98 protein-coding genes and 1 tRNA gene (2 of these 99 only partly in view) are annotated in these 115343 nt (G+C 63.4%); 43 read left to right on the top strand and 56 right to left on the bottom strand.

Features of this window, described 5'->3' with window-relative positions:
- From lptG to PAQ31011_RS21215, 5 genes are all read left to right on the top strand, one after another.
- Positions 1 to 79, top strand: the end of a protein-coding gene (lptG, locus tag PAQ31011_RS21235) for an LPS export ABC transporter permease LptG (protein WP_150577687.1). Its footprint begins 1061 nt before the window's first position; only the last 79 of its 1140 coding nucleotides appear in the window; its start codon lies beyond the left edge, outside the window; the stop codon is at positions 77 to 79.
- Positions 80 to 89: 10 nt separating this feature from the next.
- Positions 90 to 470 (top strand): sirohydrochlorin chelatase, encoded by a 381-nt coding sequence (locus tag PAQ31011_RS21230; RefSeq protein WP_150577686.1) that lies wholly within the window; start codon positions 90 to 92, stop codon positions 468 to 470.
- Between the two features lie 376 nt (positions 471 to 846).
- Positions 847 to 5205, top strand: a complete 4359-nt coding sequence (locus PAQ31011_RS21225; protein ID WP_150577685.1) for a dermonecrotic toxin domain-containing protein — start codon at positions 847 to 849, stop codon at positions 5203 to 5205.
- An 88-nt stretch (positions 5206 to 5293) separates the two neighbouring features.
- Positions 5294 to 9808, top strand: coding sequence for a dermonecrotic toxin domain-containing protein (locus PAQ31011_RS21220; RefSeq protein ID WP_150577684.1), 4515 nt, complete (start codon positions 5294 to 5296; stop codon positions 9806 to 9808).
- A 141-nt stretch (positions 9809 to 9949) separates the two neighbouring features.
- Positions 9950 to 10729, top strand: coding sequence for a hypothetical protein (locus PAQ31011_RS21215; RefSeq protein WP_150577683.1), 780 nt, complete (start codon positions 9950 to 9952; stop codon positions 10727 to 10729).
- A 61-nt stretch (positions 10730 to 10790) separates the two neighbouring features.
- Here PAQ31011_RS21215 and cobA read toward each other — a convergent pair whose 3' ends face one another.
- The 5 genes from cobA to PAQ31011_RS21190 all read right to left on the bottom strand — a co-directional run bounded on the left by cobA (position 10791) and on the right by PAQ31011_RS21190 (position 15746).
- A complete protein-coding gene (gene cobA / locus PAQ31011_RS21210) occupies positions 10791 to 11582 on the bottom strand; it encodes a uroporphyrinogen-III C-methyltransferase (RefSeq protein WP_150577745.1) in 792 nt (263 codons plus the stop codon).
- An 85-nt stretch (positions 11583 to 11667) separates the two neighbouring features.
- Positions 11668 to 12969, bottom strand: a complete 1302-nt coding sequence (locus PAQ31011_RS21205; RefSeq protein WP_150577682.1) for a sulfate adenylyltransferase subunit 1 — start codon at positions 12967 to 12969, stop codon at positions 11668 to 11670.
- Positions 12970 to 13081: 112 nt separating this feature from the next.
- Positions 13082 to 14029: a sulfate adenylyltransferase subunit CysD gene (cysD, locus tag PAQ31011_RS21200; RefSeq protein WP_150577681.1), complete on the bottom strand. Its 948-nt coding sequence runs from the start codon at positions 14027 to 14029 to the stop codon at positions 13082 to 13084.
- Between the two features lie 107 nt (positions 14030 to 14136).
- The gene (locus PAQ31011_RS21195; protein ID WP_150577744.1) at positions 14137 to 14853 is read right to left on the bottom strand and encodes a phosphoadenylyl-sulfate reductase; all 717 of its coding nucleotides are present in this window, start codon (positions 14851 to 14853) and stop codon (positions 14137 to 14139) included.
- 116 nt (positions 14854 to 14969) lie between these two features.
- The gene (locus PAQ31011_RS21190; protein WP_150577680.1) at positions 14970 to 15746 is read right to left on the bottom strand and encodes a sulfite exporter TauE/SafE family protein; all 777 of its coding nucleotides are present in this window, start codon (positions 15744 to 15746) and stop codon (positions 14970 to 14972) included.
- 133 nt (positions 15747 to 15879) lie between these two features.
- On the opposite strand from PAQ31011_RS21190, the gene PAQ31011_RS21185 reads away from it, so the two are divergent.
- Positions 15880 to 16821, top strand: coding sequence for a CysB family HTH-type transcriptional regulator (locus tag PAQ31011_RS21185; protein ID WP_150577679.1), 942 nt, complete (start codon positions 15880 to 15882; stop codon positions 16819 to 16821).
- A 4-nt stretch (positions 16822 to 16825) separates the two neighbouring features.
- On the opposite strand, the gene PAQ31011_RS21180 is transcribed toward PAQ31011_RS21185, so the two are convergent.
- The 3 genes from PAQ31011_RS21180 to PAQ31011_RS21170 all read right to left on the bottom strand — a co-directional run bounded on the left by PAQ31011_RS21180 (position 16826) and on the right by PAQ31011_RS21170 (position 20550).
- A complete protein-coding gene (locus tag PAQ31011_RS21180) occupies positions 16826 to 18010 on the bottom strand; it encodes a BamA/TamA family outer membrane protein (protein WP_150577678.1) in 1185 nt (394 codons plus the stop codon).
- A gap of 20 nt (positions 18011 to 18030) precedes the next feature.
- Positions 18031 to 19164 (bottom strand): hypothetical protein, encoded by a 1134-nt coding sequence (locus PAQ31011_RS21175; RefSeq protein ID WP_246179710.1) that lies wholly within the window; start codon positions 19162 to 19164, stop codon positions 18031 to 18033.
- A gap of 84 nt (positions 19165 to 19248) precedes the next feature.
- A complete protein-coding gene (locus PAQ31011_RS21170; RefSeq protein ID WP_246179709.1) occupies positions 19249 to 20550 on the bottom strand; it encodes a BamA/TamA family outer membrane protein in 1302 nt (433 codons plus the stop codon).
- Between the two features lie 359 nt (positions 20551 to 20909).
- On the opposite strand from PAQ31011_RS21170, the gene PAQ31011_RS21165 reads away from it, so the two are divergent.
- Both PAQ31011_RS21165 and PAQ31011_RS21160 read left to right on the top strand, forming a co-directional pair.
- Entirely contained in the window at positions 20910 to 22079 is a 1170-nt protein-coding gene (locus tag PAQ31011_RS21165; RefSeq protein WP_150577677.1) for an ABC transporter substrate-binding protein, read from the top strand.
- A 183-nt stretch (positions 22080 to 22262) separates the two neighbouring features.
- A tRNA-Leu gene (locus tag PAQ31011_RS21160) sits at positions 22263 to 22347 on the top strand.
- 82 nt (positions 22348 to 22429) lie between these two features.
- Here the strand turns inward: PAQ31011_RS21160 and PAQ31011_RS21155 are convergent.
- Entirely contained in the window at positions 22430 to 23971 is a 1542-nt protein-coding gene (locus tag PAQ31011_RS21155; protein ID WP_174990222.1) for a glutaminase, read from the bottom strand.
- A 648-nt stretch (positions 23972 to 24619) separates the two neighbouring features.
- Between PAQ31011_RS21155 and PAQ31011_RS26785 the strand changes: the two genes are divergently transcribed.
- The gene (locus PAQ31011_RS26785; RefSeq protein WP_246179708.1) at positions 24620 to 25012 is read left to right on the top strand and encodes a hypothetical protein; all 393 of its coding nucleotides are present in this window, start codon (positions 24620 to 24622) and stop codon (positions 25010 to 25012) included.
- 147 nt (positions 25013 to 25159) lie between these two features.
- Here PAQ31011_RS26785 and PAQ31011_RS21145 read toward each other — a convergent pair whose 3' ends face one another.
- The 3 genes from PAQ31011_RS21145 to PAQ31011_RS21135 are packed head-to-tail and all read right to left on the bottom strand — an operon-like array spanning position 25160 to position 27832.
- Entirely contained in the window at positions 25160 to 25807 is a 648-nt protein-coding gene (locus PAQ31011_RS21145) for a hypothetical protein (RefSeq protein ID WP_150577675.1), read from the bottom strand.
- 43 nt (positions 25808 to 25850) lie between these two features.
- Complete coding sequence (locus tag PAQ31011_RS21140; RefSeq protein WP_150577674.1) at positions 25851 to 26990, bottom strand: ArsO family NAD(P)H-dependent flavin-containing monooxygenase; 1140 nt, start codon at positions 26988 to 26990, stop codon at positions 25851 to 25853.
- Positions 26987 to 27832 (bottom strand): AraC family transcriptional regulator, encoded by an 846-nt coding sequence (locus PAQ31011_RS21135; RefSeq protein ID WP_150577740.1) that lies wholly within the window; start codon positions 27830 to 27832, stop codon positions 26987 to 26989. The genes PAQ31011_RS21140 and PAQ31011_RS21135 overlap by 4 nt, the downstream gene beginning before the upstream one ends.
- Positions 27833 to 27999: 167 nt before the next feature.
- Here PAQ31011_RS21135 and PAQ31011_RS21130 point away from each other — a divergent pair, with 167 nt between their 5' ends.
- Together PAQ31011_RS21130 and PAQ31011_RS21125 are read left to right on the top strand one after the other, a co-directional pair.
- A complete protein-coding gene (locus tag PAQ31011_RS21130) occupies positions 28000 to 29373 on the top strand; it encodes an FAD-dependent oxidoreductase (RefSeq protein WP_150577673.1) in 1374 nt (457 codons plus the stop codon).
- Between the two features lie 57 nt (positions 29374 to 29430).
- Complete coding sequence (locus PAQ31011_RS21125; RefSeq protein ID WP_150577672.1) at positions 29431 to 30294, top strand: NmrA family NAD(P)-binding protein; 864 nt, start codon at positions 29431 to 29433, stop codon at positions 30292 to 30294.
- A gap of 65 nt (positions 30295 to 30359) precedes the next feature.
- On the opposite strand, the gene PAQ31011_RS21120 is transcribed toward PAQ31011_RS21125, so the two are convergent.
- The 3 genes from PAQ31011_RS21120 to PAQ31011_RS21110 form a co-directional block, all read right to left on the bottom strand.
- Positions 30360 to 31205, bottom strand: a complete 846-nt coding sequence (locus PAQ31011_RS21120) for an alpha/beta hydrolase (protein ID WP_150577671.1) — start codon at positions 31203 to 31205, stop codon at positions 30360 to 30362.
- Complete coding sequence (locus tag PAQ31011_RS27025; RefSeq protein ID WP_150577670.1) at positions 31195 to 33369, bottom strand: tetratricopeptide repeat protein; 2175 nt, start codon at positions 33367 to 33369, stop codon at positions 31195 to 31197. The genes PAQ31011_RS21120 and PAQ31011_RS27025 overlap by 11 nt, the downstream gene beginning before the upstream one ends.
- A gap of 112 nt (positions 33370 to 33481) precedes the next feature.
- Complete coding sequence (locus PAQ31011_RS21110; protein ID WP_150577739.1) at positions 33482 to 39430, bottom strand: autotransporter domain-containing protein; 5949 nt, start codon at positions 39428 to 39430, stop codon at positions 33482 to 33484.
- 740 nt (positions 39431 to 40170) lie between these two features.
- On the opposite strand from PAQ31011_RS21110, the gene PAQ31011_RS21105 reads away from it, so the two are divergent.
- Positions 40171 to 40716, top strand: coding sequence for a glutathione peroxidase (locus PAQ31011_RS21105; RefSeq protein ID WP_046291094.1), 546 nt, complete (start codon positions 40171 to 40173; stop codon positions 40714 to 40716).
- Positions 40717 to 40831: 115 nt separating this feature from the next.
- On the opposite strand, the gene PAQ31011_RS21100 is transcribed toward PAQ31011_RS21105, so the two are convergent.
- From PAQ31011_RS21100 to PAQ31011_RS21015, 18 genes are all read right to left on the bottom strand, one after another.
- Positions 40832 to 41803: a VOC family protein gene (locus tag PAQ31011_RS21100; RefSeq protein ID WP_150577669.1), complete on the bottom strand. Its 972-nt coding sequence runs from the start codon at positions 41801 to 41803 to the stop codon at positions 40832 to 40834.
- A 45-nt stretch (positions 41804 to 41848) separates the two neighbouring features.
- The gene (locus PAQ31011_RS21095; protein ID WP_150577668.1) at positions 41849 to 42814 is read right to left on the bottom strand and encodes a PDR/VanB family oxidoreductase; all 966 of its coding nucleotides are present in this window, start codon (positions 42812 to 42814) and stop codon (positions 41849 to 41851) included.
- A 45-nt stretch (positions 42815 to 42859) separates the two neighbouring features.
- Complete coding sequence (locus tag PAQ31011_RS21090) at positions 42860 to 43315, bottom strand: Rid family hydrolase (RefSeq protein ID WP_150577667.1); 456 nt, start codon at positions 43313 to 43315, stop codon at positions 42860 to 42862.
- Between the two features lie 27 nt (positions 43316 to 43342).
- Complete coding sequence (locus tag PAQ31011_RS21085; RefSeq protein ID WP_150577666.1) at positions 43343 to 44374, bottom strand: aromatic ring-hydroxylating oxygenase subunit alpha; 1032 nt, start codon at positions 44372 to 44374, stop codon at positions 43343 to 43345.
- Positions 44375 to 44429: 55 nt separating this feature from the next.
- The gene (locus tag PAQ31011_RS21080) at positions 44430 to 44648 is read right to left on the bottom strand and encodes a recombinase-like helix-turn-helix domain-containing protein (protein WP_039400222.1); all 219 of its coding nucleotides are present in this window, start codon (positions 44646 to 44648) and stop codon (positions 44430 to 44432) included.
- Positions 44648 to 44992, bottom strand: a complete 345-nt coding sequence (locus PAQ31011_RS21075; protein WP_150577665.1) for a hypothetical protein — start codon at positions 44990 to 44992, stop codon at positions 44648 to 44650. Before PAQ31011_RS21075 ends, PAQ31011_RS21080 begins: the two co-directional genes overlap by 1 nt.
- Positions 44993 to 45015: 23 nt before the next feature.
- The gene (locus tag PAQ31011_RS21070) at positions 45016 to 46029 is read right to left on the bottom strand and encodes an ABC transporter substrate-binding protein (RefSeq protein WP_150577664.1); all 1014 of its coding nucleotides are present in this window, start codon (positions 46027 to 46029) and stop codon (positions 45016 to 45018) included.
- Between the two features lie 86 nt (positions 46030 to 46115).
- The gene (locus tag PAQ31011_RS21065; RefSeq protein ID WP_150577663.1) at positions 46116 to 47612 is read right to left on the bottom strand and encodes an aldehyde dehydrogenase; all 1497 of its coding nucleotides are present in this window, start codon (positions 47610 to 47612) and stop codon (positions 46116 to 46118) included.
- A gap of 13 nt (positions 47613 to 47625) precedes the next feature.
- Entirely contained in the window at positions 47626 to 48444 is an 819-nt protein-coding gene (locus PAQ31011_RS21060) for an aspartate dehydrogenase (RefSeq protein WP_150577662.1), read from the bottom strand.
- Positions 48437 to 50089: a thiamine pyrophosphate-binding protein gene (locus PAQ31011_RS21055; RefSeq protein ID WP_150577661.1), complete on the bottom strand. Its 1653-nt coding sequence runs from the start codon at positions 50087 to 50089 to the stop codon at positions 48437 to 48439. Before PAQ31011_RS21055 ends, PAQ31011_RS21060 begins: the two co-directional genes overlap by 8 nt.
- Positions 50082 to 50897, bottom strand: a complete 816-nt coding sequence (locus PAQ31011_RS21050) for an SDR family oxidoreductase (RefSeq protein WP_150577660.1) — start codon at positions 50895 to 50897, stop codon at positions 50082 to 50084. Before PAQ31011_RS21050 ends, PAQ31011_RS21055 begins: the two co-directional genes overlap by 8 nt.
- Positions 50894 to 51820 (bottom strand): IclR family transcriptional regulator, encoded by a 927-nt coding sequence (locus tag PAQ31011_RS21045; RefSeq protein ID WP_150577659.1) that lies wholly within the window; start codon positions 51818 to 51820, stop codon positions 50894 to 50896. Before PAQ31011_RS21045 ends, PAQ31011_RS21050 begins: the two co-directional genes overlap by 4 nt.
- Before the next feature lies 1 nt (position 51821).
- On the bottom strand, positions 51822 to 52730 hold the full coding sequence (locus PAQ31011_RS21040; protein WP_150577658.1) for an alpha/beta fold hydrolase: 909 nt from the start codon (positions 52728 to 52730) through the stop codon (positions 51822 to 51824).
- 111 nt (positions 52731 to 52841) lie between these two features.
- Complete coding sequence (locus PAQ31011_RS21035) at positions 52842 to 53399, bottom strand: cupin domain-containing protein (protein WP_150577657.1); 558 nt, start codon at positions 53397 to 53399, stop codon at positions 52842 to 52844.
- 40 nt (positions 53400 to 53439) lie between these two features.
- Positions 53440 to 54213 (bottom strand): SDR family oxidoreductase, encoded by a 774-nt coding sequence (locus PAQ31011_RS21030; protein WP_150577738.1) that lies wholly within the window; start codon positions 54211 to 54213, stop codon positions 53440 to 53442.
- 54 nt (positions 54214 to 54267) lie between these two features.
- Entirely contained in the window at positions 54268 to 55050 is a 783-nt protein-coding gene (locus PAQ31011_RS21025) for an ABC transporter permease (RefSeq protein WP_150577656.1), read from the bottom strand.
- A gap of 44 nt (positions 55051 to 55094) precedes the next feature.
- Entirely contained in the window at positions 55095 to 55964 is an 870-nt protein-coding gene (locus PAQ31011_RS21020; protein ID WP_150577655.1) for an ABC transporter ATP-binding protein, read from the bottom strand.
- A gap of 312 nt (positions 55965 to 56276) precedes the next feature.
- Positions 56277 to 57353, bottom strand: a complete 1077-nt coding sequence (locus PAQ31011_RS21015; protein WP_174990226.1) for a porin — start codon at positions 57351 to 57353, stop codon at positions 56277 to 56279.
- Between the two features lie 493 nt (positions 57354 to 57846).
- Between PAQ31011_RS21015 and PAQ31011_RS21010 the strand changes: the two genes are divergently transcribed.
- The 4 genes from PAQ31011_RS21010 (at position 57847) to PAQ31011_RS20995 (ending at position 61740) form a co-directional block, all read left to right on the top strand.
- Positions 57847 to 59004 (top strand): FAD-dependent monooxygenase, encoded by a 1158-nt coding sequence (locus PAQ31011_RS21010; RefSeq protein ID WP_150577653.1) that lies wholly within the window; start codon positions 57847 to 57849, stop codon positions 59002 to 59004.
- Positions 59005 to 59059: 55 nt separating this feature from the next.
- A complete protein-coding gene (locus PAQ31011_RS21005) occupies positions 59060 to 59920 on the top strand; it encodes an IclR family transcriptional regulator (RefSeq protein WP_150577652.1) in 861 nt (286 codons plus the stop codon).
- A gap of 263 nt (positions 59921 to 60183) precedes the next feature.
- A complete protein-coding gene (locus PAQ31011_RS21000; RefSeq protein WP_150577651.1) occupies positions 60184 to 61179 on the top strand; it encodes a hypothetical protein in 996 nt (331 codons plus the stop codon).
- 258 nt (positions 61180 to 61437) lie between these two features.
- Complete coding sequence (locus PAQ31011_RS20995) at positions 61438 to 61740, top strand: DUF4148 domain-containing protein (RefSeq protein ID WP_150577650.1); 303 nt, start codon at positions 61438 to 61440, stop codon at positions 61738 to 61740.
- 157 nt (positions 61741 to 61897) lie between these two features.
- Here PAQ31011_RS20995 and PAQ31011_RS20990 read toward each other — a convergent pair whose 3' ends face one another.
- On the bottom strand, positions 61898 to 62599 hold the full coding sequence (locus PAQ31011_RS20990; protein ID WP_150577649.1) for an ArsR/SmtB family transcription factor: 702 nt from the start codon (positions 62597 to 62599) through the stop codon (positions 61898 to 61900).
- Positions 62600 to 62736: 137 nt separating this feature from the next.
- Here PAQ31011_RS20990 and PAQ31011_RS20985 point away from each other — a divergent pair, with 137 nt between their 5' ends.
- The 3 genes from PAQ31011_RS20985 (at position 62737) to PAQ31011_RS20975 (ending at position 66940) form a co-directional block, all read left to right on the top strand.
- Entirely contained in the window at positions 62737 to 63942 is a 1206-nt protein-coding gene (locus PAQ31011_RS20985; protein ID WP_150577648.1) for a cytochrome P450 family protein, read from the top strand.
- 243 nt (positions 63943 to 64185) lie between these two features.
- Positions 64186 to 65562, top strand: coding sequence for an MFS transporter (locus PAQ31011_RS20980; RefSeq protein ID WP_150577647.1), 1377 nt, complete (start codon positions 64186 to 64188; stop codon positions 65560 to 65562).
- A gap of 124 nt (positions 65563 to 65686) precedes the next feature.
- Positions 65687 to 66940: an Hsp70 family protein gene (locus tag PAQ31011_RS20975; RefSeq protein WP_150577646.1), complete on the top strand. Its 1254-nt coding sequence runs from the start codon at positions 65687 to 65689 to the stop codon at positions 66938 to 66940.
- Positions 66941 to 67034: 94 nt separating this feature from the next.
- Here the strand turns inward: PAQ31011_RS20975 and PAQ31011_RS20970 are convergent, their stop codons facing one another.
- The 7 genes from PAQ31011_RS20970 to zwf form a co-directional block, all read right to left on the bottom strand.
- Complete coding sequence (locus tag PAQ31011_RS20970) at positions 67035 to 68411, bottom strand: GntT/GntP/DsdX family permease (protein WP_246179707.1); 1377 nt, start codon at positions 68409 to 68411, stop codon at positions 67035 to 67037.
- A gap of 178 nt (positions 68412 to 68589) precedes the next feature.
- Positions 68590 to 70089 (bottom strand): AMP nucleosidase, encoded by a 1500-nt coding sequence (locus PAQ31011_RS20965; RefSeq protein ID WP_150577645.1) that lies wholly within the window; start codon positions 70087 to 70089, stop codon positions 68590 to 68592.
- Positions 70090 to 70343: 254 nt separating this feature from the next.
- Positions 70344 to 70553 (bottom strand): dodecin, encoded by a 210-nt coding sequence (locus PAQ31011_RS20960; protein WP_150577644.1) that lies wholly within the window; start codon positions 70551 to 70553, stop codon positions 70344 to 70346.
- 48 nt (positions 70554 to 70601) lie between these two features.
- Positions 70602 to 71204, bottom strand: a complete 603-nt coding sequence (locus PAQ31011_RS20955) for a MarR family winged helix-turn-helix transcriptional regulator (RefSeq protein WP_150577643.1) — start codon at positions 71202 to 71204, stop codon at positions 70602 to 70604.
- A gap of 153 nt (positions 71205 to 71357) precedes the next feature.
- Positions 71358 to 73229: a bifunctional transcriptional regulator/glucokinase gene (locus PAQ31011_RS20950; RefSeq protein WP_174990221.1), complete on the bottom strand. Its 1872-nt coding sequence runs from the start codon at positions 73227 to 73229 to the stop codon at positions 71358 to 71360.
- Complete coding sequence (gene pgl / locus PAQ31011_RS20945) at positions 73207 to 73884, bottom strand: 6-phosphogluconolactonase (RefSeq protein ID WP_150577642.1); 678 nt, start codon at positions 73882 to 73884, stop codon at positions 73207 to 73209. Before pgl ends, PAQ31011_RS20950 begins: the two co-directional genes overlap by 23 nt.
- Before the next feature lie 11 nt (positions 73885 to 73895).
- Complete coding sequence (gene zwf / locus PAQ31011_RS20940; RefSeq protein WP_150577641.1) at positions 73896 to 75392, bottom strand: glucose-6-phosphate dehydrogenase; 1497 nt, start codon at positions 75390 to 75392, stop codon at positions 73896 to 73898.
- A 192-nt stretch (positions 75393 to 75584) separates the two neighbouring features.
- Between zwf and edd the strand changes: the two genes are divergently transcribed.
- From edd to PAQ31011_RS20915, 5 genes are all read left to right on the top strand, one after another.
- The gene (gene edd, locus PAQ31011_RS20935) at positions 75585 to 77432 is read left to right on the top strand and encodes a phosphogluconate dehydratase (protein ID WP_174990220.1); all 1848 of its coding nucleotides are present in this window, start codon (positions 75585 to 75587) and stop codon (positions 77430 to 77432) included.
- 113 nt (positions 77433 to 77545) lie between these two features.
- On the top strand, positions 77546 to 78025 hold the full coding sequence (locus tag PAQ31011_RS20930) for a hypothetical protein (RefSeq protein ID WP_150577640.1): 480 nt from the start codon (positions 77546 to 77548) through the stop codon (positions 78023 to 78025).
- Positions 78026 to 78066: 41 nt separating this feature from the next.
- Positions 78067 to 78948 (top strand): 4-hydroxy-tetrahydrodipicolinate synthase, encoded by an 882-nt coding sequence (gene dapA / locus PAQ31011_RS20925; protein ID WP_174990219.1) that lies wholly within the window; start codon positions 78067 to 78069, stop codon positions 78946 to 78948.
- Positions 78949 to 79005: 57 nt separating this feature from the next.
- Positions 79006 to 79533, top strand: coding sequence for a hypothetical protein (locus PAQ31011_RS20920; RefSeq protein WP_150577638.1), 528 nt, complete (start codon positions 79006 to 79008; stop codon positions 79531 to 79533).
- An 80-nt stretch (positions 79534 to 79613) separates the two neighbouring features.
- Positions 79614 to 80117 (top strand): hypothetical protein, encoded by a 504-nt coding sequence (locus tag PAQ31011_RS20915; protein WP_150577637.1) that lies wholly within the window; start codon positions 79614 to 79616, stop codon positions 80115 to 80117.
- An 83-nt stretch (positions 80118 to 80200) separates the two neighbouring features.
- Here PAQ31011_RS20915 and mgtA read toward each other — a convergent pair whose 3' ends face one another.
- Positions 80201 to 82942, bottom strand: coding sequence for a magnesium-translocating P-type ATPase (mgtA, locus tag PAQ31011_RS20910; RefSeq protein ID WP_150577636.1), 2742 nt, complete (start codon positions 82940 to 82942; stop codon positions 80201 to 80203).
- A gap of 74 nt (positions 82943 to 83016) precedes the next feature.
- Positions 83017 to 83211 (bottom strand): hypothetical protein, encoded by a 195-nt coding sequence (locus PAQ31011_RS20905; protein ID WP_150577635.1) that lies wholly within the window; start codon positions 83209 to 83211, stop codon positions 83017 to 83019.
- 580 nt (positions 83212 to 83791) lie between these two features.
- Between PAQ31011_RS20905 and PAQ31011_RS20900 the strand changes: the two genes are divergently transcribed.
- Positions 83792 to 84394, top strand: coding sequence for a phosphatase PAP2 family protein (locus tag PAQ31011_RS20900; protein WP_150577634.1), 603 nt, complete (start codon positions 83792 to 83794; stop codon positions 84392 to 84394).
- A gap of 92 nt (positions 84395 to 84486) precedes the next feature.
- Here the strand turns inward: PAQ31011_RS20900 and rnk are convergent, their stop codons facing one another.
- Positions 84487 to 84912, bottom strand: coding sequence for a nucleoside diphosphate kinase regulator (gene rnk, locus PAQ31011_RS20895; RefSeq protein WP_150577633.1), 426 nt, complete (start codon positions 84910 to 84912; stop codon positions 84487 to 84489).
- A 148-nt stretch (positions 84913 to 85060) separates the two neighbouring features.
- On the opposite strand from rnk, the gene hemL reads away from it, so the two are divergent.
- The 5 genes from hemL (at position 85061) to ribD (ending at position 89657) form a co-directional block, all read left to right on the top strand.
- A complete protein-coding gene (hemL, locus tag PAQ31011_RS20890) occupies positions 85061 to 86365 on the top strand; it encodes a glutamate-1-semialdehyde 2,1-aminomutase (protein ID WP_150577632.1) in 1305 nt (434 codons plus the stop codon).
- 98 nt (positions 86366 to 86463) lie between these two features.
- Positions 86464 to 87078, top strand: coding sequence for a LemA family protein (locus tag PAQ31011_RS20885; RefSeq protein WP_150577631.1), 615 nt, complete (start codon positions 86464 to 86466; stop codon positions 87076 to 87078).
- 10 nt (positions 87079 to 87088) lie between these two features.
- Positions 87089 to 87991 carry a TPM domain-containing protein gene (locus PAQ31011_RS20880; RefSeq protein WP_150577630.1) on the top strand — a complete coding sequence of 301 codons (903 nt, stop codon included), beginning with the start codon at positions 87089 to 87091 and terminating at the stop codon, positions 87989 to 87991.
- Between the two features lie 5 nt (positions 87992 to 87996).
- The gene (locus PAQ31011_RS20875; protein ID WP_150577629.1) at positions 87997 to 88545 is read left to right on the top strand and encodes a TPM domain-containing protein; all 549 of its coding nucleotides are present in this window, start codon (positions 87997 to 87999) and stop codon (positions 88543 to 88545) included.
- 14 nt (positions 88546 to 88559) lie between these two features.
- Positions 88560 to 89657, top strand: coding sequence for a bifunctional diaminohydroxyphosphoribosylaminopyrimidine deaminase/5-amino-6-(5-phosphoribosylamino)uracil reductase RibD (ribD, locus tag PAQ31011_RS20870; protein WP_150577628.1), 1098 nt, complete (start codon positions 88560 to 88562; stop codon positions 89655 to 89657).
- Positions 89658 to 89790: 133 nt separating this feature from the next.
- Here the strand turns inward: ribD and PAQ31011_RS20865 are convergent, their stop codons facing one another.
- The 3 genes from PAQ31011_RS20865 to PAQ31011_RS20855 are packed head-to-tail and all read right to left on the bottom strand — an operon-like array spanning position 89791 to position 91588.
- The gene (locus tag PAQ31011_RS20865; RefSeq protein WP_150577627.1) at positions 89791 to 90552 is read right to left on the bottom strand and encodes a 2-keto-4-pentenoate hydratase; all 762 of its coding nucleotides are present in this window, start codon (positions 90550 to 90552) and stop codon (positions 89791 to 89793) included.
- Positions 90549 to 91379, bottom strand: coding sequence for a 2-keto-4-pentenoate hydratase (locus PAQ31011_RS20860; RefSeq protein ID WP_150577626.1), 831 nt, complete (start codon positions 91377 to 91379; stop codon positions 90549 to 90551). Before PAQ31011_RS20860 ends, PAQ31011_RS20865 begins: the two co-directional genes overlap by 4 nt.
- Positions 91379 to 91588 carry a tautomerase family protein gene (locus PAQ31011_RS20855; RefSeq protein ID WP_039400297.1) on the bottom strand — a complete coding sequence of 70 codons (210 nt, stop codon included), beginning with the start codon at positions 91586 to 91588 and terminating at the stop codon, positions 91379 to 91381. Before PAQ31011_RS20855 ends, PAQ31011_RS20860 begins: the two co-directional genes overlap by 1 nt.
- 129 nt (positions 91589 to 91717) lie before the next feature.
- On the opposite strand from PAQ31011_RS20855, the gene PAQ31011_RS20850 reads away from it, so the two are divergent.
- From PAQ31011_RS20850 to PAQ31011_RS20825, 6 genes are all read left to right on the top strand, one after another.
- Complete coding sequence (locus tag PAQ31011_RS20850; RefSeq protein WP_150577625.1) at positions 91718 to 92623, top strand: LysR family transcriptional regulator; 906 nt, start codon at positions 91718 to 91720, stop codon at positions 92621 to 92623.
- A 490-nt stretch (positions 92624 to 93113) separates the two neighbouring features.
- The gene (locus PAQ31011_RS20845) at positions 93114 to 94226 is read left to right on the top strand and encodes a branched-chain amino acid ABC transporter substrate-binding protein (protein WP_095178473.1); all 1113 of its coding nucleotides are present in this window, start codon (positions 93114 to 93116) and stop codon (positions 94224 to 94226) included.
- A 104-nt stretch (positions 94227 to 94330) separates the two neighbouring features.
- Entirely contained in the window at positions 94331 to 95254 is a 924-nt protein-coding gene (gene livH, locus PAQ31011_RS20840; protein ID WP_044454576.1) for a high-affinity branched-chain amino acid ABC transporter permease LivH, read from the top strand.
- Positions 95255 to 95262: 8 nt separating this feature from the next.
- Positions 95263 to 96537, top strand: a complete 1275-nt coding sequence (locus tag PAQ31011_RS20835; protein WP_150577624.1) for a high-affinity branched-chain amino acid ABC transporter permease LivM — start codon at positions 95263 to 95265, stop codon at positions 96535 to 96537.
- Positions 96534 to 97301, top strand: coding sequence for a high-affinity branched-chain amino acid ABC transporter ATP-binding protein LivG (gene livG, locus PAQ31011_RS20830; RefSeq protein ID WP_150577623.1), 768 nt, complete (start codon positions 96534 to 96536; stop codon positions 97299 to 97301). The genes PAQ31011_RS20835 and livG overlap by 4 nt, the downstream gene beginning before the upstream one ends.
- On the top strand, positions 97301 to 98002 hold the full coding sequence (locus PAQ31011_RS20825) for an ABC transporter ATP-binding protein (protein WP_150577622.1): 702 nt from the start codon (positions 97301 to 97303) through the stop codon (positions 98000 to 98002). The genes livG and PAQ31011_RS20825 overlap by 1 nt, the downstream gene beginning before the upstream one ends.
- 114 nt (positions 98003 to 98116) lie before the next feature.
- Here the strand turns inward: PAQ31011_RS20825 and PAQ31011_RS20820 are convergent, their stop codons facing one another.
- Positions 98117 to 98614 (bottom strand): SRPBCC family protein, encoded by a 498-nt coding sequence (locus PAQ31011_RS20820; RefSeq protein WP_150577621.1) that lies wholly within the window; start codon positions 98612 to 98614, stop codon positions 98117 to 98119.
- A 2-nt stretch (positions 98615 to 98616) separates the two neighbouring features.
- Positions 98617 to 98949 carry an ArsR/SmtB family transcription factor gene (locus PAQ31011_RS20815; protein ID WP_150577620.1) on the bottom strand — a complete coding sequence of 111 codons (333 nt, stop codon included), beginning with the start codon at positions 98947 to 98949 and terminating at the stop codon, positions 98617 to 98619.
- A 145-nt stretch (positions 98950 to 99094) separates the two neighbouring features.
- On the opposite strand from PAQ31011_RS20815, the gene ribBA reads away from it, so the two are divergent.
- The 4 genes from ribBA to PAQ31011_RS20795 all read left to right on the top strand — a co-directional run bounded on the left by ribBA (position 99095) and on the right by PAQ31011_RS20795 (position 102549).
- Positions 99095 to 100216 carry a bifunctional 3,4-dihydroxy-2-butanone-4-phosphate synthase/GTP cyclohydrolase II gene (ribBA, locus tag PAQ31011_RS20810; protein ID WP_150577619.1) on the top strand — a complete coding sequence of 374 codons (1122 nt, stop codon included), beginning with the start codon at positions 99095 to 99097 and terminating at the stop codon, positions 100214 to 100216.
- 123 nt (positions 100217 to 100339) lie between these two features.
- A complete protein-coding gene (ribH, locus tag PAQ31011_RS20805) occupies positions 100340 to 100855 on the top strand; it encodes a 6,7-dimethyl-8-ribityllumazine synthase (protein ID WP_039400325.1) in 516 nt (171 codons plus the stop codon).
- Positions 100855 to 101307: a transcription antitermination factor NusB gene (gene nusB / locus PAQ31011_RS20800; protein WP_150577618.1), complete on the top strand. Its 453-nt coding sequence runs from the start codon at positions 100855 to 100857 to the stop codon at positions 101305 to 101307. Before ribH ends, nusB begins: the two co-directional genes overlap by 1 nt.
- 39 nt (positions 101308 to 101346) lie before the next feature.
- Positions 101347 to 102549 (top strand): pyridoxal phosphate-dependent aminotransferase, encoded by a 1203-nt coding sequence (locus PAQ31011_RS20795; protein WP_174990224.1) that lies wholly within the window; start codon positions 101347 to 101349, stop codon positions 102547 to 102549.
- A 152-nt stretch (positions 102550 to 102701) separates the two neighbouring features.
- Here PAQ31011_RS20795 and PAQ31011_RS20790 read toward each other — a convergent pair whose 3' ends face one another.
- Positions 102702 to 103757 carry a lytic transglycosylase domain-containing protein gene (locus PAQ31011_RS20790; RefSeq protein WP_150577616.1) on the bottom strand — a complete coding sequence of 352 codons (1056 nt, stop codon included), beginning with the start codon at positions 103755 to 103757 and terminating at the stop codon, positions 102702 to 102704.
- Between the two features lie 568 nt (positions 103758 to 104325).
- Between PAQ31011_RS20790 and PAQ31011_RS20785 the strand changes: the two genes are divergently transcribed.
- The 3 genes from PAQ31011_RS20785 to PAQ31011_RS20775 all read left to right on the top strand — a co-directional run bounded on the left by PAQ31011_RS20785 (position 104326) and on the right by PAQ31011_RS20775 (position 109633).
- Positions 104326 to 105876 (top strand): UbiD family decarboxylase, encoded by a 1551-nt coding sequence (locus PAQ31011_RS20785; protein WP_150577615.1) that lies wholly within the window; start codon positions 104326 to 104328, stop codon positions 105874 to 105876.
- Between the two features lie 213 nt (positions 105877 to 106089).
- Positions 106090 to 107607 carry an NAD-dependent succinate-semialdehyde dehydrogenase gene (locus PAQ31011_RS20780; protein WP_150577614.1) on the top strand — a complete coding sequence of 506 codons (1518 nt, stop codon included), beginning with the start codon at positions 106090 to 106092 and terminating at the stop codon, positions 107605 to 107607.
- 409 nt (positions 107608 to 108016) lie between these two features.
- Complete coding sequence (locus PAQ31011_RS20775) at positions 108017 to 109633, top strand: APC family permease (protein WP_150577613.1); 1617 nt, start codon at positions 108017 to 108019, stop codon at positions 109631 to 109633.
- 74 nt (positions 109634 to 109707) lie between these two features.
- On the opposite strand, the gene PAQ31011_RS20770 is transcribed toward PAQ31011_RS20775, so the two are convergent.
- The 6 genes from PAQ31011_RS20770 to PAQ31011_RS20745 all read right to left on the bottom strand — a co-directional run.
- On the bottom strand, positions 109708 to 111624 hold the full coding sequence (locus PAQ31011_RS20770) for a GGDEF domain-containing protein (RefSeq protein WP_246179706.1): 1917 nt from the start codon (positions 111622 to 111624) through the stop codon (positions 109708 to 109710).
- A gap of 451 nt (positions 111625 to 112075) precedes the next feature.
- Positions 112076 to 112888, bottom strand: a complete 813-nt coding sequence (locus tag PAQ31011_RS20765) for a MetQ/NlpA family ABC transporter substrate-binding protein (RefSeq protein ID WP_150577612.1) — start codon at positions 112886 to 112888, stop codon at positions 112076 to 112078.
- A 69-nt stretch (positions 112889 to 112957) separates the two neighbouring features.
- Positions 112958 to 113611, bottom strand: coding sequence for a methionine ABC transporter permease (locus tag PAQ31011_RS20760; protein WP_039400341.1), 654 nt, complete (start codon positions 113609 to 113611; stop codon positions 112958 to 112960).
- Positions 113601 to 114635: a methionine ABC transporter ATP-binding protein gene (locus PAQ31011_RS20755; RefSeq protein ID WP_150577611.1), complete on the bottom strand. Its 1035-nt coding sequence runs from the start codon at positions 114633 to 114635 to the stop codon at positions 113601 to 113603. Before PAQ31011_RS20755 ends, PAQ31011_RS20760 begins: the two co-directional genes overlap by 11 nt.
- 160 nt (positions 114636 to 114795) lie before the next feature.
- Positions 114796 to 115218, bottom strand: coding sequence for a response regulator (locus PAQ31011_RS20750; protein ID WP_150577610.1), 423 nt, complete (start codon positions 115216 to 115218; stop codon positions 114796 to 114798).
- A gap of 11 nt (positions 115219 to 115229) precedes the next feature.
- Positions 115230 to 115343: the 3' portion of a response regulator gene (locus PAQ31011_RS20745; protein ID WP_039400349.1), read on the bottom strand. It continues 528 nt past the right edge of the window; 114 of the gene's 642 nt are visible here — the last part of the coding sequence; the start codon falls outside the window, past its right edge; its stop codon occupies positions 115230 to 115232.

The following is a 115343-nucleotide window of genomic DNA, read 5'->3' as shown; positions in this document are numbered from 1 at the left end:
GTGGTTCACGGCGGCGTTACCGTCCCTGCTCTATCTGGTGCTCGCCATCGGGGCGTTGCGCTGGGTGGACAAGCACTGAGGAAAGGTCGATGCACGGCAAACCCGACGTCGTTCTCTTTGCTCACGGCTCGCGCGACCCGCGCTGGGCCGAACCGTTCGAGCGTCTGCGCGACAAGCTCATCGCGCAGCGCCCGGACGCCGGTGTCCGGCTCGCGTTTCTCGAACTCATGACACCGAATCTGGCCGACGCCGTCGCCGATCTCGTCTCGCAAGGCAGCAACAACATCACCGTCGTGCCGGTGTTTCTCGGGCAAGGCGGTCATGTCAGACGCGATCTGCCCGTGCTGGTCGACGCCTGCCGCGCCGCCCACCCCGGCGTCGAGCTGCAGGTGAGCGCCGCCGTCGGCGAAGACGACACCGTGCTCGACGCACTCGCCAGGTACTGCGCAAGCGAGCTGGACAAGCGCTGAGCGCGCTCACATTCCTCACGTCCGCACGACGTCTTTCCCGCAGCCCCGCGCATCGCCGGGCACCTCGCTCATCTCCGTTCCGATTTCTCCCAGACGGCGCAACTTGAACGAAAACTGCAAGTTGCCGCCCCTCGTCGCCCGGAATCATTCGCCCTAAGCCACCGGCAGATTCATGCGCGTCCGACGCCGGTCACGTCATTGCACGGTCGTCCGCGACGGGAGTTCAGGGATGCTTTCAGGCGCAGCAAATGCATCGGCCGCATCGGGCCAGATAACGATTTGCCGCAGCGATGTGCCGGACACTCGGTGTCGCCCGGCCCCCGGCACGCCCGATCGTGTCGCCCGTTTCGGTCATCTGTCGTCGCAGGCATGTGCCATGCTCGACGAATCTCCCGAATCGCAGGCCGCGCTGGGCCTCATGCTGCGGCTCACGGAACAGTGCATCGCGCCAGCAGATCTCGATGCACTGGACGATTGCCTCATCGAAGGCTTTGCCGAGCGTTTCGAGACGTCGCCACTAGAAGCGACCTATCTCGTCGACACCCTGCCCGACGCGCTTGCCACGAGAGGACAGGGGCTGACTGTCGAGGACATCTGCCGCGCGCTGCTTAGCCCGGTCGGGCGGCAAAACTTCGAAGCGAGCCAGGCGCGCCGGGTGAGTCCCGAGCCCGAGGCATCCAGGTTCGGCGGCACGTGGCACCGTTACTTCTCCGTGTGGCGATCATTCGTCGTCGAAGCGTGGCAGGACTTTCTGATGCTGGGCTCCGGCGCGCGCGCCTCCGTAGGTCCGTCTGCGTTTGTTCCGACGCAGGGCACTGCGACCTCACCCGCGCTGGATTTCACCCGCTCCGGAAAGACCGGCTATCTGCTCGCGCTGCTTTACGCCACGTCGGCCAATCGCGGCGAGCGACGTGCGCCCCCGACGAGACTCCAGGCCGTCACGACACCGACACCATCAACACAACTCGCGCTCGACGGCCACGCCCGTCTTATCGCCCCCGAGTCATCGATTCTCGATCGTCTAGCCACAATGCTCGATGCGTCACTGGGACACGCCGCGCATCTGGCGAATGCGGTGGGGCCGATGGTGGTCGCTGCGTCCGCAACGCTCGAACGCCTGACGTCGATCCCTCCGCTGATACTCCCCGCCACTGAGGCGGCGTTTCTCCCCCCGTCTCAGCACGTCGTCGTGACAAATCGCCCGGGCGTCACGCTGGCACCTGCCATGCACGACATGCCGCCGTCTCCCGCCATGCAAAGACTGATCGACGTTGCCCGAACGTGGCGCAACCGTGAGGCATCGCACGAGGCGCTTTACACGTTGCTTTCCCCTCTCCTGACATTTGCCGCGCCGCCGAGCGAAAGCACACTCCTCGAATCGCTTATGCGCAACGCAAGCGAGTTCGATGGGTACGACCTGAACGATTTGAGGTTGCGACGCCACGCGCCGATCAAAAACGAATCGCAAATGCAACGCGTGACGTACTGGCGTTTGCCCGACGCGGCACAGCGCATCCGCTCTGGTGAGCTGAATATCACCAGCGCGGATCAGGGGGTGAGTTTTGCTATTGCGATCGAGACAGCGACGGGGGCGATACGCGAAACTCAGCCACTCATGTCGTCCGAACGATTCGACGCACTTATCCAGCAATGGCAGACGAAGTGCAGCGCACGGGCGGCCGAGACATGGCAGGTGTCGTATGCGCTCGCATCACTCGCGAAGTCTGATCTCATCGACGCCACCGCGACATCACTCGCCACCAGCGACCTGACGCTCGCGTACAACAACGGCCTGATTTCAGACGAGGCCCGCTTACTCGGTTACGCAGCCCTCGCGAACATCTCGCTGGCGGACAACCCTGCGGACGCACCCTTCTTCTCCCATCGACTCGAATTCACCTTGCAGCGTGACGGACGCGATCATGTCGTGGCACCCGCCGGCACCTGCGTCATCGGCGAGCCGTCAGGCAATGGCACGACACTGCTCTATCTGAAAGGCGATGTCGCCGCGTGGCGCGCGTACCGGTCGCCAGTTGCGCTGCTCAGCGCCATCGATGAGGATGCCTCCGGATTACGCACAACCCTGTACGATCGGCTCCCGCTGCCGTTGCGTCAATGCGCCGTCACTAGCTCGCCGACGGTAAAACTCGTACGCAAACCGGATCAGTTACCGCTAACAGTCGTGACAAGCACCACGCTGGACGTGATCGCGGCAGACGGCATCCATCGTCGCGCCAATCCCGCGACCGGTCCACGCGTCGCGCACTACCTCCAATGGCTGACCGGCGCGGGTAGCGATGCAACGTCCGTCGGACTGCACCGATTTCGCGAACAGACGCTTGCGGCAAGTCTGCCGTTGCCCGGTCGGCCGATCGACATCTCCCTGCGCGACATTCATAAGATCGGACACATCGAAGTGCTCAGGCACGACCTGTCGATGGCGATTCCGCAGATGCGCCAACTCGCTCGTCAGCATCTTTCCGAGCGATTGGCAGCGCTGGGGATTCAGCCTGCCGACCCCGACGAGATCTTTCTCAGAACCCGCCGGCGTGAAATGCGATCGCTGACCGATGTCTTCCTTCATCCCGCGATGCAGGTCGACACCGTGATGAGCCAGCCTTTGCTCGTGCATCAGAAACTAGGCCAGTTCCAGGTTATCCGGCAGCCGCCGTCGAGCGAAGGCGAGCCTGGCAAACCCTATGTCGCGCAGGGTGTTCTGGGCATGCAAGCCACAGAGGGCCTGCAGCGCAAGCTCGATATCGCCGCCGACCACTTCTGGGAAACGTCGCGCCGCGATGTCCGCAAGGTGCTCAAGTCCGAATTCATCGCCCAGGTCTGGATGCATCGAGCGGCGCGCGACATGCCGACCGACCATACGCACATTGCATCGCGCATCGCCGGCCCGATCAAACTCGGCCGGTTGGGCGACTCGGAACTCGCACATGAAATCGAAGATCCGGATGTCGTGCGGGAATGGCTGACCGTCAGTGGCAAGAAGACATCGCTACTGAGCGTGTCGATGACCGATCGCCCGCATTGCCTGCTACTCGCGCCCTATCCCGAAGGCCTGCGTGTCTATGGCTTCGATGACCGCGAGCGGCTGAGCAAGTGGTTCGACAGGCAAGTGCAGAGCGAGACGACGCGCCAGCGCATCGCTGCGACACTTGTGGCCGCGCCGTCCGACGCCAACACCGCATGGCTCGCGACGGCGTCGCTGGACGAGGCGGGCGTGCACGACACCGGCCCCTTCGACACATTCACCGCTGTAGCGGCTGCGTACGAAGCGCGACAGGTCCACCTATCGGGCCGAAACAGCACCGATGCGTCGCGTCCGCTCCTCCAATTCATGGATACGTTTGCGAAGATCGATCTCGCGTGCGGCGTCGGCACGTGGTTTCTGCCTTCGGCGCGCGCCGTCAGTCTTGCCTACTCTGCGGCCGACGCAGCGATAGGCACTGCTGCCATGACCGTCGGGTTTCTGGACGAAGATTCGGAGTTGATGAAGCAAGGCTGGCATTCGCTCACGTCCGCCATCGGTGCGCAAGGTATCGCCGCGGCAAGATTCAAGTCGATGCTCCTTCTGACCGGCGACGCGCGCTACAAGTACTTCGTCACGCAAGCGCCGCGTGCCAGTGAAGCGGTGATTGCCGGTCTTCATCGCACTGCCGGCCGTTTCTATGCCGCCATCGACGCCGACACCCGCGCGTATCTGACCTTTGACGCGTCGACGGGCTTCTTTCGCATGGCACCGGCGGACGCCAAAGCGGTTGCAGGGGTAGACGCACCGTACATGGCGCTGTTGCCCGGTGGCCGCTGGCATGTCGTCACACAAGACGAAATGCTGACGCCGATACTCGACGAGCAGAACATCGCGTGGACCATCGATCAGACGTTTCGGGCGCGTTACGACACGTGGTTCAGGGCCCACGATCCTGTCTATGAAGCGGCGCGAAGTGAAGCCGAGACTGTCGCGCTCCCGGCCGACACCACACCGTTGCCCTGGCAACTGCGCCTGCGCAAGCTCGAATACCTGGACGCCTCCGTGACGGATCCCGCAGCGCTGGGCACGCTCGCCGGGCGCGTGGATGCCTTACAGAACGCGGTGGAAGCCGAAGAACTGGTTTCGGTCAGCACGTTGGCTAAGGACGCCAGGCTGATGGGGGCGCGATATCTGGCGATCACGCAACGCCCACGCATCTACACCGGCAATGTGCGCCGGGGGCTGTTGCGTGCATCCGCGCTGGTGCCCATGCGTTACCAGGTCGACGCCATAGCGAGTGCGTTCAATCGGCGCGCTCAATGGCCGCCGGAAGCGTCGGCCCAGTTCGTTAGCGACCTGAGCGAGTTAGGCAGCATGAGCATCGACTATTTGTGGACGCGCAGTCTCTCGCTCGGCATTGCAACACTCGATACGCTGTTCGATGGTCCACGAGACACCGTACGCGCTTTCGAGATCACGGCAGGCACCCGTCAGTTGCTGCTAGGCAGGCGGCATCGGGCGTTGGGTGGCATCGAGTACTACTTCGTCGATCCCGCAATGGGCATCGTCGCGCATCGTGACTTCGGCGGGTTGCTAAAGCTCGTGCGCGCCCATCTGAGCGCATGTGCAGACGAATACGAGCTTGCCCGCGAGGGCACGGCGTACTTCGTCGACACGAAGGAAATCGACGTGACCAAGCTGGGAAAGCGGCGGCTCTCCCGCACCGTGCCGATACGTTTTGCGCTCCACCTCTGAGGGGTTCGCCTCGCATTCGCCACAGCTATCGCCAAATTCCGGATCCCAAATTCCGAAGCCCACGCAGAATCGACAGGAGACGTTCGCCATGCAGGCCATCGTTGCAGGTCCCTCGAATTCCACTGCGTCGATCGTTCCGACCGACCACACGCCGCCCACAGCCCGCACCCACGACGTCGATCTCGCAATGGAACGCTTCGGCAACCTTGCCGACGTCGCCCGCGCGAGACTCGACGAATCGCCCGTCACCGGGCCGGCACTAGCGTTGCTGGTTCACATGACGACGTCAGGCATCTCACCGGACGATCTCGCCGCACTGGACGCCGTTCACATCGAAAAACTGGCGCGGCTGTTCGACACTCAGCCACGGCTCGCCTCGGCATGTGCCGCAACGCTGGCGAACCAACTCGCAGAGCGAGGGGCATGTGAAAGCGTTGAGGAGATTTGCGAGCGCATCCTCAGCGACGCGGCACTTTATGATCTATCGCGTTCGGTGGCCGGTTCAAGCGAACCGCTTCACGACAGTTGCCGTCACGGAAGCGGCTGGCTCGGCTATTTCATGCACTGGCGCGACGTCATAGTTTCCATGGCGCAGGACTTTCGCTGGCTCGGCTCCGGCGTCGATCCTCTGACCGGACCGACCAGCATGCGCCCGCCAGATGAGAAGACGACGGGTCCCGCGCCGTTTCCGGATTTCACCAAATCGGGAAAGACAGGCTGGCTACTCGGTGCGCTGTATGCCTCGTCGCTGCGCCCGACCATTCCTATGGCAGACGTCAGCCGCATCCCTCCGGACATCGCCCCTCATCTTTCGGTCCCAAGCCTTACCAAACCGCCGCCCTCCACGGATACGCCACCGTCAGGCGCGCGACTGCCCACGCTCGCCAGCGTCTGTCAGGAACTCTCCACCCTCGCCACCGGCATCCCTGAGCGCGCGCTCGCTATGCTCGACTACATCGTCGACCACGTCTCGTTGCCCGCTTGGCCGGGCCCGCCGGTCGCCGGGGCGGCCGTGCCGCCAATGGTCACCACGGGAAAAACCCGCATCACCCCGCAGCCCTTGCCACCGATCGACAAGCTGGGCTCGCTTCAAGCCATCTCACCCGAGATGTCGCTCCTGATCGAATCGGCGCTGATCTGGCGCTACCGCGCCGCCGTCCACGGCGATCTGACGGCGAAATTCGACGAGGCACTGACTTTCGAGTCGCCACCGAGCGAAGGACAACTGTTTGAGAAGACGGTGATGGATGCGCCCGAGTTTGCGGGCAAGAATATGACGGATCTCTGGCTTCGACGACATGAGCCGATCCCCGATGGTCAGCGGCTCAAGCAAGTCACCTATTGGTCGCTGCCAGCCGCCGCACAACTCATCGTCGATGGCGATCTGGACATTTGCGATCTGACCGACGGTACCAGCTTCGACGTGAGTACGATGACGCCGGAAGGTGCCGTCAAAGAACTTCCCATGCTGATGACGGCGGAGCGCTTCCAGGAGATCGTGCTCGAATGGGAGCAAGCCACGCAGGCACGAGAAGCTGCCACATGGATGGTTCCCCAGGAGGTCACCCGGCTGGGCCGCCCCGACAGCCCTGACACATTGTTCGCCAGACTCGCGCAAGTCGATCTTCGGCTGACGTACAAGAATGGCCTGCTGCCTCGACATGCGGCCTACGTGGCGGACTGGGCTGTAGCACGCCTGCTTGTCGACGATGCGTCGTCGATTCCCGAGACATTCGCCCGGCGGGTGACGTTCAATGTGACAAGCGATCTCGGGCACCGGCACGTGTCGCCAGCTGGCACCTTCGTAGTCTGCGAGCAGCCCGACGACGGTGCCACGTTGCTGTATATGCGTGGCGAGCCGATTGCATGGCGCGCGTTTGAGAGCCCGCCCAAACTCATCGATGCGATTCGCAATAACACGGCCGGTTTGCGCGATCGTCTCTTCGACCGGTTGCCACTTGGCATCCGCCCGGGGGCGTCCTGCGATCTCTCCGCCCCCATCCTTCAGGACATGGGCAAAGCCGGAGGACCGGAAATCGCCACACGAACGATCCTCGATGTCATCGAACTCGACGCCCCTTTACCCCTGGCAGGTCCGAAAACGCGCGCACGCATCTCCGACTATCGCGCATGGCTGATCGGTACCCCGACGGCGGCATTCGACGAGGGAATCAAGGCCCGGCGCGCCGCGCGCGAGACGTCTGCGCACGCCATGAAGACGTTCATCTCACCGATGTCCCCGAGCGACATGAGAGGCGTCATCGGGGTTCGGGCGCTACGGCACACCATCTCGGTCGCGCTCCCGAGGTTCTCGAAGATCGCACGCGACCACTTACGGGGCGAACTGATGAAGCTGGGCTTGCCCAACGCGGATCCAGACAATCTCTACGTAAAAATCGATCAACAGCCGAGGCCGATGGCACTCACGGATGCCCTGACGTACGCGAGCGCCTATCAGCACAAGCGGGTGTTCCCCGACGTGTACACCCGGCATGGCGCCAACGACTACTACCTGAAGGAGCTTCGCACGGCCAGCGGCACAAAGCTGAAAGCGACCGACTTGGTGAACAGGCGCAACATCGGTGCCTTCCTCGAGAGCGCAAAGACGGCCATCGCGGAGTTCTGGCGCCAACATCGCGCCCATGTCCGAGAGACGATGAAATCGGAGTTTGTCGCACAGATGTGGCTCCAGCACACCGCAGGCGAGTTAAGCGCGGCGCATCTGGATATCGCAACACGAATTGCCGGTCCGATCAAACTGGCCGGTATGGACCGTAGCAATCTCGCGCAGACCATCGATAACCCCGACGTCGAGCGCGAGTGGCTGTCCGTACAAGGTAACCGGACCGGTTTGATGTCCGTGCGTGCACGTGGTCACAGCCCGCTCCTGCTGCTCGCCATGTTTCCAGACGGTCTGAGCTGCCGGGGCTTCGGCAACCGCGCAGCGCTTGAAACCTGGTTCGTTAAGCAAACGGCCGATCCAACGACACGCCGCCGTCTCGCGGGCACCATCGCTCAGCGAGATCCCGACGACAACGCGTGGCTCAAGGACGCGCGTCCCGATGCCGTTGTCACAACGCCAGCATTGACCGGCGATACCTTCACGTTGCTGGAATCCGCTTACGAGACCGCGATGACGCCGCGCACGCCAGCGGCAACGAACACGACGGACCACAGCGTTGCCATTCGTATCATGCGCTCAATCTCGGCCGTCGATTTGGCCGCTGGCCTCGGCAGTTGGATCGTCCCTGAGTTGCGGCCGCTGGGCGAGGTCATTTCCGCCGTGGACTTCGGTGCCGGAGTGATCGCGGTCAGTGTGTCGTACGTCGATGGCGACGAAGCGCTGCGCGCGCAGGGATGGCAATCCATGCTCACTGCAGTTGGCAGCCAGGGCATCTCGCTCGTGCAATACAAGGCGATGGCGTGGCTGCCAGGCAACAGCAAGTACACCTATTTCGTTGACGACGCGCCGGTCGCTGCACAACGGCTGATTCCCGGCTTGTATCGTGAGAACGGCAGGCTCTACGCGTCGGTCGCCTCCGACGCACGCGCCTATGTCTCGTTTGACGACGCCACCGGATTCTTCCGTCTCGAGCCGCTCGATCTCGCGCGGGTGCGGGAAAGCGAAGGGCCGCTCATACGTCTGGACGAGCGCGGGCGCTGGCACACGGTCCCACAAGGCAGCACACGCACACCGCCTCTGGACGAGCGGGGTGTCGGATGGAATATCGATCGGGGCTTCTGGACTCGCTACAACGCGCTACGCCGCGAGCGCAGTGACATCTTCGAGAATGCACGAACGGCAGTTGCCGACGGTCCGATGCCCGCGCCAGCTAACAGCGTAGCTGAGCAGCGATGGCGTGCGCGCATGCTCAAACTGGAATTCATCGACGCGGCCGAGTCCGATCGTGAGAAGCTCGGCACGCTGGTCGGGCGTATCGACCAAGCACAAAACGCGCTCGACTCGATGAGCGCTGCTGACAACAGCCCGCTGATGCAGCAGGCGACGGCGGCCGGCGCATCGTTCCTGCCGATCACTCAACGACCGCTTATTTATCTCGGCCACGCACGCACGGGGGTGATGCGCGCAACGGCCGTTGCGGCCGACACAGGAAGTACAAGCTTCATCGTCGAATGCTTCAACACGTTGGCGCGCGGTGTCGGCGAGGATGCTCAGGGGTTCATGGAAGATCTCAGCGAATTGGGCAGGGCGCACATTCGATATAAGAACGTTCCGTTTGACGCGCCGAAAATGCGGCAGCTTTCGACCCTCTTCGACGGTCTTGGCAACGAGGCGCACAGCTTCGAGGTGCGCGCAGGTACGCGCACGTTATTACTCGGCAAATACATCGACGACGCGCAAGCGACGAAGTACTACTTCGTCGATCCGTCGCTCGCACTCGTGGTCCACGACGACGCCCCCGAGTTGCTGAGGATGGTCTTTGCGCACCTGCAATCGATGTCGGGTGCGTACGAGATGCGGGCAGTCGGCAACTCGTTAGCGGTGGAAACGCTGGAACTGGACACAAACGATCTGGCGACCCTCCCCCTACGTCGGGACTTCGACAACCTCGTTTCCGTGCGCGAGGCGTTCGGCTTGTGAGCGCGATTCCTGAAAGCCCGGCGATGTGTGCGAAGAACACACTGCGTGAAGGCGTTGTCAGGCCCGCCGCATGCGACGTCGGTTCGTTAAATGCCCAACGCCATTCGCAGTTCTTCACCTACTGTCCGAAGGAGCCTTGCCATGTTCGCCGCCGCACTCCCCCCGTACACCCCGCCCGTCTGCCCGGCCTTCACGCCTTTCACACTGCCACTGTCGAACGACATGTGTCCGGCGGGTCCGCGATTTGACGAACAATTCACCGGACTTCGGAACCGATACGACAACGCGGTCTCGAACATTCTGCATGCCGACGGAACGCTAACACCGATCAAGTTGAGTCGTGCCATCGCCCTGTACGGCACCGCGTCGGATCGAAAAACGACGATGATGCTGGGCGTGCTGGCACACGTGACGCGCGAGCGCTGGGATGCCGTTCATGAACAGTCGGTGGTCGACCGAATTTCAGGGCATCTGAGCAAGATGTCTGAGGCGCTTGCGGCTGAGAAGATGCAGGACTTCGTCGATGCAGTGAACTGCGGAAAGCAGGAAAAGACGGTCAACGAGTTGCTTAACCGCTACTTCCCTCAGTCTGACAGAGCTGCGGCGAGAAGAACCGGAACAGCATCTGCATGTGCTCCTGTCGTTCCAAAAAGCGAAATCACCATCGTTAAGTCATGCCCGGAGGCGCATGCGCAGCAGACCCAATCGACATTGACATCGGCCGCCAGGGCAGTCATCGGAACCGGCGTGAATTATGTCGCGGGTGTCGCCACAGGCTTTGCGGCGAGTGCGCTCATCATGGCGAAAAACTTTCAATACGCCGGATCCGGCCACGATTGGCGTGCCGCAGAAGCCGCCCAGGTCAACGAGGCCGAGCGTCAGCGAGAGCGTTTTCGGGCTGCCCTCGCTGAGATCGCGTAAGTGAGTCGTTCTAGCGCGCGGACCTCGTGAAAACGACGTCCGCGTAACGCTCGTCCGGCTATCAAGCAGCCGATTTCACCCACGTTCGCGCGATCTCTTCGATGCGATGCGACGCCACATCGGCAAACACTTCGCCCACCAGAATGACGCTCGGCTGCGAGTTGTCGAACCACGGCGCGGCGATACCGTCGCGCAGTTCACCCAGCGTCAGGCAGGTGCGACGCTCGCGCGACGTCGTGACGGACTCGACGATGGCGACCGGCGTGCCCGGCGACTTGCCTGCGTCGATCAGTTCGGCCGCGATACGCGCGGCGGCGTCGCGTCCCATGTAATACACGAGCGAATCGGCCGATGCTTGCGTTGCGATCTCTGCCGAATCGGGCGCACGACTTTGCGTGACGAACGCCACGCTGCGCGACACGCCGCGCAACGTAAGCGAGCGGCCGAGTGTCGCTGCGCTCGCGAGCGCCGCCGTGATACCCGGCACGACTTCGACTTCGATCCCTGCTGCTTCCAGAGCGCGCAACTCTTCGTCCGCGCGGCCGAACAACATCGGATCGCCGCCCTTCAGACGCACGACCAGCCCATGCGTACGGGCGTGGTCGATCAGTTGCTTGTTGATGAACTGCTGAGCGCTGGAGAGTTTGCCGCAACGCTTGCCCACCGCGACGAGCTTTGCCTGCGGGCACAGGGCCAGCATTTCCGGCTCGACCAATGCGTCATGCAGCACCACGTCGGCCTGCGCCAGCAAACGCGCACCGCGCACGGTGATCAGGTCCGCTGCGCCGGGACCGGCGCCCACCAGATAGACCTTGCCCGGGAGCGAGGCGGATTGCGAATGCGTGGTCGTCATGATGTTGCCGTCGTTCAGTGGGCCGACACCGGCGCGATCTGAGCGCGCCATGTGTCTGCAAATGCGAGAAAAAGTGTCGTCCGGATCAGGCCGCCAGCGAGCGGATCATCCCGGCCGCGACAGTGTGATGTGTCGCTTCGTCGATCAGCACGAACGCGCCCGTCGCCGGGTTGACGTCGTACGTATCCGCGGCCACCGGCTTTTGCAGGCTCAACTGAACGCGGCCGATATCGTTCATGGCGAGCGTCGTCTTGTCCGTGCCGTGCGAGAGCGTGCTCACGTCGAGTACCGTGTCCACGCTGCCGACCTTCACATACACCGTGCTCGTCGCCTGCTTGAGCAGATATTTGCGCTGCGGCGCGAGCGCATCTTCGTCGAACCAGCAGACGTCCGCCGCCAGCTTGCGCGACGGCTCCAGCACCGAATCGGCGCTCACGAAGGTGTCGCCACGCGACACGTCCACGTCTTCCGTCAGGCGAATCGTCACGCACTGACCCGCAAACGCTTCTTCAAGCAGACCGCGCGGGCCGACGATCTCGGCCACCGTTGCGGTACGACCGGCAGGCAACACGCGCAGCGTCTGCCCCAGACGCACCGCGCCCGATTCCACACGGCCCATGTAGCCACGGAAGTCGTCGGCATGCGAGCCGTCCTGACGCGCCACCAGTTGCACCGGGAAACGCAGCTCACCGCCCGTTTGCGCGACCGGCAGCGATTCGAGCATGTCGAGCAGCGGCTCGTCCTGATACCACGGCATGCGATCGCTCGCGTAGACGATGTTGTCGCCCTTGAGCGCCGACACCGGCACGAAGCGCACGTCCTGCAACCCGAGTCGCTGCGCGAGTTGCAGATAAGCCGCACGAATCGCGTTGAACGCCGTCTCGCTATAGTCGATCAGGTCCATCTTGTTGATAGCGACGATCACGTGCTGCAAGCCGAGCAGCTTCACGATGGCGCTGTGACGCTTGGTTTGCGCGAGCAGTTCGGTGTGACCGTCGACTTCGCTCACACGGGTGGCATCGACCAGAATGATGGCGGCGTGTGCCGTCGATGCGCCCGTGACCATGTTGCGGGTGTACTGCTCGTGGCCCGGCGTGTCGGCGATGATGAACTTGCGACGTGCGGTCGTGAAATAACGATAGGCGACGTCGATCGTGATGCCCTGCTCGCGCTCGGCTTCGAGGCCGTCGGTCAGCAGCGAGAAGTCGATGTCTTCGCCGGCGGTGCGCTTGTGCTTGGCGCGTGCGAGCGCGGAGAGCTGGTCGGTCAGCACCGATTTGCTGTCGTACAGCAGACGGCCGATCAGCGTGCTCTTGCCATCGTCGACGCTGCCAGCGGTGATAAAACGCAGCACGCCGAGGTCTTCCTGATGCGGGGTGAGGCTCATGATCTCTTCAACTCGATTGCGTGGCCCCTGAGCGACGGCGTAGGTCTTAGGTCGCTCAGGCGGGCCGGTGTTCTTTTGATAGGGTCTGACGGTCGCGATAAATGTACGCGCATCAGAAATAACCCTGCTTCTTGCGTTGCTCCATCGCCGCTTCCGACGCCTGGTCGTCCATACGGGTGGCGCCACGCTCGGTGATGTCGGTCACGGCCGTCTCGGCGATGATCTCCACCGGGCTCGACGCAACGCTCGCCACCGGGCACGTGCAGCTGATGTCGCCGACCGTACGGAAGCGCACCGACGCCAGTTCGCTCGACTCACCGTCCTGCTTCGGCGTGAGCGGCGTGACCGGCACGAGCAGGCCGTTGCGGCGCACGATCTCACGTTCGTGCGAGTAATAGATCGAGGGCAGATCGAGGTTTTCGCGGGCGATGTATTGCCACACGTCCAGTTCCGTCCAGTTCGAGATCGGGAACACACGCAGATGCTCGCCCTTGTGCAGACGGGCATTGAACAGATGCCACAGTTCCGGGCGCTGAGCCTTCGGGTCCCATTGACCGAACTCGTCGCGGAACGAGAAGATGCGCTCCTTCGCGCGAGCCTTCTCTTCGTCACGGCGTGCACCGCCGATCATGGCGTCGTAACCGTACTCGTCGATGGTTTCGAGCAGCGTCACGGCCTGCGCGGCGTTGCGCGAATCGGTTTCGCGGCGCAAACGCACCGTGCCGCGTGCAATCGAGTCTTCCACGTGACCGACGACCAGTTCAGCGCCGAGCGCCTTGGCGTGACGATCGCGGAACTCGATCACTTCCGGATAGTTGTGACCGGTGTCGATGTGCACGAGCGGGAACGGCAGTTGCGTCTTGCGACCCGGGCCGAGGCCGAAGGCCTTGAGCGCGAGATGCAGCACCACGACCGAGTCCTTGCCGCCCGAGAACAGCAGCGCGGGCTTGCGGCACTCCGCCACGACCTCACGCAGGATGTACATCGATTCGGCTTCGAGCCAGTCCAGATGATCCATTCGCGAGCCATTGGCCTGCGCGACTTCGTGCATCGCACCCATAGTGTTCCCTTCCTTGACGATTCCGAGTTTTCCGAGATTCGGCTTGCGACGATGTGCTGCTGCGCGATGGCGCTACGCGATCACACCGTCATATGTCTTTGCCCGTATCAGTTCGACTGCACCGACACCGGGATCTTGCTCAGGTTGCCCGCGTGCAGCCCGCATTCCTTGCTGTCACGCGACTCCCACCACCAGCGCCCTGCCCGGCTGTCTTCGCCGGGGCGGATGGCACGCGTACACGGCTCACACCCGATGCTCGGGTAGCCGCGTGCGTGCAGCGGGTTCACCGGCACGTCGCGTGCGGTGAGATACGCCCACACCTGCGCTTCCGTCCAGTCGAACAGCGGGTTGTACTTGGCGATGCCACGGGCATCGTCCTGTTCTGCGAAGGCCAGTTCGCCACGCGTGACCGACTGTTCCCGACGCTGACCGGTGAGCCATGCATCGGCGTCGGCAAGCGCCCGGCCCAGCGGTTCGACCTTGCGGATCTGGCAGCAGGCTTTACGCAGGTCCACGCTTTCGTAGAAGGCGTTCGCACCGTGATCGGCGACGTACTTTTCGACCGCGTCGGCTTGCGGCGCGTACTGCGCAACGTCGTAGCCGTAACGCGCCTTGATCTTGTCGAGCATGCCGACGGTCTCGTCGTGCAGGCGTCCGGTATTGAGCGTGAAGACGGTGATCGGCAATTGCTGGCGCAGAATCACGTGCGTGATGAGCATGTCTTCGGCGGCAAGGCTGCTCGCGAACTTCACGTTGCGATGCGCGCTTGCGATGCGGGCGAGACGCTCGGCCAGCACGGCTTCCATTTCGTCGAGCAGCGCCATGTCCTGATGCTCGGCATCGGCCACGGCCGACGTCGCGCTCGACGATGCTGCAGCCGGGGCCGGTTCCCAGCGGGATTCGTTTCGCATGTCGCGAACTCCTTGTTTTGTGTGGGGTGTCAGCCGACCAGCTTCACTGCCGCGAGCGTGAGCGTCGCCGCCAGCGCCCCGCGCACGATGCGCTCGGGCAGATGACGGGTGAGCTTCGCGCCGAGCCAGATCCCGGGCAGGGAGCCGATCAACAGACTGCCGAGCAGTGCCCAGTGCACCGTCTCAAGCCAGATATGGCCCAGCGCCGCGATAGCCGTGAGCGGCACCGCGTAGGCGATATCCGTACCGGCGACTTCGGCCGGTTCCAACTGCGGGTACAGCATCAGGATCAGCGTCGCGCCCACTGCGCCCGCGCCAATCGAGGAAATCGTCACAAGCACGCCGATGACCGCGCCGACCACGACAGTGGCGATCGTTTGCGCACGCCCCGTCAGTTGCCAGTTCGGATGCGCGCGCAACGCGGCCAGCAATTTGGCGCGGAACAGCAGCGAAAGCACCGTCAGCAACACAGAGGCCGCAATCGTCAGCTTGATGACGTGCAGCGTCGACTCGTCGATACCGCCAAGGCGCTTCAGAAACAGGATCGTGACCAGCGCCGCCGGCAGCGCCCCCAGCGTGAGCCGGCGCACGATATGCCACTTCACATGGCCGTGCGAGCGGTGTGCCACCGTCCCGAAACTCTTGGTGATGGCGGCAAACGCGAGGTCCGTGCCCACCGCCACAGGAGCGGCATAACCCAGGAGCAACGTCAGCAGGGGCGTCATCAGCGAGCCGCCGCCTACACCGGTCAGGCCGACCAGCAGGCCGACGCCAAATCCGGAAAGGGGTTCGAGCCACAGCGACATGGATGACGTTCCTGGTGGGTCCTAAATGCCTGTAGGGAATAACGTTATCGAAACAGTGGCACCCACTGTAATGAAAAGGCTATATACTTCAAACGAATTAAAAATTGTTTGTATATTTTCTAAAGTTATACAAATGAACCTGCACCAGTTCCGTTTCGTGCGCGAAGCCGTCCGCCAGAATTTCAACCTGACGGAAGCCGCCAAAGCCCTGTTTACCTCACAGCCGGGCGTCTCCAAAGCCATCATCGAGCTTGAAGAAGAGCTTGGCGTGGACATCTTTGCCCGTCATGGGAAGCGCATCCGCAACCTGACCGAGCCCGGTCGCATCATCTTCGAGTCCGTCGAGCGGATCCTGATGGAGGTGGAAAGCCTCAAGCGGATCGGCAAGGACTACGCCGCGCAGGATCAGGGCAGCCTGACCATCGCCACCACGCACACGCAGGCGCGCTACTCGCTGCCGCACGCCGTGGCCGAGTTCAAGAAGCGCTATCCGAAGGTGCGTCTGTCGATCCTGCAAGGCAGCCCGACGCAGATCGCCGAGATGGTGCTGCACGATCAGGCCGATCTGGCGATCGCCACGGAAGCCATCGCCGGCTATAAGGATCTGGTGTCGCTGCCGTGCTATCAGTGGCAGCACGTGGCGGTCGTGCCACCCGATCACCCGCTGTTGCAACTGCCGTCGGTAGGCATCGAGGATCTGGCGAAGTACTCGCTGATTACTTATGACCCCCAATTCGCCGGACGCGCCAAGATCGATCAGGCGTTCGCACTGCGGCACGTGGAGCCGGATATCGTGCTCGAAGCCATCGATGCCGACGTCATCAAGACGTACGTCGAGCTGGGGCTGGGCGTGGGGATTCTGGCAGGGGTGGCGTTCGACCCTGAGCGCGACCGCAATCTCCGGGCGATTCAGGTGGGACATCTGTTCGGGACGAACGTGACGCGCGTCGCCCTCAAGCAAGGCGCTTATCTGCGCGGATATGTCTTCACGATGGTTGAGCTGCTTTCACCAATCCTCACCCGCAAGCTGGTCGAACAGGCGCTGCGCGGCGAGCACGAAAGCTACGAGCTTTGATGGATCAGAAGGCTTCGTTGATCTGAAAGTAGGCACCGCGCGTCTGGCGGCCGAAGCCCACGTCGAAGCGTACATTCACGCGCGGCTTGAATTCGAAGCGATAGCCGACCCCGCCGTTGGGTAGCCAGTGCGCGGAGGCCAGGTCACCCGGCCGGTTGGCAATCGCGCCCGCCCCGATCCATGCGACCACACCGTGCCGTCCGACGAGATGCATCCGGTACTCGACCTGTGCCGTGAGCATGTTCCTGTCGCGGTACTGCCCCAGAAAGTAGCCACGCATGTGCTTGCCGTCGCCAAACGTCGGCATCATGCTCCACGGCACATCTCCCCAACTGAACTTCCCATAGACGTCGAACGCCAGCACATCGCGCTGGCGAAACTTCGTGTAGTGGTCGTAGGCCCATTCGAGCGATTCGAACGATGTGCTGCTGCCGAAGGCGCGCCGGTAGACCGTGGTCGTGAGCGAGAGCGCTTGTCCTTTGTAGGGGTTGGGGATGAAGTCGCGCGTGTCGTAAGAGAAGTTGGCGCTCAGACCGATGCTGCGCACGTACGGACCGATGGGATCGGTCACGAAGGCGCTCGCGTCGCCCTTGTCGCGATTCACGGCGGAATCGAAGTGGGCGTCGACGCCGAAACCGCCGTAGGCGCTCGGCCACAATCGCCACAGGAAGGTCGGACGCACGAAGGCGCTGCGTTTGGTGTACTTCTCGCGGTTGTCGTCATTGCTCGCGCGGTCGTAGCCGACGCCCCAGTACTGCGTGGGCATGTTCACCACTGCGCCGGCGATCACGAAGCGAAAGCTGTCGTCGGTGAAGAAGGTGGTGTTGTCGACCCCAATGCCGAACGCGCCGGTCGTCGTGCCGAAACCGTGAAGGGTCAGCGTGGAGAGTTGAGTGGTCGGTAAGGCGTCACGCGTCTTATATAGACCGACAGCGGCCGCACCGATGCCAAAGCCCATCTCGGGGTTGTAGAACGGCCCCGGCATGACGCCCCAGTCCATGCCATGACTCATATCCACCTTGTCTGCCGCCCCCAGCTTCGCAAGCAGGCGGTCGAGCCAGCCTTGTTGCGCGGCCGGCGGCGGCGCGACGGCGTCCGTCGGCGTCTGGGCGAATGCGATGCTACTGTGCGCGGCCGTGACCACAACCGTCGACGTCAGGACAGCGCTCAGCGCCGGTCGTCCTCTCACGATGAATGCCGGGACGCGCATCAGAATCTCAGGAAGGCCGTGAGGATGACGTCGCTACGGTTGTAGCCGTAGCCGAACTCGGCGAGCAACCCGAAGCGCTTGCTCGCCGCCCAGCTCACCCCTGCCACACCACTCCAGCTCCCCGTGACCGACTGATCGATCTGATAGTCGAGCCGCTGCGTCTGACCGCCTGCGGCTTCGATCGGCACGTCGAAGTGCCCGGTGATCACGGCGCGCGTGCGAAACCATGTGGCACCGACGTAGGGGGTGAGAATGCCCGCCGAGCCCAGGTGGAAGTTCCAGCCGATGCGCGGCGAGATGTTCCATGAATGGATGAGCGAGTCGGACATGGAAATGTCAGAGACCGTGTACGTCACCGGTAGCGAAAAAAACAGATCGCCGTAGGTGCCGACCAACGTGAATCCGCCGCCGTAGGTGTGTCCGCTGTAATCGGCGTGCGCCGTCGGCAACTTGATCGGGTTCGCGCAATTTGGCGCCGGACGCCGTCCCGCACATCCGATGTTCAATCCGAAAAACTGTTCGAGCGCCGTCAGCGACGAGAAGCCGATATTGATGTCGCCGCCCCCGCGCACGTTGCCGACGATGCCATACACGTTCATGAACGGGAACAGCCACGCGCCGAGTTGAAACTGGTTCGACTGGCTGCGAATGCGCGACTGATCGAACTGAACGAAGTCGGCCGAACGCAGACCATTGCCGTTCGCGCCGACCATCAAATTGCTGAGTTGATACCGCTGCGTGCCGTTGAAATACGAGTAACCGACGTCATAGGGGTTCGGCAGGTCGTATCCCCGATCGACGACGCGTTGCGCGAAGAATGGCAGCGCGCGGTCCCAATGTTTCGGCGCGGCGGGTGGCGATGGCGTGGCGTCCGGCGAGGCTGCGCCACCCGACGATGCCGAAGCGTTTGCGGCCGCTCGGTCCTCTGGCGTCGCTGCGGTACCCGACGATGTCGCGGCGGTCTCGCCTGACGGGGTGGCCGTCGGCCCGATCACGCCGCGATACCACCCACGCCGTGCCGCCACGTCGCCACCGGCGTCGGACGTCGGCGCGACCATCGTCGCCCCCGTCGCCCCTGCGCCCCAGGCGGCGGCTTCGCGCGTCACGCCGGCAAGGCATGCGAACGTTCCCACTACGACCCACCAACGTCTCGCGCTACGCCACGTTCCCATGAGTGTGCCCTGCTCTCGAAAACCGGTTGTATTGACGGTCCGTCGTCAGTGCCACGCGCTGCCGACCTGAATGTAGAAGGCGTTCTCCCCTTTGCTGTGGGCGACATCGATGCCTACGGCCAGACCCAGCTTGGCGGCGATGAGATAGCGGAACCCCGCGCCGACGCTCACGACGGCATCGGCCTCGGAGAAGGATTTCCACTTGCCCCATGCACGTCCCGCGCCGCTGAATCCCAGCACCGACCAGCGCGGCGTGACGTTCCAGCGCACTTCGGCTTCCACCATCGCCGCGTTCTGGTCCTGATATCGCCCTTGCTGCACGCCGCGCAGCTTCACATAGGGCTGTGCGTAGAACGGCGTATCGCCCGCAGAGAAGCGGCCGTCGAGGCGCAAGCCGAGCACCCAGTCGCGCGCGAGCGGCAACCACGTGTAGCCGCGTCCGTTATAGGTCTCGAACGATTGCGAACTACCTGCCCACGGGCGCGCCGCCTGAAGCTCCAGTTCCATATAGCTGCCGCGATTCGGGAAGAACATGTTGTCGCGCGTGTCGTAGTCGATCACCAGACCGACCTTGCCGATACGGCGCTGCGCGTCGGGCACACCGACCTCCTGCGCGACCTGCCCCGTGAAGTGCGTGTTCGAATCGAAGTAGGTGTAGCGCGGTCCGACATACCAATGCGAATGCCCGATGCGAAACAGCACCTGTTGCACGAGAAGCCAGCCGTTCAACTGATAGGTACGGGGCGAGTTCGACAGACCGTAGTAATCCGTCTTCATGTTCACTTTGGCGATACCCCCGAGGTACCGGATGGCATCACCCCCCCACGTGTGAAAGTGCATGAGGCCCGCGCCCCATGTTCCGTTTTCGGTGTACATGCCGCCGACGGCAGTGATGTTCGGGGGCGTCATGACACCGGTTTCTTTAGCGTTTCTCGCGGCGTCGGCCATCGACTCGGAAAAGAACATCAGCGCAACACCGCCGCCGTAACCGATTGCCGGCTCCGTAATGATCATCGGGATGGGTAAAGCGCCGCGGTGATTCAGCAAGAAATCGCTGGCGTCGAAATCGCCGTCGCCGTTTGAATGCCAGGACACTTTTTCCTTGGCGGGTACTGTCGAAGTGACGGGATTCTCGGGGGCAACAACCTGATCGGCTTGAATGACGCTAGCGACGCCATTCGACGTTTGCGCACAAACGGAAGTCGTTGCGATAGCCGTAAGCAGCACCATCACGGCGGTCAGGCTTCGCTGGCAAGCACCCCGCGTCACGTGGTGGCCCATCGGAAGATGCGCCACGTCCATCACCGCACGCCGTGCCGCCGGTGAGCACTCGCCGGGCATCGTCATGCACCTCCGCCCCCACGACAGTCTATGCATTGGCTGTTCGCTCTCCGGACACGAGAATGAAATTCAGCGATATTTAATTTTCAAAAACACCAAAATAATATAAGCCAAGTAATTTTAATTACCAATTAATTACTCAATTAAAGTCAATTTCAATAAACACTAAAACACACAACAAGCTTTCGTCAAAGATATTTTTAAATTTCATATAACAACCGGTCGTTGAATGATTCACTCGGTTCGCGGTGTGATCGAGGCAAGTCGACGGCCAGCGTCACGACACGAATCGGGGAGTATTTTTCCGTGCTGGTCTGACGCAGGCGGTGCGGTATGCTTACGCGATTCGACCAAAAGGAGACCTCATGCGCTCACCTCTTCGCGGCATCCGCCTGTCGGGTGTTTTGCTTGCTCTGACGTTGTCCGGCGTGGTGACAGCGGCCCGAGCCGACCTCACCGTTGGCATCGACCTGTCCTCGACGGGTCCGGCGGCCGCTATCGGCATCGCCAGCAAGAACGCCATGCAGCTTTGGCCTGATCAGATCGGCGGCCAGAAGGTGCATTACATCTTTCTTGACGACGCATCCGATCCCGGCACGGCGGTGAAAAACACGCGCAAGCTCATCAGCGAAAACAAGGTGGATGTGATCGTCGGCCCGAACATCACGCCGAGCGCACTGGCCATGCTCGACCCGATCTCCGAAGCGGAAACGCCGATGATCACGCTGATCGGATCAGCCGTGGCGGTAGAGCCGCAGGACGCCAAACGTCGCTGGGCCTTCAAGATGGCCGCCAACGATTCGGCCATGGCCGACGTGATGACGCGTTACATGGCCAACCATGGCGTGAAGACGGTGGGCTTCATCGGATTTGCGGACGCCTATGGCGATAGCTGGCTAAAAGAATTTTCGAAGTTCGCCGCACTTCGCAAGTTGCAGATCGTGGCGCAGGAGCGCTTCAACCGGACCGATACGAGCGTGACCGGGCAGGCGCTGAAGCTGATGTCGGCCAAGCCTGACGCCATTCTGGTCGCAGGTTCAGGCACGCCGGCTGCCCTGCCGCAGCGCACGCTCCAGGAGCGCGGCTACGCAGGCAAGATTTATCAGACGCACGGTATCGCGACGTACGACTTCGTCCGTGTAGGCGGTAAGGACGTCGAGGGCACCCTGTTCCCGACGCAGCCGGGCGTTGTCGCCAAGACGCTGCCGGACGGACATCCGGCCCGCAAGGCAGCGCTCGCGTTCACGAAAAAGTACGAAGCGAAGTACGGCCCGGACACCGTGACCCAGTTCGCGGCGGATGCATACGGTGTATGGGATCTGCTCAACGACGCCGTGCCGCGCGCCGCCAAGATTGCGGCGCCGGGTACGCCCGCGTTCCGGGTGGCATTGCGCGACGCGCTGGAATCGACGCATAACCTCGCGATCCCCAACGGCATCATGAATCTGAGCCCGCAGGACCACGTTGGTCTGGATCAGCGCGCCGGGGTGATGGGACAGATCAAGAACGGCAAGTTCGTCTACGTCTCCGACTGAAACCGGACACCGGGAAGATTGCCGGTGCTGTCAGGCCAGAGGTTTGGCAGCACCGGTGACGCAAAGCTGTTGGGGCGGGCTTGTGGCGGAAGAAAATTTCGGTCATAATCTCGCCTTCGTCCGGTGAGCCGTGAGGTTTATCGAACGTCTCACGCTGCGACACCGTTCGGTGCCCGCACACCCGCCCAGGTGGTGAAATTGGTAGACGCAGGGGACTCAAAATCCCCCGCCGCAAGGCGTGCCGGTTCGATTCCGGCCCTGGGCACCACAAGACCTAACTCCATCAGTGCACCCCCTCGATTTAGCATAAATCTGGCGTAGCCACGCATTCATTCGTCTCGTCCGACGGCTCAGTCCTCATCCCGCGCGGCATTCCCCGACCTCGATGTCTCGTCGACCACGACAATCTTCTCCAGCGCGTGCCGGTCTTGAGCCATGTGGTAGTACCGCTTCATCCTGCCGTGAATGTCAGGCGCCAACAGCACTTGTGTGCCGTCGACGGCAACGCCCTTCGCCTTGCGGATGCTCGGCGTTTTCGCATAGAAGTCCCGCCTCTCTCCATCGACGACCGGCATGGCATCCGTGAGTGCGCGACGCGTCTGCGCGGTCATCTCCGCTTGAAGCATCGCGTCCATTTCACGCGGAGACGGTCCAAGGGCATAAGACGGCAGCTGCTCCGCCATCAGTCGCGCACGCATCAACCCTCGCGCCATTCCCGACGTCGCGCGTCGCTTTGAAGGCATCACCAAGTTCAGCTTGTTCAGTGTACCGATCCATTTTTGCCCTTCACCGGAATTCCCCGCGGGGTTCAAGTCAGCGTGATGCGTCGCCACGACGAGATTTGCATGTCGGTAAAGACTGCCGAAAATGCCTCCGTCGACGCCCGTCTTTCCACCGAATGCGTTTTTCCTGAACTGCGTCCCCGACTCTTCATAGCTGCCACTGATGTCGCTCGAGCATCGAACATAGTTCGCAATCGAGGCAGGCAGGATTTGCCTGCGCGTCCCGTTCTCCACATCGACCTGCACGCCACCACTGCGAAACACCGCGGCAACATTCGCCATGTCCTCCGTGTTCACCATCACCGCGCAGGCCCTGCAATAGCTAAGAAAAGCGTCTTCGGAAAGCGCTCGCCTGCACGACCGTGCGAACTCGGGCGTCAGTCGGCCGTCACGTGTCGAGTTGGCGTTAACAAGCGTGTTGCCATACTTGCGCACCGCATAAATCGTCAGGCTGTCGTCATCCACAAATCCCGACGCATCCAGCGTCGCCAGCAATTGCCGATTGCGACTCGTCGTCTGGTCGGGCGGGCAGAAGTCGAACTCTCCAATGGCCATGGCTTCATTGACGGTCAGCCCCGAATTTCCCGTCAACGACTTCATCATTGAGAGAAAGCCTTCGAACGGGTCGCGTCCCTGCGGCGTGTGAATCTGGATCAGCATCCATGTTGCGAGCGCGCCGATATTGACACTTGAATTGAACGGACGGCCATCGGGCGCGAGCGTTGCATCGTTATAGGGAAGCGCTGATGCCTGCATCCCGATATATCGGCCGTAGCGCTCGGGACGACCGCCCATCAACTGAATTGCCAGTGCCATCGCCGTCGGCTTCGACATGCTCTGCTGCGAAAAGCGGTGATGGGCATCGCCAACACTGACGATCTGTCCGGTGCGCGTGTCCATCAACGAGATGGCGCGCTTTTCGGTACACGGATTCGTACCGGGAATGCCCAGGACAGGACGTCCTTTGCCAGCGGGCGAGGTCCGCGAACGAATGACCTCGTTCAGAAGCGCGGCATCCACGACGAATGCTTTTTTATATACAGCCGAGGGCGAAATACCCGCTTGCATACCTTCGCAAGCGTTTCGAATGCGCACCAGATCGGCGGCCATCGCGTGATGAACGTCGCCTGTCCGACAAGTTTGAGGGTGCACAGAAGCAACGTCATCCACGGAAATCCGTGGGACAGAAGGTAAAATTTTCATGATGCGGCGACTTTCGTGAACTCGGAGATATCTGGTCTGAACCGGTTCGATGACCCCATTTCTCTCAGAGCTTCGCCTTGCGGCAAGGTCGCCGTGTGTCCCCGCCGTCGTTGCGACGGCTTCGGCATTTCGAGAAGAGCATCCCTAAACGATTTTTTTGTTTCCCTAAGTTACACGCGTAACGAGGGAAGCGGATTCTATGGTTCGCTCATCGGCGTGCTCGCGCCACCGGGAGGGCACGTGTGCCGACGGTTGGCGTGACGCAGTGACAGCGCCGTGTGGCCCCATTTCACGTACGGGACGTACAGATTTCGTCAGGTCCGTTGGCTACGGCTCGGCAATCAGGTCGCTGCCCACTTGGCATCACGTAATTTCCGAATCGCTTGATAGCCCGGAGATCTCGCATCGAACGCGGCACAGTCCTCGTCGGATCTCTCGCACCACGCGGAACACCGCGTAGCACATGGATCGACGCGCTCACAGGGTTTGCTTGTTCAATTGGGAAAAGCGCCGAAGCCTTGCGCGTGACAGCGATCAGGCAGAACGATTCGGACGATGCTGAAACTCACGTCACTTCACTCCTGCCATCATGAAAACACCCTAACCGTACATTCATGGGAGACCTTCATGAGCGCTTCTAAAGACGCGAAGACCGAGAAGAGCAGCGACGTCGTCAAGAAGAATCGCAAGAGCTGCAAAACACTGAACGTGCCGAAATCGTTAGCCCGGCAAGGCTACGTGGTGTGGTTTCATGACCACGGGGAATATCTGGGACTGGCGTGGAACGAAGCGGCTTCGGAAATTGAAAAAGCGCACGTGACCGACGACGATCACGCGATCTACTTCGAAACGTTCGCGCAAGCTGCCGTGGCATGCGACAAGTTCGTCAGTCCTTGCCGCGTGCTCCATTCGCCGGGCCCCGGCAAGCGACCGAAACTTATGGGCTGATCGAGACGAGCGGCCTGCCGTGTGCGGCAGGCCGTCCTTGTTGGCAGACGATCCCATAGGGCTCGCCCGAATGGGGGCCTGAGCATCGACAACCGGCGCACCGTTTCGGCGGCGATCCCGCCCTCTCGGTGCGCGCCACGTCGGCGACTACGGTGGGCTGATCTTCGAGAGAAAGTGCGTCGCGGCGACAAGCGCCGTGCCGACCGTCACGATCGTGCCGATCAGTCGCCACGTCAACGCCTGTAGTTCGCGGTGCAACCCCGTACCCAGCGCGTGCATGTCCGATCTGACCGACGCGATCTCGCCTGCAATTTCGCTGCGAACTTTGCCAAACTCTCGATGTATCTCTCCAAACCCCTGATGCATCTCCTGCCGCAACTCTCCGAGCCCCCGATGCATCTCTTGCCGCAACTCTCCGAGCCCCCGATGCATCTCCTGCCGCACCTTTCCAAACTCCTGATGCATCTCACTTCTAAGGCCGCCGACTTCGCGATGTATCTCGGCACGAACGGTACCGATCTCCCTAGCGAGATCTTCCTTGGTCGCCAGCGTCGGCAGTACTGCCTCGACTGACGCGATTCTTTCATGCAACCGCATCTCATCGTGCTTGTGCCGGGCATCCGCGTGCCCCACTTTGAACCGTGTAATACGTGAATCAATTTTCCGGAGTGTTCCCATCTTCATCTGCACCTTCTGTCGCATCGAAGCCCTCACCTGGCAGGCGTCGACACGTTGGATAAACGATGTGCAGTGAAGGCGCTTTCGTGCGAAATATGCGGCTTTTTTTGCGATCATCCGGCTCCGCCCCGCTCGCGTCCGCCACTGCATGAGAACCACTCTATCCCGCCGTGCTGTGCTTTCGGCGCTGCGTAGTCGACGACACGGGCGCAGCAAGGTGGGTGACGATCTCCTGCGCCGTCGCCCGCGCGCTTCGCATCACCCCGATCAGCGTCGCGGATGCATACCCCGTCCACTCGCCGTAGCCAACCAGCCACAGTCTCGCTTCGTCAACGCTCCTTGTCCCGGCGACGCGAATCCGCCCGTCGGCCTGCGCAATGCCCAGACCGCGCAAATGACCCAGCGAAGGCCGGAATCCCGTGCACCAGACGACAACGTCGACCGGTGTATGCGTGCCGTCTTCCCAGACGACACCGTCCTCGACGAATCGCGAGAACGGACGCACCGTGCGCAGCACCCCGCGCGAGCGCGCCTCAAGCACCGATGGGACCATGACGATGTGCGCCAGCCCGCTGTCGGGATACGGGTCCGGCAAGCCGTGCTGCACGGCCTGCCAGCGCGCCGTGGCACGTTCGAACAACACGCGCCCGTCGACATCGTCCGGCAAGTAGGACGGTGGACTTAGCGTGACCCAGGTCGCCTCGCTCACCCGCGACACTTCGGCGTAGATCTGCGCCCCCGAATTGCCGCCACCGACGACCAGCACGCGCTGCCCTTGCAGCCCCTGCGCGCCTGTATATTCCGCCGAATGCATCTGAAGTCCGCCGAACACTTCCTGCCCCGGATAGGACGGCACGTACGGTGAACGCCATGACCCCGTCGCACTGATCACCGTGCGGGCCAGCCAGTCACCACGGTCAGTGCTCACCCGCAATCCGTCTGCCTGCGCGACAACATTCGTCACACGCACGGGACGCTCCACCGGCACTTCATAACGCGCTTCGTACTCACGCAAGTACGTCACAACCTCGTCTCTCGACGGGTAATGCGTCTCGCCGCCGCGCATGGGCCACCCCGGCAGCGACGACCATTGCGCCGGCGAAAAAAGTTGCAGCGACGGCCATGCTCGTTGCCATGCGCCGCCCGCAGCCGGCTGATCGTCCAGCACCTGATAGCTCACGTGCCATCGACGCAGGAAGTACGCCGTCGCCAGCGCCGATTGCCCGCCACCGATCACGAGCGTATCGACGTGCCTTGTCGGGGAGAACGGCGGCGGTGATGCCGTCTCTGCCGGGCTCATGCTTCCTCCTCGTCATCCGCCTGCACACGCGGCCCGACCTGACGAAAGTAGCGTCCTGGCGATTCACCGAAGGCACGCCGAAACATGGCGATGAAATTGCTGGGGGTCGAGTACCCGAGCGAGTCGGCAATCGTACCGACGGGCTCGCCGTTTGCCAGTCGTTCTAACGCACTCACCAGACGCGCTTGTTGCCGCCACTGCGTGAACCCCATTCCCGTTTCCGCCACGAACAAGCGCCGCGCCGTACGCGACGACATCCCGGCATGCTGCGCCAGCGCCTCCAGCGAGGCCTGCCCACCGAGATCGTCGAGCACGGCACGCGCCACACGCGCCACACGCGCATCGGTCGGCATCGGCAACCCGAGCGGCTCGGCGGGCGCGCGCGCGATCTCGTCGACCAGCACCTGCGCAAGCCGCATCTCCTCGTCCGTCAGCACGTCCCGCAGCGCCCAAGACACGGCCCGTTTGACGAGCGCCGCCAGCAACTCGGACACGCCCACCACGGAAGGCGTGGAAGGCAACGTCGTCGCAGCCGCTGGCGTCACCAGCACGATCCACCCGCTCACCACGCTCGATAGCGACACGCGATGCGTAACGCCGGGCGGAATCCATCCCGCTCGGTACGGCGGCAACACCCACGCGCCAAACGGCGTATGCACGTGCGCCAATCCCGCGTGAATACAGAACAATTGTCCCCGGACGTGCGAATGCCAATCCAGCTCGCGCGTGCCGATCCTGAACAGACTTCGCTCGTGATCGCGCCCGCCGAAGGCCCACACGGGCGGACCGTCGAGCCGGTCGTTCGGCTTGTATCGGGCGAACGGCGAGTCTTCAAGTTGCATCAGCCCCACATCGGGTTTCCTGCGCGACAGGTCGGGAGAATCAATGCTCATACGTTTGTCCGATTTGCATTGTTTTATGACCAAACAATGTTATCAGGTCACACGCGAGCGCGCGGACAATGAGCGAAGTGCCACTGCCGGCCGCCTCATGACGGCCCATCGAAATCATGTCTGTCTTGCACGTCACCATCATCGGCGCGGGTCTGGGCGGCCTGTGCCTGGCGCAGGGTCTGCGCCGCGCGGGAATTTCGTTCGATGTCTACGAGCGGGATCCCGCGCCCGACGCCCGTTTCCAGGGATATCGCCTGCGCATCGACGCCAACGGCCTCGACGCCCTGAACGAGTGCCTGCCCGACGGCGGCATCGACCGCGTTCGCGAGCGTGCGGCCGTCGCGCGCGCGGGCGGGCGCTTCGTCACCCCACAACTCGAAGACGCCAAGGTCGTCCTGCCGCCGAGCTGGCACGACGCACACACCGACTCGGCCGTCACCGACCATCGCCAGCGCTCCGCGACCGCCGCCGCGCGCCCGACGCCGCACGTGCCCGACATCCCGGGCGACGTCAGCGTCCATCGCCAGACCCTTCGCGAAATTCTGCTCGACGGCATTCTCGATCGCGTGCATTTCGGCAAATCGTTCTCGCGCACGACCACGATTGCCGACGGACGTCGTGTCGCCCATTTCGACGACGGCACGCACAGTTTGCCGGGGCTCGTCATTGCGGCAGACGGCACGCAATCCCGCGTTCGCGAATACGTGTTGCCAGGCATGGCCCCTCGCGAGACGGGCGACATCTGCATCTATGGCCTGACGCCCCTGTCGACCGCCCTGCTCGTGCTGATGGACGCCCACGGCGAGGCCACCACGATGGAAGGCAGCACGGTCGTGTTTGCCGACGGGTTCGCCGTCATCGTCGAGGCGATGCTGTTCCGTCGTCCGCCGCGTGGCGATACGTCATCCGTGGTATCGGCGACGCTATCTACAGTGAGCACGCCCAGCGAAATGCCGCTCACACCGGTCTCCGATTACCTGTACTGGGCGTTCATCGGTCCGTCGCGAACGCTGCTGGGCCCGGCCTACACCTGTGCGGAAATGCCGGACGCCATGCCACTCGCGCGCATCGAGTCGATGACACAGTCATGGCACCCGCATCTCGGCTCGCTGTTCTCGCACGCGGTCCCGGAAACGGTGCGCGTGTCGCCCGTGCGCAGCACCGCCAGCCCGCTGCCCTGGCAGATCGACGGCGTCGCCGGGCTGGGCGATGCCGTCCACGCGATGAGCCCCGCCGGCGGTCTCGGTGCAAACACAGCGTTGCGCGACGCGGCGCAACTGACCCGGCACCTGCGCGAGGTCGCCCACGGCCACGTGCCGCTCTGGCAAGCCATCACCGCCTATGAGCGCGACATGTGCGAGCGCGCGCGAGAGGCCGTACGTCTGGCCGATGCCGGCGCGGCACTGCTCAATGCACGTCGCGCCCAGTCGTCCTCGTCGCTCACATCGCAGGCGTCGACACAGAAATCCGCCGACGTGATGCATTTGTGAGACGACTGCGATCCCGTGTTACTTTTACGGCAACGTTACTGCGCGTGAGGAGTGACTATGTACACCGTAATGGGTATCACGGGTCGCGTTGGCGGCGTGATCGGACACGATCTGCTCACGGCCGGCCTGCCACTGCGTGCCATCGTTCAGGACCCCGTCAAGTCGAGCCGTTGGGCCACGCTCGGCGGCGAGATCGCCGTAGCGGAGAACGGTGACGCCGATGCGCTGACCAACGCCTTTCGTGGCAGTGAGGCCGTCTTTGTGATGCTTCCGCCGAACGCCGACCCGGAACTCGATTTCTCGCACGCGCGGCACCTGATCGACGCCATCGTCAAAGCGCTGAGCGCCACGAACCCCAAGCGGGTGGTGTGCCTGTCGAGCATTGGTGCCGATTCCGACACACCCAGCCTGATCACCGCACTGCGCCTGTTCGAAGACGCGGTGCGCACTGTCGGTCTGCCGACAACGTTCCTGCGCCCTGCCTGGCTGATGGAGAACTTCGCGTGGGATATCGCGCCCGCCCGGGAACGCGGCGAACTGCCGAGTTATCTGGCGCCGGTGGACCGGGCCATTCCGATGGTGTCGACGAACGACGTCGGCCATTTCGCCGCGCGTGCGATGCAGCAGGATGTCGACGGCGAACGTATCTGGGAAATCGAAGGCCCGGAGCATTACTCGCCGGACGACATCGCCGCCGCGCTCGCGCGCGCCCTCGTGCGGGATGTGAGTGCGGCGGCTGTGCCGCGCGCAGGTTGGGACCCACTGTTCCGTGCGCAAGGCATGCGCAACCCGCTGCCGCGCATCCAGATGCTCGACGGGTTCAACGACGGCACTTTCCACTTTCGCGACAACGGCCAGCATGTCATGCGCGGGGACGTCACGCTGCTCGAAGCGATGACTGCGCTCGTGCGAGAGACCTGACGTCGAGAGCGAACGTCAGCGGCTTCAAGGTCTGCACCTGAAGCCCTTCAGCGCGCTCAGCTCCCTCACTGCGCCGCGTCGCACGCGGGTGTCTGCGCGAGCAGCGCTGGCCATCGCGCGGCCCACTCGCCGTCGTGCGCGAGGCCGGTGACGACAACCGTCTTGACGCACTTCCCACCGACAGCCGCCGCATAGCGCTTCTCGACGTCCGGCGGCACCACCGTGTCCTGCGCGCTGCTGAAGTGGATCTGAGGTATCGCTGCGACCCGCGATGCAACGTCGATCGGATTCAGCGATGCCGGCATCGCCGACACGTTATGCATGCGGTTCACGTACTCGACATCGAGATTACCGGCGACCGTGCGCAGCGACGCGACGTCCTGTCGCCGGGCGGCAATCAGTGCGGCAATCGCACCACCACCGGAATAGCCAACGAGCGCCAGGCGCTGCCCGGGAACGCGCGCCGCGATCTTTCCGACAGCCTCGTTCATTGCGTCGACGACATCGGGTGCAAAGCGCTTGCCGGTCCAATACTGCACACCGCATGCCGAATTCAGTGCCATCGGTGTGAACTGACAGGGACGCGCGAGATACACCACGTTGGGCGACGTATCGGCCGCAGCAAGGGCGAGTCCCGTCGCGGCGACGGGCGTCGGATCGAGCGACGGCTCCGTTCGCGACAGCCACGCGAGTCCGTCGCCTTCGATGTAGACATTCACCGGCGCATCGGCTTTCGTGATGCGAGAGAACACCGTCAGCACGAACGGTCCGCCCGTCACCGTCTCACGATGCAAACCCGCCGGGTCGGCCAACGCCTGAGCGTGGGCGTCGCGATCCAGGCTCGCGCAGCCTGACGTCAGCGCAGTGGCGACCAGACACGCAAACGCACCGAGCAAGGCCTTAACTTGCATCCCGCGACTCCACACCACGCCGTTCGGCGACGAAGGCGGCGAGCGCCTTCCCCATCCGATCGATCACGGGCTCCCATGCCCCGCGCTCGGACTGACGGAACAGTGTCATCTCCGGATACCACGGCGAATCGTCGCGACCGAGCAACCAGCGCCAGTCGGGCACGAACGGCAGCAGCACCCAGACAGGCCGCCCCATCCCACCGGCCAGATGCACGGGGGAGGAATCGACCGAAATCAGCAAATCGGCGAGATGCAAAATGGCGGCGGTATCTTCGAAGTCGCGAATCTCATCGCTCAGCGACACCATCCTCATGCCTTCCGGCGGAGTTTGCGCCTGCGACGACGCGGGTCCCTTCTGGATCGACAGGAATGTTGCGCCGCTCGCACCGAGCGGCCCCAGTTGATCGAGCGAAACGGACCGGTTGCTATCGTTCACATGCTCCGGGCGTCCGGCCCAGACCGTTGCGACCCACGGCCGGGGAACGTCGGCCAGACGCGCGCGCCAATGGGCGATGCGCTCGGGATCGGCACTGAGATACTCGATGTCGCCGGGCAAATCGGTGAGTTTGAGCCCCATCGCCATCGGCAGGCTCATCAGTTCGCAATGCTGGTCGAAGGTGACGGGCAGCGTGCCGCGTCCGACGATGTCCGCCTCGCCCCACATCCGTCGGGCAATCGACAACGTTTCGGGATTCACTTCGAAGATCACCCGCGCCTGACTGCGCTCGCGCACCCACCGCGCCATGCGCATGAACTGGAACGTATCGCCATATCCCTGCTCGTCGTGGATAAGCAACGTCTGTCCCGGAATCGGCTGACCGTCCCAACGCGGACGCTGGACTTTGCGCTCAATCGACTGCGTATGTTCGAGGCTGTAGCGATAGCGGTACTCTTGCCAGCCCCGCTCGAAATCGCCCAGCAGAAGCAGGGATTCGGCCAGATCGAACCGGTTGGACAAATCACCGGGGACCTGACGCGCGAGCATCGCCAGCACGTCACGGCCAGCCTCAGCTTTCCCCTGCGCACGCAGGGCAAGCGCGAGCAGACGCCACATCGACATGGGCGCAGCGCCCGCCGCCACGACATCGCGCAGCAGCGCTTCTGCGCCTTCGAAATCCTGCGCCGCAATGCGTTCGGATGCAGCTTGATGAACGGATGCATGATCGTGCGACGTACCCGCCTGCGATACCTGCGACGCCTGCGCGTCGGGTGCCCCGGCGGCGTCACGTCTCGCAATATCCGCTTCGACCGCCGCCAGCGCGGCCTGCACGTTGGTGCTTTGGGGCAGCAACTCGGTGGCAGCGCGCGCGCTGACGAGCGCTTCGTCGAGACGCCCGACCAGTCGCAGCACACCCGCTCGTGCCACCAACGTCGAGGGATGCTGCGCAGCGAATGCCGACATCACTTCCACGACTTGCAGCGCCGCCGCAACATTGCCGCGCGAGAGTTCGATATCGGCCAGATTCCGATAGGCGTCGACAAAATTGGGCGCCAGTTCAATAGCCCGGCGCGCCAGTCCTCCCGCCTCGTCGAAACGCTTCTGCAAGCTCAACAGGGACGCCAGATTGCTATGTGTATCGGCACGCTGGGGATCGATGTCCAATGCGCGACGATAATGCGCTTCGGACACGTCGAAACGTCCCAGCAGTCGCGCGGTATTACCCAGATTGTTCTGCGCGTCCGCCGACCCTGGCTGAAGATCCCCCACACGTGTCAGGCACGTCAGGCTCTGTTCGAGCTGACCGGATTCCTGCAACGCGATGCCCAGATTGTTCCATCCGGGCGCGAACACGGGATCGATCTCGACGGCGCGACGCCCCGCCGCCACGGCATCCGTCAGACGCCCCGCCTGACGATACATCTCCGCAAGATCCGACCAGCATGCCGCATGCGCACCCGGTGCCCGGCACGTGGCTGTCAGATGCTCGATCGCCATGTCGCGCTTGCCGTAAGCATGCGCCATCAGGCCAAGGAGATAGTGCGCATCGGGGTGTTCGGGTGAAGCATCCAGTATGCGTCGGCACAGCATTTCGGCCTGTGCCGCCTGTCCGGCTTGCCAATGGGAGTTCGCCAGCGCAATCGCTTGCGCAAAAGTGAGCGTCCCGGCAGCAGCGGGCGACGACGACGCACCGTGAGGCGACGGGGAGGAGGGAGCGGAAGACATCGGATGACGTTCGTGAAACTCGGGAAGCCGTGGGCACTGCGCGATACTTCCACGGCGGTCGCAGCCATGTCAATGACTGCGACCGCCGATACCGTCTGAAGGTATCAGACGATCAGAAGCGCTGTTGCACGCGCACGATGCCCGTGTGCGACACAAAGCCCGAACCGACTTGCAGATCGTAGCGAACCGACGCACTCAGGTTGTTCGCCCGCATGAGCGTCACGCCCAGCGACATCTCGGCCAGATCGGACACCGGCGTAGCGCCCACGGTCGTGAAGCCCGTCTGCCCGGTCGGGTCGGCTGCAAAGCTCGCGCCCGTGGTCTGACGCGTGCGGTTGTACTCGTGCACCCAGCGCAGGCCAAGCTCCGGCGTCCACGTGCCCGACGACGTCTCGAACGGCAGCGCAATCTTCGCACCCAGCGCACTACGCACCGAACTGCTGCCTGCACTGCCCACCGACAAGGCCGTACCGTTGCCACCGGTTTCCGTGTAGCTGTTCTGATTCAGATAGCTGTACGTGACGCTCGCGAGCGGTGTGACGATGGCACGGCCCAGCGCCAGCGGCCAGCCGAATTCGGCACTGGTCGCGTACTGTTGACCGTTGAAATTGCCGTTGGCCACGCCGTTGAAGCCTTGCATCGAGACCAGACGGCTCGAGTTGTAGCGTTGCAGCACGACCGAACCCGTCAGGTTCACGTACCACGGCTCCCCCGTGTAGGCGGCATAACCGATCAGGCCATAACCATTCACGCTGGTCTGATTGCCGGACGTACTGCCGTCGCTATTGATGACGGTGCGCGAGAACTGGAACGCACCGCCCGCACGCACGCGATCGCCGAACGCACGGTCGGCCCCCACCAGCAAGCCGCCATAGTTGGCGCTGTAACCGTCGACATTCTCGCGAGCATTCTGGCTGGAGTGACCACCGAACGCCTGCCCCCACACACCCCAGTTGGCCGCGCTGTCGCCGGTCGCCACACCCGTGCCACCCGCTTGTGCCACACGCAGACCGTTGACGTGCGAGTTCACGAGGTTCATTGAACCGAACGTTGCAGCACCGGCCGCGCGCGAATTCTGCGCCGGGGCGAGTTGCTTGCCGACGCGGTTGGCCGAATCGGTCGAACGGTCGCTCAGCGAGCCGAGCGTGGCGTTGAACAGATTGAGCAACTTCGGATCGCTCACGCCGGTGTAACCCAACAATCCGCGCAGTGCCGACGTCGCATTCGGTGCCGACGCGATCGTCGCGTTCGTACGCGGATCGAAGGCTGGCAAGCCGCCGTTGTTTCCGTTCCCGGCTTCGGGGTTGCTGCCCGTGCCACCGGTGCTGCCCGAGTTGCCCGCGTTACCGCCGTTGTTGATGCCGCCGTTGCCGCTACCGTTGTTGGCACCAGTGCCGTTGGCCAGTGTCACCACCAGGTTCTTGTGCGAACCGTTTGCGACTTCTGCACCGCTGGCGTCGAGCGTCGTCGAGCCATTGACGCGATACACGAGCGAGCTGGCGTTGTAGTTCGCCGTTCCTGCCGTATCGATCACGACATAGCGCTGACCGGCGGCAAAGCTGTAACCCAGAGATTGCAGCGCCACGCTCGACCCGGCGGCAAGCGTCGAATTACCGCTCACCACGAGGCGGCCGTACCCGCTGTCGGTCGCCGGATCGCCAGTAGTCACGGCATTGCTAGCCACGCCGATTTGCAGCGTTGCGCCTGCGGACTGCGCGTAGTTGCCCGAGACCTGAATCGCCTTGTTGATCTGCAACACCGACGCTTCGTTGTATGCGGTGCGCGTGCCAGCCAGGTCGAAGTTATTGCCAACGACAAGGTTACCGCCGTTAAAGCGCACATCGGCATTGGTGCTGACGATCGTACCGCCGTACGTCGGACCGAAGCTCGTGATCGTGCCGAAGGTGCCATCCGTTGCACCGGCAATGCGCAGATCGTTCGGCGAGCGGTTGATGATCCATCCGGCAATCGTGCCCGCGTTGTTGATCTGGCCAATCGAAGACGACACGCTTTGGTTCGAGATCGCGCCACCCAGACCGGTGATGAGACCGCCCGCAAGGTTATTGATGACACCAATCGAATTCGCGTTGTAAATCCCGTAGTAGCCGGCCGTCAGCGTACCCGCGTTGTTGATCTGGCCGATCGTGCCCCCGGTGCTCACACCGTTCGCCGTCCCCCAGTCGTTGTTGATACCCGACGAATAGATCGGGTCCGTCGCCTTGATGCTGCCACCAGCGAGGTTGTTGATCGTGCCGATGGTGCCGCCATAGTTGCCCACACCGGCAAACTGACCCACCACGATGCCGCTGTTGGTTAGCGTGTCGAGCATCGAGCGCGGCGTGACGTTGCCCGACGGCAGGAGCATCAGGCCGGTGTAGCCACTGATCAGCCCACTGTTATTGATCGAACCGATCTGCCCGGTGTTCGCCAGCCCCACAATCGTCGACGCCGTCGGGGCCGCCGAGATGGTGCCGGTATTCACAACCGATGTCAGAACACCGGCATTAACCACGCCGAACCGGCCACCGCTGATCTGTCCGGAGTTCTCCAGACGCGTCAGTGCGGTGACGCTGTTCACGCCAGCCATGTTGGCCGAGAGCAGCGTGTTTTTGTTGAGCAACGTACCGATGACACCGCCGTTGTAGATCGCCGAATCGGTCGCGCCGGTCGCATGAATCACGCCGTTGTTCTCGACGCGATCGATGCTGCCGCCATTGGTTCCGACGGACAGCGCGGAGGTTCCGGTCAACGTGCCGTTGTTCGTGAGCGTGCCGAGCGAACCGTTGATCGAGCCGTAGGTCGTGCCGGAGATCGTGAGGTTCGCGCCATCGTAGGCCCAGTCTGATGTGCCGGTCGCCGCGCCCGGGGTCAGCGGCCACGTGCCGCCAATCGTCCCGATGTTCGCAGGCGCGAAGATCGTCACCACGAGATCGGTATTGCTGCCGTTGCCGACCTTGGCACCGCTGGCCGCAAGCGACGGATAACCGTTCACGGCATAGCGCAGCGTGCCTTCGTTGTAGATGGCCGAACCCGCGGTATCGATCACCACATAGCGCTGACCCGCCGCAAAGTTATAGCCCAGCGATTGCAGCGCAATGCTCGATCCTGGCGCAATGTACGTGTTGCCCGAGACGAGCAGACGACCGTAGCCGACGTCCGTCAGCATGCTGCCGGTCGCCAAGGCGCCATTGGCCACACCGATCTGCAACGTGCCTGCCGCAGCCTGCGAGTAGTTGCCTGCGACCCGAAGCACGTTGTTGATCTGCAGCACCGACGAATCGTTGTACGCCGTGCGGGTGTTCGCGAGATCGAAGTGATCGTCCACCACCAGCTTGCCGCCGTTGAAATGCACGTCGGCGTTCGTGCTGACGATGGTGCTGGAGTAAGTGGGGCCGAAACCGGTCAGCGTGCCGAACGTGCCGTCGGTCGCGCCGCTGATATACAGATTGTTTTGCGACCGGTTGATGATCCAGCCCGCGATCGTGCCTGCGTTGTTGATCTGGCCGATGGACGCCGTAGTTGCCTGATTCGAAATTGCGCCGCCAATCCCCTTGATCACGCCACCGGCAAGGTTGTCGATCGTGCCGACCGCAGCATCGTTATAGATGCCGTAGTAGGTGCCCCAAATCGTGCCCGCATTCTTGATAAGGCCGATGGTGCTCGAAGCAACGTTGCTCACCGCAGCGACATCCGCGGTGAGGGCACCGGTGGCGAGAATCTGACCGCCCGCCTGGTTGTCGAGCGTGCCGAGATAGGCGCTGAGGTTCTGCACGCCCTTGTTCGATCCGGTGATCGTGCCGCTATTGGTCAGCGTACCGAGCGTCGCATTGGCCAACCCCGTCTTGCTTGAGATCAGGCCGTAGTAACCGGAGATCAGCCCCGTGTTCGTCAATGCGCCGAGCTGCGCCGAATTCAGCACGCCGTAGGCGTTGGCTGCCTGAATCGTGCCGGAATTAAATACCGAGGTGAGCGTGTTGCTGTTGTTCAGCCCCTGTGACGCACCGGTCACGGTGCCCGAGTTTTCGAAGCGGGTGATCGTGCCGCCATTGCTGACGCCACCATAGGCCGCCGTCGACACAGAGCCGCGATTGACCAGCGTGCCGATGGTGCCGCCGTTGTAGAGACCCGAGCTGGTGTTGCTGGTCGCGGCGATCACGCCATCGTTCTCGACAAGACCGATGTTGCCTGCCGGGGACGTCGAGAGTGCATAGGCGCCCGTCAACGTACCCGAGTTCGACAGCGTGCCCATGTTGCCCGTGATAGTCGCGAACGAGGTGCCTGCAATCGACAGGTTCGTGCCGTCGTAAGCCCAGTTCGGCGAAGACGAAGGCGTACCGGCCACCAGCGTGTCCGTGCCGCCCATCGCGCCCACATAAGGCGCCGTCACCGTCACGACCAGATTCTGATGCCCGGAAACCGGCTGGCTTGCGCCACTACCTGAGAGGTACGGGTAACCATTGACGACGTAGCGCAGCGTGCCTTCGTTGTAGGTCGCGGACCCTGCCGTATCGATCACGACAAAGCGCTGACCGGCGGCGAAGTTGTAGCCCAGCGACTGCAATGCGATGGTCGAACCGGAGGCGACAGTCGTGTTGCCCGTCACCTTCAGATAGCCGTACCCAGCGTCGAGGCCAACGTTGCCCGTCGTGACGGCACCGTTGCCCACGCCAAGTTGCAACGTGGCGTTCGCGCCCTGCGAGTAATTACCAAAGATGTAGATCGGTTGGTTGACCTGCAACACGGAGGCATCGTTGAATGCCGTGCGCGCATTACCCAGATCGACCATGTCGTTCAACAGAAGGTTGCCTCCGGTGAAGTGCACGTCGGCAAACGGACTGGCCAGCGTGCCGACGACCGAACCGCCGAAGCCCGTCAGCGTACCGAAGGCCGTACCCGTCGCACCGGCAATCGACAGGGCCTGAGAGCCGTAGTACAGAATGTTGCCAGCAATGGTGCCAGCGTTATTGATCTGTCCGATCGTGGCGTCAGACGACGGGTTCGAAATCGCCGCCATCGGTCCGGTAATCAGACCGGACGCAAGGTTGTTGATCGTGCCGATCGAATCCGTGTTGTAGATCGCGTAGAGGCCCCCCGAAATCGTACCGGCGTTGTTGATCGCACCAATCGTGCCGCGATAGTCCGTGGCGCCGACCGAAGCATTGACGTTGGAAATCCCGGTGCCGATGATGGTATCTGTGCCGGTAATCTGTCCGCCGCCAAGGTTCTCGATGGTGGTGATGGCCGTGCCTCTGTTGGATATCCCGTTTTCCGTTCCGGTGATCGTGCCGCTATTGAGCAGTGTTCCGAGTAGCGGATTCGGCGCACTGCCCTTGACGGCAGCGACGCCGAAAATGCCCGAAATACGCCCGCTGTTGCTCAGCGTGCCGAGTTGCGACTGGTTGAGTACGCCATACCCGGCCGTCGCGCCGATCGACCCGCTGTTGATGGCCTCCGTCAACGTACCCTGGTTGTTCAGCCCCTGAAAGAACCCGGTGATCGTGCCGGTGTTTTCAAACCGGGTCATCTGACCGCCGTTGCCGACCCCGGCAAACGTGCCCGTCGTCACCGACCCGCGATTGACGAAAGTGCCGATGACGCCGCTGTTATACGAGCCCGAGTTGCTACCGGTGACATTGATCGAACCGTTGTTCTCGACAAGAGACACGTTCGCCGCAGCAGAGAACGACAGCGCATACGCACCGCTCATCGATCCGGCATTCGAGATGGTGCCGAGGCCACCGGTGATCGTCGCGAACGTCGCAGGCAACGAGCCCGAGATCGTCAGGTTGGTTCCGTCAAAGGACCAGTTCGGCGACGTAATTGTGTCCGGCGCGCCAGAGAAGAGTTGCGTCACACCGTCCATCGTGGCGACAGGCGCCGGTACGGCAAAGACCGCCCCCGCGTTCATCGACGCGAGCGCCACGGCAGCAACGGCAGCGGCCTTGCGCGCACGGCGACGGTCGACGGAACGTGACTTGCCGCCGTGGCCGCTCGCCACTTCGGAAGCCACCTGATACATGCCGAGACTGGCACTCCACACCACGCGATAGATGTGATTCATTTGATCCCTAGGTTCTGATTCTTATGGTTGCTTGTCATGCAATCGATGCACGAATGACGGAATTCGGCACCGCTTCCCGGGCAACACGCGCGTGCAGACGCCAATACACGAGCGCTTCGCTGCAAACGGCGAAGTGCTTCGATGTCGATCAGGCGGAAATGCGGACGAGAGCGCGTCGGGATAGCGACGCAACTGCGCTATAGCGCTAATGGAGGAGATGAGCCCGTTCGCCCGATGAGCGACTTGGTTGAACGACCTGTGCGAAACACAGGTGCACCGTTGCGGCGAGAAGCGGCACGAACCATTCGGACTACCCCGGTATTTTTTTACAAGCCGACTGCGCTTGTTATTTATCGTAATTTTTGATCAAGTGAATCCTTTCATATGCTTACCCGACTGTCAATCGATAAACATCACAACGCATCAGCACCATTGATTTCATTGAATTTGTTTTGACTCCACGTCATTGACAAGCATCACCACCGTGCCGACTATTCTTCTAAAACCTATAAATAGTTATCATCTTCCAGGCAATTCAATGACTTATCTCACATTCATTTGCTTTGCATACCGACATACATTCTATTAACGCTTACAGATAACTTACATCGCGGGTACCACTATCCGATTTTGACGATACGACGGCCTGGCACGGCCCGGCCGCCAGCGAACCCATACGCATTGGGCTAAACTCGTTGGCGTTTGCGGCACCTAGGCCGCGCTTTTTCGGGAAGTCACGCATGAGCACGAACATCGAAACCATCGCCGTCAATCGCAATGACGGTGCCGCCGCCTCGTTGGGCGATTACGCAGGCAAGGTGCGTCTGGTTGTGAACGTCGCATCGAAGTGCGGTCTGACGCCGCAATACGAAGGGCTGGAGCGTCTGTACGAAGACAAGCGCGCCGCAGGTCTGGAAGTGCTGGCGTTCCCCGCCAACAACTTCAAGGGTCAGGAGCCGGGCACCGACGCCGAGATCCTCGACTTCTGCACCACGCAGTACAACGTCACCTTCCCGTTGTTCGCCAAGATTTCGGTGCTGGGCGACGACCGTCACCCGCTGTACAGCGCGCTGGTCGACGCCAAGCCGGAAGCCACCGGCGAAGGCCCGTTCCGCGAGCGTCTGAAGGGCTTCGGCGTCGAGCGCGACAACCCCGCCGACGTGCTGTGGAATTTCGAGAAGTTCCTGATCGGCCGCAACGGTCAGGTCGTGGCCCGCTTCTCGCCGGACGTCAAGGCCGACGACCCGCGTCTGGTCGCCGCCATCGACGCCGAACTCGCGAAATAATTACGCGTGCACACCGCGTAAAAACGCAAAAGGGGGCGATGCGTTGCGCATGCCCCCTCGTGCCGCGTCGTTTCCCCCCGGATTCGACGCGCTCCCTACACCTTTGCGCCCGACGTCAGCGCTTGGCCGTATCGGTCATGAACTTGCCGGTCGGCGCTTCACCACCCTTCTTCTGGCGACGCGTGTTGCCGTCCAGCCCGCCATCCACCGCCCACTCCGCGAACACCGTCGGTCCCGGCTCGAAATCGCGCGGTTGCCATTCCGGCGTCAGGATGTCCTCGTCGGCGTAATACTCGATGAGTGCGCCGCACGGATTCTTGAAGTACCAGAAATACGCCGACGAGATCGGGTGACGCCCCGGCCCCAACTGCGTTTCCCAGCCACAGCGGTCGATATGCATGCCGCCGCCGAACACCTCATGGATATCGCGCACCGTGAACGCCACGTGATTCAGGCCGCGCTTGCCGTTGGGCAGCGCCAGCAAGAAAAGGTCGTGGTGACCGCCGTGCGGTGCACAACGCATGAACGCGCCGCGATCCGGATAGCGGTCTGACAACTCGAAACCGAGCTTGTCCTCGTAGAACTTCTGTGTCGCAGCGAGCGCGTTCGTGAAGAAGACCACGTGGCCGACTTCGATCGGCTGCGCACGTTCGTACACCGGGCTCGGCGTGTTCACGCGCTGTGCGGGGAGTCCCCACGGATTCGTCGGCGCGCCCTGTACGTCCAGCGCGCGCTTGGCCGTCACTTCGACGCGCACGGCCAGACCGTTCGGGTCGATGCAGCCCGTCGCGCCATCCTTGAAGTAGTAACCCGGCTGATCGGCGAGACGGTCGGCAATGGCCGCCACTTCGTCCGCGCGCGTCACGCCCCACGTCACTTCGCGCAGCGTCGGCCCGTCTTCCATGGCCGGTGGCAGCGACGGATCGTCGTGACGCACCGCAAGCACACGGCCGCCGTTGAGCGTTTCGAAGCGCGCGCCATTGGCGTCGGCGCTGATCTCGGTCAGGCCCCAGTCGGCCAGAAACCGACGGCAGGTGTCGAGGTCAGTAACCCCGTAGGTGATTTGTTCGATGCCCAGAATCGTCATGACAGTCTCGGGAAAATCGGAAGTCTTGATTAAATGAAGGGGCGCTCAGAGATCGAGCGTCAGACGCTCGCCCTTGCAACCGGACACGCAGATCATCATGACCTTGTTCCCGGCGCGCTCCGACGCGCTCAGTACCGAGTCGCGATGGTCGGGGCAGCCTTCGATCACACGCGTCTCGCATGCCCCGCAAATGCCTTCCATGCAGCTGTGTTCGGCGTCGATGCCTGCGGCGAGCAGCGTATCGAGCAACGTCGCGCCCGCAGGCACGGCAATCTCTTTGCCCGACTTCGCCAGCGTGACGACGTAGCCCTCGGACGTCGCAGGCGGCGGCGCATCCGGTGCGGCTGCGAAGCGCTCTGTGTGGACGTTAGCGATGCCCACCTCGGCACACGTGGCTTCGAAGGCGTCGAGCATCACGCCCGGGCCGCAGCAATAGGCATGCGTGCCCACCGGCTGATCGGCCAGGAACGCCGCGAGCGACGCGGGTTTGCCGTCGTGCTGATCGTCGAAGTGATAGGTGATGTCGCCACCGAGCGCATTCAGTTCGTCGACGAAGGCCGCCTGCGGCGCGGTACGCGCGCAGTACATCAGCTTGACGCTCCGGCCGAGCGAACGCAGACGCCGGTACATGCAGAGTATCGGCGTCACGCCGATGCCGCCTGCGACCAGCACCGAGTGCGCCGCCGTTTCGTCCAACTCGAAATGATTGCGCGGGGCCGAAATATCGAGCGTCATGCCGACACGGAAGTTGTCGTGAATGAAGCGCGAGCCGCCACGGCTCTTCGGATCGGCCAGAATGCCCAGCACGTAGCGGTTTTCCTCGCCCGGGGTATTCACCAGCGAGTAACTCCGCACCAGCCCGCTCGGCAGGTGCAGATCGATGTGCGCGCCGGGTGTGAATTCCGGAAACGGCGTGCTGTTGCCCGCCACAGGCACGAGTTCGATGCTCATGATGCCCGCAGCTTCGTAACGAAGCGTGCGCACCATTGCCGACAGGGTTGACTTGCTCATAACGCCGCTCTCTGATGTTGCTGATTTTCTTGACGTCCGCCCGGCTTAACCAGCGATGGCCGCGACGGACAAATCGATGTCGAGACGTGCCAACGCCTCGATTTCCACACGCAGTTCCGGAAAAACCAGACCGCTGACCGCGACGAGCGTCGAACACGGATACGCGCCACCGTTCGCCGCCACGTCCGCAAAGAACTCACGGCGGGCGCGACCGACTTCGTCCTTATCGGCGATATCGGTCACGTACACGACAAGCTTGTAGACGTTGGCGAGACGGCCACCTCCGGCTTCGACCAGCGCGCGGATCTTGCCGAGCACCACCAGCGTCTGCTCGTAGGTCGTGAGCGGCTTTTCAGCATCGCGCGTGGCCGGATGTGCGGTCATGCCCGACATCAGGATCTCGTTGCCGAACCGGATGCCGTTGGTCCACGTGGCCGTCCCGAGATCGGGCACGGCCTGTGCACGAATACGTTCGGCTTTTAGGGCGGAAGGGTTTTGCATGATCGCGTCCATGAAATTGCCGACGGCTTACGCCTTGCCCGGCTGCATGCGCTCAAGCTCCGCCTTCGCCAGATTCCTCAGATGGCGACGCAGACGCACGATGCCCATGTCGTGCTGATACAGGTGCTCGTTCTGGTTAGCATCCGGCTCCATGTCTTCGAGCATCACGCGGTCCTGCTCCAGCACGTTCCAGTGACGTGCTTCCAGACGATTGCGATACAGGAAGCGCCACGTGTCGCGCTGCCATCCGTCGAGCTTGCGGCAGCGCCAGTGGAACACGGCGGCCAGCGTCGGCGAGATCGGCGTGTAGCTGCCCACGATCACGAAGTTGCCGCCGGGGCCGCCCGTCTTCGGGTACGGAATCTCCAGACGCATCCAGTGCGTGCCGGTGTCCGCCCATTCGGTCCAGTCGAAGTTCACATCGCGCTGGCCTTCCTTCTCGAACACGAAACCACGGTCGGTATCGCGAATGCGGAACGCTGCCGTGTTGTCGCCCTCGGCCATCGAGTGCGACTGCTTGTGCAGATACGTGCCGTGCATCGGGTCCATCACGTTATCGAGCACGTAGCGGTAATCGCCCTTCCACTCCGTGTAGCAGAGGAACGACGAGAATTCGCCGTCGGCGTCGAGTTCTTCCGGCAGCACCAGCGGCGGCGGCGTCTCGATATTCTCGGTGGCGTTGTACAACCAGATCGCCTCGTTGCGCTCGACGATGTGATACGCCTGCGTCGGGCGCGAGCCTTCGAGCTTGCAGCCCGGGCTACCCGGCACACGCATCACGGTGCCGTCACAGCGCACCTGCACGCCGTGATAGCCGCAGGCGATGCGGTCGCCCATCACGATGCCCTTCGAGAGCGGCGCGCCGCGATGCGGGCAATGATCGTCCAGGGCATGCACTTTGTTGTCCTGATCGCGCCAGAACACGAGCTTCTTGCCCAGACGGCGCAGCGAGACCGGCTCGCGGTCGATCATGTGCGACGGACAAATCGGGTACCAGAGGTTCTTCAGGCCGCGCTCGAGCAAGGCGTCGGCGGTGAGAATGGGTTGTTGCGTAGTCATGGGGGGACCTCCATCGCGAGCGCCGCCCGAGCGGCCATCGCGCTATGTGATGTTTTTACTCTTCGGCCAGTCGGGCGATCTGCGCTTTGTAGACGTCTTCGGTCCACACGTCGCCTTCCTGCGGGCCGGGGCCGGTGCGATTCAGGTAGGCCACGAGGCCCGCCAGATCGTGCGTGCCCGAGGCGTAGGCGCGCTCGATGGCGTCGCCCAGCAGGCTTTCGTATTGCGTCGGCTCATGACGACGCGCTTGATGCGGTTCCAGATAACGGTCCATCACTTCCCTCCATTGCGCACCCGCTCGCGAATGCGCGCGTGCACGGGTACAAAGTCATAAGTCGGATAGCATTCGGTGCGAAACACGCCCCAGGCCGAACGCTCCAGTTCCACGTTCACGACCGGCAGCAAATGCGGCGGCAGTTCCAGCGTGACGATCTGGCCGAAGCCCATCGCCACGGTCCACGACACCACTTTCACGCCGGCGGGCGGGAATCGCTCCCACCATTCGGCAGCCTTCAGACGTTCCTGAAAATCGTCGAGATTGTTCGACTGATCGTGACGCAGGAACACCGTCAGCATCATGGTCTCGGGCTGGACGGTGCCCGGTGCGGTTTCGCTCATTGCTCTCTCGCCTGTCGCGTCGCTTACTGCACGAACTGGTTGGTGAACAGGTCTTCCGGCTTGGACTTCTCACGGATGACCTTCTCTTGCGCGTAGAAGTCCTGCAGCTTCGTCACACGCGCCGGATCGAACGCGCCCAGACGTTGCTGTCCCGGGTACACATTGCGGGCGTAGTACGTGAGGATCTTCTCGATCTCGGCTTCCTTACCCTTGTAAGCGGGCACGGCGGCGCAGTATTCCTTCGCAGCACCAGCCGGATCGCGCATGATTTCCGCGACCGACTTGACCGTCGCGCGCACGAACTTGCGGATCATCTCCGGCTTCTCGGCAATGGTCTTGTCCGAAGCGAGAATCGCCTGCGCCATGCCCGGGAAATACTTGTCGGTCGACGTCATCGTGACCTTCACGCCAGCGTCTTCGATGTTCTGCGCCCACTCGGGCGTGCCGACCATCACTTCCGCCTTGCCCGTCGCGACCTGTTGCCAGACGCCCGCCGGGCCTGCGCCCTGAATGCGCGCGTCGTTACGCGTGAGACCGGCCGAGGCGAGCAGGCCGAGCGTCGCGTAGAAGCCCGTGTCCTGATAGGCCAGCACGGTGATCGTCTTGCCCTTCAAATCGGCGGGCGACTTGATGTTGGCGTCGTCGCGCACCACGAGCTGGTGCAGCGTGCGGCCGCCGAGCAGCGCCACGCCCTTGATGGGGATGCCGTTCGGACGCAGCACGATGGGCGTGTCGCCCAGACCGCCGCCCAGATCGCCGTTACCGGACGCGAGCTGCTTGCCCACGTCAGCGCCGCCCTGCACGGTCAGCCAGCGCACCGACAGGCCTTCTGCCGCGTAGTAACCCTTCTTCTCGGCCAGCATCAGCGGCGCGAAGGCCGGCAGATTCGCCGGGGCCGGGAGCAGATAGGTGATCTGCTGCGTCGCAGGCTGCTGCGCCATCACCGGTGCGGCCACGCCGCTGAGTCCCGCCACGGCGCACAGACCCGCCGTCAGAAAGGCGCGACGCGCCAACGATGCACGGAAAATCGACAACATATCTTTGCCTCGCTCAAGTTTCGGATGTCCGCGATGCCCCGTGCATCGCGGCTTGCCACTGTCATTGCCCACTTCTGCCACCGACGTCAGACCCGGCCCGCCCAGGCGAGCGGGTTCTCGTTCAGGCCCCAGTAAAGGCTCTTCTGATTTGTGTATTCCAGCAGTCCCAGACGGCCCTTCTCGCGCCCCATGCCACTCTCCTTCCAGCCGCCGAACGGCGTCGAGATGGAGAACTGCTTGTAGGTATTGATCCAGACGGTGCCCGTCTCCAGCGCACGGCCCACGCGCCACGCGCGCTTGAAGTCGCGCGTCCAGATACCGGCGGCGAGTCCGTAGACGCTGTCGTTGGCCTCGGCCAGCAGATCGGCTTCGTTCTCGAACGGCAGCACGGCCAGCACCGGCCCGAAGATTTCTTCCTGCACCATGCGCGCCTGATTGGTCAGGCCCGCGATGATCGTCGGCTGATAGAAGTAGCCCTTCTCGCGGCCGTCGCCTGCCGGACGTTCGCCGCCACACAGCAGACGACCGCCCTCTTCCAGCCCGATGGCGACATAGCGCTCGATGGAGTCACGATGCGCCGACGTCACGAGCGGCCCCATCTGCGTGTCTTCGCGCAGCGGATCGCCCACGCGCAGTTGCTTCGCGCCGGCGACCAGACGCTCGACGAACGTGTCGAAGATCGCCTTGTGGACGAACAGGCGCGAGCCTGCGATGCACGACTCGCCCGATGAACTGAAGATGCCGTAGAGCACACCGGCTACAGCGTGATCGATGTCGGCGTCTTCGAATACGATGGTCGGCGACTTGCCGCCGAGTTCGAGCGACACGGGCATCAGCTTTTCAGCGGCCAGACGTGCGATGCCGCGCCCCACTTCCGTGCCTCCCGTGAACGCCACCTTCTTGACCTTCGGGTGACGCACGAGAATGTCGCCGATGACCGAGCCCTTGCCCGGCAGCACCGACAACACCCCGCGCGGCACACCGGCGGCTTCGCAGATGCGGCCGAGTTCGAGCGACGCGAGCGGCGTGACTTCCGCCGGTTTGAGCACTACGGCGTTGCCAGCGGCGAGTGCCGGGGCGAGCTTCTGGGCGTCCGACGCAATCGGCGAGTTCCACGGCGTGATGGCGGCCACCACACCCAGCGGCTCATGCACGCTCATCGTCAGATAGTCGCCACGCGAGGGCGTGAGCGTCTCTTCCAGCGTCTCCAGGCACGACGCGAAGTAGCGGAACGTGCCCGCAGCACTCGCCACAAGCGCACGCGTCTCGCTGATCGGCTTGCCGTTGTCGCGTCGTTGCAGATGCGCGAGCGCTTCGGCGCGTTGCGTGATGCCGTCGGCGACGCGATGCAGCACGGCTGCGCGCTGATGCGGCTTCAGGCCCGCCCAGTCGGCGCGACGCCACGCGGCGTCTGCGGCTTCGACCGCTTCGACGGCGTCATCGGCACCTGCGGCTGCGATCTCGGCATTCACGCTTTCGTCGGCCGGGTACAAGCTTTGATAGCGCTTACCGGTGCCGGCACGCCATTCGCCGCCGACCAGAATGTCGCTCGAAAACCCTTGCAGCAAATCTTGATGGCTCATGAGTCTCTTCCTGCTAGATCACACAGTTCGCGACGCGATTGCGCAGCGCGCGAATGGCCGAATACGCCGTCAGTGCCGACGTCTTGGGGTTGTCCGGCAACGGCTTGCCGCACATCTCCAGCGACATTTCGCCGAACGCACCGCGCGCTGCGATGTGATGCACGTTGCGCGTACTCGTCGGGTCGGCGATCAGACGCACACGCGTCGCATCGAGTCCCAGCCCGGCGATGGCAACGGTCGCCGCGACGTTCGCGTTCTTCGGGTACAGACGCGCCGCGTCGCGCGCGCTGCCTTCGAAGATCACCGTCGCCGTGGTGAGCGTGGCGAGATCGCACACCTGCTCGGCGGGCGTACCCTGCCAGCCCATCGGCGGCTTACGGCCCGTGTACAGCACTTCGTCCAGCCCACCTTCACGGGCAGCGGCGATGGCGTCGATGCCACCGATTGCGCCGGAGAGCAGCGTGACGGTCGATGCACCATCTTTCGCAGCTTGTTCGAGCGCCGCCAGCAGATCGGTATCCGAGAGTGCGCCAATCGAAGCCACAGCGCAGTCAACGCCCGACTTGAGCAGCGGCACGACGTGCCCTGACAGGGCGCTGTGTCCGGCGCATTCCAGGACGAAGTCCGGACGGCTCGACAGCGCCTGCGCTGACGACACCACTTCGGTGCCCGCACGCACGCTGCCGCGCACGCGCTCGGCGGCGTCTTCCGGCACGATCACGTGGCCCACGCGCAGATACGGATCGCTCGCGCACGCTTCATACACTTTCGAGCCGATAGCGCCGAAGCCGATCAGCGCGACGTCAACCGGACGATGATTCAATTCATGCATTCGCAGGCTCCCGGACCGGCGGACCGGCGAAATGCGACGCGAAGTTGCCGACCGACAGCATGTCGACTTCGAGCAGCACCGGACCGTCGTGAGCGACGGCGCGGGCCACGGCCCCTTCCGCCTGATCGATGGACGTGATGCGTTCGTGCTTGAGTTGCAGGCTCGCGCAGAAAGCGGCGAAGTCCGGCTGATGCAGTTGCACGTAATGACGACGGCCGCCGTACTGCGCATCCTGAATATTGCGGATCACGCCGTAGCACTGATCGTTCATCAGCAGAATCACGACGGGTGCCTTTTCCTGCACGGCGGTCGCGAGTTCACCCACGTTCACCATCAGGCCGCCGTCGCCGCACAGGGCGACGGTCTTCTTCGCATTGCCCGCGAGCGCCGCGCCGATGCCCATCTGCATGCCCTGACCGATGCCGCCACCCAGCGCGTGAACCCCTGCGCGCGGCGAGAAGATCTTCAGCAGACGGTTGCCCCATGTGCTGTTCGAGATCGTGACGTCGCGCACCCAGTTGAAGTCGCGACCGAGCGAACCTTGCAGCGCTGCCACGAGTTGACGGTACGGGCCGAGGCCTTCAGCAACTTGCTTCACGGCCGCGTCGCGCGCCGCAGCGAGGTCGGCGTGGAACGCCGGATCGACCGAGAGGCGGCCTTGCAGACGGTCGGCCAGTGCGTTCAGCACGCTAGCGGCGTCGCCCTGAATGAACAGGTCGTTGCGATAGCCACGGTTGTCGGCCAGTCCGTCGGCGTCGACGCGATACAGCGGACGCGGCAGCGCCAGCTTGTACTTGAGCGTTTCGTTGCCGCGCAGACGCGAGCCCACGACGAGCACCGCGTCACACGTCTTGTAGAACTTCTCGACCGTGGGGTGGATGTTGAATGCGCCCAGCGTGGCGGCGTGGTCTTCCGGCACGATGCCGCGACCCTGCACGCTCGTCACCACGCCGAAGCCCATGTCGACGAGACGCTTGACGGCCGCCTCCGCGCCACGAGCACCGCCGCCTAGCCACAGCAGCGGGCGATGCGCCGATGCGAGCTTGTCGGCCAGTGCGGCCACGCGTGCGTCGTCGTGCGTCGGCACGGCGATATGCGGGGCGGACAGATCGGCCGGCCATTCGATTTCAGCCGCCTGAATGTCGATGGGGATCTCGACGCTCACCGGCCCCGTCGGCGCAGTCAGCGCAGCACGCACCGCTTCGCGCACCGTCGCGAGCGCCGTATCGACGCAGCGCACACGGTAAGCCGCCTTCGAGATCGAGTTGAGCATGCTCAGTTGATCCGGCGCTTCGTGGATGTAGGCGAGATCGCGGTCGAGGAACTCGGTTTCGATCTGACCGGTGATGTGGAGCACCGGCGTGCCGGCCGTGAGCGCTTCGACCATCGCACCGGCTGCGTTACCGGCAGCCGTGCCCGTGCTCGTGAATGCAACGCCGAGTCCGCCGGACACGCGCGACAGGCCGTCGGCCATGTTCAGTGCGCCGGCTTCGCCGCGTGCGCCGACGTAACGGATCTTTTCGCGACGCGCGATGGCGTCGAGGATCGGCATGTTGTGAATCGAGATCACGCCGAATGCGGTCTGCACGCCGCACTGTTCGAGAAACGCCGCGATGACTTCGCCGACGGTGGTTTTGTTAGACATGTCTTGCCAAGCCTCCGGAAACATCGATGTGACTGCCCGTCGTATAGGACGACTGCGGGCTAGCCAGGAAAAAGATCGCTGCGGCCGCCTCTTCAGGCTTGCCCAGACGTTGCAACTGGATTTGCTTCTTGCGCGCGAGTTCGCCGGTCCACTCCGACCACGTCTTGCTGTCGCCCGCCTCTTGCGCGGCGGCGTAACGGCGACGCCACTGTCCCGACTCGACCAGTCCGATCAGAATCGCGTTGACGCGCACGCCGTCGGGCGCGAATTCGCCCGCCATCGAACGCACGAGGTTCTGCACGCCCGCACGCGCCGACGAGGTCGCCACCATGTGCGGCTCAGGTTGCAGCGCGAGCAGCGAGTTGACGCAGACGATGGCGGCGTCGCCCGTCTCGCGCGCGGCGTCGCGCAGCATCGGCAGGCAAGCACGCGTGGTGCGGATCACGCTGAAGTACTTCAGTTCGAGTTCTTCGCGCCAGGCGTCGTCGGTCGTGTCGGCAAACGTCGACACACGGCCCTGGCCCGCGTTGTTCACCAGCATGTCGAGACGACCGAATTCGCCACGGATACGCTCGACCAGTGCGGTGACATCGCCCTCGTCGAGCACGTTGCACTGCGCAGCGATGAGGCGCGCCTGCGGATGACGCTCGCGCAGATGCGCTTCGGCTTGCGCCAGGCGCTCGGGGTTGCGTCCGCAGATGGCGACGGCGGCCCCGGCGTCGAGCAGGCGCTCGGCGGTCGCCAGCCCGATACCGGACGTGCCGCCCGTGACCAGCGCTGCGCGCGCGGAAAGGTCGATCTTGATCATTTGAGTCCCAGTGACTTCATGTAGGGGGTGGACTTGCCGTCGCTCCCCGGGCGGTAGTTCAGACGGTGCGAGAGCGCATCGGCGGCTTCGCGCACCTGACCGATCAGGCCCGCGTCGAGCATCGAGGCGTCGATGTTGGCGCGCGGAATCGTGACCGTGATGGCGGCGCAGATGCGGCCCACGTCGTTGCGCACCGGTGCGCTCACCACGCTGATACCGCGTTCGAACGACGAGGCCGATACCGCATAGCCGCGCTCGGCGTCTTCGCGCACGCGCTCGAACAGTTCGGTGAGCGACTCGGGCGTCTGCGGCGTGAATTTCTCCAGCGTCTTCTCGGGATACAGCGCGCGCAGTTCGGTGAGCGTCAGGTCGCCCATCAGCACGTGACCGTGCACCGTGGCATGCGCCGGCAGACGCGTGCCGACGTTGACCTTGATCGAGTTGAAGACGCCCGCCACGCTTTGCGCCTTCGCGACGAACACGATGTCGCGGCCGTCGCGAATCACGATGTGCGACGTGAGTTGGGTGGCGTCGCGCAGGCGCTCGATGATCGGAATGCCGAGGTCGGTCAGTTCCAGCGAGCTGAGGTATTCGAAACCCAGACGAAGCACGGCCACGCCCAGACGGAAGTTCTTTTCGCTGCCTGCGCGCTCAAGAAAGCCCATGGCTTCGAGCGTCTGCAACAGACGGAAGACGGTCGTACGCGGAATGCCCAGCCGTTGCGACAGTTCCGGCGCACTGAAGACCGGTTCGCGCGGCGAGAACTGCGTGAGGATGCGCAGGCCGCGCTCAAGACCCGGCACGAGGTAGCGGGACTCGGCAGCGCCCTCGACGACCGCGTCGCCGTCGAGCGAGACGTTTTGATCGTCCTGCAAGGTGTCGTCCTCGATGAGCGCTTCGCGCTTCGGTGTAGCCGGTGCCATCTCAGCGCTCCCCTGCCGCGACACGTTCGAGCCACGCGGCGAGCGCAGCATTCAGAACGTCCGGCGTTTCGATATACGACGCGTGGCCTGCACCGTCGATGATTTGCAGCGGCACGCCCGCGACTTTCGCGATGACTTCGCACGCGGCAGGCGACGTGATGCCGTCCTGCGCGCCTACGGCCACCGCGACGGGACCGGCGTTGGCGCTCACGTACTGCGCGAGTTCGCTGGCGACGTCGCCATTCGAGAGCAGGTGCGTCGCCTGACGGTAGCCGACCGGCAGCACCCGCGACATGTTCCATTTCACCCAGGCGCGCGGCAACTCAGCGGCGTCCGGGGCGACGAGGTTGTCGCTGCGCTCACGCGCCATACCGGCGGGGCCGAGCTTGTCGAGCATCGCCAGACGGCTGTCGCGCTTGGACAGACGTACCTCGGCGTCTGCGCGGCCGTAGCCGTTGGCAGGCGAGCAGAGAAAGAGACCGCGCACGCGTTGCGGCGCGCGGCTCGCAAACTTCGTTGCCATGATCGCGCCCAGCGAATGACCGACCAGCGCCACACGATCCAGACCGAGGGCGTCGAGCCACGCTTCCAGGGCGTCGGCATACGCATCGGGATGCGGTTCGGCGGCAGCGACATTCGACGTCGCGCCGTAGCCGGGCGCATCCCAGGCGTACAGCGTTGCATCCAGTCCCGTGGCTTCGAACTGCGCGAGCCAGGACGCCGCACCGGAGCCGATGCCGTGCAGCATCACGACCGGCAAGCCAGCGTCGCGCTCAGCGCCCGCACAGCGATACCCGACGGTGCCCGCACGCGTGGCGACGGTGCGATATGCAAACGCGTCCAGCCGTGCGCGCAAGGGCGCAACGACATCGTCTTCTGGCACTTCGTGTTGATGGGCTTCGGCTTGCATGGCGGCTTTCGTCTAACTTTTTCGGACTTGATGCAGACTTCCGACTGCGTGAATTTCTGCCGATGCCGTGTGTGCATTCGACACACGGGCACCGGACTTTTCCTTGCCGACTTACTTCATTTCGCGCTTGATCTTTGCGAGCGGCGAATCGGGCGGATACGTCGGCGTGACCGGCTTTTGCGAGCCGAGCATCACGCACATCAGCGCGTCTTCGTCGCCGATGTTGATTTCCGTGCGGTACACGCCCGGCGGCACCGAGATCAGATCGCGCTCGCCGAGAATCGCTTCCCACGTTTCACCGTCGCGCTCGCAGATCACCTTCATCTTTCCGCGCATGACGAAGAAGATTTCCTCGACGTCCATGTGGATGTGGCTCGGGCCGATGTTGCCGGCCGGGATCACCATCGTGGAGAACGTGAAGTGACCGGCGGGCACGGTGTTGACGTCTTTGGCCACACCGGTGCCGCCCGTGCCGACGTAGCGCATCTGCGCACGGCGGTACTTCGGGTTGTAGTCGGCCTGGAACTTGAGGGCGTCCCAGTCGTATTTACGCGTCGAGAAACGGGCGACGCGGGTCTCCAGCCAATCGCCGAATGCCTGACCTTCGGTCTGCGTCCAGCTCTCGACGGCCTGCGGCGTCGCGGTGTTTTTAGCGTCGGCTTGCGCCATGATCTAACTCCTGAAAGGCGTTGCGAATGTGAGTGGCTCGTCAGGGCATGACGAAGCCGCCGTTGACCGGCAGAACCTGTCCGGTCACGAAACGGGAAGCGTCGGAGAGCAGGAACAGCACCGGGCCGACGACGTCGTCCGGCACTTGCGCACGCGGCAGCGCACGCCCCTCCAGATAGTGGCGATGGCGCGCCGCCGGCACATAGGCCGTGGCTTCGACTTCGACGAGCCCCGGCGCGATGGCGTTGACGGTAATGCCGTCCGGGCCGAGTTCGCGCGCGAGCGAGCGCGTCATCGACATGACCGCGCCTTTGCTGGCGGTGTAGGCAAGCAGGCGCGGTGCGCCCCATAGTGCCGTGTCGGACGCGATGTTCACGACGCGGCCCTGCCCCGAGGCGCGCAGAAACGGCAGCGCGGCCATCGTCATGAGCCACGTGCCGCGCACATTGACGTTCATCACGGCGTCCCACGTCTCGACGCTCAGTTCGGTGGCCATCTTGCCGCCCGAGTTGGTGATCGCGCCGTTGTTGACGAGGCCATCGATGCCGCCCATCTGCTGACCGGCCGCTTGCGCTGCGGATTCGACCGATGCCGGGTCCGACAGGTCGACGCGCACGAACGACACGCCGTGTCCGGCGTCCTGCAATTCGGCGGCCAGCGCTTCACCGGCGTGTGCGGCAATGTCGGCAATCGTCACTTGTGCGCCACGTGCCACGGCGGCACGCACGAAGCCTTCACCGAGGCCACGCGCGCCGCCGGTGATCAGCAGCTTCTTGCCGTCGAGCGGCGGCAGCGCGTCGATATCGAGCGGCATCACCGGGAGGGTCGACAGTTCGTCCACGATTCGATTCCTTGTGAAGTCCGACGCTCAGGCGATGTTCATGGCCGCACGCGGCACGTAATGCAGTGCGCGACGCTCCAGCCAGACCACCGCCGCGTAGGCCGCGATACCGATGACGGTCAGCCCGGCAATCGCGACGAACACCATCGCGGTATTGCCCTGCCCTTCGCCATACACCAACAGATAGCCGAGACCGCGGTCGCCACCGACCAGCTCGCCGACAGTCACGCCGATCACGGCCAGCGTCGACGCGATGCGCAGCCCGGCGAACAGTGCCTGCATGGCCGACGGGAATTCCACGAAGCGGAAGATCTGCCAGCGGCGGCCACACAGCGCACGTACCAGATTGACCATGTCGGGATCGACCGAGCGCACTGCACCCAGCACGTTGATCATCACGGGGAAGAAGACGATCAGCACCGCGACGAGAATCTTCGGGTAGATCGTGTAGCCCATCCACATCACGAACAGCGGCGCGAAGGCGACCTTCGGCGCGATCTGCAATGCGAGGATGTACGGCGAGAGCATGGCTTCGGTCGACGGCGACAAGCCGAGAATCACACCGATCAGCACACCCAGCGCCGAGCCGATCACGAAGCCGGCGATCACTTCGAGCGCCGTCACACCGATGTGCAGCCACAGGTTTTCGACCTGGAACATGCGCACGCCTTCGACCAGCGTCGACGACAGCTTGGGCAACACGAATTCAGGCACGCCGAATGCCGTCGGGCCCCATTGCCACACGGCCGCGAAGAGCAGCAGCAGCACGAAGCTACCGGCGGTCAGTTGCGTTTTGGAAAGGGATTTCATAGCGGAGATTCCAGTGTCTTGTGCGAAGTGCGAGCCAGTGCCGATCAACCGAGGTGGTCGTCGCGACCGACCTTGAGCAGTTCCATCAGATGCGCGACGTACTCGTTCATGCCCGCTTGCTTGCGGCGCTCGATGGGGTTGTCGCGGTGCGGCAGATCGACGGTGATCTCTTCGATGATCGTGCCCGGCCGCTCGCTCATCACGAACACGCGGTCCGACAGCGCAATCGCTTCCGCGAGATCGTGGGTGATCATCAGCGCGGTCTTGCCTTCGCTGGCGAGCATCTGCGCGAGATCCTGCTGAAGGACCATCTTGGTTTGCGCATCGAGTGCCGAGAACGGCTCGTCCATGAGCAGCACGTCCGGCTCCACAGCCAGCGTGCGGGCGAGCGCTGCGCGTTGACGCATGCCGCCCGATAGCTGGTGCGGGTAGTGGTTCTCGAAACCCTTGAGGTGGCAGCGCGCGAGCAGCGCCTTCGCGACTTCTGCGCGCTCGGCCTTGTTGCGGCCGCGAATCTGCATGCCGAGTTCGACGTTCTTCTGAATCGAGCGCCACGGCATGAGCAGATCCTTTTGCAGCATGAACGCGACCTGTTGCGACGGCCCGCGCACCGGCTTACCCGCCAGCGTCACTTGCCCTTCGCTGGGCGCATACAGACCGGCACCCATGTTGAGCAACGTGCTCTTGCCGCAGCCGCTCGGGCCGATCAGCGAGACGAACTCACCGGCTTTGATGCCGATGGAGACATCGGAGACAGCGGTCATCTCGCCCTTGCCCTGGCGATTTTTGAAACGACGCGTGACGCCGCGATATTCGATAGCGAACGGCAACGGTGCCGCTGCGGGCTGCTTCTCACGCGCTCCGGCATACGCCTCGGCTACGTTTGCGTCCTTCAACTGAATCGACCTGAGCATGGGAAACCACCGTGTTTCTGGATGTTCAACTTGCCTCGGGCAGCCTGCGGCGTCTGTTCGCGTGCACGGCTTGCCAGCCTGTCTTTCTCTTTCGCGTAAAGTTTCATATGTGAAACGTTGATTTACTTATGGATCAATTATAGGGAGTGACGGCCGCAGTCAAAATTGTTTTTTGACTAGGGGAAACCCGAATTCATGGGTGTTTCCGGGGACAGCGCCCACTGTTTCGACAAAAAAAGCGCCGACGGGCAAATGCCGGCCGGCGCATCAAGAGAGACCACTGGGTGAAAAAGGTAAAAGCGCGGGAACGCGTCAGAACGAGTGGTGCACGCCCGACATGATCACGAGCTGATTCGCCGTCGACGACGGGCTGATCGTGTTGATTGCCGTCACCGCACCGTTGCCGCTCGCGTGTTGGTACGCGCCGCTCACATAGACCTGCGTGCGTTTGGAGAAGGCGTAGACATCGCCGAGGCTGACCTGGGTCCAGCGCTTGCCGGACATATTGGTCGTCGCCGCGCCGAAGGTGATCGTGTTCGGCACGCTCGTCGCGAAGTTCACACCGGCGTCGAACGATTGATACGTGTCGTTGTAGCCGGGGGACTGAAGCTTCACGCGCGTGTAAAGCGCATGCAGCAGCCACGGCCCGAAGCCATAGGACACACCTGCGCCCATGTTCTCGACGTTCGATGCCGCGTAGGTTGCGACCGGCTGCCCCTGGAACGTGGCACCGCCGAGCGCTGCGACGTTCGGCGTGCGGTTGTTCTCGTTCGAGTAGACGGCCGACGCCTTGAAGCCACCGTTCGTGTAGTTCGCCGCGACACTCCACTTGCGACCGTTCGCGAAGTTCGTGTTGTTGCCGAACGAAAGCATCGCGCCCGCCTTGAAGCCCATGTAGTCCGGCGTGACGTAACGCACGGAGTTATCGACCTGCACGACGGACGTGTTGGCGAGTTCGTCGAGGTTGCCCGGGTGGAACATGTACCAGTTCATGCCCAGATAGGCCGTGCTGAACGGGCCCAGCCAGTCGAAGTTGAACGTGGTCATGTGGCCGATGGTGAGCGTACCCATCTTGTCCGACTGCAAGCCGACCCACGACTGGCGGTTGAACATCGCCCCTGCCTTGATCGTGTTGCCCGTGAGCGTCGAGAAGCCGTTTTCCAGCAGGAAGATCGCGCGATTGCCGCCGCCCAGATCTTCCACGCCACGCAGGCCCCAGCGGTCCGGTTGCGAACCGCCCTGCTGCGCAATCCAGTTCGAACTGCCGCCCTGGTTGTTCACGAATGCCACCCCAGCATCCATGCTGCCGTACAGCGTGACGTTGCTCTGTGCGTGTGCTGCGACCGGCACGCCGAGCGCCAGCAGCGTTGCTGCCGCCAGCGTCGTCATGCCCGGGATCCGCCCCATCGGAAACCGCTTCATCTGTGAACTCCTGTCGTTCGATGATTCGAGAACGATGGATACGTCCGCCAAGGCGCAGCCCGGCCCGGGCGACCCGATCCGGAAGCGCTTGTTTTGTGACGTTCCATCTGTGAAACGTTGGATTACTTATGAAACCAACTGAGCGAAGCTTAGGCCAGGAGACTCCTGTCGCTCGCAGCGGAGATGCACGAATTGATGGCGGCAAATTGGCGTGATAACGCACGCGTGTTGTGCCGAGAAAATCCCTTGACGCAGGTACCCGGCACGACACCGAACGTCCCGTCCACGTTGCCGTAAGTCCCGTTCCGACAACGCTCGGTGTCACAGCTCGAACTCGGGATTTACCCGAGGAAGGCTTGCGATCGATCGAATCAAAAACAATAATATTTGAACATCATGTTCATATTTGAACGTTTTATTTTTTCCGATTCATCGATACGCTCGTCAAAGGATGTCCCCCATGCAAGCTCCCCTCATCGGCATCAACGGTGCCGGCATCGGCGGTCTGGCCGCCGCCATCGGATTGCTCCGCGCAGGTTTTCGTGTGCGTGTGTATGAGCAGGCGTCGCAGTTCGCGCGCGTCGGTGCGGACATCAACCTGACGCCGAATGCGGTGCGCGCCCTCGACGGGCTGGGCGTAGGCGACGAACTTCGCAAGACGGCCGCGCAGCCGAGCCATCGCATCAGCCGCATGTGGGATTCCGGTGAAACGACATCGTGTCTGGAAATGGCACAGACCGCGCAGACGAAATACGGTGCGCCGCAACTCACGATGCATCGCGCCGATCTGCTGCAAGCACTGGAGCAAGCCGTTCCGGCTGACGCGATTGCACTCGGCAAGAAGCTCGTATCGTTCGAAGCGCCGGACGCAGGACAAACGGGCAGCATCCGTCTGACGTTCGCCGACGGCACGCATGACGACGTCGACGTGCTCATCGGCGCAGACGGCATCCATTCGGTCGTGCGTCGTGGCCTGTTCGGGCAGGAGTCGCCGGAGTTCACCGGCGTGGTGGCGTATCGTGCCGTCGTCCCCGCAGAGAAGTTGAGCGGCGTGCCGAATCTCGGTGCGTTCACCAAGTGGTGGGGACCGAATCCGTCGAGCCAGATCGTGACGTTCCCGCTCAACCTCGGGCGCGACATCTTCGTGTTCGCCACCACACCGCAAGACAGCTGGACGCTCGAATCGTGGACCGCACCGGGCGACGTGCACGAGCTGCGCGCCATGTATGCGAACTACCACAGCGAAGCGCGCGCCCTGCTCGACGCATGCGACAGCGTGCTCAAGTCGGCGCTTTACGTGCGCGATCCGCTGCCGCAATGGTCACGCGATCGCGTGTCGCTGCTGGGCGACGCGAGCCATCCGATGATGCCGTTCATGGCGCAGGGCGCAGGCATGGCGATCGAAGACGCTGTGGTACTGTCTCGCCACCTCGCGGATGCCGGTACGCGCGCCGATGCGGCCACACTGGCGAACGCACTGGCACGATACGAAGCCGCGCGTCGCGAGCGCACCGCACGCGTGCAGATCGGCTCGCGCGGTAACCAGTGGCTCAAGGAAGGCGGCAACGCCGACTGGGTCTACGAATACGACGCCTGGCAAGTGCCGCTCGCCGCCTGAGTCCGTCAGGACTTCCGAGCATCACCGTCCGATTTTGACGAAGGGATTCGAACGTATGACGAAAGCAACGTCCGCCAACGCGCCAGCCGCAGGCGCTCCTGAGACCGACGCACAGGACACCGCGCAAGCGGGGCTCGTAACGCCGGTCATGCGCGCGCTCAAGTTATTGCGCTACGTGGCGGACGGCGGCTCGACGGCGAACCTCAGCGACGTCGGACGTCGCATCGGCGTGAACCGGGTGACGGTCATGCGTCTGGTGGAGACGCTGCAATACGAGGGTGTGCTGGAGCCGCTGCCGCACGGCGGACATCGGCTCGGTCTCGGGTTTCTGACGCTGGCCGCCAGCGCCCTCGCTGGCGAAGATCATCTCGCCACAGCCCGACGCGTGCTCACGCGCGTGACGAGCGAGACCGGACTGTCGAGTTATCTCACCGTGCTCGACGGTGCGCAGGTGCGCTACCTCCTGTGCGAAACGCCTGCCCTGCCGCTGGTGAGCAACATCCGGGCAGGTAGCCGCGTGACGGCGCATCTGACGGCACCGGGCCGGTCGTTGCTGGCGCATCTGGGCACCGAGCGCCGCCGCGCGCTGCTGGGGCCTGAGCCGTTGGCAGCCGCGACTGCGCAGAGCGCGCGGACCTACGCGGCGCTCGATGCGCAATTGGCCCGCGACCGCGAGGCCGGCTGCGCATGGAGTCAGGACGGCTTCGAAGCCGGTATCGACGCCTGCGCCGCTGCTGTGCTCGACGCGCACGGCCGCCCCTTGGCAGCCCTGAGCGTTGCCGGTCCTCGCGCGCTGGTCGGCACCGATTCCGTCACGCGCGAGCGTACGGCCCGCGTCGTGAAGTCGGGTGCGGTCGATCTCGCCGTATTACTGGCAGACGCGCCAGCTTTCCTCGCGGCGGCGGAACGGGCCTGATACGTCGTCTTTGACGTTATCCCTTTGAACATGCGGCATCCACGGTAATGCCGCCTGTCGCACACCTTCACACGTCAGCGGAAATCGTGCCCTCGCCAGCATTGCCACTGTGCACGGCGTAACACGCCGTAACGCGGTTTTCGCCTTACTTTCCCCTCTCGAAGCCCCCGGACACCCGTCCCAGTTGCTAGGATTTTCTGTAACGGGCGCAGACATGCCGCATCGATTCCGCGCATGCCGACGCCCGCTTTGCGGCGAATCCGATGACAAAGAACTCTCTGAAATGGCAGCACGTGGCGGTAGCAGGCGTGCTTTGTGGTGCCTCGGCGTTTGCGCAGGCACAGGAAGCCACCGTGTTCGCGGGCGGCATGAACGCGCGTAATGACGATAACGCGCACACGTATGCGTGGGGCTTCGATTACCGTCAGGCGCTGAGCGAGCATTTCGCGACGAGCTTCACGTGGTTGAACGAAGGCCACGTGCCGGACCATCACCGCGATGGCTTCGCAGTGCAGGTCTGGGCGCACCAGCCGCTCTTCGACCGGCGATTCGATCTCGCGGTCGGCGTCGGCCCGTACCACTACTACGACACCGTTCAGGGCAGTCGCGGACGCCGCTACGAGGACGATCACGGCTGGGGCGCGATGTTCTCCGTCGCGGCGACGTGGTACTTCGAAAGTCGCTGGTACGTGCAGGCGCGCGCCAACTACGTGCAATCGCCGTCGAGCGTGAATTCCGTCACTTATTTGCTCGGCGTCGGCTATCAGTTAGAGAAGCCGTCGTCGCCCGGCCCGCTGTCGGGCGGTTCCAAGCCGGGGTTGCCGACGGGCGACGTGCTGTCTGTGATGGCGGGAATCTCCGTCGTGAACAGTCTCGATTCGCAGAATGCGGCAGCGGAAGCCATCGAATACCGTCACGGCTTCGGGTCGTGGTTCGACGGCACCGTGTCGCTCATCAACGAAGGGCACAGCGATATCGGCAATCGTCAGGGCGCGGCGGCGCAGGTTTGGATCAAGGACGATTTCTTCGACGACCGCTTCAGTCTAGGCCTGGGCTTCGGGCCGTATGTCACGTGGAATAAGTACAAGGAGAATCGCGCGGCGGGTGGTGCGCAGAACGTCGTCGCTGGGTTGCTGACGATGAGCGCCGCCTACCGGTTTGCTGATCACTGGGTCGGACGCATCTCGTGGAACCGTGTCGTCACCGGCTACGACCGCGACAGCGATATCTTCCTCGCGGGTGTGGGGTACAAGTTCTGATCAGTTGCGACGTTCTGTCGCACTCCTGTTAATTAACATCTTTATTAGAGTCTTCGCTCGACATGATCGGCGAATGTCGGGTGTCTTGAAACCCTTATCCGACGAGGGTTTCGAGGCGATTCATTCTTCGCAATTCATTGTTGCGCCGCATGCGGTTACTCCTGCGACGTGGTCGTCCTACCTTAGAGGCGTAGGCGGTGCCGGACTCGAAAGCGAGCTGGCCGACCACCCGAAAAAAGCAATGACAGGAGAATAACCATGACCCGCACTCTTTCTCATCTGATGATCGCCGCAACCCTCGCTGTGGCCGCTGCCCCGGCAGCGTTCGCAGGCACTGGCGGCAATGGTTATCCGAACGAAAACTTCTTCTGGCAATCGAGTGTGTATAGCGAACAACTCGCCGTGCCGCGCGCTCAGGTCAAGCAAGAACTGATCGACGCGCAAGGCTCGCTGACCCAGACCGATAGCCAGTACCCGGTCCTCAAGACCTACGGCAACCCGGTAGGCGCTCACGTGCAAGGCTCGACCGCACTGATGAACTCGACTTATCGGGGGAATTGATCGGTCGTAATGATCACACTGAGCTAAGCGTCGGAAGCGACTCGATTGAATCTGCGAAGACGTCCGACGGTTAGCTCGGTTGAAAAGAAACACCCCGCGCAATTTGGCGGGGTGTTTCTTTTTGACGACAGAAATCAGGGGATCGTCGGCTGAGCGATCAGACGGCAATGGTTGAAAGCTTGCGTTCGCCGAGCGGCGTGACGCGTAAGGCTCGCGCCTCGCGCGTGGGTTCGAGCCATTTGGCGTCGAGGCAGGTACTGAGCAGCGCAGCGCCCAAAGCGCCGCCGAGATGCGGCTTACGCTCGCTCCAGTCGGGACAAGTACAAGCGAAGCGACGACGTCGTGTATGCGCCTGAGTGAGATCGACGCCGAGAGCGGTCAGCCCGTCGGTGCCTGCGTCGGTCAGCGCCACGTCGCTACCATCGACACGAATCCACCGGCGGTCATGCATCCGCGCAAAGAGATCGACGGCGATCTCGCCAGCGAGATGGTCATAGCAGGTACGAGCATGACGAAGGGGGATAGGGGTGGCACGGCTTACCGGCACCGGACGCGGCCGAAGCTCACGCGTGGCAAGGACAGCACTGGCAAGCGCCTCGATAGCCGCAGCCGTCTCCGGCGTGGCAATCCGAAAATACCGATGACGCCCCCGCGCTTCCTGCGCAAGAACACCACCGTCGACGAGCCGGGCAAGATGCCCGCTGGCGCTGGAGGGAGACAACCCGGCCACCAACGCCAGCTCCCCGGCAGGACGGGCGGAGCCGTCCATCAACGCCCAGAGCATGGTCATGCGACCTGCGTCTGCGAGGAGCGCGGCGAGGGAACTGACGCCAGGTGCGGTATCTCGTGCGGTGTCCATGTCAGGACTCCTTTGAAGAACATGTCCGCAGTATAGGTCCGACGGTGCGTTCAACAGTTCAGCACAGGATGAAACGTGCCAGATGATTCACGGCGCATCCTTGACACCATCGAGACACGTTTCCGAGGCTCTTCGCCATGTCAGTCGCCACGCTTGTATCACCCACGCAGTCGCACAACCGCTTTCCCGCAAATGCGACGGAAGCCGTCACGCACCCCGATCCTTATCCGTACTACGCGTCGCTGGCCGCGCGACTCCCTTTTGGCTTCGACGCATCGCTCGGCATGTGGGTCGCCGCCGGACCGGAGGCGCTGGCGGAGGTGCTGGGGCATCAGGCTTGCGGGGTGCGCCCGGCGGGGGCTGTGGTGCCTGCCGCGTTGGCGGACGGGCCTGCGGGCGAGTGGTTCGGCGCGCTCGTGCGTATGAACGACGGTCCCGCTCATGCAGCGATGAAACCCTGGCTCCAGGCGCAGCTTGCAACGCTGCATGCCGACCGTGACGCGCTCGTTCGTCTGCACGACGCGAGTCAGGCCGCCTGTGCCGACGCCTACCTCGCGCGCGGAGATGCCCCCGCCGCACGCCTCGACGACTTCGTCTTTCGTCAGCCAATCTACGGCCTCGCGGCGTGGTTGGGTGTTCCCGCTGCCCAATGGACGGAAGTGCATGAGGATGTTCAGCGGTTGGTCGCTGCGATGGCGGAAGCCGGTAAACCGTCGCCACGCGCCGACGTTCTGACGCACGGACATCGCGCCGCCACGGCGATGCGTCTGCGTGCCGCACGCTGGCTCGACAACGATGCAGCCCCCGACACCTGGCTGCGGGAAGTTGCCCGGCGCGCGGCAAGCAATGACAGCGTCGACTTCGACGCGCTTACGGCGAACGTCGTCGGCCTCTTCACGCAAACCCACGACGCCTGCGCCGGCCTCGTCGCCAATAGCGTCCGGCGACTTGCAAGAGATGCTCATGTCGCGTCTGTGGCATCCGATCCGGCAGACCTCAGCGTCGCCATCAAGACCGTCAGCGACGTCATCCGCTTCGATCCGCCGGTACAGAACACACGACGATTTCTGCACGCGCCTGCCGTCATCTGCGAACAGGCACTGGCACCGGGCGACGTCATCCTCGCCGTGCTGGCATCCGCACCGCCGAGTGCAACGCCGGACGGCGTGGCGTGGACCTTCGGGACGGGCGTCCACGCCTGCCCGGGACGCTCCCCCGCGAGTACGATTGCCGCCATCGGCGTTCACGCGATACGCCAAGCGGGCGATGATCTTTCGTCGCTGGCAGACGGCACCGCGTACCACCCGCTCGGCAATATCCGCATCGCCCGGTTTTCCGCTTAGACGTGGCGCTTTTGAGATGGTGGACAGCGGCCCGCCTAATACGTTTTATCTGTCGAAATATTAATTTCATCTGATAAAACAAAGCACACCAACTTAACGCCCTTTACCCACAAGGCTTTGCGCGACGTTCAGCCATGCGCACGGGATTTCAGGCAGCATGACACTTTCCCCTTCGCCCCCTGTGCTGTCGTGGCGACACGCCCGACGGACGGCGGACAGGCGACCGATGTTCCTGCTGCTTTCATGTCCAACACACTTTCCGACGGCATGCCCATGCCCGCACGGCTCTGGGCCGTGGCGACCGTCATGCTCGCAATCGCGTTGTCAGTGCTCGACAGCGCCATCGCCAACGTGGCGCTGCCGACCATCGCACGCGATCTGAACGCCAGCCCTGCCACCTCGATCTGGATCGTCAACGCGTATCAGCTCGCCATCACCATTTCGCTGCTGCCGCTCGCCGCGCTTGGCGAAATCGTGAGCTACCGGCGCGTCTACACGGTCGGTCTCGCCCTCTTTACCGTCGCCTCGCTCGCCTGCGCGCTCTCCGACTCCCTCGTCACCCTGACGCTCGCGCGCGTCGCACAAGGCTTCGGCGCGGCCGGGATCATGAGCGTGAACACGGCGCTCGTGAAAACGATCTACCCGTCGCGCTGGCTCGGTCGCGGTGTCGCCCTTAACTCGCTGATCGTGGCCGTCTCTTCCGCCGCCGGGCCAACGATTGCCGCGGGCGTACTGTCCATCGCCCACTGGCCGTGGCTCTTCGCGATCAACGTGCCGCTGGGCATCATCGCGTTCGCCATCGCCGTGCGCTCGTTGCCGGACAGCACGCGCTCCTCGCATCCGTTCGACTGGATGGGCGCGTTGTTGAGTGCGCTGACGTTCGGGCTGCTGATCTCGGGCATCGATTCGTTCGGGCACGGTCAGGAGCGCTGGCTCGTTGCGGTCGAGATCGCGGCAGCCGTTGTCATCGGGACCGTCTTCGTACGTCGCCAACGCAGTCAGCCGGTGCCGCTGCTGCCCGTCGACCTGCTGCGCATTCCGATTTTCGGGCTGTCGATCTGCACGTCGATGGCGTCGTTCTGCGCGCAGATGCTCGCGTTCGTCTCGCTGCCCTTCTTCCTTCAGGACACCCTCGGCTTCGATCACGTGCAAACGGGTCTGCTGATGACCGCGTGGCCGCTCACCATCGTGGTCGTCGCCCCCCTGGCGGGACGTCTGCTCGAGTACTACAAGCCGGGGCTGCTCGGCGCGATCGGGCTGGCCGCATTCGCGCTCGGTCTGCTCGCGCTCGGCTTGTTGCCCGATCAGCCGGGCACGTTCGATATCGTCTGGCGCATGGCGCTGTGCGGCTTCGGCTTCGGGCTGTTCCAGTCGCCCAATAATTACGCGATGTTGATGTCGGCCCCGAGCCATCGCAGCGGCGGCGCAAGCGGCATGCTGGGCACCGCGCGGCTGACCGGGCAGACGACCGGCGCGGCGCTCGTGGCGCTCGTCTTCAGCGTCGCGCCGCAGGGCTACGGCACGCGGGCGTCGCTTTACGTGGCAGCCGCGTTCGCGGCGGTGGCGGCAGTCGTGAGCAGTCTGCGCACGCTGCCGTCTGCACAACCCGCCGTGAAATGACGACACTGCGGAGATCACTGCGAACAACACTTCCCGGGCCGTTCAGGCGGGTTCACCCGGCCGACCGTCCGGCCGTGCTACACTGCCGACCTTTTACGGCTCGCCCGCGCGGGCCGCAAATGCCATGAGTTTCTGCGCCATCGATTTCGGCACTTCGAATTCTGCCGTCGCCGTAAAGGGCGGCAGCGCCATGCGTCTGGTCGAACTTGAGGCCGGCTACGGCACGCTGCCCACCGCCGTGTTCTTCAACGCCGACGAAGGCGGCCGCGCCTCGTTCGGGCGTCAGGCCGTCGCCGATTACGTCGATGGTTACGACGGGCGCCTTATGCGCTCGCTCAAAAGCCTGCTCGGCTCCTCTCTGATCGAAAGCACCACCGACCTCGGTAACGGCTCGGCGATGCGCTACATCGACATCATCGCGACGTTCCTGCGTCACCTGCGCACCCATGCGGTGAAAGCCGACGGCGGCGATCTGCGTCAGGTCGTCATGGGCCGTCCGGTGTTCTTCGTCGACGACGATCCGAAAGCGGACGCCGCCGCACAACGCTCGCTCGAACAAAGCGCACGCGACGTCGGCTTCAAGGACGTGCATTTCCAGTTCGAACCGATCGCTGCCGCATTCGACTACGAATCGCGCCTGACGGAAGAACAGCAAGTGCTGGTCGTCGACATCGGCGGCGGTACGTCCGACTTCTCGCTCGTGCGTGTCGGCCCGGATCGCGCCCGTCATCTGGATCGCAAGGACGACGTGCTCGCGCACCACGGCGTGCACATTGCCGGTACCGATTTCGACCGCCGCATCGAACTGGCGACCATCCTGCGCGAACTGGGCTACAAGGCGCTCGGCCCGGACGGCAAGGAAGTCCCCAACCGGATCTACTTCGATCTGGCCACGTGGCACCTGATCAACACCGTCTACACGCCCAAACGCGTGGGCGAGTTGGCGCTCACGGCGCATCTGTATGCCGACGCCGCGCATCACCGACGTCTCATGCGCACGGTCGAGCAACGCCTCGGGCACGCACTGGTCGGTCATGCGGAAGAAGCCAAGATCGACGTGTCCGCGGGTGGTGAGACGCGCATCGACCTCTCGGTCATCGAGCGCGAACTGGGCGTGGCCTTCTCGGAGGCCGGTTTGGTAGAGGCTGTGAGCGACGAAATCGCCAGCATTACGGCGGGTGCGGTGCATACGGCGTCGCTCGCCGGCCTGCGCGCCGAGGATGTCGACGCGCTGTACTTCACCGGCGGCTCGACGGGTCTGCGTTGTCTGTCCAGCGCGATGTGCGCCGCCTTCCCGAAAGCGACGCCGGTCTTTGGCGACCGCCTCGCCAGCGTGGCGCTGGGTCTGGGTATTCACGCGAAGCGCGTGTTTTCCTGATCGTTCGTCTCACTCGTCCCGCAATGAAAAAAGCGCGCGACCGAAAGGTCAGCGCGCTTTTTTTATGCCGTCAGGCGAAGCGGATCGAGACGGATCACACGAGGAACTGCCACAGCAGCAACGTCATCACCAACCCGACCAGCGACACGATGGTCTGTAACACCGACCACACCCACAACGTCTCCTTGAGCTTGAGGCCGAAGTACTCGCGCACCATCCAGAAGCCCGCGTCGTTGACGTGGCAGAAGAACACCGACCCCGCCCCGATCGCCAGCGCGATGAGCGAGCCCTGCACCGGCGGCAGATGCATCACGAGCGGCGCGACGATACCGGCCGTCGTGGTCGTGGCGACCGTCGCCGACCCCGTCGCCTGACGCAGCGCCACGGCAATCAGCCACGCCAGCAGAATCAGCGGCATATGGGTGCCGACCGCCACCTTGCCGATGGTCGTCGCAATGCCCGCCGTCACCAGCGCCTGCTTCAACCCGCCGCCCGCACCGATGGTGAGCAACAGCCCGGCAATCGGCGGCAGCGCACGACGCAGCGTCTCGCCCACGCGGGCACGCGGCAGACCGCGCCCCCACCCGAGCACGACGATGGCGACGATGACCGTCAGTGCCAGCGCGATGATCGGCTCGCCGAGGAAGTTGAGCGCGTCGAACACCGGCGTCTCCGGCGTGAGCGCCACCTTGGCGAGCGTGCGGCCCAGCATCAGCACGACCGGCAGCAGAATCACCAGCAGCGCCGCCGCAAACGGCGGTTGCGACGCGTCGTCGTCACGCTTGGTGAATAGCTCGCCCATCTGCTGGGGTGCCTGCACCTGCAAACGCGGCGCAAGCCACATGCCGTACAGCGGCCCCGCAAGGATCACGGCCGGGATGGCGATGAGCAGCCCAAGCCCCATCGTCATGCCCAGATCCGCGTGCAGCGCCGATACGGCGATCAGTGGTCCCGGGTGCGGCGGCACGAGCGCGTGCAGCGTCGTCATGCCCGCAAGCGCGGGAATCGCCACGCGCAGAATCGGCGTGTTCGCGCGACGTGCCATCACAAAGATGATCGGCACCATCATGACCAGACCGACTTCGAAGAACAGCGGCAGGCCGATGATCATGGCGACGAGCGCCATCATCCACGGCAACGCCGCGCCTTTCGCGAACTTCAGCAGCACCGTGACGATCCGGTCGGCCGCCCCGGTGTCGGCCATCAACGCCCCGAGCATGGCCCCGAGCGCGATGATCATGCCGGCGTCGCCGAGCAGACTGCCCGCGCCCTTACTGAACGAACTGGCCACCGCTTCGAGCGGCAGTCCTGCACCCAGCCCCGCGATGAACGTGCCGATGAGAATCGACAGGAACGGCGATAGCTTGAGCGCGCTGATGAAAACGATGATGGCCACGAGGCCGACGAGACAGGACAGCAGAAGGCGAGTGTCGTGCGCTGCCCAAGGCACGACGTGGTTGACTATCTCCACGATGATCCTTGATGACGAGAAACGAAAACACCGGCGCGCAGCGCGCAGCCGGTGTGTGCAGGGATTGTGCTACTGGAGACGGCCGCATGCACGCATGGGCCGCAACGCCCCGTGAGACGGGGCAGGCGGGAGGCAGCGGCAAGTTTCGATCGACAAAACATCGCCGCTGCGGGTCGCGTTACTGGAACGCGACTTCGTTGAAACTGCGCAGTTTGCGACTGTGCAGACGGTCCAGACCGTTGTCGCGCAGCAGCTCCATGGCCTTCACGCCGATCTTCAGATGCTGGTCGACACGCTCGCGATAGAAGCGGTCCGCCATGCCCGGCAGCTTCAGCTCGCCGTGCAGCGGCTTGTCGCTCACGCACAGCAGCGTGCCGTACGGCACGCGGAAACGGAAACCGTTGGCGGCAATCGTCGCACTCTCCATATCGAGCGCAATCGCACGGCTCTGGCTCATGCGCTGCACCGGCTCGCGGTGATCGCGCAATTCCCAGTTGCGGTTATCGACGGTCACGACCGTGCCCGTGCGCATCACACGCTTGAGCTCGAAGTCGTCCAGTTGCGTGACGTCGGCGACCGCCCGCTCCAGCGCCACCTGCACTTCGGCCAACGGCGGCACCGGCACCCACAGCGGCAGGTCGTCGTCGAGCACGTGGTCTTCACGCACGTAACCGTGCGCGAGGCAGTAGTCGCCCAGACGTTGCGAATTGCGCAAGCCCGCGCAGTGTCCCAGCATGACCCACGCGTGCGGACGCAGCACGGCAATGTGATCGGTGATGGTCTTGGCGTTCGACGGTCCGACGCCGATGTTCACCATCGTGATGCCGGTGTTGTCCGGGCGCACGAGGTGATACGCAGGCATCTGCGGCAGGCGCGGCGGCGACGTGCCCTGCTCGCTGCGCGCCTCGATGTTCTGGTTCCAGTGCGTGACGTTGCCCGGCTCGACGAATGCCGTGTACTGGCTGCGGTACTCGCGCAGCGCGGGGTCGTCCGTCGCGCTCATCAACTCGCGCCCCAACTCGACGAACTCGTCGATATAGAACTGGTAGTTGGTGAACAGCACGTAGTTCTGGAAGTTCTCGGGCGACGTTGCCGTGTAATGACGCAACCGGTGCAGCGAATAGTCGACGCGCGGCGCGGTGAATAGCGCCAGCGGCAGAATCTCACCCGGCAGCGGATCGCGCGTGCCGTTGACGATGCTGTCGTCCATCTTCGCCAGATCGGGCACGTCGAACACCGTGCGCATGGCGCGCAGGTGCGTCTGATCGAGGTCGCCTTCGAGGTACACGCCGTCCTGATAGGCGAAGTGCACGGGAATCGGCTCGTCAGAGACGCCGACCTCGAACGCTGCGCCGTGATTGTGCGCGAGTCGGCGCAACTGCTCGATGTAGTAGTTCTCGAACAGATCGGGACGGGTGACGGTGGTCTGATAGCTGCCCGGGCCCGAGACAAAGCCGTAGGACAGGCGCTTGTCGAGCTGGGTGATGTCTTCCGTGGTGATGCGGATGAACGGGTAATGGGCGCTCACGCGGCGCGCCTGATCCTTCTGCTTCGAGAAGCGCTCGAATGCCGCGCGCAGATAGGCCGTATTGGCGTCGTAAATCGTCTTCAGATAGGCGACGGCTTCCACCGGATCTGCGATCGATCGGGTGGCATGGACCGGTTCTTGTTCGGACATGCGCAAACCTCTTCTGTCTTCTTCGTGATCTCGAATATGCGCCTATTGTGACACGACTGTACGACATCTGCGGGACAGTGAAGCAGGTCGATTCCCATTCGGCGGAAGGCCTTGGCGGCGGGGTTTTAGCGGGGGTTCAGGAGGCGATGCGCAGGGGATTTGCGCGTGACGTCGGCCGAGGAAGTGCGTCCCTCGGCCGAGCGTGTTCTTGCGGATACTGCTGAATGGTGTCGGATGGTGCCGGGTGCGTGCGCTCAGTCTTCGAGCCGCATTCCGACCTTGAGCGTGACTTGCCAGTGAGCGACCTTACCGTCTTCGATATGGCCGCGTGTTTCGGTGATCTCGAACCAGTTCAGATTGCGCAGCGTCTTGCTCGCGCGTTCGATGGCACCTTTGACCGCGTCCTCGATGGACTGGGTCGACGAGCCGGTCAGCTCGATTTGCTTGTACACGTGATTCGTCATGTCAGCCTCCGGGTGGGTTTGGAGACTTCCCATGCTAGGCGTGTGCTACTAAGGCCGCAAGTCGGTGTATTCCGACACATCGTCGCCAGCATCGTCGAGCAAGCCGACAGCCGCCGCATGTTCGCCAGCGCTCGCGGCATTTCCGGTCGCTTCGGCATTTTCAGCCTGCGCACGGCGCAGCACGGCGGGCACGACCGTATCGAGCGGCGTGGGAACCACGTTCGTAAGATTGCGACGCACCTTTTGCAGCAACTGCGTGAGCTGCACCGCTTCAAACGCGGTCAGGCCGTGCAGCGCTTCGTCGCGCACTTCGTCGGATAAGCGGCGCGCGACCTGCAATTGCGCAACGGCCGCCCGGGTGACGAACAGGCGTTCGATACGCGGATCGCGCGCGTCGGGGCGGCGTCGCACCCAACCGGCCTCTTCCATGCGCTCCAGCGTGCGGGCGAGCGTCGGTACCGGGGTTTCCAGAATGTCGGCCAGCACCGTCTGGCTCACGCCGCGATTGGCGGAGAGATAGGCGAGCAAACGGCATTGGGCGCGCGTCATTGGCAGCGAGCGCTGCGCGAACTGCTCGAAGCGGCGCCCGAAGAGACGTTGGATGTCTGCGACGAGAAAGCCGAAACGTTGGGCGGAATCGGTTACTTTCATATGCCGCATTATGCTAAACATGTTTAGGGATATCAAGCCGACGACACTTCGGCGTCCGGTGCATCCTCACATCCCCGGCGCCGCCGCCCCGGCACGCCCCGCCCAGCACCGCCTCAAGCTGCATCAAGCCACATCAAGCCACATCAAGCTGCATCAAGCCGCCGCCGGCGTGCCGTCGCCCTGCCCGCTGCCGTGCCCCAGCCAGTCGAGCGCGCCCTCGCCTGCGGTTTCGCCTCCCGGACCGGCACGGCGAATCGCCACGCCCACGGCCAACACGTCGATGGCGGCAAGGTGCAGAATCCGCGCGATCATCGTGACGTGGGCCCCCATCGTCTCCACATGATCGTTGGGCAGCACCAACGTCGCCTTGCGGGCGAGCGGCGAATTGCGCGCCGTGAGTGCGATGACCTTCGCGCCGCGCGTGAGCGCGATATCGACCGCGCGGTTGAGGTCCGTCGAGCGTCCCGATGCGGAAATCGCGACGACCACATCGCCCTCCCCCAACAGCCCGGCCGACGCCTGCAACAGGTACGGATCGCCGTACGCGATGGTCGGCTTGCCGAAGCGGAAGAACTTGTAGTGCGCGTCCTGCGCGATCACACCGGAATTACCCAGCCCGTAAAACTCGATGCGACGTGCGCCGTCGAGCAGCGTCACGGCCGCCTCGACGGTGCGAGCGTCGAGATGTTCACGCATCTGCAGAATCGACGACACGGTGTTGTCGAGCACCTTGGCGCTGAATTCCGCCGCGGTGTCGCCGACGTGCACCTGCCCGTGACGCACCGGCAGCGTGCCCGTCAGCGCGCTCGCGAGCTTGAGTTTGAAATCCGACAGCCCCTGACAGCCGAGCTTGCGACAGAAGCGGATCACCGTCGGCTGACTCACGCGCGCCAGACGCGCGATCTCCGCCACCGGTTCGGCCAGCAGCGCACGCGGTTGCTTCAGCGTGAGTTCCGCAACGCGTTGCTCGGCGGGACTCAGACGGTCGCGAAGACGATGCAGACGGTCGATGAGCGCGCCCGCCCCGGCCGCGTGCGTGCCCAGTTGTTCCGCGAGAATTGCCGATGTCCCCAGAAACGCCGGATGATCGGCCGTGATGATGTAAGTCGGAATCTTCTTCAGATACGCTTCGAAACGTCCCTTCGCCTCGAAGCGCTGACGAAACGGCGAATCCTCGAACAGCTTGCCGAGCTTCGGAATCACCCCGCCACCGAGATACACGCCACCGACCGCGCCGAGCGATACCGCCACGTTGCCCGCGAGCGTGCCCAGCATCGCGCAGAAACAATCGACGGTTTCGCGTGCGAGGACGTCGCCCGACTGCGCGAGTTTCACGATGGCCGGGGTCTCAAGCGATGCCACGCGACGTCCCGCCCGCTCGGCCAGCGCATGATAGACAAGCGCCATTCCAGGGCCCGCCACCAGCCGCTCGAACGACACGTGCGGGAAGTGCTTCCACGCGTAGCGCAGCACATCGATCTCACGCTCGTCCGCCGGAGAAAACGTCGTATGCCCGCCCTCGCTGCCCAACGCGATCCATCGATCTCCGGCCGGAATAAGGCCCGAAACGCCCACGCCGGTGCCCGGTCCAAGCAAACCCAGCACGCCGTTCGGACGCGGTTCGCCCCCACCGATCTTGTGCTTTTGCGCGTCCGTCAGATACGGCAGCGCCATCGCGAGCGCGGTGAAATCGTTGACGACCAGCAGCGTCTCGAAACGCAGCGCACGGCGCGTCGCTTCGATGGAGAAGTGCCAGTCGCGGTTCGTCATCTGAATCTCATCGCCTTCGATGGGATTCGCGATGGCGATGGCGGCGTGCTGCACCGGTTCGGCGTGATCGGCTTCGTCGAGATACGCACGGATGACTTCGGGCACGCCCGCATAGTCGTCGCAAGCGTAGTCCCGGATTTCGACGAGATCGCCCGGCGAGATCTCCAGCGCAAAGCGGGCGTTGGTGCCACCGATGTCGGCCAGCAGTCGCGGGCCGCTCAGGTGTGGCGGGTTATTCCTCACTCCAGAAGACATCGAGCTTGACTCCTTCACGGTGGATCAGCCGGGAGATGGCGTTGTCCTGTTCGTTCGCCTGCGCGGCTTCGAGCACGGCGCGTTTGGCCGGGCCCTGTATTTGCAGGATGAGCCGGTCGCAGGCCGCGAGCGCGGCGAGCGACCACGACACGCGCTGATACGGCGCGTGCTGCGGCTGCACGACGACGAACTTGTCGTGGGTGGTGGTGGCGTGGGGCCATTGCGGGGCGTCGGCGAAGAGCGACGCGGTGTGCCCGTCCTCGCCCATGCCCAGCACGCAGACTTGCGGCACGCCGTGCGTCCACGTGTCGTTGAGCGTGCGCACGTGCAACGCGGTGGCCGTCGCGGTGTCGACGATCGGCAACCAGCGCGCGCCGGTCGCCCCCGGCAACAGCGTCTCGCTCACGAGTCGCGCGTTGCTGTCGGCGTGATCGGGTGGCAACCAGCGGTCGTCCACCAAGGTGATATCGACGTCGCGCCACGCGACAGGCAAGCGCGCCAGCTGCGTGAGAAACGCGCGGGGGCTCGTGCCACCGGAGACGGCCAGCAACGCACGCTTGCGAATCGTGAGCGCTTCGTCGATGCCCGCCACGACGGCGTTAGCCAGCGCATGCGTCTGCGCGTCGCGCGTGGAAAAGGTTCGCCAATGGATCATGCGGTCCGCCGTCAGTTGTCTTCTTCCATCCAGCTCGATCCGTATTGCGTGAGCAGCGCGCTGGCGGCGGGCGGTCCCCACGTACCGGCGGCGTAACGCTTCGGGCCTTTGTGCTGTCGCGACCAGTACGCCTGAATCGGTGCGACCCAGCGCCATGCCTGCTCCTGTTCGTCGCGTCGCACGAACAGCGCCAGTCGGCCGTTGATCACGTCGAGCAACAGTCGCTCGTACGCGTCCATCCGGTGTCCCTTGAAGAACTGGTCGAACGCCAGATCGAGGTGGACGGATTGCAGATTCATGCCCTCGCCCGGCTGCTTCGCGAGGCAGTACAGACGGATCGATTCGTTCGGTTGAAGACGAATGACGAGACGGTTGACGCCCGGTTGCGCGGTCGCGTCGCCGAGCAGCGGGTACGGTGTCGCGCGGTAGTTGACGACGATCTCCGCCACGCGTTCACCGAGCCGCTTGCCGGTGCGCAGGAAGAACGGCACGCCCGCCCAGCGCCAGTTGTCGATGTCGGCCTTGAGTGCGACGAAGGTTTCCGTCTGACTGTCCGCCGGGACACCCGGCTCGTCGATGTACGCGGGCACGGCCGAATTGCGGATCGCGCCACCACTGTATTGCCCGCGCACCACGTTGCGCGACACGCTCTCGTCGTCCAGCTGACGCAGCGAGCGCAGCACGCGCAGCTTTTCGTCGCGCACCGCATCAGCATCCATCGACAGCGGCGGCTCCATCGCAACGATGGCCAGCAGTTGCAGCAAATGGTTTTGCACCATGTCGCGCAGCGCACCGGTCTGTTCGTAGAACTCGCCGCGTCCCTCGACGCCGATTTCCTCGGCAATCGTGATCTGGATGTTGTCGATCAGCTCGCGCCGCCACAGCGGCTCGAAGATCGCATTGCCGAAACGCAGGGCCAGCAGGTTCTGCACCGCCTCTTTTCCGAGGTAGTGATCAATGCGGTAAATCTGGTCTTCGCGGAAGATCGCGCCGACAGCGTCGTTGATCGCCTCCGACGACGCCAGATCGTGACCCAGCGGCTTTTCGAGCACGATGCGACTGTTCTCGTTGAGCTTCGCGCTACGCAGCCCTTCGCAGATCGGGATGAACAGCGACGGCCCGGTCGCCAGATAGAAGATGCGCACGCCGGGGCGCTTCGACAGGCGCTCGGCCAGTACGCCGAACTCGTCTTCGCGGCCCAGATCGAGCGGCATGTAGTCGATGGTGGCAAGAAAGCGCTTCCAGGCGCTCTCGTCCCACACGTCGGGCTTGATGTGTCCGCGTACGTGCTGCTCGCACCACGCGTGGTACTCGGCGGCGTCCATCGGCTTTCGGGCGATGGCGAGGATGCGGCCAGCGTCGTTAGCACTCGTCGCTCCGTCCTTCGCATCGTCCGCACCGAGCTGGCCGGTGCGGAACGCGCGGAACAGCGCGGGAAGGACTTTGCGCAGCGACAAATCGCCGGTAGCGCCGAACAACACAAAGGTATAGGGTGAAGGCGTGTTCATGACAAGACGTCCACGTGTCACTGGGAAAGCGCAACTTTTGACACTGCATTGTAGTTTAACTACACTGCAATTCAACAAAATATCGTGCTTTAACTACATGCCCTCGTGGCATGGCGAGTGAGCGACATTCGCGAAAGTTCGCACGCATTCCGCGCTTCCTCCCGCCCCACAACGTCCGTCCCGGGATCCCCCATGACCCAGTCTTCGCATCATGTGTCGCTGCATCCGGTGGTTCAACGCGTGACCGAGCGCCTTATCGAGCGCAGCCGGTTGTCCCGTCAGGCCTATCTCGACGGCGTCGAGCGCGCCACACAGGGGCAACCCGGGCGCGAGAAGATCGGGTGCGCGAATCTGGCCCATGCATTGGCCGCCGCCCCCGCCGACGACCGCTTGAAAATCCGCTCCGAGCGCACGCCCAACATCGGCATCGTCACCGCCTACAACGACATGCTCTCGGCGCACGCACCCTTCGCCGAATTCCCCGACATCATCAAGTCCGCTGCCCGCGCACATGGCGCGAGCGCGCAGGTCGCCGGCGGCGTGCCCGCCATGTGCGACGGCGTGACGCAAGGCTACGCGGGCATGGAGCTGTCGCTGTTCTCGCGCGACGTGATTGCGCTGGCCTCCATCGTCGCGCTCTCGCATCAGATGTTCGACGCCGCCATGTTCCTCGGCGTGTGCGACAAGATCGTGCCGGGGCTGGTGATTGCTGCGCAGGCGTTCGGGCATCTGCCTGCGGTGTTCAGCCCGGCCGGTCCGATGCCGTCAGGGCTGCCGAACGACGAGAAGTCGCGCATCCGACAGGAGTACGCGGCGGGCCGCGTCACGCGCACCGCCCTGCTCGACGCGGAACTCGCCGCGTATCACGCCGAAGGCACGTGCACGTTCTACGGCACGGCCAACAGTAACCAGATGCTCATGGAGTTCATGGGCCTGCATCTGCCCGGTTCGTCGTTCGTCAATCCGCATACACCGTTGCGACACGCGCTTACGCAAGCCGCCACGGCCCGTGCGGTGGCACTCGCCAAGTCGGGCATCAATACGTCGCAGATTCTGGACGAGCGCGCGTTCATCAACGGCGTGGTCGGTTTGCTCGCCACAGGCGGGTCGACGAATCACACGCTGCACCTGGTGGCGATGGCGCATGCGGGCGGCATTCTGCTCGACTGGCAGGACTTCGCCGAACTGTCGGACGTCACGCCGCTGCTCGCGCACGTCTATCCGAGCGGCAAGGCGGACGTGAATCAGTTCCATGCGGCCGGTGGCCTGAGCTTTCTCATCCGCGAGCTGCTCGACGCAGGTTTCTTGCACAACGACGTGACCACCGTCATGGGGCAGGGCTTGCGCGCCTACACGCAGGAAGCTTTTCTGCGCGACGACGTGCTGTCGTGGCAGGAAGCGCCGACGGAAAGCCTCGACGAGAACATCGTGCGCCCGGCGTCGCGACCGTTTGCGCCCGAGGGCGGTCTGCGCATGCTCGCAGGCAATCTGGGACGCGCCGTGATCAAGTCGTCCGCCGTCAAACCCGAGCATCAGAAGGTCCGCGCACCGGCGCGCGTATTCTCCGATCAGGAGTCGGCGCAGGCGGCCTTCAAGGCGGGCGAACTGACGCGCGACGTGATCGTCGTGGTGCGCTTCCAGGGACCGCGCGCCAACGGCATGCCCGAGTTGCACAAACTCATGCCGATGCTGGGGCTCTTGCAGGATGAAGGACACCACGTCGCGCTGGTGACGGACGGCCGCATGTCCGGCGCATCGGGCAAGGTGCCTGCCGCCATCCACCTGTCGCCCGAAGCGGAAGAAGGCGGCATGCTCGCGCGCGTGCAGGACGGCGACATCATCGAGATCGATTGCGAGACGAATACCCTGCACTGCGAAGTGGACGACGCCACACTCGCCGCGCGCACGCCTGAGCCGGTGCCGCAACGGCCGTTCGATCCGTGGCGCAATATGTTCGCGCTGTTCCGCAACAACGTCGGCACCGCGCCGCACGGCGCAAGCGTGCTGTTCAACGACGCGCAGTATCCGAAGCACGACTGATCTCACCGCTCAACGTCGGGTCAGCAAGGCGTCAAAAATCTTGACGCCTTTTTTATCCGCGTCTCCCTAGACTGGCCTCGTTGTCACTTCAGTCGTCAAAACGACACGTCGCCATGCCCTCAATCGCCCAACGCGTCCGCCTTGAACCTCCTGGTGCGAACACCACCCCGGCTGATCCCTCGCGCGCTTACAGCGCAACACCGGCCGCCGCCCGCGCGTCGGTCACCTCGGCCAATAGTGCCGTCGCCGCAACGCCTGCCAGCACGCTGACCCCGCTAAACGGATTACCCGCCGAGACGGTCTCCGTGGCGCGTCAACGCAATCGATACAACCCGCGCGCCCGCCTCGATGCGACGCTCGACATCACCCTCAGCCGCGCCGCCGTCTCCTCGCTGGCCGTCACGCTGGCGATGAGCGTGCCGCTGCCGTGGCGTGTCGAGACGATTCGCCCGATCCGGCGCGATACGGCGGCTGTGGTATCGATTGCCTTGCCGCGCGTAGAAGCGGCGCATGCGATGGACGTCGTCATGCAATCGCTGCCGGAAGCCGAATTCGGCGCGCTGCGTCTACGCCCATCCGGTCCGGCCGTCTGACACTCTCCCGGCGATCTTCGCCAACATCGATGCTTCAGGTTATGAACACAGCCATCTTCGAAGGCGTGTGGGTTCCGCTCGTCACGCCCATGTCAGGTGCCAATGGCGCCCAGATCGACTACAACGCGTTTGCACGTCTGGTCGACTATTACCTCGCGGCGGGCGTGAACGGCCTCGTGGTCGCAGGCACCACCGGCGAGGGCACACTGCTCACCGATGAAGAGCGCCGCCGTCTCGTCGAGACGGCCTGTCACCTCGCCCACGGACACGCGCCGGTGCTCGCCGGTGTCGGTGCGGCCGACACGACCAATGCCGCGCGCCAGATCCGCAGTCTCGACGACCTGCCGCTTGCCGGTTACCTCGTCCCACCGCCGTACTATCTGCGTCCCTCGCAGGAAGGCATTCTCTGGCACTACCGCACGCTTGCGGCCGGTACGCGCAAGCCGCTCGTGCTCTACAACGTGCCGCTGCGCACGGGCGTCACGCTCGGCGTGGACACGATCCGCGAACTGGCGTCGCACGAGTCGTTCGCCGCCATCAAGGAGTGCGACGCTCACCCGCTCACCCACCTGCCCGCGCAAGTCACGATGCGCGTGCTGTGTGGCGACGACATGCAGATCCTGCCTGCGCTGCGCGCCGGTGCCGTCGGGTGTATTTCGGCGGCAGCGCATGTGCGCCCGGACCTCTATCTCAAGCTGATGCGCTACGTGCGCGAAGGCGACATGGATCACGCGAACACGCTGTTCAACGGCATGAAGCCGCTGATCCGGCGACTGTTCTCCGAGCCGAATCCGGTGGCGATCAAAGCCGCGCTCGCGTCGCTAGGCTTCTGCCAGGACACCGTGCGCCGCCCGCTGATGCCCTGCACCGCAGCCCTACGCAAGGACATCGACGCGCAACTGGAAGTCACGATGGCGTTCTGACATCGACCGAATGCCGCCCCGACGTGGACCATGACCGCACCTGACAGGACACTCGCAATGGATGAGATCGAACGGCGTCACCGCACTGTCGCCCGTCTGCTGATCAAGCTCTCGGGCACCACGCTGGCAAGACTCGCTTACGCGACCGGCATCACCGGCAACACGATATCGCGCTGGGTGCACGGCGATCACTGCGCGCTCGGCGCGCAAGGCAGAGACAGGCTGTTCGCCGCATTGGGCGTGCGCAGCGACGGGGTGAACATCCGCTTTGCGCCTCGTTCGACGGGTGCGGCGCAACCGGTCTTCCAGATCAGCGGTCTGGTGCAAGCCGAGCGCTTCGCCACACTCGCCGCGCTCACGTCGACACAGTTCGTCGCCGCGCGCGAGACGTCTCAGGGGAAAACGCTGGTGAGTGTGGTCACGGACATCAGCGGGCAAACGACAGCACTGCTCGTCGGCACCCGCGAGGCGTTCGACGAGTTGTACGCCGAGGTTGGCATCGCGCTCTCGCCCAATCGCCGTTTGGAGGCAGGCCTCCGTCCTTATGGGGTGACGGACAAGGCGATGCGTCTACACTCGAACTGACAGCAGATTGCGTAGCAAAGCGCCGACGGCAACCCGTCGGCGTTCCATTCTTGGCCCCCCGTCAACTATGGAGCGTTGTCATGACGACAGATCGCATCAACAAGCGCATGAAGGTGTACGCCACCGAGGGCTGGCAGGACACGGGCTACAAAGTCGGGGCGCAGAGCGCGCCGAAGGTGATTCTGCGAGCCTCCGGGGAATGGTGCACACGCACGGACGACCGCAAGTTCGGACGCCGCGATGCCAACGGCCGCACGCCCAACTCCGGTGCAACCTATCTACACAAAGTCTCCGGCGACGACGAGTATCCGTATCACGGTCACGACGCCCTGATGGGCCAGCTCGTCGGACGCTTCGGCGAGAAGGGCGAACCGTTCCTCGTCGGCAATCAGAAGTCGTTCCGCGTCGAAGGCATGCCCAATGATGTGTCGCTTTGGCTGTGCTGCAACGATCCGCTCGGCAGTGCGAAGAAGGACAACGACGGGGCGCTCGACGTCACCCTCGAACTCGACGATGCCCGCGACGTCTTCGCGCCGCGTTCGCAGCATTTCGACCGGCCATCTGGCACTTGGGTCGACGATTGAGCGTCGCAGCGACGCCTCATGAAAAAAGCCAGCGGTGAACGACTCGCCGCTGGCTCTTTTCTTGGACAGCTACCGCAGCAGCGTCACTGCCACCCGAACCGTCGCGCGAACACGCCCTTCATCAACTGCGTGAGCACGGCATACGCCAGCAGAATCGCCGCGAGCAGCGGGAAGTACGCCAGCGGCAACGCCTGCATCTTGAAGGTCTCGGCGAACGGCGACATCGGCAGCATGATGCCGATCAGCATCACCGCGCCCGTCATCAGCAGCAACGGCCACGCAGCACGGCTCTGGATGAACGGCAGACGGCGCGTGCGGATCAGGTGCACGATCAGCGTCTGCGACAGCAGGCCTTCGACGAACCAGCCCGACTGGAACAACGTCTGATGCTCGGCGCTGTTCGCGCCGAACAGATGCCACATGGCGACGAACGTCAGCACGTCGAAAATCGAGCTGATCGGGCCGAAGAACACCATGAAGCGTGACAGATCGGACGGGTTCCACTGCTGCGGCTTCGTCAGTTGTTCGGCATCGACGTTATCGAACGGAATCGTCGTCTGCGACAGGTCGTACAGCAGATTCTGCGTGAGCAACTGCAACGGCAGCATGGGCAGGAATGGCAGGAAGGCGCTCGCGATCAGCACCGAGAAAACGTTGCCGAAGTTCGAGCTGGCCGTCATCTTGATGTACTTGAGCATGTTCGCGAAGGTACGGCGTCCCTCGATCACCCCCTGCTCCAGCACCATCAGGCTCTTTTCCAGCAGGATCAGATCGGCCGCTTCCTTGGCGATGTCGACGGCCGTATCCACCGAAATGCCGATGTCGGCCGCGCGCAGTGCCGGGGCGTCGTTGATGCCGTCGCCCATGAAGCCCACGACGTGACCGTTCGCGCGCAGCATGCGCACCAGACGCTCCTTGTGCGCAGGCGTGAGCTTCGCGAAGACGTTGGCGCGCTCGACGGTCTTGGCGAGCTCGGCGTCGCTCATCGCTTCGATGTCGTCGCCCAGCACGCAGGCGGTCACCGGCAGACCGACTTCGCGGCAGACCTTCGCCGTTACGAGGTCGTTGTCGCCCGTGAGCACCTTGACGTCTACCCCCGAGGCTGCCAGCGCCTTGAGGGCCGGCGCCGTCGACTCCTTGGGCGGATCGAGGAAAGCGATGTAGCCGACGAGGATGAGTTCACTTTCGTCGGCAATGCTGTAGCTCTCGCGCACCGGCGGCAGATGCCGCGTCGCCACCGCCACCACGCGCAGCCCTTCGGCGTTGAGATGGGCCGTGACGCGACGCAGTTGCGCCAGCACGTCAGGCGTGAGCGGCTCGATGTTCGCGCCGTGCTGCACGCGATTACATACCGCCATCACTTCTTCCACTGCGCCCTTGCAGATCAGTTCGTGGTGATCACCGTTCTCGCTCACGACCACCGACATGCGACGGCGCTGGAAATCAAACGGGATTTCGTCGATCTTGCGATAGCGATTGACCACATCCAGACGCTGATGCAACTCGGCGTGATTGAGCACGGCAACGTCGAGCAGGTTCTTCAAACCGGTCTGGTAGAAGCTGTTGAGGTACGCGTATTCGAGGACGTCTTCGGAGAAATTACCCCACACGTCGGTGTGACGCTCCAGACAAATCTTGTCTTGCGTGAGCGTGCCGGTCTTGTCGGTGCAGAGCACATCCATCGCGCCGAAGTTCTGGATCGCGTCGAGCCGCTTGACGATCACCTTCTTGCGCGAGAGCACGACCGCGCCCTTGGCGAGCGTGGCCGTCACGATCATCGGCAGCATTTCGGGCGTGAGACCGACCGCCACCGACAGCGCGAAGAGCGACGCTTCGAGCCAGTCGTGCTTGGTGAAGCCGTTGATGAGCAGGACGATGGGCGTCATGACCAGCATGAAGCGGATGAGCACCCACGACACGCGGTTCACGCCTTGCTGGAACGACGTGACCACCGGTTGCTGCGCGGTCACGCGCCGGGCGAGCGAGCCGAAGAAGGTGCGACCGCCCGTGGCGACGACGACGGCCGTGGCCGAACCGCTCACCACATTCGTCCCCATGAAAGCGAGGTTGTCGTAGGCCAGCGGGTTGCTACCGCCCGACTCGCACGAGTGCGCGAATTTCTCGACGGGCAACGCTTCCCCCGTGAGTGCCGACTGCGAGACGAACAGGTCCTTGGCGGTGAGGATGCGCACGTCGGCCGGAATCATGTCACCGGCGGCGAGCAGCACGATATCGCCGGGCACGAGGTCCGCGAGCGCGATTTCACGGCCCATGCGTCCGAGGCGGCGCACGTTCTCCGGCTCGGCAGCGCCATCGATCAACGGCTCACGGCGCAACACGGTGGCCGTGGTGCTCACCATCGCCTTCAACTTCTCCGCCGCCTTGTTGGAGCGGGCTTCCTGCACAAATCGCAACACCGTGGAAATGATCACCATCGACGCGATGATGATCGTTCCCTCGGTGTCGTCGGTCGCGTAAGACACGGCGGCCAGTGCAGTGAGCAGCAGGTTGAACGGATTGCGGTAGCAGTTGAAGAGATGACGCCACCAGGGCAGCGGCTTTTCATGCTCGACCTCGTTGGGGCCGGCGTGCGCGCGCACGGTGGCGGCTTCGTCGTCGGACAGGCCGTCGCGCGTGGTACGCAGGCGCGCAAGCAGGTCCGGCCCGGCGTCGCGTGCGGCTTCGAGCAGACCCGGTGGTGCCTCGTGGCCATGGGCTGGCGCATCGAGGGTTTCGAGCATGTCGCGGCGACGGAAGAAGCGCAGGCCGAGGCGCGCGCCAAGCACCGCGATCAGTCGCTCGCTGAGCGTGAGAGCTTGTTGCATGGATACATCCTGAAATAGCTTGCGAGGCGCCGGAGAATCCCCGGCGCCTCACGTAACAACGGAAAGACGCAGGGTCAGTCTTGCTTGACTGTCTCGCGGTGGCGCACGAACGAGGCCAGCCATTGCCCGGCACGCGTCACCAGACCGGGACGCGCCACATCATGGGCGACATCCGGATGCGGATCGACGTGATAGTGATGCAGGCACTGGGACGGCAGCATCAGGGCTTGCGGATTGCCTCCGCGCAGGGTCATGGAGTAACGGAACACGATGAATCTCCCGGCCGCACGGCATCCGTCCGGCGTGAGCGGCAGGTTCGCGGTCGATGCAAAACACGCGAACGCACGCGCACGACGGGACAGCCCGAACGGCAGACGTAAAACTTAATAAGGGAGCGTGCTACGAGAGACGGACGCTATCGGTACGACCCAACAAAACCCTTCGTCGCGCGAGTGCTGCGGCTAAAGGGTGAAGGCATTCGACAGGTACATCTGAGGTGCGCGCCAACCCGACTATGCGAGTTAGCGGCTGGGAAGATCCCGGGGACTAACTCGCGGTGATGGTGTCGACTTCGGTCGACCGGCAACTACCACTAGAACTACTGTCCACGGAAGGACCTCCTGAGAGCTATGACGGCGCGATTCTACCCCCGAGAGCGTCGAAAGAAAAGTGACAATTCAAGGTGTTACAAAATGATGACAAACAGCACTTTCCTCGCGGCGGCGGGTCATTCAGAATCTGTCACGCAATCGTCACAAACCGCTGGCCGGCGGCCGTCGAGGCGCCGGCACCACTAAAGGGCCCGGCGCCACGTTCAACCTCCGGCAAGCTTTCGTCCCCCCGGAATTCATGGATTCGCTCAACCGCGCCCTCTTTCTCGCGATCAACGCCTCGCCCAATGTGAGCGAAGGCGAACTGGCCGTCGCCGTCTTCATTGCCAAGTATCTGATCCTGCTGCTGCCGGTGGGCCTGGTCACGCTGTGGCTCGCGGGTGGACGCGACCGCGAAGGCGCGGTGCACGGCCTGCTGGGCGTGGGGCTCGTGCTGCTGATCAACTTCGTGATCGGATTCGCCTGGTTCGAACCACGACCGTTCGTCGTCGGTCTCGGCACGAATCTGCTCGCCCACGCGCCGACGAGCGCGTTCCCGAGCAACCATGGCTCGATCATGTTCACGTCCGCGTTCGTGCTGATGGGCACGGTGGCCCGCTCGCCGCGTCTGCTCGGCAAGCTCCTTCTGCTTTGCGCGCTGCCGGTGTGCTGGGCACGCATCTATCTCGGCGTGCACTGGCCGGTCGACATGGTGGGTGCGCTGGTCGTGTCGCTGGTCGTCGCGCTCATCATGCGCACGGCGAGTGCGCGCGAGACGAGCCGTATCGTCGCGGCGATTTTCGAAGGCATCTATCGTCGCCTGATGGCATGGCCGATTTCGCGCGGCTGGCTGCGTCGCTGAGCGGGGAATTGCTGGAATTGCAGGACTTGCGGGGGAGATGACTGGGAGACTCGGGAGATCCGAATCTCCCAATGGTGCTGCGGAGAAGGGAATTAACGGTGGAATTCGCCAGCGGCTTCAGGCTGGTAGTCGAGGCCGAGCAGTTCCAGCTCGATGAGATGACCGCCCGGCACTTGCCAGTGAATCGACTGGCCGACGCGCAGGCCCAGCAGCGCGCTGCCCACCGGTGCCAATACCGAAATGCCGTTTTCCGTGGCGGCGAGATGCTGCGGATACACGAGCGTCACGCGGTGCTCCTGCTGCGTGCTCAGATCGCGATAGCGCACCACCGAATTCATCGTGGCGACATCGGCCGGCATTTGCTCCGGCTCGACGACACTCGCCCGGGCAAGCTCTGTTTCGAGTGCCTCCACATACGGCAGGGCCGTGCGCGGCGCATTCTCGATGACCGAATAAAGACGATCGAGGTCGAGAGACGAGACAGTGATCGAAGGACGTTGTGCGTTGACGGTGGACATGTCGAAGGGCCTTGAATTTCCTTGGCGTTGAGAAAGTTGCCTTCAATCTAACAGAAGCCCCCGGCCGCGAGAAGTCCCGGACTTTGACGCCATCCGCTAGAATCGACGCATTAAGGTGAATAGGCCTATGCGCCGCAAAGCTGAAGTCATGTCCGAAAACACTACGAATGTCGCGCTGTTCGAGCGCGCCCAGCAAACCATTCCCGGCGGGGTGAACTCGCCCGTGCGCGCCTTCCGCTCGGTCGGCGGCACGCCGCGCTTCATCGCCCGCGCACAAGGCCCCTACATGTGGGACGCCGAAGGCGTGCGCTACATCGACTACATCGGCTCGTGGGGCCCGATGATCGTCGGTCACCTGCATCCGGAAGTCGTCGACGCCGTGCAAACGGCCATGTCGCAGGGCTTCAGCTTCGGCGCACCGACCGAAGCCGAAGTGGTGATGGCCGAAGAAATCTGCCGCCTCGTGCCGTCCATCGAGCAAGTTCGTCTGGTGTCCTCGGGCACCGAAGCCACGATGAGCGCGCTGCGTCTGGCACGCGGCTTCACGGGCCGCAACAAGATCGTCAAGTTCGAAGGCTGCTACCACGGTCACGCCGACAGCCTGCTGGTGAAGGCCGGCTCGGGCCTGCTGACGTTTGCCGACTCCACGCGCAACGCGCCTTCCTCGGCCGGTGTGCCGCCCGAAGTTACGCGCGACACGCTGGTTCTCGAATACAACAACGTCGAGCAACTGCGTGAATTGTTCGCCGGTCAGGGCGGCGAGATCGCGGCCGTGATCGTCGAGCCGGTCGCGGGCAACATGAATCTCGTGCGCGGCTCGCGTCACTTCCTCCAGACGCTGCGCGAGCTGTGCACCGCGCACGGTGCCGTGCTGATCTTCGACGAAGTGATGTGCGGTTTCCGCGTCGGTCTGGGCGGTGCGCAGGCGCTTTACGGCATTACGGCCGACCTGACGTGTCTGGGCAAGGTGATCGGCGGCGGCATGCCCGCAGCCGCATTCGGCGGACGCCGCGACATCATGTCGCATCTGGCTCCGCTCGGTGGCGTCTATCAGGCGGGCACGCTCTCGGGCAACCCGCTGGCAGTGGCCGCCGGACTCGCCACGCTCAAGCTGATTCAAGCCCCCGGCTTCTACGAGGATCTGGCCAAGCGCACGTCGAAGCTCGTGAGCGGTCTCGTCGACGCCGCGCAGGCCGCCGGGGTGCCGTTCTCCGGCGACAGCGTCGGTGGCATGTTCGGTCTGTACTTCCGCGCCAACGTGCCGCAGAGCTTTGCCGAAGTGACGACGTCGGACGTCGCCCGCTTCAACAAGTTCTTCCACGCCATGCTCGATCGCGGCGTCTACCTCGCACCGAGCGCGTTCGAAGCCGGTTTCGTGTCGGCCACGCACGACGACACGATCATCGACGCGACGATCGACGCCGCGCGCGACGCGTTTGGGACGATTGCGTGATCGCGCTTGAGCACTCGCCTACCATTTGCACTGTGGTTCGTGCCACGTTTTGCGCAGTCCGCCGGATGTCCGTCCGGTCATAACAAGGGGAAAACGTCATGCAAATGCTACTGCCGATCCTTCGTCGTCAGTCCTGGGTGCGATGGCTCGCGCTGGGACTTCTCGCGTCGTTGCTGTCCTCCTGCGGATACAACGAAATTCAGGTCAAGGACGAAGCGGTCAAGGCTTCGTGGAGCGAGGTCGTCAACCAGTACCAGCGACGGGCCGATCTGGTGCCGAACCTGGTGAACACGGTCAAGGGCTACGCATCGCACGAGCAGGCCACGCTCACCGAAGTGATCAACGCGCGCGCCAAGGCGACGAGCATCACGGTCACGCCGGAGACGCTCAACGATCCCGACGCGTTCAAGCGTTTCCAGCAAGCGCAGGGTGAATTGTCGGGCGCACTCTCGCGCCTGATGGCCGTCTCGGAGAACTATCCGAACCTGAAGGCCGACGGTCTGTTCCGCGATCTGCAATCGCAGCTCGAAGGCACGGAAAACCGCATCACGGTGGCGCGCAATCGTTACATCCAGTCCGTGCAGGACTACAACGTGTACGTGCGTCAGTTCCCGAACAATCTGACGGCCAAGATGTTCGGTTACGGCACCAAGCCGAACTTCACCGTGGATAACGAGAAGGCCATTTCCACGGCACCGGCCGTCAAGTTCTGAGGCCGCGGCAATGACAGCGCTCATGCAATCGAAGCGCTTTGTGTGGGCGTTGTGGGCACTCGCGCTGGCCAGTCTGTGCTGGCTGGCGCTGCCTGCGAGCGCAGAAGCGCTGGTGGCCGTGCCCGCACTGACGGCGCGCGTGACCGATCTGACCGGCACGCTCACCGCCGAGCAGCGCAATGCCCTTGAGGCGCAGCTCGCGCAATACGAGCAGCAACGCGGCAGCCAGATCTTCGTGCTGATGCTGCCGAGCACCGCGCCTGAGACCATCGATCAGTACAGCATCCGTGTGGCCGACGCCTGGAAGGCCGGCCGCAAGGGCGTGGACGATGGCGTCATCATGCTCATCGCGAAGGACAACCCGAACGACTTGCGCAAGATGCGCATCGAGGTCGGACGTGGCGTGCAAGGCTCGCTCACCGACGCGATTTCGGGACGCATCCTGCACGACGTCATGGCGCCGTACTTCCGCAATGGCGACTTCTTCGGCGGCATCGCGGCGGGAACGGCGGCCGTACAGGCTGCGATGAACAACGAGGCGTTGCCCGCACCGAATCTGCCGTCCACACGCGCACCGCACTCCGATTTGTCCGATTTTCTGCCGCTGCTCTTCATCGTCTTCATCATCGCGATGGTGGTGATCATGGAAGGCCGCCGACGCTTTAGCGGTCCCGGCTTGCCGAGCAATCCCAACGACCCGCGCTCGCGCGTGCTCACCGGCCAGCGCGGACGCATCGGCCCCGGTGGCTTCGGCGGCATCGGTGGTATTGGCGGAGGCATTGGCGGCGGACTCGGCGGCGGCTGGGGACGTAACGACGGCGGTGGCTTCGGCGGCGGCGGTGGTGGCGGAGGTGGTTTTGGCGGCGGAGGCGGCGGCGGTTTCGACGGCGGCGGCTCGTCCGGCAACTGGTGAAGACAATGACGACAGCACACGAACCGGCAGTCGCAATGCAACCGAAACCGCACGATGTGTCGCGCTGGCTGCGTCACGCCGGCACCTGGCGGGCGCATGCCCGCTGGCTGTTTCCCGACAACGCGCTCGATACGCTGGAAGCCTCGATCCGCGAATCCGAATCGGAGCATCGTTGTGAAATCCGGCTGGTGATCGAAGCTGCCATGCCGCTCGCCAACGTGTGGGGCGGGCAAACGTGCCGTCAACGCGCCGTTCAACTGTTTCACCATCTGGGTGTCGCGCACACCAGCGAGCGCACAGGCATACTGCTGTACATCAACATCGCCGATCACGATATCGAGCTGATCGCCGACAAAGGCGTCAATGCGCTGGTGGACGATCACAAGTGGGAAGCCGTCGTGAAGCAGATGAGCGCCGGGTTTCGCGATGAACGCTACGTCCAGAGCGTGCTCGACGCACTGAACACCCTGCGCGGCATTGCGCGCGAATCCCTGCCGGCCCATGCCGGCGCAGCCCCGGACAATGCGTTGACCGACCGGCCGCTGATGCTCTGACGATCTCACGTCTCATGTTTTCCGATCAGGATTTTGACTACATGCGCCGCGCGCTGGCACTCGCCGAGCGCGCGATGTTCACTACGACGCCGAACCCGCGCGTGGGCTGCGTCATCGTGCAGGACGGCCGTGTCATCGGCGAAGGCTTCACCCAGCCCGCCGGGCAGGATCATGCCGAAGTACAGGCCATGAAGGACGCGCGCGTGCGCGGCGAATCGGTGCGCGGCGCGACCGCCTACGTCACGCTGGAGCCGTGCAGCCATTACGGTCGCACGCCGCCATGTGCGAAAGGACTCATCGACGCGGGCGTGAAGCGCGTGATCGCCGCCATGGAAGATCCGAACCCGCTCGTCGCCGGACGCGGTCTCGGCATGCTGCGCGACGCCGGTATCGACGTGCGCTGCGGTCTGCTGGAGAACGAAGCGCGCGAGATGAACATCGGCTTCATCGCCCGCATGACGCGCGGCACGCCGTGGGTCCGTATGAAAGTGGCCGCGAGCCTCGATGGCAAGACGGCGTTGCACAACGGCGTGAGTCAGTGGCTGACCGGCCCGGCGGCACGCGCCGACGGCCATGCCTGGCGCGCACGCGCCTGCGCGATTCTCACGGGCATCGGCACCGTGCGCGAAGACGATCCGTCGCTGACCGTGCGCGAGGTGGAAACGACGCGTCAGCCGCTGCGTATCGTCGTCGACTCCCGTCTCGACATCGCCCCGACCGCCAAGGTGCTGGCTGGCGGTAATGCGTTGGTGGTCTGCGCCAACGGCGATGCAGATCGCGTTGCGAGGCTGCGCGATCTGGGGGTCGAGGTGCTCGATCTGCCCAACGCCAGCGGCAAGGTCGAGTTGCCCGCGCTACTGCGTGCGCTGGGCGAGCGTCAGTTCAACGAGATCCACGTGGAAGCCGGTTACAAGCTCAACGGTTCGCTGCTGCGCGAAGGGTGCGTGGACGAACTGCTGACGTACTTCGCGCCGTGCATCGTCGGCGACGCGCAAGGCATGTTCAACCTGCCCGCCCTCACCTCGCTCGACGACAAGCTCGCGCTGACGTTTACCGACGTGCGCATGATCGAGACCGATCTGCGCGTGATGGCCCGGGTGAAGCGGGACTGAAGCGCGACTGAGGCTCGACCAAAGCGTGACCGATCGTCGTCGGTTCGCACAAATAAAAACGGGGCGTGCCATGTGGCGCGCCCCGTTTTGCATGGCACGGCGGAACATCCCACCGTGCTAGCCGCGGATAATGTCAGACGTGGAAGCCCACGCGACCGAGCGACTCCATTTCGACCGACACGTACTGGCCCGGCTTGATGTACTCGGCCGGCGTCGCTCCGCCCGCCATCACGATCCAGCCCGCCTGCAACGGCTCGCCGGCGGCCGCCGACAGCCGTGCCGCCGCCACGAGCGAGCGCAGCGGATGACCCAGCAGCGCCGCCGTCGAACCGACCTGCACGGTGCGGCCGTTGATCGACATCGCCAGCCCCAGATTCGAGAAGTCGACGTGCGGGCTGTGCCACGCGCCGATCACGAAACCGCTGGACGAAGCGTTGTCGGCAATCACTTCCGGCAACGTGAACTTGAAGTCCTTGTAGCGCGAGTCGATGATCTCGATGGCCGGTGCGATCGCCTCGACCGCGGCCAGCGCCTGCGGCCCCGTGACGTTACCTTCGAGCGGCTTCTTCAGAATGAAGGCGATCTCCGGTTCGACGCGCGGATGCACGTAACGCTTGAAGTCGATGGACGTGCCCTCTTCGATCTGCATACCGGACGTCAGACGCCCCCAGATCACATCGGACAGCCCCATCTGAATCATCTTCGCGCGGCTAGTGAAGCCCATCTTCACGCCGACGCGCGTCTCGCCACGCTCGGCACGGCGCGCCAGCGAGGCGGCCTGAATGGCGTAGGCGTCGTCGAGCGACAGGCGGTTGTCGGTGTCGAACTGTTCGACTTCGTGGGCGAAATGCGCTGCGTCGTCGAGCAGCTTGGCGTAATCGTTGATGTGGCTCATCGTGCAGCCTCGCTGGCAGGTTCAAAGACGGCGCGGACCGAGCCCAGGCCATTGATGCGGGTCTCGAAGATATCACCCGGCGTGACGGCGGCCATCGGGCCGAGAGCGCCCGAGAGCACCAGATCGCCCGCCCCCAGCGGCGTGCCGACCGCCGCCATCGTGCGCGCGAGCCACACCACGGCGTTGATCGGGCTGCCCAGACAGGCCGCGCCTGCGCCGACCGAGACCGGCTCGCCGCGACGCTCGAGCACCATGCCGCACATGCGGACATCGAATTCCGAGAGCTTCTTCGGCGTATTGCCGATCACATAAGCCGACGACGAGGCGTTATCGGCAATCGTATCGGTGATGCGGATATTCCAGTCGGCCACACGGCTGCCGACGATTTCCAGCGCGGGCAGCGCGTATTCGATGGCGTTCAGCACGTCCAGCTGGCCCGGATTCTCGATGTTCAGATCGCGCCCGATCACGAAGGCGATCTCGGCTTCGATCTTCGGTTGCGTGAGGATCGACGCGGGAATCGGTTCGCCGTCGCCATAGCCCATGTCGTCGAACAACAGGCCGAAGTCAGGCTGATCGACGCCGAGCTGCTTCTGCACGGCGACCGACGTCAGGCCGATCTTGCAGCCGACGATACGGCGACCGGCTGCGAGGCGTCGCTCGGTGTTGATGCGCTGGATGGCGTAGGCGTCGTCGATGGTGAGCGGCGCGAACGTGTCGCGCAGCGGGGCGATGAAGCGGTGCGAGCGCTCGGCTTCGAGCAGCGCGTCGGCGGCCTGCTGGAGACGCGCCTGCGTGGCGGCGTCGCGTTGGATGGCGTGGCTCATTACGCGCCCGCCTTGGCCGGCGCAGCCGGCTCGTCCTTCGTGCGCTCACCCACCGCCCAGTGGGCGGCCGGCACCTGCGTCGCAAAGACGCGAATCGATTCGAGCGGTGCGCCGAGCGTCTCGTGCACGGTGCGCGCCACGGCCTTCACGCAGGCTTTGACGGCGGCGTCATCGCGACCCTCGATCAGATTGATATGTACGATTGGCATGATGCTGTCTCCTGAAATTGCTCGATAGAGCGGCTTCGTGCAGGGATGATGCGCCCGCCACGGGATACCGTCCAATACCGAATTTCCAGATTCCGATACTATTTCGGTATTGAGTTTGAGCATCGGATCATGGACATCAAGCAAATGCGGTACTTCCTCGCCGTGGCGCAGGAAGGTCATTTCGGCCGTGCCGCCGAGCGGTTGAACATGGCGCAGCCGCCGCTCACCCGTCACATCCACGCACTGGAAGCGCAACTGGGCACGGCACTCTTCGTGCGCACGCCCAAAGGCGCGACGCTGACCGCCGCCGGGCAGACGCTGCTCGCCGAGGTGCCGAACATTCTGTCGCTCACGCGCCGGGCGGAAGAGCAGACGCGGCTCGCGGGCGACGGCTATATCGGGCGGCTCGACGTCGGCATCTTCAGCTCCGGCATTCTCAACGTGATTCCGCGACTGCTCGCGGACTTTCACACCGAGCGTCCCGAAGTGAAGATCGGCCTGCACAACCTGTCGAAGACGGAGCAGATCGCGGCGCTGCGCGAGCGGCGCATCGCCATCGGTTTCAACCGCCTGATTCCGGATGAGCCGGATCTGGTGGTGGACTGGATTCATCGCGAGCCGTTTCTCGTCGCGCTGTATGAAGGGCATCCGCTATGCAAGCGCGCATCGCTCACGCTCGCCGATCTCGATAACGAGCGGATGATTCTCTACCCGAACGCACCGGTGCCCGGTCTCGCCGAAGAGGTGGCCGCCGCCTTCCGCGCCGAAGGCGTGACGCTGCGCGTGGAGCAAGAGGTGGAGGACGTGGTGACGTCGATTGCGCTCGTCGCGAGCCGCTTCGGCGTGTGTGTCACGACCGAGTCGGCCGCGAATTTGCGATTGCCCGGTGTGGTGTATCGGCCGTTGAAATCGCAGCGGCTGCGCTCCATCGAACTGAACTGCATGTACCGGCGTGACGACGATTCGCCGATTCTCGCCGCGTTTCTGGCACTGATCCGCGCATCGCGCACCCGGCGTCATCCGCTGCCGATGTAAGGCTGTCGTCTATTGATGGATATATGTGGACGGATACAGCAACGCGAATGTCTTGATAGTTGTCACCGGGCTGATCGTCCGTGATCGTCCGAATTAGCACGGCTGAATGCAAAGCCCAAACGATTGGATTTCAATATGCGTCGGATTGTATCCAAAATGTCCTGACGGGCAATTCGCCATATCGAATCAACGTGGCCCTCATTTGCCAATTCACGCGTCATTCGTCGGTTTTCCAATCTGCGTAGTACTACGGAGAATCGCTGTGACGACTCTTATTTTTTTTCTTATGACCCTTTTGAAATCCTTTATCCATGCGGGTTTTCGGGGGACTCAGGATACCTGTTTCTATTAAAGAGCGTATTACGCTACTATGGCGCATCGTTCAGGCCGCCAGCGGTTTGAAGGATCCAATACCGACCAGGTTTAGCAGTCGATTAAGGCTACCGCACCACGAGGTAGTCAAAAAATACAAATCAAGGAGATGTCCACAATGCAGTTTCGTCACAAATCCCTGTTCGTTGCCGCTGCTCTCGCCCTCCTCGGAACGGCTGCCAATGCAGAGACCGTCAAGATCGCCATCGCCGGCCCGTTCAGCGGCTCGGTTGCTCAGTACGGCGACATGGTCAAGGCCGGTGCGCTGACCGCGATTGAAGAAGTCAACGCAGCTGGCGGCGCGAACGGCAACAAGCTCGAAGCCGTGTTCATGGATGACGCATGCGAGCCGAAGCAGGCTGTCGCCGTCGCCAACAAGATCGTCAGCCAGAAGATCAAGTATGTGATCGGTCACGTGTGCTCGGGCTCGACGATCCCGGCATCGGACATCTACGAAAACGAAGGCGTCGTGATGATCACGCCGTCGGCCACCGCACCGCAACTGACCGAAGGCAAGAAGCGTCACTTCATCTTCCGTACGATCGGCCGTGACGACCAGCAAGGTCCGGCAGCTGCTCAGTACATCATCAACAAGGTCAAGCCGAAGAAGGTTGCCGTGCTGCACGACAAGCAGTCGTACGGTCAGGGTATCGCCACCTCGGTGAAGAAGGACCTCGACGCGGCCAAGGTGCCGGTCGTGCTGTTCGAAGGTATCAATGCCGGTGACTCGGACTACTCGGCTGTCATCACCAAGCTCAAGGCGCAAGGCGTGGACTTCGTGTACTTCGGCGGCTACCACCCGGAAATGGGTCTGCTGCTGCGTCAGGCACGTGAGCAAGGCGTGAAGGCCACGTTCATGGGACCGGAAGGCGTGGGTAACAAGGACGTGACGGCTATCGCCGGCCCGGCTTCGGAAGGTATGCTCGTGACGCTGCCGGCCGACTTCGCTGCCGACCCGGCCAACGCCAAGCTGGTGAAGGCCTTCGCCGACGCCAAGCGCGATCCGAACGGTCCGTTCCAGATGCCGGCTTACACGGGCGTGCAACTGATCGCCAAGAGCATTGCCGGCGCGAAGAGCACCGACTCGGAAAAGGTCGCGAAGTACCTCCACGCCAACACGTTCGACACGCCGATCGGCAAGGTGGCGTATGACGCTGCTGGCGATCTGAAGTCGTTCAAGTTCGTGGTCTTCACCTGGCACAAGGACGCCACCAAGACCGCAGCCAACTGATTCCCTGACGCTTTACTGGCCAGCGAATCACCCCCAGCCGCCCGCCGACCCCGGCGGGCGGCTCGCATTCGCGCTCGGCCCCCGCTAGTCGCGAGGCTTCCCGCATGAACGAATTTTTCCCACAGCTTGCCCAGCAACTGGTCAATGGCCTGACGCTGGGCGCGATCTACGCGCTGATTGCCATTGGCTACACAATGGTCTACGGCATCATCGGCATGATCAACTTTGCCCACGGCGAGATCTACATGATCGGTGCCTATGTCGGGCTTGTCACACTGACTGCAATCGGAACGGCGGCGGGCTACCCCTTGCCGCTCGTGCTGGGTGCAGCGCTGCTGGTATCGGTGCTGGTCACGGGCCTTTACGGCTTCGCGATCGAGCGGGTGGCGTATCGCCCGCTGCGCGGCGGACCTCGTCTCGGACCGCTGATCTCTGCGATCGGTATGTCCATCTTCCTGCAGAACTACGTGCAGATCGGCCAGGGCGCGCGTGATGTTTCCGTGCCGATGCTGATCTCCGGCGCCATCGATATTCCGATGGGCGACTTCACCGTAACGATTCCCTACGCTCGCATGCTGATCGTGGGCGTGACGGTGGCACTGATGATTCTGCTCACGCTGTTCATCGCTAACTCGCGTATGGGCCGCGCCTGCCGTGCCTGCGCCGAGGACATGCGCATGGCCAACCTGCTCGGCATCGATACGAATCGCGTGATCTCGTTCACGTTCATTCTCGGTGCCATGCTCGCGGCCGTGGGCGGCGTGCTGATCGGCCTGACCATCGGCAAGCTCAATCCGTACATCGGCTTCATCGCCGGCATCAAGGCCTTCACGGCCGCAGTGCTGGGCGGTATCGGCAGCATTCCCGGCGCCATGCTGGGCGGCGTGCTGCTGGGCCTGGCGGAGACGCTCGCCTCGGGCTACATGCCCTCCGAGTACAAAGACATCGTGGCGTTCTGCCTGCTGGTGCTGGTGCTGCTGTTCCGCCCGACCGGCCTGCTGGGCAAGCCTGACGTCGAGAAAGTCTGAGGTCGACCATGACACAACAACTCACCATGAAGTCCGGTGCCGCCAACCGCGCGCCGGCAGGAGAGACGCTCAAGGGTGCGGTCATCGCCGCAATCGTGACGATCATCCTCACGGCCCCCATCCTGGGCCTGCAACTGAAGCTCGACGGTTACAAGGTCGTGCTCGAACAGCATTGGCGTCCGGTCTGGATCGCAACCGCCATCGTGTTCGTGTTCCAGCTGCTCAAGCCTTTCCTGTTGCGCACCAAGCGCGCGGTGAAGCTGCCGACGATGCCCACGATGGGACGCCGTCAACAACTGACCGCCATGTGGGTGCTGCTCGCCGTCGGTCTCGTGTGGCCGTTCATCGGCTCGCGCGGCGCAGTGGACGTGGCAACGCTCGCACTCATCTACTGCGTGCTGGGTCTCGGTCTGAACATCGTCGTGGGCTTCGCCGGCCTGCTCGATCTGGGCTACGTCGGCTTCTATGCCGTCGGCGGTTACACGTACGCGCTGCTCAATCAGTACTTCGGCCTGACCTTCTGGGAATGCCTGCCGCTCGCCGCGCTGATGTCGGCGACGTTCGGTTTCCTGCTGGGCTTCCCGGTGCTGCGTCTGCGTGGTGACTATCTCGCCATCGTGACGTTGGGCTTCGGCGAAATCATTCGCCTGCTGCTCAATAACCTGACGAGCCTCACCGGCGGTCCGGATGGCGTGTCGGGCATTCCGAAGCCCAGCGTGTTCGGCTTCGAGATGGCGCGTTCGTCGAGCGTGGAAGGGGCGAAGACATTCCATGAACTGATCGGGCTGGATTACAGCGGCGGTCATATGGTGATCTGGCTGTATCTGCTCGCATTCGCGCTGGTCGGCTTCACGCTGTTCGTCACGAGTCGCCTGATCCGCATGCCGATCGGTCGCGCGTGGGAAGCGCTGCGCGAAGACGAAATCGCTTGCCGTTCGCTCGGCCTGAACCCCACGCGCATCAAGCTTTCGGCGTTCACGCTCGGTGCATCGTTCGCGGGTCTGGCCGGGGCGTTCTTCGCTGCGCGTCAGGGGCTGGTCACGCCCGAGTCGTTCACGTTCATCGAGTCGGCGCTGATTCTCGCCGTGGTGGTGCTCGGCGGCATGGGCTCGCAGATCGGTGTGATTCTCGCGGCCATCCTGCTGACGATTCTGCCGGAAGTGGCACGTGACTTTGCCGAGTACCGCATGCTGATCTTCGGCCTGGTGATGGTGCTGATGATGATGTGGCGTCCGCAAGGTCTGCTGCCCGCCACCCGCCCGCATGTGGAGTTGCCGCAATGAGTGCAGAACTGTTGAAACTCTCCGGCCTGCAGATGCGCTTCGGCGGTCTGCTGGCGGTCGACGGCGTCGAGTTCGACGTCCGCAAGAACGAAGTCTTCGCGATCATCGGTCCGAACGGCGCAGGCAAGACGACCGTCTTCAACTGCGTGGGCGGCTTCTACCGTCCGACGGGCGGCTCGATCGTGCTCGACGGCAACGACATCACCGGCTTGCCGAGCCATATGGTGGCGCGTCGCGGTCTGGTGCGCACGTTCCAGAACATCCGCCTGTTCCGCCAGTTGACGGTGGTGGAGAACCTGCTCGTCGCGCAGCACATGACGGTGCACACCGGTTTTCTGCAAGGGCTGCTCTCGACGGGCGCGTTCCGTCGCTCGGAGCGCACGGCACTCGAGCGCGCAAAGATGTGGCTCGATCGTCTGGGCCTCACGCCGGTCGCCAACCGCGAAGCCGGCACGTTGTCATACGGCCATCAGCGCCGTCTCGAGATCGCGCGATGCATGATCACCGAGCCGCGTCTGTTGATGCTCGACGAACCGGCTGCCGGTCTGAACCCGCAGGAGAAGGTCGAGTTGCAGCAACTCGTGGACAACCTGCGTAACGAGTTCGGCATTTCGGTGCTGCTCATCGAGCACGACATGAGTCTCGTGATGGGGGTCTCCGACCGGATTCTCGTGATGGAACACGGCAAGCCGATCATGACCGGCAAGCCCGACGAGGTGCGCAACGATCCGCGCGTCATCAAGGCCTACCTCGGGGAGGAATAATGCTCAAGCTGGAACAGATCCACACCCACTACGGGGCCGTCGAGGCGCTTTCGGGCGTGTCCATCGAAGTGAACAAGGGCGAGATCGTCACGCTCATCGGCAGCAACGGTGCAGGCAAGACCACGCTGATGATGACCGTGTGCGGTACGCCGCGCGCATCGAGCGGTCGCGTGATGTTCGAGGGCAACGACATCACCAACCGTCCGACGCATGAAATCATGCGCATGGGCATGGCGATTTCGCCGGAAGGCCGTCGCGTGTTTCCGAGCCTGACCGTCATCGAGAACCTGAAGATGGGCGGCTTCTTCGCGTCCAACGACGAAATCGATGCCGGCATGGATCACGTCTTCAAGCTGTTCCCGCGGCTCGCACAGCGTGGCAAACAGCGCGCGGGCACGATGTCCGGCGGCGAACAGCAGATGCTCGCTATCGGACGCGCGTTGATGAGCCGTCCGCGTCTGTTGTTGCTCGATGAACCGACGCTCGGCCTCGCACCGCTCGTGATCGCGCAGATCTTCGACATCATTCGCGCGATTCGCGAAGAAGGCGTGACGGTGTTTCTGGTGGAGCAAAACGCGAACAAGGCGCTGCACGTGGCCGACCGCGGTTACGTGCTCGAAACCGGACGCGTCGTGCTCGCCGATTCAGCCGACAATCTGCTCGCCAACGACGACATCAAGCGCGCTTATCTCGGCGCTTAAATCGGCGGTCACGCGGCCATTGATCAGGCCGATGTGACGGGCAACAGGAAAGGGGATGTGCCTTCGGGCACATCCCCTTTTTTCATGTGTCTACGGCCGATGCTTTCAGTTGGTTCACTTCATCAGATCGACCAACTGATCCAGCGCCTTGCCCCAGCCGTCGTGGAAACCCATAGCTTCGTGTTGCGCGCGCGTGGCTTCGTTGCCGTGTATGGCAATCGCCGTGTAGCGCGTGCCCTTGCCTTGCGTCTCCATCAGCACGGCGGCCGTGAACTGAAAGCCACCATGTTCGGCCACCGGCGCAGGCGCGGGACGGAAACCGGGCAGCACCGCGTTCGTCCACACGAGTCGCGAATTCTCGACCACTTCCAGATAGCAGCCGACGTTCGGAAACTGCTGCCCTTCCGGCGAGCGCATGACGGTGTGAAACAGCCCCCCCGGGCGCAGATCGATTTCGCACTCGACCGTTTGCCAGGGCGCAGGCGTGAACCATTTCTTGAGATGCTCCGGTTGCGTCCACGCGGCCCAGACGCGCTCGCACGGTACATCGACATAGCGCTCCAGCACCAGGTCCAGCTTCGGGTCCACCGAGAACAGGTTGGGTCGGCTCATCTTCACGTCTCCTTCATCTGCAATAGATAGTTGTCGAGTTGGTCGAGGCGGCGCGTCCACTTGTCGCGCTGCAACTGGAGCCAATCCTGTGCGCCCGCCAGCGTTTCGGTCTCCAGCGCATAGGTCCGCACGCGTCCGGTCTTGCGCGACACGACCAGCCCACTGTCCTCCAGCACGCTCAGGTGCTGCGAGAAAGACGGCAGCGCCATCGAAAACGGACGCGCCAGCTCGCTCACGGACGCCGGGCCCAACGTCAGGCGCTCGACGACCGCACGACGTGTGGGATCGGATAACGCCTGAAAGATTCGATCGAGGGGGATGGATTGGTTAGCCATGTGCCTAACTATAGTCACTGCAATTACTTAGGTCAAGACCTTTGTATTGACGCTTTTCCATTGTCCGATGCGCTAGATCGGACGCAGCCGCGCACCGGCTTGGCGTAGAATAGAGCCTTTCCAAATTAAGCCCCGCGTTGCCGCTATGCCGTTGGCCACTACAGAAGAAATCATTGCCGAGCTCAAGGCCGGCCGCATGGTTGTCCTCGTTGACGAGGAAGATCGTGAAAACGAAGGCGACCTGGTCATGGCAGCCGAATTTGCAACGCCTGAAGCCATCAACTTCATGGCGAAGTACGGCCGTGGTCTGATTTGCCTCACGCTCACGCAAGCGCGCTGCAAGCAGCTCAACCTGCCGCTGATGACGTATCGCAACGGCACGCAGTACGGCACGGCGTTCACACTGTCGATCGAAGCCGCCGAGGGCGTGACCACGGGCATTTCCGCCGCCGACCGCGCCCATACGGTGCAGACGGCGATTTCGCGCGACGCTCGCCCCGAAGACATCGTTCAGCCGGGTCACGTGTTCCCGATCATGGCGCAGCCCGGCGGCGTGCTGGTGCGCGCAGGCCACACCGAAGCCGGTTGTGACCTGACCGCGATGGCCGGCCTCACGCCCGCGGCCGTCATCTGCGAAATCATGAACGACGACGGCACGATGGCGCGTCTGCCGCAGTTGCTGGAGTTCGCCGAGCAGCACGGCATCAAGATCGGCACCATCGTCGATCTCATCCACTATCGCAGCCGTACCGAATCGATGATCGAGACGGTGTCGTCGCGCGAAATGCAGACGGCATGGGGCCCCTTCCAGGCGACGCTCTACCGCGACAAGCCGAGCGGCAATCCGCATCTGGCGCTGGTGCGCGGCGTGCCGTCGCCCGACGAAGAGACGCTGGTGCGCGTGCACGAGCCGCTGTCGGTGATGGACTTGCTGGAAACCGGCGTGTCGACCCACTCGTGGACGCTCGCAGGTGCGATGAAGGCGATTGCCGAAGAAGGCAAGGGCGTGGTGGTGCTGCTGAACTGCGTCGAGACGCCCGAGCATCTCTTCAACCAGTTCGAAGCGCTGGACGAAACCGAGAAGGCGGCACGCGCCAAGCGCCGCCCGGTGGACTTCCGTACGCACGGCGTTGGCGCACAGATCCTGCGCGAGCTGGGTGTCGGTAAAATGCGAGTCCTGTCGAGCCCACGCAAGATTCCCAACATGGCAGGTTATGGCCTTGAGGTCACCGGTTTCCAACCGATGCCCGGCGCCGAGACTGCCTGAGTTACCTTGTATCGACGTCCCGTCGGTAACGGGGCGTCATCTTGCCGAGCATTGCCTGTCTCGGGCATGCCGGCATATCGTTGGCCGCACCGCCTGGACGGTACTTTTTTGAGGAAGCCCATTATGGAAATCGGACAATACCAGCCGGAACTCGACGGTGAAGGCCTGCGCGTGGGCATCGTGCAAGCACGATTCAATGACGCGGTCTGCACCGCACTGCGCACGGCGGCCGTGGCCGAACTCGACCGCCTTGGCGTCGACGGCGAAGACGTGCTGCTCGTGACGGTGCCCGGTGCGCTGGAAATTCCGCTGGCATTGCAGAAGATGGCCGAAAGCGGCCAGTTCGACGCGCTCATCGCGCTCGGCGCGGTGATCCGTGGCGAGACGTATCACTTTGAGCTGGTGTCGAACGAAAGCGGTGCCGGTATTACGCGCATCGGTCTGGACTTCGGTATTCCCATCGCCAACGCGGTGCTGACGACCGAAAACGACGAACAGGCCGAAGTGCGCGCCGCCGAGAAGGGCCGCGATGCGGCTCGCGTGGCGGTGGAAATGGCCAATCTGCTCGAAGCCATCGACATGTTGAGTGGCGACGATGCAGAGGATGAAGACGAAGACGAAGAAGAGGAAGATCGGTAATGAAGAGTGCACGGCGCCGCGCGCGCGAATTTGCGCTGCAAGGAGTGTATCAATGGCTGATTTCGCGCGGCCACGCGAGTGAGATCGATGCTCACCTGCGCTCCACCCCTGGCTACGACAAGGCGGATCAGGTCCTGCTGGAAGCTGTCCTGTATGGAAGCATCCGCGAGGCCGACGCCCTGTCGCAGCAACTCCAGCCGCATCTGGACCGACCGGCAGCGCAGCTGTCGCCGATCGAACATGCCGCGCTCATCGCAGGTGCGTACGAACTGATTCATCTTCAGGACGTGCCATACCGTGTGGTGATCAACGAGGCCGTCGAAGTCGTGAAGACGTTCGGTGGACCGGACGGTCACCGCTTCGTGAACGGCGTGCTCGACAAGTTCGCCGCCGAGGTCCGCCCGGCGGAAGTCGCGGCCAACCGCAACGGCGGTCGCGGCAAGAGCGCCTGACGTTCCAACGTATTGAAGCAACAACGTCCTCCCCCCGATATGGACCGCATGCCCAACCTCGCCTCCGCGCTGACACTGGCGCAACGTGTCGACGACATCGCCCCTTTTCACGTGATGGAGTTGGCCAAGCAGGCCGCGTTGCGTGAGAAGGCGGGGCACCGTGTGATCCACATGGGGATCGGGGAGCCGGATTTCACGGCACCCGAAGCGGTCATCGAAGCGGCGGCGAAAGCCATGCGCGATGGCCGGACGCAATACACCAGCGCAATGGGCGTGCCCGCGCTGCGCGAAGCCATCTCCGGCTACTACCGTAGTTTTTATGGAGTGGACGTCGATCCGTCGCGCATCGTCGTGACGGCCGGCGCGTCGGCCGCGCTCGTGCTGGCCTGTGCGGCGCTCGTGGGCGTGGGCGACGAAGTGCTGATGCCGGATCCCTGCTATCCGTGCAACCGACACTTCGTGTCGACGTTCGACGGCAAGCCGGTGCTGATTCCTTCGGGCCCGGCAGAGCGTTTCCAGCTCACGGCCGAGCGCATCGAATCCCATTGGGGGGCGAAGACGAAGGGCGTGCTGCTGGCGTCGCCATCGAATCCGACAGGTACCTCGATTGAGACCGACGAGCTTGCCCGTATCGTGAAGACGGTGCGTGCGCGTGGCGGCTTCACGCTCGTCGACGAGATCTATCAGGGGCTGTCGTACGACGGCAAGCCGACGACCGCGCTGAGCTTCGGCGACGACGTGCTGGTCGTGAGCAGCTTCTCGAAGTACTTCAATATGACGGGCTGGCGTCTTGGCTGGCTGGTGGTGCCGCCGTCGCTGGTGCCCACGTTCGAGAAGCTTTCGCAGAACCTGTTCATCTGCCCGTCAGCGGTGGCGCAGCATGCCGCAACGGCCTGTTTCCTCCCCGAAACGCTGGCGATCTACGAGACCCGCAAGGAAGCGTTCCGTCAGCGGCGCGATTACATCGTGCCGGCGTTGGAGCGTCTGGGTTTCAAGGTGCCCGTGATGCCGGACGGTGCGTTCTACGTCTACGCCGACTGTACCGGTGTGCCGCATGCCGACGCCAGCGATAGTGACCGTCTCACACAAGCGCTGCTTCAGCAGGCTGACGTCGTGCTCGTACCGGGTCTCGACTTCGGGTTCGCCGAGCCGCGTCGGTACATTCGCCTGTCTTACGCCACGTCGCTCGAACAACTGCACGAAGCGATGGATCGGATCGGCAAAGTCTTCGCGACAGGCTGAGCGGTTTTCCTCGCGCCAAAACAAAAAACCCATCGAAGCGATTCGATGGGTTTTTTGTTGGCTGCGCAGTGCGTCTCTATATAGATAGCCTCGCAGGCCGATGGATGCGCCGGCCGTGGCGCATCGCGAGGTCGTCGGTAGTTACCGACCGTTCAGGCTGCCGTGCTGTCGTCCGCTTCGAGCGGCTTGGCAGCGGCAGCCGCCTTGCCATTCGAGGTCGACGCTGCCGGCGCGGGGGCCGATTCCGTCGAATCGATCGACTTGCCGGTCGAGACCGGCTTCGCCACCGGCTTGGCCGAGCTGACGATCACCGGCGCTTGCGGCTCGTTCGGCGAGACCTTGCGTCCCATGGTCACACCACGAAGACGATCGCGCTCGGCGAGCACCTTGGCACCGTAGCCACCGTCACCGGCGCTGGTCGATCCGACGTACAGACGCAGACCACCTGCCAGCGAACCGCCGCGTGCGATGCATTCCTTCAGAATCAGGGCACCGACCTTGATATTGGCCAGCGGGTGCAGCGCAGCTTCCGGACCGCCGAAGTATTCGAGCTTGTCCTGATGCACCTTCGACATGACCTGCATGAGGCCCTGTGCGCCGACAGTGCTCTCGGCATACGGGTTGAAACCCGATTCGATAGCCATCACGGCGAGCAGCAGTAGCGGATCGAGTCCGACTTCCTTACCCGTCGAGTAGGCCGCGCGCACGAGGTTGCCCGTCACGTCGCCCGCCACGCGATAGCGGCGTGCGAGGTAGTCGGCAACGGCGATCTGCTCACGCGTATCGAGCACCTTGGTGGCACGCGCATCGGCCGCCACTCGCTGGTTCGGGATATACGCCGCGAGGACAGCGGCCGACGGCACGTGCTGCGCCGCTTGCGCCATCATCGTCGAATCCGACGCCGTGCCTTGTGCAACGATGCCGCCGTTGGCGCCCTGGCCGGCCGCGTTGGCCGTACCGGTGGCTGCCTCAAGCAGCGGACCCACGCGCGACGCCATATCGGCGCGCCACGTCGGTCGAGCCCACAGCGCCAGCGTGCCAACCACGGCAACCAGACCGACCGCGCTGGACGTATACAGTCCAACACGACCGCCGTGCCAGGCAAGGCGACGCCAATCGCGGCGAGCCAAGGCTACCGTTGCCGCGCCGCGCGCGCGAAGCGCACCGAACACGGCCAGTAGCCAGGGTGATAAACCAGACTTCTTCATACTACGTACTCCGGTTACGCCGTCACCACGGGGTGGCCCCGGGGCGTAAGGAAGTAAGCCGGTATGCCCGCCAGGCATCCCGTTAAGCGCTTACTTACGGCATATGGAAAGAGGCGGTGCATCGTGTTGTCATGGACGATGCCGCTACCGCCGCAGCGCGCCGACCTGTTCAGGTCTCTGGCGCTGACGAGCTATCGCTCGCGCTGCTTCCTAAAACACTGGTTTCCCGACCTCGGTGAGAAAACCAGCCACTGAAAATCCACGTCGATGTTGTAGTTGTCGCTAAGCTCGAGCGGGTCGGCCTACCCGTCATCGAAGCCGCCTTTCTGGATTCAACGGGCGGATTGTAGCAGTGATATATAAACCGTCAATACTATTAACAGTCAAAATCATTACAAAAAGTAATTTGTAACACCTGTTTTGCCGTGACGTTTTACCGCCTTGGCCGGTAAAATGCCCTGCCCCACCCCGCGTTTACAAGGGTGTCACCCCGACTTTCACGCGATTCAAACGCCCGTTCGATCCGGACGTATGAATTTCGTAAAAATTTTTGGTAACGGTTTGTTTCATGAAATATCTCGATCTTCGTGACTTCACCGCGCAACTGGAGCGATCCGGCCAGCTTCGTCGCGTAGACGTGCCGGTCTCGCCGGTGCTTGAGATGACAGCGCTGGCCGACCGCGTGCTCAAAGCCGGCGGCCCGGCCCTGTGGTTCGAGCGGCCGACCGGTCATGACATGCCCGTGCTCGCCAACTTGTTTGGCACCCCTGAACGAGTGGCACTGGGGATGGGTGTCGAGGACGGCGAGAACGCGCTCAGTTCGCTGCGCGATATCGGCCGCCTTCTCTCGACGCTCAAGGAACCGGAGCCGCCGCGCGGGCTGAAGGATGCAGGCAAGCTGCTCGGCATGGCGAAGGCCGTGTGGGACATGGCCCCGAAGGAAGTCAGTAGTCCGGTGTGCCAGGAGATCGTCTGGGAGGGCGACGACGTCGATCTCTCCCGTCTGCCGATCCAGACTTGCTGGCCCGGCGATGCGGCACCGCTAATTACGTGGGGGCTGGTTATTACGAAGGGCCCGCACCGTAAGCGTCAGAACCTCGGCATCTATCGTCAGCAGGTCATCAGCCGCAACGAAGTCATCATGCGCTGGCTCGCTCATCGGGGCGGTGCGCTGGATTTCCGTGAGTTCGCACAGGCGAATCCGGGCAAGCCGTTTCCGATTGCCGTCGCCCTCGGTGCCGACCCGGCGACCATGCTCGGTGCCGTCACCCCCGTCCCCGATACGCTCTCCGAGTATCAATTTGCCGGCTTGCTGCGTGGCAGCCGTACGGAATTGGCCAAGTGCGTGACACCCGGACTGGAGTCGCTACGCGTGCCTGCCCGTGCCGAGATCGTATTGGAAGGTTTCATTTACCCGTCCGAACAACCGCCTGTCGTACCCGAAGGCGCACCGCCGCCGCCCTCGCGCGGCGCGACTGCCGGTTATGAACACGCGCTCGAAGGCCCCTACGGCGACCACACCGGCTATTACAACGAGCAGGAGTGGTTCCCGGTATTCAAGATCGAGCGCATTACGATGCGCCGCAACGCCGTCTATCACTCGACCTACACGGGTAAGCCGCCCGACGAACCGGCTGTGCTCGGCGTAGCGCTAAATGAAGTGTTCGTACCGCTGCTGCAAAAGCAATTCCCGGAAATCACCGACTTCTATCTACCGCCTGAGGGTTGCAGCTACCGGATGGCCATCGTCCAGATGAAGAAGGCCTATCCGGGCCATGCCAAGCGCGTGATGTTCGGGGTGTGGAGCTTCCTGCGCCAGTTCATGTATACGAAGTTCATCGTCGTGGTGGACGAAGACGTCGATATTCGCGACTGGAAGGAAGTGATCTGGGCGATCACGACCCGCGTGGACCCGACGCGCGACACCACACTCGTCGACCAGACCCCCATCGACTATCTCGATTTCGCCTCGCCCAAGGCCGGGCTGGGCTCGAAGATGGGGATCGACGCGACCAACAAGTGGCCGGGCGAAACTTCGCGCGAGTGGGGGCGTCCGATCGAAATGACCGCCGACGTCGACGCGCGCATGGCTGCTCTATATAAGGATCTCGGCCTGTAAAACCGGCCACGATCCCGCGTCGTACCGAACGCCGGTGGCCGTCAGGCTGCCGGCGTTTGTGTTTGTGCGCAATGCGCACGGGGCGTCTCGAACGCTCTCTATCAATAGAGTAAGCTGGCACCCGAAAGACAGATAAGCCGTATCCGTTTCCGTCCCCCGGGTCGGCGCGACCTCCCCCTGAGCGCACCGACCGGTCATCGAAAGGAGCTAATCGTGTCCTCATCCCCTACCTCCCGCGCTTCACACTCTCCTCACGCCTCGGCCAAAGCGCATCCCGCGCTGGCCCGTCTCAAAGATCCCGATCTGCTCAAGTTCAATGCCTACATCGACGGTGACTGGACGCAAGCCGACTCCCACGCCACCTTCTCGGTCAACGATCCGGCCACCGACGCCGAAATCGCACAAGTGGCCGATCTCGGCGCGAAGGAAACCGAGCGCGCACTCGTCGCTGCCGAAGCCGCCCTGCCCGAATGGCGCAGCAAGACCGGCAAGGAACGCGCACGCATCATGCGTCACTGGTTCGATCTCATCATGGCGGCGCAGGACGACCTCGGCGCGATCATGACGGCCGAACAAGGCAAGCCGCTGGCCGAAGCCAAGGGTGAAGTCGCGTATGGCGCGTCGTTCATCGAGTGGTTCGCCGAAGAAGCCAAACGGATCGACGGCGACGTGCTGGCCTCGCCCGAAGGCGGCAAGCGCCTGTTGGTGCTGAAGCAGCCCATCGGCGTGTGCGCATCGATCACGCCGTGGAACTTCCCCATCGCGATGATCACCCGCAAGATCGCCCCGGCCATCGCGGCGGGCTGCACGATCGTGGTCAAACCGGCCCGGCTCACCCCGCTGTCTGCGTTGGCTCTGGCCGAACTGGCCGACCGCGCCGGGTTGCCCAAGGGCGTGTTCAATGTCGTGACGTCGAAAAACTCGTCGGACGTCGGCAACGTGCTGACGTCCAGCCCGCGCGTGCGCCATCTCTCCTTCACCGGTTCGACGCCGGTCGGCGCGAAGTTGATGGAGCAATGTGCGTCCACCATCAAGAAGGTGGCGCTCGAACTCGGCGGCCTCGCGCCGTTTCTGGTGTTTGACGACGCCGACGTCGATGCAGCCGTCGAAGGCTGCATCGCGTCCAAATTCCGCAATGCGGGACAAACGTGCGTCTGCGCCAACCGCATCTACGCACAAGACGGGATTTACGATGCCTTCGTCGAAAAGCTCACTGCCGCGGTGAGCCGCCTGCGCGTGGGCAATGGCTTCGAGCCGGGCGTGGCGATCGGCCCGCTTATCGAAGACGCCGCCATCGCCAAGGTCGAGCGTCACGTGGAGGATGCCGTCGCCAAGGGCGGACGTGTCACCGTCGGTGGCAAGGTGCTGCACGGTCGCTTCTTCGAACCGACTGTCGTGGCCGACGCCAGTGCCGACATGCTCGTGGCGCAGGAGGAGACGTTCGGCCCGGTCGCGCCAGTCTTCCGTTTCAAGGACGAAGCCGACGGCATCCGGCTGGCAAACGCATCTGACTTCGGGCTGGCGTCGTATTTCTTCGCGCGCGACGTAGGCCGCGTATGGCGCGTCGCCGAGGGCATCGAGGCGGGCATGGTCGGCATCAACACCGGCCTCATCTCGAACGAGGTCGCGCCATTCGGCGGGGTCAAGCAGTCCGGACTGGGGCGTGAGGGGTCGAAATACGGCATCGACGAGTACCTTGAGATGAAGTATCTCTGCCTCGCCGGGATGTGAAAATCATCTGACCCTTTAACAATTTGTAATAGTCGCTTTCCCACGGCGTGAGCCGCGCCGTGACTGGGCTGCGCCCATTTCGACCTAACGTCGCCGAACCGGACGCCATCGGACAAACGTTACAAAGTCCCACAGATGGGGTCCGGCTCGGGTAGAATCGCGCTTTTTTCGCGAACCGCGACTCCGACCCCAATTCGGTCGTCTCATACGCCAATTGCGGTACCCCCGTCGGAAGCCGGTGCAGTCTCGCGAAGCCGATCAACAGAAGTCGCGTCCGTCAGCGCCTCCCCCGCGCCGTCATGCTCCTTGTGATGGCGACGGCCTGACGGCCGTGTCCGCCCTCGCGCAATGCATCCCCCGCTCCTTGCGGGCGTCTGCGTTGTACCCCCCGGGCGTGGAGAAGACATCTATGGATAACAACCAATCCCTCATGCGCAACATCGGGCCGTTCGCCCTGATGTTGACCGGTCTCGGCTCGATCATCGGCTCCGGCTGGCTGTTCGGTGCCTGGAAAGCCGCCAAAATCGCCGGACCGGCGGCCCTTCTCGCCTGGCTCATCGGCGCTGTCGTGATTCTCGCCATTGCCCTGACGTACGCCGAACTCGGCGCGATGTTCCCCGAATCGGGCGGCATGGTGCGCTACTCGCGTTACTCGCACGGCAGTCTCGTCGGCTTTATCGCTGCCTGGGCCAACTGGATCGCCATCGTGTCGGTGATCCCGATCGAGGCCGAAGCGTCGATCCAGTACATGAGCACGTGGCCGTACGACTGGGCGCACGCCCTGTTCGTGGACGGCACGCTCACCACGAGCGGGCTGGTGTTGTCCGCCCTGCTCGTGATCGTCTACTTCATGCTGAACTACTGGGGTGTGAAGCTCTTCGCGCGTGCGAACACGGCGATTACGCTCTTCAAGTTCGCGATTCCCGCGCTGACCATCGCCGGTCTGATCATTGCCGGTTTCCATCCGGGCAACTTCAACATCGCCGAGCATGGCGGCTTCGCGCCGAACGGCATGTCGGCGGTGCTGACTGCTGTTGCCACGTCCGGCATCGTGTTCGCGTTCAACGGTTTCCAGAGTCCGGTGAACCTCGCGGGTGAAGCACGCGATCCGGGCCGCAGCATTCCGTTTGCGGTCGTCGGCTCGATCCTGCTCGCGACCGTCATCTATTTGCTGCTGCAAGTTGCGTACATCGGCGCGCTGTCGCCGGAGCAACTCGCGGGTGGCTGGCACATGGTGAGCTTCAGCTCGCCGTTCGCCGAACTGGCGATTGCACTGGGCTTGAACTGGCTGGCGATCGTGCTGTACTTCGACGCGTTCCTGAGCCCCAGTGGCACGGGCACGACGTACATGGCGACGACGAGCCGCATGATTTACGCGATGGAGCGTAACCGCACGTTGCCCGCCATCTTCGGTCGTGTGCATCCGCTGTACGGTGTGCCGCGTCAGGCGATGTGGTTCAACCTCGCGATCTCGTTCATCTTCATGTTCTTCTTCCGCGGTTGGGATTCGCTGGCGGCCGTGATCTCGGTGGCGACGGTGATTTCGTATCTGACGGGCCCGATCAGCGTGATGTCGCTGCGTCGCTCGGCACCGGACATGCACCGTCCGCTGCGCCTGCCGGGCCTGTCGCTGATCGCGCCGTTCGCATTTGTGTGTGCCTCACTGATTCTGTACTGGGCCCGCTGGCCGCTGACGGGCCAGATCATCGTGCTGGTGGTCGTGGCGCTGCCGGTCTACTTCTACTATCAGGCGAAGGACAACTGGCAAGGTTTCGGACGCGACCTCAAGGCCTCGTGGTGGCTGATTGGCTATCTGCCGTGCATGGCGCTTTGCTCGTACGTCGGCAGCAAGGAATTCGGTGGTCTCGGTCTGCTACCCTACGGCTGGGACATGGTCATCGTCGCGGTGCTGTCGCTCGCGTTCTATCACTGGGGCGTGAAGGCTGGCTGGCGCACGCCGTATCTGTCGGAAGAGCGTGAAAGCGATGCTGCCGAGATGGAAGGTATGCCGGCGTTGTCGCACTGAGCTTTAATGTGACGCAAACGAAAAGCCCGCCAATTGGCGGGCTTTTTTTGTCCGACGCAGCACCGCCGACCAGCTCACCGATGCGCCCGACGCCGCTCGATAAACAGACTATTACCAAGCGCCCGCTTCGCCATCTTCTTCGCATCGGCGGCCGCAGCAGAAACTTCCACGTGCGACGGAAAACTCTCCGGCGTGACCGCGACCACGCCAATCGACAGACTCGTGATCGGATGGAAGATGACCATCCCGCGACGATCTTCCGCCTCGAACCCGCCAGCGGCGATCTGATCCGGATGGAAGTATTCCGTCACTGCTTCGCCAAAACGCGTCAGCGCCTCGCGGCAGCGCGCCTCCCAATCGGGGCTGCGGAACAGGATCAGGAAGTCGTCGCCACCGATGTGGCCTAAAAAATCGCGCTCGGGATTGCGAACCGCCATCAGCACACGCGCGACCAGTTGAATCAGGTCGTCGCCGCGACGATAGCCGAACACGTCGTTGAACGGCTTGAAGTTATCCAGATCGACGTAGCACGCGTGGAACGACTGACGCTCACCGATCATGCGATCCATGTAGTCGTCGATCGGCACGTTGCCCGGCAGCAGCGTGAGCGGATTGGCGTAGCGCGCCGCATCCAGTTGCATATCGGTGATGTGACGCATCAGCGCATGCCCCTGCGCCACACCGAAATAGCGCCCCTGATCCGTCACGATGAAGCCCGCCGCGATCTGACGGCTCGCCCCTTCGGCAATCATCCGGCTCAGATCCTCGACACGCGCCGCCTTGTCGAACGTGAGCGGACGCGGCTCCATGACGGCCGAGCACGGCTTGCGTCCGTACAACTCGCGCGTGAACGGTCGGGCAAAGCGCCCGATCAGCGACGCCCGTCCGATCAGCCCAACCGCGCGTTCGCGCTCCACCACCGGCAGCACTTCCAGCGCAGGATCGCTCTCGAAACGCGCCACCACGTCCTCACTGCGCGTATCCGGCGATACAGGCGCGACGTAAGACGCAATGCGCTCCAGCGTCACATTCCCCGCCCCCAACTGACTGGGCTGCTGATGCACATAGGCACGGCGCTCGTTCACCACTTCCTGCACATCGGCTGTAATCGCCCGCTGCGGCTGCGCCTCGGGACGCGCAATGAAATACCCCTGCCCTAGGAAGATGCCCAGATCGCGCACGACCTGAAGCTCCTCGGCATGCTCGATGCCTTCGGCAATGACGCGCGTGCCGCTCGTCTCTGCAATCTGACGCATCGAACGCACGAACTGAAGTTTGACGGTGTCGCTGTCGATCCCGTCGACGAAATGCCGGTCGATCTTGACGTAATCCGGCCGCAGCTCCGACCACAGACGCAAGCTCGCATAGCCCTCGCCCATATCGTCGAGCGCCACTTCGAAGCCCAGCGCACGGTAGGCGGTCAGCGACGCGCGCGTGCTCGCCAGGTCCAGCGTCGGCGCGTGCTCGGTGAGTTCGAGCACCACTCGCTCCGGTGCGAGCCGGAACGACTGAAGCATGGCAAACGTCTCGTCCAGCCCCAGCGATTCGCTCACGCCACCGCCGGGGTGCGCACGCGTGACCGGACCGATGTTCAGGAACAGACGCTCAGGCAAATCCTGCTCGACAAACCCGCGCAGCACCGTGCGACGACAGGCAAGTTCCAGCGGCCCGCTCAGCCCGTGACGCCGCGCGGCTGCGAACAGCGCCATCGGCGAATGAATCGACGTGCCCGCAGGCCCGCGCACGAGACCCTCATAACCCGCGACTTCGGACGTCCGGAAATCGACGATCGGCTGAAACACGCAGGTCAGGCCGATGCCTTCGCACAACTCGGCGAGCAGCGATGCTTCGTCGGGCTCAACGTAAGGCGTGGGAGCGGAGGGCGAGGAAGAGAGAGCGGAAGCTGGCTGCGCATCGCGCGCTGTCGCGGGAGCGCCAAAGCGGTCCTGTGGACGTATCCCGGCAACTGCGGCAGGCGGGAGAGGGTTCAACTGAGACTCCGTAAGTCGGTGCGGCGCGCCGGCATCATGCAAACAGCTGTACGTTATGCGGGCATGTGTCGGGCACACTCATACGCACCGGAGGCATCTTTGCGTCGATGTGCCCCGATGAAGTCTCACCCGTTCCCCGTGTTTCACGTGCGGTCGCTGCTCTTTGGCCCATATCCGCGTCTTGTGACGGTGCCCATGGGCACCCTCTTTTACTTGGCACTCAGGCTATCGCCGTTATTTGACAAAACCGTGACAGCATCGGAATTGCAACAAATGTCGGGACAGCGTCCGCACCCGTCTCCCGTCACGCGAGAATTCGTAGCCTGACGGAGAGATTCGCGTCGCACAAGGACGAAAAAAAACGGCAACGCCGCAAAGCGTTGCCGTTCTTCTGTCGGAGGTCACCGAACCGCGCGCCCTAAGTCGGCACCCGGTCGATTCGTCCCGAAACTTACCAGGCCGTCACAACCGAACCGCCGAACTTCTGCTCGATGAAGGCCTTCACTTCCGGCGAGTGGTAAGCCTTGATCAGCTTGGCGACCCACGGCTTGTTCTTGTCGGCCGAGCGGATGACCAGCACGTTGGCGTACGGGCCGTTCGCATCTTCGATGGCGATCGAATCCTTCTTCGGGTTCAGACCGGCTTCCATCGCGAAGTTGGTGTTGATGACGGCCACAGCCACGTCGTCGAGCGAGCGCGGCAGTTGGGCAGCGTCCAGTTCCACGAACTTCAGTTTCTTCGGGTTTTCAGCCACGTCGATCGGCGTTGCCTTCAGACCGGCGTCGGCGCGCAGCTTGATCAGGCCCTGCTTTTGCAGCAACAGCAGCGCACGGCCGCCATTGGTCGGGTCGTTCGGCAGCGAGACCTTGTCACCCGTCTTCAGATCGGCCAGCGACTTGATCTTCTTCGAGTAGATGCCCATCGGGAAGATCACCGTCTTGGCGATCGATTCGAGCTTGTAGCCACGGTCCTTCACCTGCGCGTCGAGGTACGGCTGGTGCTGGTAGCTGTTCACGTCCAGATCGCCCGACGACAGCGCCGCGTTCGGCTGCACGTAATCGCTGAACTCGATGACCTTGAGGTTCAGGCCGTCCTTGGCTGCGACTTTCTTCACTTCGTCGAAGATCTGAGCGTGCGGGCCGCCCGTCACACCCACCTTCAGGTTGATGGCGTCAGCCGCAGCCGCCGGAGCGGCGAATTGCGTGGCGAATACCGTGGCGGCGCCAACACCGGCCAGCAGCTTGAAAAGCGTACGACGTTGCATGAAAAACCTCGCGTGTGTGAGTGAAGTGCCGATTGGCCGGCAGGACCGGCAACCGTTGTTATGTGGGAATTACTTGTGGCTCAGACGTCGCACCAGCCAGTCGCCGAACGTCTGCACCAGTTGCACGAAAACGATCAGGATCAACACCACGGTGATCATGACTTCCGGCAGGAAGCGCTGATAGCCGTATCGGATGCCGAGGTCGCCCAACCCGCCGCCGCCGATCGCGCCGGCCATCGCCGAGTAACCGACCAGGCTCACGAACGTGATCGTCAGACCGGCGACGATGCCGGGCAACGCCTCGGGCAGCAACACCTTCATGACGATCTGGCCGGTCGTCGCACCCATCGACTGGGCCGCCTCGATCAGACCACGGTCCACTTCACGCAGCGCGGTCTCGACCAGACGCGCCACGAACGGTGCGGCAGCAATCGTGAGCGGCACCACGGCGGCCATCGTGCCGATGGACGAGCCGACGATCAGTCGCGTGAACGGAATCACCGCCACGAGCAAGATGATGAACGGCGTCGAGCGCACGGCGTTGACGAGAATGCCGACGATCCGGTTGGTCGGCAGGTTCTGCAACACGCCGTTGCGGTCCGTCAGATACAGCAGCACGCCCAGCGGCACGCCCACGACCGCGCCGATCAGGCCGGAGATACCGACCATGATCAACGTCTCCCAGAACGACGAGACGAACAGATCGAACATTTCACTCCACATGGCTCAGCTCCTCTACGACAACGCCTTGACTGGCGAGGAACGCCATGGCTTCGGCCACGCGGGCCGGGGTGCCGCCCGCCATCACGGCGAGCGATCCGAACGCCTGCCCCTGGATCTCGTCGATCTGGCCATGCAGGATATTGAAATCGAGTTCGTAGCGGCGAATCGCTTCGGACAGCAGCGGCTGATCCACGCCCGCGCCGGAGAACGCCAGGCGATACAGATGGTCGTGGCCGTTGCCGATGCGCGACGCCACACGCTGACGCACGCCCTCGGGCAGCTCTTGCGCAATCACGTCGCCGATCAGCGCGCGGGTGACTTCGTGGCGCGGACGCAGGAACACGTCGATCACGGCACCCTGTTCGACCACACGGCCGGCGTCGAGCACCGCCACACGGTCGCAAACCTGCTTGATCACTTCCATCTGGTGCGTGATCAGCACGACCGTCAGGCCGAGTTCGCGGTTGATGCGCTTGAGCAGTTCGAGAATCGAACGGGTCGTCTCGGGGTCGAGGGCCGAGGTGGCTTCGTCCGAGAGCAGCACTTGCGGCTCGCTCGCGAGCGCACGGGCAATACCCACACGCTGCTTCTGACCGCCGGAAATCTGCGACGGATAGCGATCCTTCTGTGCGGTGAGGCCTACGAGTTCGAGCAGCGGCAACACCTTCGCACGAATCTCTTCGGCCGGCATGCCCGCGAGCTCCAGCGGCAGCGCCACGTTCTGGTAGACGGTGCGCGAGCTGAGCAGGTTGAAGTGCTGGAAGATCATGCCGATGCGACGGCGCGCCTTGCGCAGCTCGTCGGACGACAGCGAGGTCAGGTCTTGACCGTCGACGCGCACCGAACCGTCGCTGGGACGGTTGAGTAGGTTAATGACACGCACAAGCGTGCTCTTACCGGCGCCGCTTCGGCCGATGATGCCGAAAACTTCGCCGCGCTCGATCGACAGGCTGATATTGGAAAGCGCGTCGATCGGCCCCTTGGGTCCAGCGAAGCGCTGGGTAATGTTCTGGAGTTCGATCATGCAAAAAAATAGCAGCCCCACTGCCGAAACTTCCCGCACAGTGCCGCCGCCAAGACTCTATTTAGCGCAAAGGCAATATTCTAGCCCATGCGCCTAAATAGTTGAAAATAATAAAATTTGATCTCTTTATACGATTTTTCGCAGGTAGTGAGCACAGGCCTCAGGCCCGCCGTTCGTTGGCAAAATCGTCGAGCACTCTGATGACTTCGTCGAACTCCAGCGACTTGTCGAAAAAGTGCCGCACGCCCAGTTGCTGGCAGCGCTTGCGGTAGGTCGCGAGCGCATAGTTGGTCAGCACGATCGCCATCAGCTTTTCCAGCATGCCGTTGCTGTGCAGGTACGACAGCACGTCCATGCCCGAGCCGCGCCGCAACTGGATATCGACGATGACCGCGTCGAAGGAATCGTTTTCAAGGGTACGGACCGCGTCGTCGGCCGTCTCCGCCACGCCTGTCACTTCCAGCATCCCGCTCGATCCGAGCGCTTCGGACAGACTCTCGCGAATCACCGCCGAATCTTCGATCAGCAGCACCTTGAGGGGCGTACGCGTCCCCGTAAGCGTTGCTGCGTTCCCAGTTGACATGAAAGCCTCTCTCAACTGATCAGGCCGTTCTTGAGCGCATAAAGCGTCAGGTCGGCATTAGTTTTCAAATGCATCTTTTCCAGCACGCGTGCGCGATACGTGCTGACGGTCTTCACCGACAGATG

The organism is Pandoraea aquatica (genome assembly GCF_902459565.1).
Lineage (GTDB): Bacteria > Pseudomonadota > Gammaproteobacteria > Burkholderiales > Burkholderiaceae > Pandoraea > Pandoraea aquatica.
The sequence above is the reverse complement of the archived record's forward strand: the minus strand, read 5'-3'. Positions and strand labels throughout refer to the sequence as shown.

What these genes read in the sequence shown, in the direction of transcription:
- PAQ31011_RS21195 (WP_150577744.1), bottom strand. Translation starts at nt 14,853, where the DNA reads ATGGCGCTGCTCGACGAAATGGAAGCCGTGCTGGCCGAGCGTCTCGCC.
- hemL (WP_150577632.1), top strand. Translation starts at nt 85,061, where the DNA reads ATGTCCGAAAACACTACGAATGTCGCGCTGTTCGAGCGCGCCCAGCAA.
- livH (WP_044454576.1), top strand. Translation starts at nt 94,331, where the DNA reads ATGAACGAATTTTTCCCACAGCTTGCCCAGCAACTGGTCAATGGCCTG.
- PAQ31011_RS20765 (WP_150577612.1), bottom strand. Translation starts at nt 112,888, where the DNA reads ATGCAACGTCGTACGCTTTTCAAGCTGCTGGCCGGTGTTGGCGCCGCC.
- PAQ31011_RS20785 (WP_150577615.1), top strand. Translation starts at nt 104,326, where the DNA reads ATGAAATATCTCGATCTTCGTGACTTCACCGCGCAACTGGAGCGATCC.
- PAQ31011_RS21065 (WP_150577663.1), bottom strand. Translation starts at nt 47,612, where the DNA reads ATGAGCCATCAAGATTTGCTGCAAGGGTTTTCGAGCGACATTCTGGTC.
- PAQ31011_RS20775 (WP_150577613.1), top strand. Translation starts at nt 108,017, where the DNA reads ATGGATAACAACCAATCCCTCATGCGCAACATCGGGCCGTTCGCCCTG.
- PAQ31011_RS21020 (WP_150577655.1), bottom strand. Translation starts at nt 55,964, where the DNA reads ATGCTCAGGTCGATTCAGTTGAAGGACGCAAACGTAGCCGAGGCGTAT.
- PAQ31011_RS21125 (WP_150577672.1), top strand. Translation starts at nt 29,431, where the DNA reads ATGTACACCGTAATGGGTATCACGGGTCGCGTTGGCGGCGTGATCGGA.
- PAQ31011_RS20885 (WP_150577631.1), top strand. Translation starts at nt 86,464, where the DNA reads ATGCAAATGCTACTGCCGATCCTTCGTCGTCAGTCCTGGGTGCGATGG.
- PAQ31011_RS20850 (WP_150577625.1), top strand. Translation starts at nt 91,718, where the DNA reads ATGGACATCAAGCAAATGCGGTACTTCCTCGCCGTGGCGCAGGAAGGT.
- ribD (WP_150577628.1), top strand. Translation starts at nt 88,560, where the DNA reads ATGTTTTCCGATCAGGATTTTGACTACATGCGCCGCGCGCTGGCACTC.
- PAQ31011_RS21230 (WP_150577686.1), top strand. Translation starts at nt 90, where the DNA reads ATGCACGGCAAACCCGACGTCGTTCTCTTTGCTCACGGCTCGCGCGAC.
- PAQ31011_RS20950 (WP_174990221.1), bottom strand. Translation starts at nt 73,229, where the DNA reads ATGTCTTCTGGAGTGAGGAATAACCCGCCACACCTGAGCGGCCCGCGA.
- PAQ31011_RS21050 (WP_150577660.1), bottom strand. Translation starts at nt 50,897, where the DNA reads ATGATCAAGATCGACCTTTCCGCGCGCGCAGCGCTGGTCACGGGCGGC.
- PAQ31011_RS20930 (WP_150577640.1), top strand. Translation starts at nt 77,546, where the DNA reads ATGCCCTCAATCGCCCAACGCGTCCGCCTTGAACCTCCTGGTGCGAAC.
- PAQ31011_RS20820 (WP_150577621.1), bottom strand. Translation starts at nt 98,614, where the DNA reads ATGAGCCGACCCAACCTGTTCTCGGTGGACCCGAAGCTGGACCTGGTG.
- PAQ31011_RS21060 (WP_150577662.1), bottom strand. Translation starts at nt 48,444, where the DNA reads ATGCATGAATTGAATCATCGTCCGGTTGACGTCGCGCTGATCGGCTTC.
- rnk (WP_150577633.1), bottom strand. Translation starts at nt 84,912, where the DNA reads ATGTCCACCGTCAACGCACAACGTCCTTCGATCACTGTCTCGTCTCTC.
- zwf (WP_150577641.1), bottom strand. Translation starts at nt 75,392, where the DNA reads ATGAACACGCCTTCACCCTATACCTTTGTGTTGTTCGGCGCTACCGGC.
- PAQ31011_RS21040 (WP_150577658.1), bottom strand. Translation starts at nt 52,730, where the DNA reads ATGCAAGCCGAAGCCCATCAACACGAAGTGCCAGAAGACGATGTCGTT.
- PAQ31011_RS27025 (WP_150577670.1), bottom strand. Translation starts at nt 33,369, where the DNA reads ATGTCTTCCGCTCCCTCCTCCCCGTCGCCTCACGGTGCGTCGTCGTCG.
- cobA (WP_150577745.1), bottom strand. Translation starts at nt 11,582, where the DNA reads ATGACGACCACGCATTCGCAATCCGCCTCGCTCCCGGGCAAGGTCTAT.
- PAQ31011_RS20855 (WP_039400297.1), bottom strand. Translation starts at nt 91,588, where the DNA reads ATGCCAATCGTACATATCAATCTGATCGAGGGTCGCGATGACGCCGCC.
- PAQ31011_RS21110 (WP_150577739.1), bottom strand. Translation starts at nt 39,430, where the DNA reads ATGAATCACATCTATCGCGTGGTGTGGAGTGCCAGTCTCGGCATGTAT.
- PAQ31011_RS20980 (WP_150577647.1), top strand. Translation starts at nt 64,186, where the DNA reads ATGTCCAACACACTTTCCGACGGCATGCCCATGCCCGCACGGCTCTGG.
- PAQ31011_RS20755 (WP_150577611.1), bottom strand. Translation starts at nt 114,635, where the DNA reads ATGATCGAACTCCAGAACATTACCCAGCGCTTCGCTGGACCCAAGGGG.
- cysD (WP_150577681.1), bottom strand. Translation starts at nt 14,029, where the DNA reads ATGGGTGCGATGCACGAAGTCGCGCAGGCCAATGGCTCGCGAATGGAT.
- PAQ31011_RS20960 (WP_150577644.1), bottom strand. Translation starts at nt 70,553, where the DNA reads ATGACGAATCACGTGTACAAGCAAATCGAGCTGACCGGCTCGTCGACC.
- PAQ31011_RS20955 (WP_150577643.1), bottom strand. Translation starts at nt 71,204, where the DNA reads ATGAAAGTAACCGATTCCGCCCAACGTTTCGGCTTTCTCGTCGCAGAC.
- PAQ31011_RS21205 (WP_150577682.1), bottom strand. Translation starts at nt 12,969, where the DNA reads ATGAGCCTCACCCCGCATCAGGAAGACCTCGGCGTGCTGCGTTTTATC.
- PAQ31011_RS20915 (WP_150577637.1), top strand. Translation starts at nt 79,614, where the DNA reads ATGACGACAGATCGCATCAACAAGCGCATGAAGGTGTACGCCACCGAG.
- PAQ31011_RS21085 (WP_150577666.1), bottom strand. Translation starts at nt 44,374, where the DNA reads ATGACTACGCAACAACCCATTCTCACCGCCGACGCCTTGCTCGAGCGC.
- PAQ31011_RS20990 (WP_150577649.1), bottom strand. Translation starts at nt 62,599, where the DNA reads ATGGACACCGCACGAGATACCGCACCTGGCGTCAGTTCCCTCGCCGCG.
- PAQ31011_RS20815 (WP_150577620.1), bottom strand. Translation starts at nt 98,949, where the DNA reads ATGGCTAACCAATCCATCCCCCTCGATCGAATCTTTCAGGCGTTATCC.
- PAQ31011_RS21095 (WP_150577668.1), bottom strand. Translation starts at nt 42,814, where the DNA reads ATGAGCAAGTCAACCCTGTCGGCAATGGTGCGCACGCTTCGTTACGAA.
- PAQ31011_RS21005 (WP_150577652.1), top strand. Translation starts at nt 59,060, where the DNA reads ATGACGAAAGCAACGTCCGCCAACGCGCCAGCCGCAGGCGCTCCTGAG.
- PAQ31011_RS21000 (WP_150577651.1), top strand. Translation starts at nt 60,184, where the DNA reads ATGACAAAGAACTCTCTGAAATGGCAGCACGTGGCGGTAGCAGGCGTG.
- PAQ31011_RS20920 (WP_150577638.1), top strand. Translation starts at nt 79,006, where the DNA reads ATGGATGAGATCGAACGGCGTCACCGCACTGTCGCCCGTCTGCTGATC.
- PAQ31011_RS21010 (WP_150577653.1), top strand. Translation starts at nt 57,847, where the DNA reads ATGCAAGCTCCCCTCATCGGCATCAACGGTGCCGGCATCGGCGGTCTG.
- PAQ31011_RS21145 (WP_150577675.1), bottom strand. Translation starts at nt 25,807, where the DNA reads ATGATCGCAAAAAAAGCCGCATATTTCGCACGAAAGCGCCTTCACTGC.
- PAQ31011_RS20900 (WP_150577634.1), top strand. Translation starts at nt 83,792, where the DNA reads ATGGATTCGCTCAACCGCGCCCTCTTTCTCGCGATCAACGCCTCGCCC.
- mgtA (WP_150577636.1), bottom strand. Translation starts at nt 82,942, where the DNA reads ATGCAACAAGCTCTCACGCTCAGCGAGCGACTGATCGCGGTGCTTGGC.
- PAQ31011_RS21215 (WP_150577683.1), top strand. Translation starts at nt 9,950, where the DNA reads ATGTTCGCCGCCGCACTCCCCCCGTACACCCCGCCCGTCTGCCCGGCC.
- PAQ31011_RS20750 (WP_150577610.1), bottom strand. Translation starts at nt 115,218, where the DNA reads ATGTCAACTGGGAACGCAGCAACGCTTACGGGGACGCGTACGCCCCTC.
- PAQ31011_RS21155 (WP_174990222.1), bottom strand. Translation starts at nt 23,971, where the DNA reads ATGGCCGCCGATCTGGTGCGCATTCGAAACGCTTGCGAAGGTATGCAA.
- nusB (WP_150577618.1), top strand. Translation starts at nt 100,855, where the DNA reads ATGAAGAGTGCACGGCGCCGCGCGCGCGAATTTGCGCTGCAAGGAGTG.
- PAQ31011_RS21170 (WP_246179709.1), bottom strand. Translation starts at nt 20,550, where the DNA reads ATGACGATGCCCGGCGAGTGCTCACCGGCGGCACGGCGTGCGGTGATG.
- PAQ31011_RS21030 (WP_150577738.1), bottom strand. Translation starts at nt 54,213, where the DNA reads ATGCCGCTCGATATCGACGCGCTGCCGCCGCTCGACGGCAAGAAGCTG.
- PAQ31011_RS20985 (WP_150577648.1), top strand. Translation starts at nt 62,737, where the DNA reads ATGTCAGTCGCCACGCTTGTATCACCCACGCAGTCGCACAACCGCTTT.
- PAQ31011_RS21135 (WP_150577740.1), bottom strand. Translation starts at nt 27,832, where the DNA reads ATGCAACTTGAAGACTCGCCGTTCGCCCGATACAAGCCGAACGACCGG.
- PAQ31011_RS20880 (WP_150577630.1), top strand. Translation starts at nt 87,089, where the DNA reads ATGACAGCGCTCATGCAATCGAAGCGCTTTGTGTGGGCGTTGTGGGCA.
- PAQ31011_RS21185 (WP_150577679.1), top strand. Translation starts at nt 15,880, where the DNA reads ATGAACCTGCACCAGTTCCGTTTCGTGCGCGAAGCCGTCCGCCAGAAT.
- PAQ31011_RS20845 (WP_095178473.1), top strand. Translation starts at nt 93,114, where the DNA reads ATGCAGTTTCGTCACAAATCCCTGTTCGTTGCCGCTGCTCTCGCCCTC.
- PAQ31011_RS21220 (WP_150577684.1), top strand. Translation starts at nt 5,294, where the DNA reads ATGCAGGCCATCGTTGCAGGTCCCTCGAATTCCACTGCGTCGATCGTT.
- PAQ31011_RS21015 (WP_174990226.1), bottom strand. Translation starts at nt 57,353, where the DNA reads ATGACGACGCTGGCGGCAGCAACGCTGCTGGCGCTCGGCGTGCCGGTC.
- PAQ31011_RS21105 (WP_046291094.1), top strand. Translation starts at nt 40,171, where the DNA reads ATGAGCACGAACATCGAAACCATCGCCGTCAATCGCAATGACGGTGCC.
- PAQ31011_RS20975 (WP_150577646.1), top strand. Translation starts at nt 65,687, where the DNA reads ATGAGTTTCTGCGCCATCGATTTCGGCACTTCGAATTCTGCCGTCGCC.
- PAQ31011_RS21080 (WP_039400222.1), bottom strand. Translation starts at nt 44,648, where the DNA reads ATGGACCGTTATCTGGAACCGCATCAAGCGCGTCGTCATGAGCCGACG.
- PAQ31011_RS21070 (WP_150577664.1), bottom strand. Translation starts at nt 46,029, where the DNA reads ATGTTGTCGATTTTCCGTGCATCGTTGGCGCGTCGCGCCTTTCTGACG.
- PAQ31011_RS21140 (WP_150577674.1), bottom strand. Translation starts at nt 26,990, where the DNA reads ATGAGCCCGGCAGAGACGGCATCACCGCCGCCGTTCTCCCCGACAAGG.
- ribBA (WP_150577619.1), top strand. Translation starts at nt 99,095, where the DNA reads ATGCCGTTGGCCACTACAGAAGAAATCATTGCCGAGCTCAAGGCCGGC.
- edd (WP_174990220.1), top strand. Translation starts at nt 75,585, where the DNA reads ATGACCCAGTCTTCGCATCATGTGTCGCTGCATCCGGTGGTTCAACGC.
- PAQ31011_RS20965 (WP_150577645.1), bottom strand. Translation starts at nt 70,089, where the DNA reads ATGTCCGAACAAGAACCGGTCCATGCCACCCGATCGATCGCAGATCCG.
- PAQ31011_RS21130 (WP_150577673.1), top strand. Translation starts at nt 28,000, where the DNA reads ATGTCTGTCTTGCACGTCACCATCATCGGCGCGGGTCTGGGCGGCCTG.
- PAQ31011_RS20795 (WP_174990224.1), top strand. Translation starts at nt 101,347, where the DNA reads ATGGACCGCATGCCCAACCTCGCCTCCGCGCTGACACTGGCGCAACGT.
- PAQ31011_RS20825 (WP_150577622.1), top strand. Translation starts at nt 97,301, where the DNA reads ATGCTCAAGCTGGAACAGATCCACACCCACTACGGGGCCGTCGAGGCG.
- PAQ31011_RS21035 (WP_150577657.1), bottom strand. Translation starts at nt 53,399, where the DNA reads ATGGCGCAAGCCGACGCTAAAAACACCGCGACGCCGCAGGCCGTCGAG.
- PAQ31011_RS26785 (WP_246179708.1), top strand. Translation starts at nt 24,620, where the DNA reads ATGCTGAAACTCACGTCACTTCACTCCTGCCATCATGAAAACACCCTA.
- PAQ31011_RS21190 (WP_150577680.1), bottom strand. Translation starts at nt 15,746, where the DNA reads ATGTCGCTGTGGCTCGAACCCCTTTCCGGATTTGGCGTCGGCCTGCTG.
- PAQ31011_RS21055 (WP_150577661.1), bottom strand. Translation starts at nt 50,089, where the DNA reads ATGTCTAACAAAACCACCGTCGGCGAAGTCATCGCGGCGTTTCTCGAA.
- PAQ31011_RS21100 (WP_150577669.1), bottom strand. Translation starts at nt 41,803, where the DNA reads ATGACGATTCTGGGCATCGAACAAATCACCTACGGGGTTACTGACCTC.
- PAQ31011_RS20875 (WP_150577629.1), top strand. Translation starts at nt 87,997, where the DNA reads ATGACGACAGCACACGAACCGGCAGTCGCAATGCAACCGAAACCGCAC.
- PAQ31011_RS21045 (WP_150577659.1), bottom strand. Translation starts at nt 51,820, where the DNA reads ATGGCACCGGCTACACCGAAGCGCGAAGCGCTCATCGAGGACGACACC.
- PAQ31011_RS21225 (WP_150577685.1), top strand. Translation starts at nt 847, where the DNA reads ATGCTCGACGAATCTCCCGAATCGCAGGCCGCGCTGGGCCTCATGCTG.
- pgl (WP_150577642.1), bottom strand. Translation starts at nt 73,884, where the DNA reads ATGATCCATTGGCGAACCTTTTCCACGCGCGACGCGCAGACGCATGCG.
- PAQ31011_RS21025 (WP_150577656.1), bottom strand. Translation starts at nt 55,050, where the DNA reads ATGAAATCCCTTTCCAAAACGCAACTGACCGCCGGTAGCTTCGTGCTG.
- PAQ31011_RS21165 (WP_150577677.1), top strand. Translation starts at nt 20,910, where the DNA reads ATGCGCTCACCTCTTCGCGGCATCCGCCTGTCGGGTGTTTTGCTTGCT.
- PAQ31011_RS21090 (WP_150577667.1), bottom strand. Translation starts at nt 43,315, where the DNA reads ATGCAAAACCCTTCCGCCCTAAAAGCCGAACGTATTCGTGCACAGGCC.
- PAQ31011_RS20835 (WP_150577624.1), top strand. Translation starts at nt 95,263, where the DNA reads ATGACACAACAACTCACCATGAAGTCCGGTGCCGCCAACCGCGCGCCG.
- PAQ31011_RS20760 (WP_039400341.1), bottom strand. Translation starts at nt 113,611, where the DNA reads ATGTGGAGTGAAATGTTCGATCTGTTCGTCTCGTCGTTCTGGGAGACG.
- PAQ31011_RS20790 (WP_150577616.1), bottom strand. Translation starts at nt 103,757, where the DNA reads ATGAAGAAGTCTGGTTTATCACCCTGGCTACTGGCCGTGTTCGGTGCG.
- PAQ31011_RS20995 (WP_150577650.1), top strand. Translation starts at nt 61,438, where the DNA reads ATGACCCGCACTCTTTCTCATCTGATGATCGCCGCAACCCTCGCTGTG.
- dapA (WP_174990219.1), top strand. Translation starts at nt 78,067, where the DNA reads ATGAACACAGCCATCTTCGAAGGCGTGTGGGTTCCGCTCGTCACGCCC.
- ribH (WP_039400325.1), top strand. Translation starts at nt 100,340, where the DNA reads ATGGAAATCGGACAATACCAGCCGGAACTCGACGGTGAAGGCCTGCGC.
- PAQ31011_RS20860 (WP_150577626.1), bottom strand. Translation starts at nt 91,379, where the DNA reads ATGAGCCACGCCATCCAACGCGACGCCGCCACGCAGGCGCGTCTCCAG.
- livG (WP_150577623.1), top strand. Translation starts at nt 96,534, where the DNA reads ATGAGTGCAGAACTGTTGAAACTCTCCGGCCTGCAGATGCGCTTCGGC.
- PAQ31011_RS20865 (WP_150577627.1), bottom strand. Translation starts at nt 90,552, where the DNA reads ATGAGCCACATCAACGATTACGCCAAGCTGCTCGACGACGCAGCGCAT.
- PAQ31011_RS21075 (WP_150577665.1), bottom strand. Translation starts at nt 44,992, where the DNA reads ATGAGCGAAACCGCACCGGGCACCGTCCAGCCCGAGACCATGATGCTG.
- PAQ31011_RS21120 (WP_150577671.1), bottom strand. Translation starts at nt 31,205, where the DNA reads ATGCAAGTTAAGGCCTTGCTCGGTGCGTTTGCGTGTCTGGTCGCCACT.